This is a genomic window from Microbacterium album (genome assembly GCF_014643695.1).
Taxonomy (GTDB): Bacteria; Actinomycetota; Actinomycetes; order Actinomycetales; family Microbacteriaceae; genus Microbacterium; species Microbacterium album.
On record NZ_BMJY01000010.1, the window covers coordinates 1 to 110,844 of the forward strand.

The window sequence follows — 110,844 nt, forward strand, 5'->3', positions numbered from 1 at the left end:
CCGCGAACCCGACCGCGCCCTCGGGAAGAAGGCCATGCGGGCCGTGATCGACGCGCTCACCAGCGGCGTCCCCGCCGCGCTCATCGAGCTACGCCGCCTCGGCCGCACCCTCACGCAACGCGCCGCGGACATCCTCGCGTTCTTCGACCGGCCCGGCACCAGCAACGGCCCGACCGAGGCGATCAACGGCCGCCTCGAACACCTCCGCGGCTCCGCCCTCGGCTTCCGCAACCTCACGAACTACATAGCCCGTTCGCCGCTCGAGACCGGCGGCTTCAGGCAACACCTACACCCTTGATTGCGAAGAGCCAGCAAAGCTCGTCCTCAGGTATCCGAAGCCGCGTTCATCACCACCGCGTGACCATACCTCAGGACCCGACTCAAAGCGCATGATTCGTGGGTCCTCAGGAGCGCTGGGCGAACGCGGTCTCGTACAGGCAGACACTCGCGGCGGTGGCGAGGTTGAGCGACTCGGCGCGGCCGAAGATCGGAACGCGCAGCGTGCGGTCCGCCAGGGCGAGGGCGCGCTCCTCCAGGCCGTGCGCCTCGTTGCCGAACAGCCAGCCGGTGGGCCGCGCCAGCAGGCCCTCGGCACGCGCCGCGAGGAGGTCGTCGCCCTTCACGTCCGCGGCGACGACGTCCATCCTGGCTCCGTGCGCCCGCTCCACGACGTCCTCGAGGTCTCCGCCGACGGCGATCGGGAGGTGGAACAGCGATCCCGTCGTGGAGCGGACCACCTTGGGGTTGTACGGGTCGACTGTGCGCCCGGTGAGCACGACGGCGTCGGCGCCCGCCGCGTCGGCTGCGCGGATGATCGTGCCCAGGTTGCCGGGGTCGCGGACCTCTTCGCAGATCGCGATCAGTCGGGGCGAGGCGGCGAAGATGTCCTTCACGGCGGTCGGCGTCTGACGCGCCACCGCGACGAATCCCTGCGGCGCCACCGTGTCCGCCATCACGTCCAGCACGGCCTCCGACACGAACTGCACATCCACCTGCTCGTCCGTCAGCAGGGTGCGCAGGTCCGGGTGGCGCTCCAGCGCGCTGGGCGTGGCGAACAGCTCCACGATCGTCTCGGGCCGGAAGGCCAAGGCCTCGCGAACCGCCTGCGGACCCTCGAGCAGGAACAGGCCCGTCTCGCGCCGGGCCGTGCGCTTGGCCAGCTTCGCGACGGCCCGCACGCGCGGGGACCGGGGATTCTCCAGCACGATGCCCAGTCTATGACGGGCGTGGCATACGGACGTGACGCGCGGGTAAAGCGCGCGCGACTGGAACGCGACGCCGCGAGGTCGCGCTCGCGAGCGCACGAGAAAGGGCGCCCCCGGAGGGACGCCCTTTCTGGAGAGGCGGGTCTTACGCCGCCGACTTCGGTGCGCTCGTGTCGGCCGGGAGCGCGCTCTTCGCGGTCTGGACGAGCGACGCGAACGTGGCGGGCTCGTTCACGGCGAGCTCGGCCAGCATGCGACGGTCGACCTGCACACCCGCGAGGCCGAGGCCCTGGATGAAGCGGTTGTAGGTCAGGCCGTTCGCGCGGCTGGCGGCGTTGATGCGCTGGATCCACAGACGACGGAAGTCGCCCTTGCGCTTGCGACGGTCGCGGTACGCGTAGACGAGCGAGTGGGTGACCTGCTCCTTCGCCTTGCGGTACAGGCGCGACCGCTGGCCGCGGTAACCGGAGGCGCGCTCGAGGATGACGCGACGCTTCTTCTGGGCGTTGACCGCCCGCTTGACTCTAGCCATTCTTCATTCTTCCTAACGAGATCTGCGCGTCAGCGACCGAGGAGCTTCTTGACGACCTTCAGGTCGTTGCCCGAGATGATCTGGTCCTGGTTCAGGCGGCGCGTGCGACGGCTCGACTTGTGCTCGAGGTTGTGGCGCATATTGGCCTGCTGCTTCTTGATCTTGCCGCTGCCGGTGATCTTGAAGCGCTTCTTGCTGCCCGAGTGGGTCTTCTGCTTCGGCATCTTCTCTTCCTTCGTATGCGCCCAGCGGGCGACGTTGTGTGCACCCGCTCGAGCGGGAGTCTGCGGGGCGGATTACTCCGCGGTCGAGGCCTTGGCTTCGCGCGCGGCCTGCTTCGACGCGGCGCGCTGAGCGTTCTGCTCCGTCTTGACCTCTGACTTGTTCTTGTGCGGCGCGATGACCATCACCATGTTCCGGCCGTCCACCTTCGGGTTCGACTCGACGGTGCCGAACTCGGCCACGTCGTCTGCGAACTTCCGCAGCAGGCGCACGCCCTGCTCCGGCCGTGACTGCTCGCGGCCGCGGAACAGGATCATCGCCTTCACCTTGTCGCCCGACTTCAGGAAGCCCTCCGCGCGCTTGCGCTTGGTCTCGTAGTCGTGCTCGTCGATCTTCAGGCGGAACCGGACCTCCTTGAGGACCGTGTTCGCCTGGTTGCGACGCGCCTCCTTGGCCTTCTGAGCGGCCTCGTACTTGAACTTCCCGTAGTCCATGATCTTGACGACGGGAGGCTTCGAGTTGGGGGCCACCTCGACCAGGTCGAGGTCGGCCTCCTGGGCCAGACGGAGCGCGGCCTCGATGCGGACGACGCCGATCTGCTCGCCGTTCGGGCCGACGAGTCGGACCTCGGGCACGCGGATGCGCTCATTGGTGCGGGGATCGCTGATGCGGACTCCTTGGGGTGGTGGTCGAGGGCCACCGTGACGCGATGTTCGTGCCACGGGCGGGAGAAGAGATCAGCGTCCACCCGGCAGACGTCACACGTCGGCCTCACCCACGTTCTGGTTCGCAGCGAGCGATCCGGAACCACCCGCGTGAAACGCGGGGGAGTGCGTGACCCGGTAGCCTGTAACGGCAAGCGCGGGTGGGAACTGAGTCCTCTTTCGTCCGGACTTCTCCCTGAGGAGTTACCCGGAGCCCGGAAAAGTCTACCAGAGAGCAGTCGATGAGCACCATCCCGCCCGAGCACTCCCCTGTCGACCCCTCCCCCGTCGACCCAGAGCGGACCGCCCGCTGGGAGGAGCAGGAGCGTGCGGCGGCCGACGTGTCGGCCGTGCGCGACATCGCGGATGTCGCGGCGGTCGAGGTGATCGGCTCGGCGTGCGTGCACCTGATGAGCGCGGCAGCCGTCAAGCTGGGCCTCGCGGACAGCCCGGACGCGGACGCCGACATCGATCTGGACGAGGCGCGCAAGCTGATCAACGCCCTCGCCGGCCTCGTCACCGCCGCGGCGCCGGAGATCAGCGACATGCATGCCCGCCCCATCCGCGACGGCCTCCGCTCGCTGCAGCTGCGTTTCCGTGAGATCTCGACGATCCCCGACGCCCCGGGCAAGGGCCCGGGCGAGAAGTGGACCGGCCCGGTCAACTGAGACCATGCCGGCCGGGATCGACCTCGAGTACCCGTTCGCTGGCCGCTGGCTCGTGCAGAACAGCCCCGCTGACCGCGTGCCGAGTCACGGCACGGGCCGGTTCGCGACGTCCCACGCGATCGATTTCGTCCCCACGGACGCCGCCGGGCGCACCGCCCCGATCCGCCTCGCCTCGCTCGTGAGGCCCGAGTCCCCGTCCCTGTTCCCCGGATTCGGCCGCGCGATTCTCGCGCCGGTCGCCGGCACCGTCGTCCGCACCCACGATGCCGAGCCCGACCACGACGCCTTCCGAGGGCTCCCCTCGATCGGCTACGCCCTCACCCAGGTCCGCCGGGCGGCGGCGGGCTGGCCTGCGCTCGCGGGCAACCACGTGATGATCGAGCGCGACGGCGTCGTCGTGGTGCTCTGCCACCTGGCGAAGGCGAGCGTCACCGTCCGCCCCGGCGAGCGGGTCGACGTCGGTGAGCCGGTCGGTCGCTGCGGCAACTCCGGCAACAGCACCGAGCCCCACCTCCACATCCAGGCGATGACCGGCATCGACGCCGCACGGGCGACGCCGGTGCCGCTCACCTTCCGGGGCTCTCTTCCGCGCAGCGGCACGATCGTGGTGGCCGACTAGGCCGCATACGCCACCGGGCCGCAGACAGGGGCGCAGCCGGGCCCGGCTTCGACTCCGCCGCTGGCGCGGCTCCGCTCACCCCGTTTCGACTCCGCGGCTCCGCCGCTCCGCTCAACGACCGGAACCTGAGCACCACCCCCTACCTCTACCCACCGACCTCAACCCGGTGCGAGCGCGCAGCGCGAGCGTGCGGGCGCGAGTGCGCCCGCCAACCAGGCGCGAAGCGCCGGCGCGCTGAAGCGCAGCGGAAGCGCCTCCCCCGAGGAGAGGCCCCTCGGGGCCCGACGAGCGGGAGGAAAAAGAAGAGAGCACTACTTGGTGTTGCCAAGTACCGGTACTCAGTGTTACTTTGTACCGGTACCTAGCGACACTGAGCAAAAGGAGGTGGCCGTGGGCAACCAGATGACCGAGCTGCTGAAGGGCACGCTCGAGGGCATCGTCCTCGCGATCCTGGCCGAGCAGTCGGCCTACGGATACGAGATCACCGCGCAGCTGCGGGAGCGGGGGTTCTCGGACATCGCCGAGGGCACCGTCTACGCGCTGCTCGTACGCATCGAGCAGAAGGGCCTCGTGGAGGTCGAGAAGGTGCCGTCCGAGAAGGGCCCTCCCCGCAAGGTGTACTCGCTGAACGACCAGGGCCGGCGGCAGCTCGCCGAGTTCTGGACGACGTGGAGCGCGCTGGCCCAGCGCATCGAGGAGCTCCGCGCCGCAGCAGACGACGACAGCACGAACCCCGGAAGGAACTGACATGGCCGCGAAGTGGATCGAGGCCCTCACGGGCTCGCTCGAGCAGAAGAAGCAATACAAGCAGAACGTCACCCGCATGGAGGCGCTGCCGGCACCCTACGCCGGGGCGGCGAAGGCCCTGCACCGGTACCTCCTGTACCAGGGCGGCATCACCGACGGCGAGACGCTGACGACGATGTTCGGCGACCTCGTCGATCTCTTCGACCGAGCCGCCGTGGACGGCACACCGGTGCGCGACATCGTCGGCGACGACCCCGTCGAGTTCGCCGAGACGTTCGCGCAGTCCTATGGCGGCGAGCGCTGGATCGACAAGGAGCGCGCCCGCCTGAACGCGGCGATCCAGGCCGCGGTCGAGAAGGAGCGCCGGCCATGACGCCCGCCATCCGGCTGCAGGGCGTCACGAAGTCCTTCGGGGAGCTGCGCGTGCTCCGCGGCGTGGACCTCGAGGTGCCGCGCGGAAGCGTCTTCGCGCTGCTCGGATCCAACGGCGCCGGCAAGACCACGCTCGTGCACATCCTGTCCACCCTGCTGAAGGCCGATGCGGGATCCGCGACGGTCAACGGGTTCGACGTCGCCACCGATGCGGAGCGAGTGCGCGAGTCGATCAGCCTGACCGGCCAGTTCGCCGCAGTGGACGAGGCGCTCACGGGCCGCGAGAACCTCGTGCTGGTGGCCCGGCTGCGGCACGTGAAGGACCCGGGCGCGGTCGCCGACGAGTTGCTCTCGCGCTTCTCCCTCACGGAGGCCGGAGGACGCAGGGCCGGCACCTACTCCGGCGGGATGCGGCGACGACTCGACATCGCGATGAGCCTGATCGGCGACCCGCCGATCGTCTTCCTCGACGAGCCGACCACCGGCCTCGATCCGCAGGCGCGCATCGAGGTGTGGGACACCGTGAGGCAACTCGTCCGCGGCGGCACCACCGTGCTGCTGACCACCCAATACCTTGACGAGGCCGAGCAGCTCGCCGATCGCATCGCGATCCTGCATCGCGGCACCGTCATCCAGCAGGGCACGCTCGCCGAGCTCAAGAGCCTGCTGCCACAGGCCCGGGTCGAGTACGTCGAGAAGCAGCCGTCCCTCGAGGACGTCTTCCTGGCGCTCGTCGGCGAGACGGACGACGACGCCCCCACAGAAAGGAAACAGTCGTGACCTCCCACGCCCTGAGCGACACCGGCGTTCTCACCGGACGGTCGCTGCGTCACATCCTCCGCAGCCCCGACACGATCATGACGACCGCCGTCACTCCGATCGCGCTGATGCTGCTGTTCACCTTCGTCTTCGGCGGAGCCATTCAGACCGGCGCCGAGACGTCGTACATCGACTACCTCCTGCCGGGCATCCTGCTGATCACGATCGCGTCCGGGATCGCCTACACCGCGTATCGGCTGTTCCTCGACATGCAGGGCGGCATCTTCTCGCGGTTCCAGTCGATGCCGATCGCACGGTCGGCCGCGCTGTGGGCGCACGTGCTCACGTCCCTCGTCGCGAACCTGGTGTCGGTCGCGCTCGTCATCGGCGTCGCGCTGCTGCTCGGGTTCCGCACGGGGGCGTCCGTGGGCGCGTGGCTCGCCGTCGCGGGCATCCTGGTGCTGTTCACTCTCGCGCTGACCTGGATCGCCGTGATCGCGGGACTGGCCGCACGCACGATCGACGGCGCCAGCGCGTTCAGCTACCCGCTGATCTTCCTGCCGTTCATCAGCTCCGCGTTCGTGCCGACCTCGTCGATGCCCGGCCCAGTCGCGTGGTTCGCCGAGCACCAGCCAGTGACGCCCATCGTGAACACGCTGCGCGCGCTGTTGGCGCAGCAGCCGGTCGGAGGGCAGATCTGGACGGCCCTCGCCTGGATGGCCGGGATCCTCGTGGTGGCCTACGCCGCCGCGCTCGCGGTGTACCGCCGCAAGCTCGGCTGACCCGGCTTCGACTCCGCGGCTGCGCCGCTCCGCTCAGCCCGTTTCGACTGCGCGGCTCCGCCGCTCCGCTCAACGGTTCAGGAGGCGCGGTCGAGCTTGACCGAGAGGGAGTCGACCAGGGTGGCCACGCGGTCATCCGCGGACCAGCGGCGGGCGAGGCGGGCCAGCACGGCGTCGAGCTCGCCGCGGTCCAGGCCGGACATGAGGGTGAGGCGCACGATCAGTTCCGGCCCGCGGAGCCGAGCCCGGGGGTCGCCCTGCTCGATCGTGAGGTCGATCACGGCCAGCTCGCCCGCGACACTCTCCTGCAGGCCGAGGAAGACGTCCGGATTGGCGAAGCTGGGCTGCCAGGGCTCCTCCTGAGCGATCGCCCAGACCGCGGGCCTGCGGACGACGAACTCCGTGTCCGAGGTGGCGTCGATCACGATCAGGTCGGTCTGCTCGGCCGACGCGGCCAGCGCGGCCCGGAGCCCCTCCACCGGGATGGGGCGGGCCTTCGCGTCCCACCGGGCGAGGGTCTCCACCGAGCTGAACACCGGCAGCACCTTGCGGCCGTCGGGGGCCGCCACGGTGACGATCGACAGCTCCTGCGTCTTGTCGACGGGCAGGCCGTGGGCTCCGATCCCCTCGTCGCCCTTCTCCGCGACGAGCGGGATGAGCACGCGTGCCCGGCGCAGGGCGTCGACCACGGCGACCTGGTCGCCGCCGCCGTCGCGGAACGCCGTCAGCGCCGCGTGCAGCGCGGGGTCAGCCGAGCCGTCGTCCCCCGCGTGCGGGTTGGGCTCGAACTGGCGCCCCTCCCAGGGGACGCCCGCGGAATCGGCGCGGCGTCCGTCCTCGGGGCCGCCCGCGGAGTCGGCGTCGTCAGTCGGACGCGACATCCAGCGCCTCGGCGAGCGTGAACGCTCCCGTGTAGAGGGCCTTGCCGATGATGGCGCCCTCGACGCCGTTCGGCACGAGGTCGCGCAGCGCCGCGATGTCGTCGAGGCTCGACACGCCGCCCGAGGCGACGACGGGCTTCGGCGTGCGGGCCGTGATCTCGCGCAGCAGCTCGAGGTTGGGGCCGCGCAGCGTCCCGTCCTTCGTCACGTCCGTCACGACGTACCGGCTGCAACCGGCGTCCTCAAGGCGCTCTAGGACATCCCAGAGATCGCCGCCCTCCTGCGTCCAGCCGCGGGCCGCGAGCGTCGTGCCGCGGACGTCCAGTCCCACGGCGATCGCGTCGCCGTAGCGACCGATGACCGACGCGGTCCACTCGGGATTCTCGAGCGCTGCGGTGCCGAGGTTGATGCGCTGCGCCCCGCTCTCCAGCGCGGCCTCCAGCGACGCGTCGTCGCGGATGCCGCCCGAGAGCTCGACGTTGACGCCGCGCATGTGCTTGATGACCCTGCGGAGGACAGCCGCGTTGCTTCCGCGGCCGAACGCCGCGTCGAGGTCGACGAGGTGGATCCACTCGGCGCCCTGCTTCGCCCAGGCCTCGGCGGCCTCCACCGGGTCGCCGTAGTCGGTCTCGGTACCCGCCTCCCCCTGGGTCAGGCGCACCGCCTTGCCGTCGGCGACGTCGACGGCGGGCAGCAGGATCAGTCCGGGCGTGGACGCGAAATCGTTCATGGCTCCCTGTGCATCTCGAGACGGCGTGTCCGTCGGCGCCGGGCCTCTCCCGTCGCGGGCACGAATTCAGACGTTACTGCGGCGCAGCCCCTCGAGCCAATTCCGCAGCAGCCGGATGCCGGCCTCGCCGGACTTCTCGGGGTGGAACTGCGTCGCCGACAGGGGGCCGTTCTCGACCGCGGCGAGGAACGGGCCGCCGTGCCGCGCCCAGGTCACGACCGGACGCTGGAACGGCCCGTGCGCCTCCAGGGTCCACTCCTGAGCGGCGAACGAGTGCACGAAGTAGAAGCGCTCGTGCTCGATGCCTCGGAACAGGCGCGACCCCTCGCCCGCCTCGACGGTGTTCCATCCCATGTGGGGCACCACGGGCGCCTCGAGCTCCTTCACGACGCCCGGCCATTCGCCGAGGCCCTCCGTGTCGGTGCCGCGCTCGATGCCGCGCTCGAACATCACCTGCATGCCGACACAGATGCCGAGCACCGGACGTCCGCCCGCCAGGCGCCGCTCGATCAGCTCGCCGCCGCGCACCTCGCGCAGCTGCTCCATGACCGCACTGAACGCGCCGACCCCGGGCACGAGCAGACCGTCCGCGTCCATGATCCGGCCGCGGTCGCGCGTGAGGTGCACCTCGGCACCGGCCGACTGCAGCGCCTTGACCGCCGAGTGGACGTTGCCCGAGCCGTACTCGAGCACCGCGACGACCGGACGGCCGCCGTCCCCGTTCTCGGGTGCGCTCATAGCGCGCCCTTCCCGTTCGCGGGTGCGCTCATAGCGCGCCCTTCGTGGACGGGACGCCCTCGACGAGCGGGTCGAGGGCCTTGGCCTGCCGGAACGCGCGCGCGAGAGCCTTGTACTCCGCCTCCGCGATGTGGTGCGGATCGCGACCCGACAGCACGCGGACGTGCACCGTGAGCCCCGCGTTGAACGCGAGCGCCTCGAAGGTGTGACGCACGAGGGAGCCGGTGAAGTGCCCTCCGATGAGGTGCTGCTCGAAGCCTGCGGGCTCGCCGTCGTGCACCAGGTACGGGCGACCCGAGATGTCGACCACGGCCTGCGCGAGCGCCTCGTCCAGGGGAACGAGAGCGTCGCCGTAGCGGGCGATGCCCGACTTGTCGCCGAGCGCCTCGCGGATCGCCTGGCCCAGCACGATCGCGACGTCCTCGACCGTGTGGTGCGCGTCGATGTGCGTGTCGCCCGTCGCGGTCACGGTGAGGTCTGTCAGCGAGTGCTTCGCGAACGCGGTGAGCATGTGGTCGAAGAACGGCACGCTGGTCGAGATCGAGCTCTGTCCCGTGCCGTCCAGGTTGAGCTCCAGCTCGACGCTCGACTCGCTCGTGGAGCGGGTGCGGCGCGCGATTCGGGCATTCGTCATGCTCGCGAGTCTAGTCCGGGGGCGCCGGGCGCCGGATCGCCCGGGCCGCGCCCGCAGGCGCCTCCCAGCGGCGAGCGGACCCGGTTCAGCGGGCCCCGATCTCCGCGAGAGCCTCGAGGAACGCCGTGGTCTCCTCCTCGGTTCCCGCGGTGACGCGCAGGTGCCCGGGGATCCCGATGTCGCGGATCAGCACACCGCGGTCGTACAGCGCCCGCCACGTCGCGGCGGGATCCGCGACGCCGCCGAAGAGCACGAAGTTGGTCCAGGACTCGGACGGCCGGTACCCCAGGGCTTCCAGCGTGGCGGACATGCGGTCGCGCTGCACCACGATCTCGTCGACCATGCGGAGCATCGTCGTGGCGTGCTGCAGCGCCGCGCCGGCCGCCGCCTGCGTGAGCGCGCTCAGGTGATACGGCAGTCGGACGAGGCGCAGGGCGTCGATCAGCGCGGGGTCCGCGGCGAGATAGCCCACGCGCGCGCCGGCGAACGCGAACGCCTTGCTCATCGTGCGCGACACCGCGAGCCTGGGCCGGCCCCCGAGAAGCGTCAGCGCCGACGGGGAGTCGCGCGGGGCGAACTCCTGGTAGGCCTCGTCGACGACGACGATGCCGTGGCTCGCGTCATAGACGGCCTCGATCACGTCGAGCGGCAACGGGGTGCCCGTCGGGTTGTTCGGGGCGCACAGGAAGATCACGTCCGGGCGGGCCCGCTCCACCTGCTCCGCGGCGTCCTCGGGGCTCAGCTCGTAGGCGTGCCCGCGCGTCCCGCCGATCCACTCGGCTCCCACGCCGCTGGTGAGCAGCGGGTACATGGAGTAGGTCGGTCCGAACCCGAACGCGGAACGGCCGGGACCGGCGAACGCCTGGAGCACGTGCTGCAGCACCTCGTTCGAGCCGTTCCCGGCCCAGATCTGCGACGCGTCCAGGCCGTGCCCGAGGTACTGCGCGAAACCCTCCCGCAGCGCGAGGAACTCCCGGTCGGGATAGCGGTTGATCTCGCGAAGCGCACGCGCCACGGCGTCGGCGATGTCGTCCGCGACCTCCGGCGGCACCGGATGCGTGTTCTCGTTGACGTTCAGGGCCACGGGAAGCGGTGCCTGCGGGGCGCCGTAGGGCTTCTGGCCGCGCAGATCGTCGCGAATCGGCAGTTCGTCGAGGGAGACCGTCACCCTGTCCATGCTAGAGCGCGGCGCGGCCCCCGGATCCGCGGCGCCGTCCTCAGTCGGCCGACGAGTACTGCAGCGGGATCGCGATGCGCTGGCCGGCTGCGACCGAAGCGCTCGGCAGCTGGTTCAGCCGGATGATCGCGTCGACGACGTCACGAGGGTCCTCGGTCGGGGCCATCTCCTCCGCGATCGACCACAGCGACTCCCCCGCCATGACGGTCACCGTCTCGAACGACCCGGTGGGCACGCCGTCGTCACGCGAAGCGAGCGCCGTGCCGCCGCTGATGATCGCGAACGCGAGCGCCGTCGCGACCGGCACCGAGACCAGCCCTGCGAGCACGCGCCGGCCGCGGCGCGTGAGACGCAGCCGCGTCTTGCGCGCTCCACCGACCGCTGCCGCGGGGGTCGTGCCTGCCGCGTCGTCCTGAACCGTGCTGATCGCCGTGCTCATGCGTGCTCCTTCGTGTATCTCGAGAAGATCGAGAGGGCTTCGCATCCGGACCTCGGCCGGGAGGGCCGGATGCGAAGCTCTGTTCCGAATCTATCTTCGAATGTTCGAATCTGTCAACGTCTTCTTCGAAACCGGATCGGACACCGCGCGCAACACGCTCGAACGAATCTCCCGTACCGGCCCGTTGTTCGGATACGGTTTCGATGAAGCCACCCCACCACGGGCCACCGACATTGGAAGTCGGCGGGAAGGAGCACCGGACATGAGCGCGCCGCAGACGCCTGCCGATCTCGACGACAAGCGGCGCACGCGCCGGCGGAAGAACCTCAGCGAGAAGCAGCTCGCGATCCTCGAGGTGATCCAGCGGTCCATCCAGTCCAAGGGCTATCCGCCGACGATGCGCGAGATCGGGGACGCAGTCGGCCTCAAGTCGCTCTCGAGCGTGACGCACCAGCTCGGGCAGCTCGAGCTGAGCGGGTATCTGCGTCGAGACCCGGGCAAGACGCGGGCCATGGAGGTGCTGATCGACCTGCCGGGCCAGGCCGCCGAGAACCTCGACGCGGGCGTGCCCTCCGTGGGAGACGCCGCGATGGTTCCGCTGGTCGGCCGGATCGCGGCGGGCGTCCCCATCACCGCCGACCAGCAGGTGGAGGAGATCTTCCCCCTCCCCCGACAGCTCGTCGGCAGGGGCGAGCTGTTCATGCTCAAGGTGAGCGGCGACTCGATGATCGACGCCGCCATCTGCGACGGCGACTGGGTCGTCGTCCGCGTGCAGAACACGGCCGAGAACGGGGACATCGTCGCGGCGATGCTCGACGGCGAGGCGACCGTGAAGGTCTTCCGTCAGCGCGACGGGCACACCTGGCTGCTGCCGCGCAACTCCGCGTTCGAGCCGATCCTGGGCGACGAGTCGGTCGTGCTCGGGAAGGTCGTGGCGGTGATGCGCGCGGTCTGAGCGCCGGGGGGATCCCCGGATCCGGGCTATACCGTGGAGGCATGCCCGACACCTCTCGCTCGATCACGCTCCCTTACGGATCCTGGCCGTCCCCGATCGGCGCGTCCGATGTCGCCGGCGGTGCGCCGCGGCTCGACGGCGCCCGCTTCGTCGGACATCCGCGCGATTCCGGCGACGCCGCGTACGAGGTCTGGTGGAGCGAGAGCGTGCCGTCCGAGTCCGGGAGGACGGCGGTCTTCCGGCGCACTCCCGACGGACCCGAGGCTCTGCTGCCGCCGCCGTGGAGCGTGCGCTCCCGCGTGCACGAGTACGGCGGGGGCGCCTGGACCGCCACCGACGAGGGCGTGCTCCTGTTCGTCAACGCCGCGGACCAGCGCATCTGGCGGACCGTCCCGGGCGAGGAGCCCGCGCCGCTGACGCCCGCGGACGGCGGCATGTGCTTCGGCGATCTGACGCTCGAGACCCTCCCGGGAGGCGGTGCGCGCCTGTGGGCGGTGCGCGAGACCCACGGAGCCGGCCGCACGCCCGCGCGCGACATCGCCGTCATCCCTCTGGACGGCAGCGCCGCCGACGACGCCGGGAGGATCGTGAGCGCCGTCGCCGGCTCCGACTTCCTCGCCTACCCCGCGCCGCGCGGGGGACGCCTCGCGTGGATCGCGTGGAACCACCCCGACATGCCGTGGGACGCGGCCGAGCTGCGCGTGGGCCGGATCGCCGCCGACGGGACCGTGCTGGAGCACGTCACGGTCGCCGGCGGCCGCACCGCGGCCGGCCCCGTCTCCGCGCTCCAGCCGGAATGGACCGGCGACGACGAGCTGATGTTCACGGCCGACCCGACCGGCCGCTGGAATCTGCACTGGGTCCGCTTCGACGGACTCGCGGCGACGGATCCCGAGTCGATCCAGCCGGGCGATGCCGACACGGGCGGCCCGCTGTGGAACCTCGGGACGCGCTGGTACACCCCGCTGGACGACGGCCGCGTCGTCGCCGTGCGCACGCACGGCCGGGACGAGCTCGCGCTGATCGACCCCACGTGCGGCGCGCTGTCCGCGCTCGAGACGCGGCTCACCTCGGGCGTGCTCGTCCGGGACGTGCGCGGCTCGCGGGTGCTTCTGACGGGCGCCGGCGCGCAGGAGCCCGGCGGGCTGTGGCTGCTCGACGTCGACGCGCGCACGCTCGAGGCGCTGCGCGGCGGCGTGTCGGCGCTCGACCCCGAGTGGCTGCCGCGCGCGCAGGCCATGTCGTTCCCCGGTCCCGACGGCGACGTCCACGCCTTCGCGTACCCTCCCACCAACCCCGGCGTGACAGGTCCCGAGAACGAGCGACCGCCGTACCTCGTGCTCGTGCACGGCGGCCCGACGGCGCACTCCTCCGGCGAGCCCTCCCTCGCCGTGGCCTTCTTCACGAGCCGCGGCATCGGGGTCCTCGACGTCAACTACGGTGGCTCGACCGGCTACGGCCGCGCGTATCGCGAACGGCTCCGCGGCCGATGGGGCATCGCGGACGTGGCCGATGTCGCGGCGGCCGCACGGGGCCTCGCCGCCGCCGGGCTGGCCGATCCCGACCGCATCGCGATCAAGGGCGGATCGGCGGGAGGGTGGACCGTGCTGTGCGCGGTCGCCGACACGGACGTGTTCGCCGCGGGCATCACACGCTACGGCGTGGCCGATCTGCGCCGCCTCGTGGAGGACACGCACGACTTCGAGGCACGGTACCTCGACGGTCTCGTGGGCCCGCTGCCCCAGGCCGAGGCGCTCTACGTCAGCCGCACGCCGCTGTCGCGCCCCGAGACGCTCCGCACCCCTCTGCTGATCCTGCAGGGGGCGGAGGACCCCGTCGTGCCGCCGTCGCAGGCGGAGGCCCTGCGCGACGCGCTGGCGGAGAACGGCGTGACGCACGCGTATCTGCTGTTCGAGGGCGAGTCGCACGGCTTCCGGCGCGCGGAAACGCTCGTGCGCGCCTTCGAGGCCGAGCTGTCCTTCCTCGGCCAGGTGCTCGGCTTCGACACGCCGGACGTCCCGCCGCTGCCACTCGACTGAACCGGCCGGCTTTAGGCCGTCCGGTACGGCTCGAGCGCCGCGGCAAGGCGCTCCGAGACGTGAGCGTGCACGAGCGTGCCGCCCTCCTCGTGCCTGCGCTCGTGCAGGTGGCCCTGCTCGTGCAGCGCCGACACGAGGTCGCCCCGGTCGTAGGGCACGAGCGCGCGCACCTCGATCTCCGGCAGCGGCAGCGCGGCCTCGACCGCGGCGCGCAGCTCGTCGAAGCCTTCGCCCGTGCGCGACGAGACGAACACCGCGCGCGGCTCGAGGCCCCGCAGCACGAGGCGCGTGTCGTCGTCGACGAGGTCGCTCTTGTTGAACACGACGATCTCGGGGATGTCCCGCGCCCCGACGTCGCCCATCACATCGCGAACGGTCTGCAGCTGACCGGCGGGATCGGGGTGGTGCGCGTCGACGACGTGCAGGATGACGTCCGCGTCGGCGACCTCCTCGAGCGTCGAGCGGAACGCCTCGACGAGCTGATGCGGCAGGTTGCGCACGAAGCCGACCGTGTCGGCGATCGTGTACACACGCCCGTCGGAGGTCTCGGAACGGCGCACGGTCGCGTCCAGCGTCGCGAACAGCGCGTTCTCCACGAGGACGCCCGCGCTCGTGAGGCGGTTGAGCAGACTCGACTTGCCGGCGTTGGTGTACCCGGCGATCGCGACCGACGGGATCGTGTTGCGCTTGCGCTCCCCGCGCTTGGCCGCGCGCGCGGGCGCGAAGTCGCGGATCTGGCGCCGCAGCTGGGCCATGCGGGTGCGGATGCGGCGCCGGTCCAGCTCGATCTTGGTCTCACCGGGACCGCGCGAGCCCATGCCCGCGCCGCCGGCACCCACCTGGCCACCGGCCTGACGGCTCATCGACTCACCCCAGCCGCGCAGGCGCGGGAGCAGGTACTCCAGCTGCGCCAGCTCGACCTGGGCCTTGCCCTCACGGCTCTTGGCGTGCTGGCTGAAGATGTCCAGGATCACCGTCGTGCGGTCGATCACCTTGACCTTCACGACGTCCTCGAGCGCCCGTCTCTGGCTCGGTGCCAGCTCGGTGTCCGCGATCACGGTGTCCGCGCCGACGGCGGCCACGAGGTCTTTCAGCTCATCCGCCTTGCCGCGCCCGAGGTAGGTGGCGGGATCGGGGTGCGGTCGCCGCTGCAGCACGCCGTCGAGGACCTGCGCGCCCGCGGTCTCGGCGAGGGCGGCGAGCTCGCGCAGCGAGTTCTCCGCGTCCGCCTGCGAGCCCTGCGCGTACACGCCCACCAGCACGACGCGCTCCAGGCGCAGCTGCCGGTACTCGACCTCGGTGACGTCTTCGAGCTCGGTCGACAGGCCCGCGACGCGACGCAGCGCGGCGCGCTCCTCGCGGTCCCACTGCTCGCCGTCGTTCGTGCCGTCCGCGGCCGTCGCCGCGTCCTGGAGCGCCTGGGCGCCGCCGAAGACGCGCACGCCCGAGCGCCCCTCGGCACGCTGGAGCACGCGCTCGACCGGATCCGCCGCGCCTGTTCGCCCCTCCGCCGGGATCCGGTCCGCGGCGTCGCGGACGGCGGGATCGGACGGAACCGGGTTCGTCGCCGGATCGGGTGTGGTGGTGTCAGTCATCCATGCCTTTCATTCCCCGGTCGCCGTGGCGTACCGAGCTCTTCAGCTTATGCGTCCGCGCCTCGCGCGGCTACCCGCCCCCGCGGGTGCGGAATCCCTGTCCGGGCAGGCCCGGACCCTCTCGCAGCGGAGCCCTCGCTCCGGTACGCTGGCGGCCTATGGTGGACCACTACTTCACCGCGAGTCCCACCAGTGCCGAGAACCTGCGACGCATCCGAGTGACCCTCGTCGGACGCACCGTGGAACTCACGACGGCGGCCGGCGTGTTCAGCCCCGAACGGCTGGACGTCGGCACCTCGGTGCTGCTCGCGAACACTCCCGAACCGCCGTCCGGAGGCGACTTCCTCGACCTCGGCTGCGGCTGGGGACCCATCGCCCTGAGCATGGCGCTGATGTCACCGCGCGCCCGCGTGTGGGCCGTCGATGTCAACGAACGCGCCCTCGACCTCGTGCGTCGCAACGCCACCTCCCTGGGCATCGACAATGTCAACGCCGTGCTCCCCGAGGATGTTCCCGAGGACGTGCGCTTCCGCGCGATCCGGTCGAACCCGCCGATCCGTGTCGGCAAGTCCGTGCTGCACGGGCTGCTCGAGCAGTGGATCCCGCGGCTCGCCGAGCGCAGCGACGCCCATCTCGTGGTGAAGCGCGATCTCGGCTCCGACTCGCTGCAGCGGTGGCTCGCCTCCACATTCGACGAGGGCTACAGCGTCTACCGGGCGGCCACGAGCAAGGGCTACCGCGTGCTGCGCGTGCGCCGCCACGGCACGCCGCGCACGGAGCCGGTCGAAATCGTCTGACACTCCACGCACGACCGACGAGAGGATCCTCATGGCCGACATCATCGTCATCGGCGGGCACGGCCGCGTCGCCCTCCGCGCCGCTCCCCTGCTGCGCGAGGCCGGTCACTCCGTGACCTCCGTCATCCGTGACGCCGCGCAGGCCGCCGACGTCGAGACGTCCGGGGCCACGCCGCTGGTGCTGGACGTCGAGCGCGCGTCGGTCGAGGATCTCGCGGACGCCTTCCGCGGCCGCGACGCGATCGTGTGGTCGGCCGGCGCCGGCGGCGGGAATCCCGCGCGGACGTGGGCGGTCGACCGTGACGCCGCCATCCGGGCGATCGACGCGGCCGTTGCGGCGGGGGTCGCGCGGTTCGTGATGGTGTCGTATCTCGGCGCCGGCCCGGACCACGGCGTGCCCGAGGACGACTCCTTCTTCGCCTACGCCGAGGCCAAGGCGGCCGCCGACGCCCACCTGCGCGCCTCGGACCTGGACTGGACGATCCTGGGGCCCGGCTCGCTGACACTCGACGAGCCCACGGGCCGGATCCGTCTGGTCGCCCCCGGTACGGACGTCTCGCGCGGCGACCACGACCGCCACGTATCGCGCGGCAACGTCGCGCGGACGATCGTCGCGGCGCTGGAAATCCCCCACACGATCCACCGCACGCTGGAGTACGTCGACGGGGACACCGACATCCGCGACGCCTTCCGGGGCGCCTGACCCGGTCCTCCCGGGCGGAGGGTTCATTCCCCCGCCGCGGCCAGGTCTTCCGGGGTGTCGATGTCGCGCAGCTCGCGACCCGGCGCGGCGACGCGCACGGGGTCGAGGTCGGCGAACAGCGCCCGCAGGGGGCGGTCTGCCGTCTCCCCCAGACGGGCCAACCGCTGCCGCAGGACGGCCTCGTCCCACGCGGCGCACAGCGGCTGCAGGCGGCCGGACTCGTCCTCGGCGAACGCGGCGCCGCGGCCGGCGCTGTCTATGAGACCGCGCAGCAGCCCCGCGGTGACGAAGGGCATGTCGCCGCCCAGCACGACGATGACGCCCTCGGCGTGCGGCCGCAGCGCTCCCATGCCCGCCGCGAGGGCGGCCAGCGGGCCCGCGTAGGGCGGATCCTCGCGGACGACCGGCACGCCGTCCGGTACGGCCTCGGGGAGTCCGACGACGAGCGGATCCGCGCCGACGCCTCGCAGCGCCTCGATCACGCGCGCGACGATCGGCCGGCCGCCGACCTCCAGAGCCGGCTTGTGCCGCCCGCCGAGGCGCGAGGAGCGCCCCCCGGCCAGCACGATCCCTCGGACGGGGCGCGGAGCGGCCGACATTCTCTCCCACCTCAGGCGAGGGCGACCGTGCCCGTGTACACGAGCACCGCCGGGCCGGAGAGGGCGACGTGCTCGCCGTCCTCGGCCGGGAACATCCGCACGCCCAGCGTGCCGCCCGGCACATCCACGCGCCAGTGGTCGGGTGCCTGCGCACCCGCCCAGTGCCGCACGGCGAGCGCCGTGGCGGCCACGCCGGTGCCGCAGCTGAGCGTCTCGCCGACGCCGCGCTCGAACACCCGCATGCGCACGCGCCCGACGCCGTCCTTCACGAGCGGCTCGCGGGGGACGACGAACTCGACGTTCGCGCCGTTCGCGGGCTCGGGGTCGATCGCCGGCCTGCCGCCCAGGTCGAGCTCGTCGAGCTCGGCGTCGGAGGCGATCGCCACCACGACGTGCGGATTGCCCACGTCGATGCCCAGCCCGGGGCGCGACACACTGAGCCCCCGTGCGCGGACCAGCGGCTCGCCGGGCTCGATGCGCCAGCGTCCCAGGTCCACCTGATAGCCGCTCTCGCTGCGCATCACGTCGCGCACGCCCGCCCGCGTCCCGACCGGGAGCGTCGATCCGGCCGGAATCGCCGCCAGGCCCGCCTCGAGAAGGTAGTGCACGAACACGCGCACGCCGTTGCCACACATCTCCGCCTTCGAGCCGTCGGCGTTCCGGTAGTCCATGAACCACTCGGCCTCGGGCTCCTCCTCGAGCGCGGCCGCGCCCTCGGCGATCCGTGCCGAGCGCACGACCCGCAGGAGACCGTCGGCGCCCACGCCGAAGCGGCGGTCGCACAGCGCCGCGACCTGGGCATCGGAAAGGTCGAGTTCGCCCTCGGGGTCGGCGACGATCACGAAGTCGTTGCCCGTCCCGTGGCCCTTGGTGAAGGCGATCTCGGTCATCGCCCCAGTCTATTGCGCGCACCGACGCCGCGCCCCGGCGCGGGTGGCGCGCGCAGTCGCTAACGTTGCCTGCGGTGATGCACGCAGAAGCGCCCTGGGCGGGGCACGACCGGGGTGAGCTCGGCTATCGACGCCTCCTGCTGGCGCTGTTCGCCGCCGGTTTCGCCACGTTCGGCCAGGTGTTCACGGTGCAGGCCGTCCTCCCGGACCTCTCGGAGGCGTTCGGGCTGTCCCCCGCCGACGCGTCCCTCAGCCTCTCGGTGGCGACCCTCGGCATGGCGCTGTCGGTGCTCCCGTGGGCTTCGATCGCCGACCGGATCGGCCGGGTCAACGCGATCAAGTGGTCGCTCGCGATCTCGGCCGTGCTCGGGATCGTGGGCCCGCTGATGCCCACCTTCGAGGCCTTCCTCGTCGCCCGCGGTGCCATGGGCGTCGCCCTCGGCGCGGTGCCGGCGGTGGCCATGGCGTATCTCGCGGAGGAGGTCAGCGCCCGGCACGTCGCCGGCGCCGCAGCGGTCTACGTCGCCGGCAACACCGTCGGGGGCGTGATCGGACGCGTGGGGGCCGCGACGGGGGCGGACATCGGCGGTTGGCACGTGGGCCTGCTCGTGGTGGCGGCGATCACGGCCGCCCTGTCGGCGCTGTTCTTCGTGCTCGTCCCCGCGCCGCGCGGGTACTCACCGCGCCGCACGAGCGCCGCCGAGACGCTGCGCGCGATCCGCTTCCACCTGCGCGACCCACTGACCCTGTCGCTGTATCTCATCGGCTTCCTGAACATGGGCGGCTTCGCCGGGCTGTACAACTACGTCGCCTACCGCGTCACCGCGCCGCCGTTCTCGCTCCCGACCTCCCTCGCCGGCCTGCTCTTCGTGATCTATCTGCTGGGGACGGCATCCGCACGGGTCTCGGCGCTGCTGTCGGTTCGCCGCGGCGTCGTGCCCACCATGCTGCTCGGCTTCGCACTCGAGGTCGCCGGCGCGCTGCTGACGCTACTGCCCTCGCTGCCCGCGACGGTCGCGGGGCTCGCCCTGTTCACGATCGGATGCTTCCTGGTGCACCCGCTCGCGAGCGGCCAGTCGGGAGCGCGAGCGCAGTTCGGGCGGGCCCAGTCCTCCGCCCTGTTCCAGCTGTCGTGGCTCGTCGGGACCGGAGTGCTGGGCTGGGTCATCGGGACGGTCCTGCACGAGGCCGGCTGGGCGGGCGCGGTGGCGGTCTTCGTCGCGATCTCGATCGCCGCGGCGTCCGTCGCCTGGGTCGGGCTGGGCGTGCTCGCCCGGCGTCGTCCCACCCCACCCCCAGGGCGTTGACTAGCGTTCGTCCCGTTTACTAGGGCGGGGAGCGCTAGTAAACCGCACCGCCGCTAGTCAACGCTTCGGGTGGGATGTGCGGCGTCGGTCGCCGAGCGGGTGGGATGTGCCGCGTCAGTCCAGGAGCGCGGCCACGGACGAGGCGGAGGGCGAGCCTGCCTCGAGCCAGTGCACGCCCGGGTATCGCCGGAACCAGGACACCTGTCGGCGCGCGTAACGCCGCGTGAGGGCCTGGGTCTCCGCGATCGCCTTCTCCTGCGTCAGCGCGCCGGCGAGCTGCGCCAGCGCCTGCGCGTAGCCGATGGCGCGGCGCGCCGTGCTCCCGCGCTCGAGGCCGCGCTCCCGCAGCCGCGCGGTCTCCTCGAGCATCCCCTCGGCCCACATGCGCTCGACACGGCGATCGAGGCGCTCCACGAGCGCCTCCCGCTCCATGCGCAGGCCGACGATCGTCGCCTCGCGCCATGGGACGGGCTTCTCGGGAAGCGCGGCGCCGTGCGTGCTCTCCCCCTGGGCGATGACCTCGAGCGCGCGCACGATCCGGCGCCCGTTCCGGGGGTCCACGCGCGCGGCCGTCTCGGGGTCCTGGGCACGCAGCCGGTCGTAGAGCACTCCCGCACCGCTCCGCGCGAGCTCCGCCTCGAGTTCGGCGCGCAGCGCCTGATCGCGCGGCGGGAAGCGGAAGTCGAACAGCACGCTCGACACGTACAGCCCCGAACCGCCGACGAGGATCGCGTGACGTCCACGGCCGTGGATGACCTCGATCGCCGCGCGCGCATCGCGCTGATACCGCGCGACGGCGGCCTCCTCCGTCACATCGAGCACGTCCAGCAGGTGATGCGGGATGCCGCGGCGCGCGTCGACCGGCAGCTTCGCGGTACCGATGTCCATGCCGCGGTACAGCTGCATCGCATCGGCGTTGACGATCTCCGCCTCTCTGCCGTGCTCCGCCAGCGCCTCGGCCAGGTCGAGCGACAGGTCGCTCTTCCCCGTGCCCGTGGCGCCGACGATGGCGAACAGGCGCGACACGGCGCCCGCGTCGGGGGACGAAGCGGGCGTCACACGCCCGTACGAAGCGTCGGCAGGCCGAGCTTCACGGGGCCGGCCGGGGTGCCGGCGGAGCCGTCTGAGGGCACGCCGCAGGACTCGGCCTGCGAGCGGTCCCAGGCGTCGCCCGCGCGCGTGCGGCGGATGCGCAGCGGGGCTCCGTCGAGCGAGTCGGCGAGCAGGTGGGACGGCGCCGCGTGCGTCACGCGCACCGTGACCACGTCGCCCGGGCGCGGCACGGGCGATCCCTCCGGCACCTCGAAGTGGACGAGCCGGTTGTCCTCGGCACGTCCCGTGAGACGACGGGTCGCGGCGTCCTTCTTGCCCTCCCCCGTCGAGACCAGCAGATGCACCTCGCGACCGAGCTGCTTCTCGTTCTCCTCGAGCGTGATGCGCTGCTGAAGGGCGATCAGGCGGTCGTAGCGCTCCTGCACGACCTCCTTCGGCACCTGGTTCGGCATCGTGGCGGCGGGCGTGCCCTCGCGGATCGAGTACTGGAACGTGAACGCGCTCGCGAACCGGGCCTGCTCCACCACCCGCAGGGTGTCCTCGAAGTCCTCGTCGGTCTCGCCGGGGAAGCCGACGATGATGTCGGTCGAGATCGCGGCGTGCGGGATGCGCTCGCGGACGCGGTCGAGGATCCCCAGGAACTTGGCACTGCGGTACGAACGGCGCATCGCCCGCAGGATCGTGTCGCTGCCCGACTGCAGTGGCATGTGCAGCTGCGGCATGACGGCCGGCGTCTCTGCCATCGCGTCGATGACGTCGTCCGTGAACGCCGCGGGGTGCGGGCTCGTGAAGCGGATCCGCTCCAGGCCGTCGATCTCGCCGGCCGCGCGCAGAAGCTTGCCGAACGCCTGCCGGTCACCGAACTCCACGCCGTACGAGTTGACGTTCTGCCCGAGCAGCGTGACCTCGATCGCGCCGTCGTCGACGAGCAGGCGGATCTCGTTCAGGATGTCGCCGGGGCGCCGGTCCTTCTCCTTGCCGCGGAGACTGGGCACGATGCAGAACGTGCACGTGTTGTTGCAGCCGACGGAGATCGAGACCCAGCCGCTGTAGACCGAGTCGCGCTTGGTGGGCAGCGTCGAGGGGAAGGTCTCGAGCGACTCGAGGATCTCCAGCTCCGCCTCGCCGTTGTGGCGCGCGCGCTCCAACAGGCTCGGCAGTGACCCCATGTTGTGAGTGCCGAAGACGACGTCGACCCAGGGAGCCTTCTGCTGGACGGCCTCCTTGTCCATCTGCGCGAGGCACCCGCCGACGGCGATCTGCATACCGGCGCGCTTGTCCTTGCGCGACTTGAGGTGCCCGAGCGTGCCGTACAGCTTACCGGCGGCGTTCTCACGCACGGCGCACGTGTTGATGATGACGACGTCCGGTTCCATATCGCCGGTCGCGCGGACGTAGCCCGCGCTCTCGAGGGATCCGGAGAGCCGCTCGGAGTCGTGCACGTTCATCTGGCAGCCGAAGGTGCGCACCTCGTACGAGCGCGGGCGACCGTCTGCCGTGAGAGCGGCGGGCGAGGGCTCGATGAGCGTGGGGGCGCTGGATGGCGTAGTCATGGCGTGCTCATTCTACGTTCGCCGTCCTGACCGAGGCTCGGCAGAGCGTCACATCGCGCGCGCGGCGCGCCCGGGAGCCGTCAGTCGAAGCGGACGGAGCCGCGGGGGCGACGTGCCTCCGACAGCGCGGTCCGCGCGGCGGACATGGCCAGCCCGCCGCCGAATCCGCGGCGGGCCAGCTGCCCGGCGAGGCGCCGCAGGGCCGTGTCGTCGTCGAAGCGCAGGAGCTGCGGCGCCTTGGTCCGCGCGTAGTCGAGCGCCCGTTCGAGGTCGTCGTCCGGCAGCTCCGCGAGCGCGTCGTCGATCACGGCGCGGTCCACGCCTCGCGCGGCGAGCATCTGTGCGATCGCGCGCCGGCCCTGCTTCTTGCGCTCGACGCCTGCGCGCACCAACTGCGCCGCCAGCGCGACGTCGTCCAGGGCGCCGAGCCGCGTGAGGCGGTCGACGATCTCGTCCACCGCCTCGGCGTCCAGGTCTGCCTGGCGCAGCGCGGCGCGCGCCTCGGACACCGACAGCGAACGACGGCGCAGGCTCTTGATCAGGCGCTCCTCCGCCTCGGCGCGCGCCTCGTCCGGTGCCGGCGCGCCCGCGTGCTCGTCGTCCTCCTCCGGCAGCTCGACGAAGCGCACCCCGCCCGAGCGCTTCACCTGCAGGGGCGCGACCGGCCGGGGCCTGCGATCCTCGGCCCGCGAGCCCAGGTCGCGCCACGTGGTGTGCCAGTTCTGCGCCGCCGCGGACGTGCCGTCGGAATCCTCGGCACCGCGGGTCGCCCCCGGCTCGTCACCCGCCGGATCGCGATCGACGGGCTCGCCCCCGAAGAGGGGGATGACGGGGGCGATCCGCTCCTCCTCGCTCACGCGGTGCGGCGCGCCGTCACGTCGGCGGTCGCGGTCTCGGCCGGTGCGGCACCGGCGGCGCGCTGACCCACCCCGAGCTTCTCCTTGATCCGGTTCTCGATCTCGAGCGCCACGTCGACGTTCTCGATCAGGAAGTTGCGGGCGTTCTCCTTGCCCTGGCCGAGCTGGTCGCCGTCGTACGTGTACCAGCTGCCGGACTTCTTGACGATGCCGTGCTCGACGCCGAAGTCGATCAGGCTGCCCTCACGCGAGATGCCCGTGCCGTACAGGATGTCGAACTCCGCCTGCTTGAAGGGCGGCGCCATCTTGTTCTTGACGACCTTGACGCGCGTGCGGTTTCCGACCGCCTCCGCCCCGTCCTTGAGCGTCTCGATGCGACGGATGTCGAGGCGCACCGAGGCATAGAACTTCAGCGCCTTACCGCCTGCGGTGGTCTCGGGAGAGCCGAAGAACACGCCGATCTTCTCGCGCAGCTGGTTGATGAAGATCGCCGTCGTCTTGGTCTGGTTGAGCCCACCCGTGAGCTTTCGCAGCGCCTGGGACATCAGTCGCGCCTGGAGGCCGACATGCGAGTCGCCCATCTCGCCCTCGATCTCGGCGCGCGGCACGAGCGCGGCGACCGAGTCGATCACCACGAGGTCGATCGCGCCGGAACGGATCAGCATGTCGGCGATCTCGAGCGCCTGCTCACCCGTGTCGGGCTGCGATACGAGGAGCTGGTCGATGTCGACGCCGAGCTTCTTCGCGTACTCGGGGTCGAGCGCGTGCTCGGCGTCCACGAACGCCGCGATGCCTCCGGCGCGCTGCACGTTGGCGATCGCGTGCAGCGTGAGGGTCGTCTTACCCGATGACTCCGGGCCGTAGATCTCGATGATGCGTCCGCGGGGCAGCCCGCCCACGCCGAGCGCGACGTCGAGCGCGATGGACCCCGTGGGGATCACCTCGACGGGCGCGCGCTCGTCGCTGCCCAGCCGCATGACCGAGCCCTTCCCGAACTGCTTGTCGATCTGGGCGAGCGCCGCGTCGAGGGCCTTCTCGCGATCGGCTGCTGCTGGCATGGCCTGCTCCTTCTGCTCCGTGTGTCCGCCGCCTGTAGGCTGCCGCGACCCGACCGGTGGCCGGATCTGCGACAAGGCGCGTGGCTCATGTGCCGTCTGCAACGCTACGGAGGGCCACCGACATTGCGGCCGGCAGCGCCCCCACGGGGAGCAGATGGGCGGCATGCACCACCTGTGGACGAGACTACGCCGCCTTCGAACGGATCTTCGATGACACGCCGCGGCGCGTCGCGCGGTCGATCAGCGGCGAGGTTCGAGGCGCCCCGCGCCGTGGCGACGCGACATCGGCACGTCCATCTCGTCGCACAGCGCCAGCCAGATCTCGCGCGGCGGGACGCCAGACTCGAGCGCCTCGGACGGCGTCCGCTCCAGCCCGGGCAGCACCAGGTCGCTCAGCAGCGATGACGCGCGCGCACCGAACTCGTCCTCGACCGCGCGCAGGAACTCGCTGCGCCTCATCCGATGCTCAGCGCAACGATAGCTCGGGCCCGACCTCGGCCATGAGGTCGTCGGGCACCACGTCGGGGAACGGCTGCACGCCCTCGAGCACCGCAATGCGGTCGCCCACCTCGCGCATGATCGAGGAGATCGGAACGTCGAGGGCCTCAGCCACGGAGGCGAGGATCTCGCTCGACGCCTCCTTCTGCCCGCGTTCCACCTCGCTGAGGTATCCGAGCGCGACGCTCGCCTTGCTGGCGACCTGACGGAGGGTCTGGCCCTTCTGCTGACGCATGTCTCGCAGGACATCGCCGATCTCTTGACGAACCAGGATCATCGCGGCCCCCTCCTCACTACCTACCCCAACCGGGTGCACAACAGTACAACACCGATGAAGCCAATCTAATCCCGTAGACGCGGGGATGCCCAGGAATCCCTCAAGATTCACACGCCGGTAACGGGGTGTGCCCCCGGAACGCTCAGCGCATCGGCGACGGCCTGCAGCGCATGCGTCGCAGCGCCGCGCCGGATGGCGTCCCGGTCGCCCGGGAGGACGAAGGACGATGTCGTCGCGGTCTCCGGGGTGAGCACCGCGACGTGGACGGTGCCCACGGGCTGCCCGTCGGGCGAGTCCGGGCCCGCGATCCCGGTGGTCGACACGCCCACGTCCGCCGGGCATCCGTCCACGGTCATCGCGGCGCGCACGCCCGCGGCCATCTGTCGCGCGACCTCGGGATGCACAGCGCCCTGGGCCGCGAGGAGGCCCGCGTCCACACCGAGCAGCGTCCGCTTGACGGCCGAGTCGTACGCGACGACGCCCCCGCGCAGGCTCGCGGACGCCCCGGGGACGGTGACGAGGGACGATACGACGAGACCGCCCGTGAGCGACTCCGCGACCGCGATCGTCCATCCCCGCCGTCGGAGCAGCTCGAGGACACGTGCGGGCCCGATGTCGCTCATCGGACGGTCGCTCACCGGACCTCGCTCATCGGGCGGAACGCGCTCCGCGCACCTGGGCGGCGACGTAGTCGATGCCGCTCGCGACCGTGAGCAGGAGCACCGCCCACATCAGCACGGACGTGACCGTCGCCCAGGCGTCCACACCGATCACGGTGTGGAGCGGCAGCAGCGCCCACGAGAGGGCCACCCCCTGCACGACCGTCTTGGCCTTGCCCATCCACGCCGCGGCGACCACGTGCTGCTTCGCGACGATCAGGCGGTGAACGGTGATGCCCCACTCGCGGACGAGGATGATCGCGACCATCCACCACCACAGCTCACCGAGGATCGCCAGTCCGACGAACGCGGCACCCGTGAGCAGCTTGTCGGCGATCGGGTCCCACAGCTTGCCGAAGTCGCTCACGATGTCGTAGCGCCGGGCGAGGTAGCCGTCCACCCAGTCCGTGGAGATCGCGAGGATGAACAGCGCCGCCGCAGCCCACCGCATCCCGAGGCGCGGATCGCCGAGCGAGCCGGCCGCGAGCAGCAGGACGAAGAACACGATCGCCAGCGGGATGCGGGCGATCGTGATCGCGTTCGGGAGCTGCCGTGGGATGCCCATGTCAGTCGCGTCCGGTGAGCTGCCAGGCGTCCTCGTCGCCCTCGTCATCGTGCACGGGGCGGCCCTGGAACTGCGCCTCGATGGGGTCGGAGCCATACCGGTCGTCGTCAGCCTCGTCGGCGTCCGGTGCGGCGACGGACGCCGGCGGCTCCTCGCCCTTGATGCGCGCGAGCACCTCGGGCAGCTGCTCGGGTGTGACCAGCACGTCGCGGGCCTTGGAGCCCTCCGAGGGTCCGACGACCTCGCGGGACTCGAGCAGGTCCATCAGTCGGCCGGCCTTGGCGAACCCAACGCGCAGCTTGCGCTGCAGCATCGACGTCGATCCGAACTGGCTCGTCACGACGAGCTCGGCCGCGGCGAGCAGCACCTCGAGATCGTCGCCGATGTCCTCGTCGATCTCCTTCTTCTTCCCGTCGACCGCCTCTGCGACGTCCGAGCGGTACTCCGGACGCGCCTGGCCGGTGACGTGGCGGACGACGCGGTCGATCTCCTCCTCGGTGACCCACGCGCCCTGCACACGCAGCGCCTTCGACGAGCCCATCGGGGAGAACAGCGCGTCGCCCTGACCGATGAGCTTGTCGGCCCCGCCCTCGTCGAGGATGACGCGGCTGTCGGTCACGCTCGTCACCGCGAACGCCAGGCGGGAGGGCACGTTGGCCTTGATGAGGCCCGTGACGACGTTGACGGAGGGGCGCTGGGTGGCGAGCACCAGGTGGATGCCCGCGGCACGGGCCAGCTGCGTGATGCGGACGATCGAGTCCTCGACGTCGCGCGGAGCGACCATCATCAGGTCCGCGAGCTCGTCGACGACCACCAGCAGGTACGGGTACGGCTTGAGTACGCGCTCACTGCCCGCCGGCACCTCCACCTCGCCGCGCTGGAGGGCGGCGTTGAAGTCGTCCACGTGGCGGAAGCCGAACGACGCGAGGTCGTCGTACCGCATGTCCATCTCCTTCACGACCCACTGCAGCGCCTCGGCCGCCTTCTTGGGGTTCGTGATGATGGGCGTGATCAGGTGCGGGACGCCCGCGTAGCTGGTGAGCTCGACGCGCTTCGGGTCGATCAGCACCATGCGCACCTCGCTGGGCTTGGCGCGCATGAGCAGGCTCGTGATCATCGAGTTGATGAAGCTCGACTTTCCGGAGCCCGTCGAGCCCGCCACGAGCAGGTGGGGCATCTTCGCGAGGTTCGCGACGACGAACCCGCCACCGACGTCCTTGCCCACGCCGATCGTGAGGGGGTGGGTCGACTTCTGCGCCGCGGCGGAACGCAGCACGTCTCCGAGCGCGACGGTCTCGCGGTCGGCGTTGGGGATCTCGATGCCGATCGCGCTCTTGCCGGGGATCGGGGCGAGGATGCGGACGTCGTTGGACGCGACGGCGTACGAGATGTTGCTCTGGAGCTGCGTGATCCGCTCGACGCGGACGCCCGGAGCCAGCTCGATCTCGTACTGCGTGACGGTCGGCCCTCGGGAGAAGCCCGTGACCTTCGCGTCGACCTTGAACTCCGCGAGCACGCGCGTCAGCTGCTCCACCACGCGGTCGTTGGCCTCGCTGCGCGCCACCGACGGCGGGCCGGAGGCCAGGGACGAAGGCGACGGCAGCACGTACGGGGCCGCCGGTGGCTGCGGTCCGCGCGCGCCGGGTCCGTCGGTGCCGAAACCCGTCAGCCCCGGGAGCTCGCCCGTGTCGGCGTCGTCGTCGCCCACCAGCGCCGTCGAGCCGCGCTCGGCGAGCCCACCCGTGACGGCGCTGACGGAGCTGAGCACCTCGGTCGCGGATTCGCCCGGATCCGGCTCGGCATCGACGACGTACGCCTGGTCGTAACCGCCCTCCGCGGGCGCGGACAGCAGCTCGGTGAGGTCGTCGGGCGAGGACGCGACGTCTGGATCCTCCTCGCGGCCGGACTTGTTGCGGCGCCACCACGGGACGCTCGCCTCCGCCCCGTCGGAGCTCGCGTCGTCCTCGCCCAGCACGCGCGTCGGCGCGGTCTCGCCCCCCGCGGGGGTCTCCGGACGCTCGGCTCCGAACATCCACGCGTACAGGTCGCCCAGCCGCTGCCCGATGCGGTTCGGCGGCGTCTTGGTGATGATCAGCACGCTCAGCGCGGCGAGCACGGACAGCACCACGTAGGCGCCGATCTCGGTGATGACGAGCGCGAGCGGCTCGCCGAGCAGCCAGCCGGACACGCCGCCCGCCTGGCTGAGCGCCGGCATGCCGTCCGCCGGCGCGGGCCGGCCCCCCGCGACGTGGCAGAACCCGGCCACCGTGACCGTGAGCAGGGCGAACCCGATGCCGATGCGCCCGTTGTCGTGCACGGAGGAGGGGTGCCGGAACAGCCACCCGGCCAGCAGCAGCAGCGCGACCGGGAAGATGAACGCCGTGCGGCCGATCAGCATGCCGAACGTGTAGGCGCTGATGTTCGAGGCGATCTCGTTGCCGATGAAGAACCACTCGGTGACCGCCCCCGCGATCGCGAGGAGCACGAGCAGGAGCGGGAAGCCGTCTCGGCGCTGGTCCTTCTCGAGCGTCTCGGGTCCGAACGCGCGGAAGAGACCGCCGACGGCGTGGCCGAGGCCGTTCCAGGCGCGCACCGCGATCGGCGGCCGGTCCTCTGAGAAGTACGGCTGGGGGGCCGGATCGGCCTTCTTGCGCGCACGCGAGCCGTTCGCGGCCTCACCCTTGGAGGCGCGGCTGCTCGTGCCGGAGCTCTTGGTGGACGTGCGGGCCATGCCTCCACGGTACGCGCGGCTGCCGACATCGCGTGGAGCGACGCCGGGGATCGATCGGATCCCCGGCGTCGGCGCGCAGCGCCTGTCGGTGCCGCTGCTCAGGCCTCGATGACGAGCGGGACGATCATGGGGCGGCGGCGCAGCGACTGGTTCACCCAGCGGCCGATCGTGCGGCGCACGACCTGCGACAGCGCGTGGTTGTCCCGGACACCCTGCTGCGCGGCCTCGGTGAGCGCCTTGGCGATCTTGGGCTTGACGGCCTCGAAGACCGCGTCGTCCTCCGCGATGCCACGGGCGTGGATCTCCGGCCCCGTGATGATCCGGCCCGTGGCGGCGTCCACGACCACGATGACCGACACGAAGCCCTCCTCGCCGAGCACGCGGCGATCCTTGAGGTCGGCGTCGGTGATCTCGCCCACGGTGGAACCGTCGACGTAGACGAAGCCCAGGTCGATCTGGCCGGCGACGCGCGCGACGCCGTCCCTGAGGTCGACCACCGTGCCGTTCTCGCCGAGGATCGTGCGCGCCTCGGGGATGCCCGTGTCCTGCGCGAGCTTCGCGTTCGCCATCAGGTGGCGGTACTCGCCGTGCACCGGCAGCACGTTGCGGGGCTTGAGGATGTTGTAGCAGTAGAGCAGCTCCCCCGCGGCGGCGTGCCCCGACACGTGGACGCGGGCGTTGGCCTTGTGCACGACGTTCGCGCCGAGCTTGGTGAGCCCGTCGATCACGCGGTAGACCGCGTTCTCGTTCCCGGGGATCAGGCTGGAGGCGAGGATGACCGTGTCGCCCTCGCCGGGCTCGATCGCGTGGTCGAGGTTCGCCATGCGGCTGAGGACCGCCATGGGCTCACCCTGCGATCCGGTCGACATGTAGACGATGCGGTCGTCCGGCAGGTCGCGCGCCTTCTTGTAGTCGATCAGCACGTTCGCCGGGACGTTCAGGTATCCGAGCTCGGCCGCGATCGTCATGTTTCGCACCATGCTGCGTCCCAGGAGCGCGACCCGCCGGCCGTTCGCCGCGGCGGCGTCGAGCACCTGCTGGACGCGGTGGACGTGGCTCGAGAAGCTCGCGACGATCACGCGACCGGGCGTCTTCGAGATCACCTGGTCGATGACCGGCCCGATCGCCCGCTCGGTGGGCGTGAAGCCCGGCACGTCCGCGTTCGTGGAATCGGGCAGGAACAGGTCGACGCCCTCCTCCCCCAGCCGGGCGAAGGCCCGCAGGTCCGTGATGCGCCCGTCGAGCGGCAGCTGGTCCATCTTGAAGTCGCCCGTGTGCAGCACGAGTCCTGCGGGCGTGCGGATCGCGACCGCGAGCGCGTCCGGGATGGAGTGGTTGACCGCGACGAACTCGAGCTCGAACGGCCCGAGCGGCATCCGCTGCCCCTCCTTGACGACCGTCGAGGTGGCCTTGACCCGGTGCTCCTTCAGCTTCGCCTCGGTGAGCGCCAGCGTCAGCGCGGAGCCGATGATCGGGACGTCCTGGCGCAGCTTGAGCAGGTACGGCACGGCCCCGATGTGGTCCTCGTGGCCGTGCGTCAGGACGACGCCGAGCACGTCGCCCAGGCGACCCTTGATCGGCTCGAAGTCGGGCAGGATCAGATCGACGCCGGGCTGGTGCTCCTCGGGGAACAACACCCCGCAGTCGACGATGAGGAGCTTGCCGTCGAACTCGTAGACCGTCATGTTGCGGCCGACCTCGCCGAGGCCTCCCAGGGGGGTGACGCGCAGGGTGCCCTGTTCGAGAGCGGGGGGATCGTAGACCGGAGAGGACATCGTCCGCCTTTCGCGGGTGCCGCGGCCGGGCGCCCGGGATCCGTCCGGGCGCCTCGTGGGCACCGAGTTCGTTGTGTGGTTGTGCGGTGCGGCCTTCGCGGCCGCGGAGGTCTGGGGCGCGTCAGCGCGTGGTGCCGGGCACCTTGGGCAGAGCGCCGCCGGCGGCGGCGTTGCGGTCGGGGCGGAAGTTCGAGAAGTCCACGCCCTCGACGTCCTTCACGAGTGCGAGCTCGTCCTCGATGATCGCGGCCTCCCACTCCTCCGGCCCCACGAGCGGCAGGCGCACGCGCGGGCTGGAGATGCGGCCGAGGCCGTGCAGGATGTACTTCGCCGACACGGTGCCGGGCACGTGCGTCATGACCGCGCGGACGAGCGGCTCGAGCTTCTTGTGCTGAGCCGTGGCGGCCGCCAGGTCGCCGCGGTTGACCGCGTCGACGATCACGCGGTACGGCGCCGCGGCGATGTTCGCCGTCACGCCGATCAGGCCCGTCGCGCCGATCGCGAGGTGCGGCAGCACGTTCGCGTCGTCGCCCGAGAAGTACATGAGGTCGGTCTGGTTCAGCACGCGGCTGACCTCGCTGAAGTCGCCCTTGGCGTCCTTCACCGCGAGGATGTTCGGGTGCTTGGCGAGGCGCAGGATCGTCTCGTACGTGATCGGCACGCCCGTGCGGCCCGGGATGTCGTAGAGGATCACCGGCAGGTCCGTCGCGTCGGCGACGAGCCGGAAGTGGGTCAGGATGCCCGCCTGCGTCGGCTTGTTGTAGTACGGGGTGACGATCATGATGCCGTCCGCGCCGGCCTTCTCGCTCTTCTGGTAGAGCTCGATCGCGTGGGCGGTCTCGTTGGAGCCGCCGCCGGTGATGATCTTCGCGCGGCCCGCGGCGACGTCCTTACCCACCTCGACCAGACGGAGCTTCTCGGGGTCGGTGAGCGTGGAGGTCTCGCCCGTCGTGCCCGTGACGACGATGCCGTCGGCGCCCGAGACGATGACGTCGTCGATGTGCTTCTCGACGGCGGGCCAGTCCACCTCGCCGTCGGCCGTCATCGGGGTGACGAGCGCGACGAGCACCTGTCCGAAGGGGTTGCCCGAGTGCGTCATGCCACCAGGCTATCGCCCCCGGCTGCGCGCCTCACACGCGGTGGGGAATCCGCGTCGCGCACAGCACCCGTTTCCGGCCAGGATGAAGCGATGCCTCTCAGCGCCGCTGCCGGAAGGACCCCATGACACGCGTCGTCGTCAACCTCGATCTGCCGGGCCCGATCATCAGCCGGCACGTCTACGGCCACTTCGCCGAGCACCTCGGGCGGTGCATCTACGGCGGCTTCTTCGTGGGAGAGGACCCCGACGTGCCGCACGCGGGCGGGATCCGGCTCGACGTGGTCGAGGCGCTGCGCGAACTGCGCATCCCGAACCTGCGCTGGCCGGGCGGGTGCTTCGCCGACGACTACCACTGGCGCGACGGAGTCGGCCCGAAGGGGTCCCGTCCGCGCCAGGTCAACTCCCACTGGGGCGACGTGGTGGAGGACAACTCGTTCGGCACGCACGAGTTCATGCACCTGTGCGAGCTGCTGGGCGCCGAGCCGTACATCAGCGGAAACGTGGGCTCTGGCACCGTACGCGAGATGAGCGAGTGGGTCGAGTACCTCACCAGGGCGGACGACTCGCCGATGGCCGACCTGCGGCGAAGGAACGGCCGCGACGAGCCGTGGCGCGTGCCGTTCTTCGGCATCGGGAACGAGGCGTGGGGCTGCGGGGGTCACATGCGCGCGGAGACCTATGCGGGCCTCGCCCGCCAGTACGCGACGTACGTGCGCGAGCACGCGGGCAACAGCGTGTACCGCATCGCGGCGGGGGCGAACGACGACGACTACGACTGGACCGACACGCTGATGCGGGCGCTCACGCGCGTCGAGGCGCAGGGCGCGGCGCCGTTCCAGGCGTTGTCACTGCACTACTACACGATGACGGGGCCGTGGGAGGACAAGGGCGACGCCACGGACTTCACCGAGGAGGAGTGGTACCGCGCGCTGTCGCGCGCGTACAAGATCGAGGAGCTGCTGACCCGGCACTCCACGGTGATGGACCGCTACGACCCCGAGCGGCGCGTCGGGCTGGTGCTCGACGAGTGGGGCACGTGGTGGAACGTCGAGCCGGGCACCCACCCGGGCTTCCTGTACCAGCAGAACACGCTCCGGGACGCGCTGGTGGCGAGCATCCACTTCGACGCGTTCCACCGGCACGCCGACCGACTCGCGATGGCGAACATCGCGCAGACGGTGAACGTGCTGCAGGCCGTGCTCCTGACGGATCCCGAGACCGGCGCGCTCGTGCGTACTCCGACCTTCCACGTGTTCGCGATGAACGCCGGCCACCACGACGCGCACGCGCTCGAGGCGCACGTGGTCGACGGCGAGTCCGCCGTCGTCGACGGGCGCGAGGTTCCGCTCGTGTCGGTCTCCGCCTCGACCACGGGCGCGACGGCACTGATCTCACTGACGAACCTGCACGCCACGGAAGGGCGCACGGTGGTGCTGGACCTGCGGGGCGCGGAGATCGCCGACTACGAGGCGACCGTGCTGACGGCCGCGGCGACCAACGCCCACAACACGCCGCAGGACCCGTCCGCCGTCGCCCCCGAGCGCTTCGACGGAGTCCGCCGTCACGCGCGCGGCCTCGAGGTCGCCCTGCCGCCGCACTGCTACGCGACCGTCTCGCTTCGCCTAAGCGCCTGATCCGGCTCAGGCGCGGCCGTAGACCTCGAAGCGGTAGCGCAGCCCGGTGCGGCTGGTGTGCCACACGTCGGGATCGGACGGGTCGGAGCGGACGAGCGTCCACGCGTCGTCGATCTCCGGAGCGAACGCGTCGCCCTCGACGTCCAGCTCGATGCGGGTGACCCACAGCTCGTCGAGGCGCGGCAGGGCCTGGCGGTAGATTTCCGCACCGCCGATCACCCAGATCTCGTCGTCGAGCTGCGCCGCGCGCTCGAGCGCCGTCTCGAGGGTATGGACGATCTCGGCGCCGGGCGCGGCGAACGACTCATCGCGCGTCACCACGATGTTGGGGCGGTCGGGCAGCGGTCGGAAGCGCTCGGGGAACGACTGCCACGTGCGGCGCCCCATGACGACGGGCGAGCCCGTGGTGGCGCGCTTGAAGAACGCCAGGTCCTCCGGAAGGTCCCACGGCATGCCGCCGTCGGCTCCGATCGCGCCGTCGGAGGCCTGCGCCCAGATGGCTCGGATCGGCATCAGACGGCCACCGCGCCCCGGATCGACGGGTGGTGCCGGTAGTCGTGCACCGCGAAGTCCTCGAACTCGTAGTCGAAGATCGACGCCGGGCGCCGCAGGATCTCGAGCGTCGGGTACGGGTACGGGTCCCGTGTGAGCTGCTCGGCGACCTGATCGCGGTGGTTGTCGTAGATGTGGCAGTCGCCGCCCGTCCAGACGAACTCCCCCGGCTCGAGGCCCGTCTGCTGGGCCATCATGAGCGTCAGCAGCGCGTAGGAGGCGATGTTGAAGGGCACGCCGAGGAACAGATCGGCGCTGCGCTGGTAGAGCTGGCACGAGAGCTTGCCGTCGGCGACGTAGAACTGGAAGAACGCGTGGCATGGCGGCAGCGCCATGTTCGGGATCTCGGCGGGGTTCCACGCCGAGACGATGATCCGGCGCGAGTCGGGATTGGTCTTGAGCAGGTCCACGGCCTGCTGGATCTGATCGATCTGCTCGCCGCTCGGAGTCGGCCACGAGCGCCACTGCACGCCGTAGACCGGCCCGAGCTCGCCGTCCGCGTCGGCCCACTCGTCCCAGATCGTCACGCCGCGCTCCTGCAGCCACCGAACGTTCGACTCGCCGCGCAGGAACCACAGCAGCTCGAGCGCGACCGACTTGAAGTGGACGCGCTTGGTGGTGATGAGCGGGAAGCTCGCGGACAGGTCGTAGCGCAGCTGCCGGCCGAACGCACTCGTCGTGCCGGTTCCCGTGCGGTCGTCCTTGTGGACACCGTGGGCCAGGACGTCGCGCAGGAGGTCCTCGTAGGGAGTGGGGATGGGGTCGCTCACGCGACCGATGCTACGCCCGCCCCGCCGACACGGGATGCGCGGCACGCATTACCCCGGATGTCGCGGATCGGCCCTCGTCGCACCCCGCGGCGGTTACTCTGCCGCCATGGAACCCGGCACCGCCCTTGTCGCGCTCGCCGCGGCGCTGCTGGTCGCCACGGCGGTGGGCGTGCTCGTCCGGCGCCGCGACGGCCGCGTCGGCGCGGTGCGCGGGGACGACCCCGTCGCACCGAGCACGCTCGGGCTCGACGCGGCGACCGCGGGCTTCGGCGAGCGCGCGACGCTGGTGCAGTTCAGCACCGAGTACTGCGCGCGCTGCCCCGCCACGCGCCGCGTGCTGCGCGAGGTCGCGACGGCGCGCCCCGGCGTTGCGCACGTCGATGTCGACCTGACCCATAGGCCCGACGTGGCGCGCCGCTTCGGCGTGCTGCAGACCCCCACCACGCTCGTGCTCGACGGCGACCGCATCGCCCGCGCCCGCATCGGCGGGGCGCCGCGCTCCGAGGACGTCGTCCGCGAGCTCGACCGCATCCTGGAGGACTCCCGTGTCTGACGCTCCGGCCGGCGTCCCCGCCGGCATCGACCCGCGCGGACCGCGCTTCGCGGCGGCCGTGACGACCGTGCTGCTCGCGGTGGCGACGTACCTCGCCCTCACCGGCACCGGCACCCGCATCGGCGCGACCTTCAGCTGGTTCGCATACCAGCCTCTGGCTGATCAGACGTTCTTCCCCGGCACGCTTCCGACTCTGACCGTCGCCGAGCGCGCCGCGGACCCCGGCTTCGTGCTCACCGCGATCATCGCCGCCCTGTTCCTGTGGGGCGTCGTCTCGCCGCGCACCGCGCCGTGGGGCGCACTCTTCCGCGCCGTGGTGCGCCCGCGCCTCGCGCCGCCCGCGGAGCTGGAGGACCCGCGCCCGCCCCGCTTCGCGCAGGGCGTCGGCCTGTTCGTCACGGGCGTGGGACTGGTGCTGCACCTCGCCGGCGTACCGTGGGCGCTGCCGATCGCCGCCGCGGCGGCCCTGGTCGCCGCCTTCCTCAACGCGGCATTCGGGCTGTGTCTCGGATGTCAGCTGTACCTCGTCCTGCAGCGCGCCGGCGTCGTCGGCCGCGCGCGCTCCGCCTGACCCGCGTGTCGCGCGACGGCCGGCGACGCAAGCACTGGTGACGTGGCGGGGCCCGGCGGATAGGCTGGCCGCGTCACCCACCAACGTCGACTCGGAGGACGCCATGACTGTCACCAGCGAAGCCACCACAGCCTGGACCGGAAGCCTGATGGAGGGCTCCGGCACCGTCTCGTTCGCCTCCGGTATCGGGGACTTCCCCGTCAACTGGAAGGCCCGCAGCGAGGGCTCCGACTCGACCACGACGCCGGAGGAGCTGATCGCGGCCGCTCACGCCTCGTGCTTCAGCATGGCGCTCTCGCACGCGCTCGCCGAGAACGGCACCCCGCCCGAGAAGGTCAACACGACCGCGTCGGTGACGTTCAAGCCCGGCACCGGCATCACGGGCAGCCACCTCAACGTCAACGCCGTCGTGCCGGGTCTCGACGCCGAGAAGTTCCGCGAGATCGCCGAGGGCGCGAAGAGCGGCTGCCCCGTCTCGCAGGCGCTCGCCGGGATCGAGATCACGCTCGAAGCGGCGCTCGCGTAAGCGAGCCCATGCTCGCCGGGGAAGGCGCGCGCCGGCCGGCCGCCCGGCCGGCGCGCGAGGGCCGCAGCGGCCGGCATATCGTCGTCGCCGGATCGTCGGGGCTGATCGGTCAGGCGCTGGTCTCGCGGCTGCGGGCGTCCGGCGACCGCGTCACGCGGCTGGTCCGCCGCGACCCGGCCAGCCCCGACGAGATGCGCTGGCTGGACGGCGCTCCGCTCGATCCGCGCCTCCTCGCGGAAGCGGACGCCGTCGTCGGCCTCGGCGGCGAGAGCATCGGCCGGCTGCCGTGGAGCCGGCGCTATCGCAGCAGGCTCCTGTGGTCGCGCCTGACTCCGACGCGCGCCGTGGCGCGCGCGATCGAGCGGCTCGAGCCCCACGAGCGGCCGCTGTTCGTGTCGGCGAGCGCCGTGGGGTTCTACGGCTCGGCACCCGGCGCGGTGCTGGACGAGTCATCCCCCGCCGGCGAGTCGTTCCTGGCCGCGCTGTGCGTTGAATGGGAACACGCGGCGCGCATCGCGGGAGACCGCGTCGCGCTCCTGCGCACGGCCCCGGTCGTCCATCCCGAGGGCGTGCTCCGGCCGCTCATCGCGCTGACCAGGGCGGGCCTGGCCGGTCCGCTGGGCAGCGGGACCCAGGCGTGGCCGTGGATCTCGCTCGACGACGCGGTCTCGGCGATCCTGCACGTGATCGACAAGGGGCTCACGGGGCCGGTGAACCTGGCCGGTCCGGTGCGCGCGGCCGCCAACGACCTGGGATTCGCGCTGGCCGTCCGTCTCAACCGGCCGTACCTGCTGCGGGCGCCCGCCCCGGCGCTGCGCGCCGTGCTGGGACGCCCCTTCGCGGACGGCGTGCTGCTCGGTGACGCGCATGTCGTTCCGCAGGCCCTGCTGTCGTCCGGCTTCACGTTCCGGCACCCGACGGTCGAGCAGGCCGTCGCGCACGCCGTGCCGTCCCCGAACTCCTGACCAGACGCGAGGCGCCGCCGGTCAGGCGGAGCGCTCGCGCCGGATCGCCTCGCGCACGGCGGCGCGGGCCCGGCGCCGGTCTCCCGCCGCGTCGTAGGCGAGGCTGAGGCGGAACCAGGCACGCCAGTCCTCGGGCTGCGCCTCGACCTCCGCGCGATACCGGGGGAAGACCGCGTCCCCGTCCGCGCGCGAGATGCGGCCGCTCGGCGTCGTTGCGACGACCTCGTCCGGCACGCCCCCCTCCGTCTCGAGCCGACGCGCGAGCTGCTCGGCGCGCACGCCGAACCACAGCTCGCGGCAGAGCGCCCACGTCGCGATCATCGGCAGCACGATCAGGGCGGCGCCCATGGCGACCGCGACCGGCTCCCCGGTCGCGACCAGCTGCACCGCGCGGAAGCCCACGAGCACGATGTACAGCGCCAGGAGCACGGCCATCACGGCCACGCCGAGGCGGACGCTCATGAGCTCGTCGCCTGGGCGACCTGGCCGGGCGCCGTGCCCGCATCGACGGGGCGGCCGGATGCGGCGCGCGGCATGCCGATGCCGATGTCGATGAAGCTCTCGAGTCCCACGATCACGCCGCGCGCGTCGACGGCGCGCTCCAGGGCGATCCGGATGCCCGGGCCGTAGGCCGCAGCCGGGTCCGCCGTGTCGTGCACGATCGCCAGGGACTCGCCGGGCCCCGAGAGGATCGTCTCCTGACGCGCGACGACACCCGGGCGCCGCAGCGAGTGGACCGGGACGCTCGCGACCTGCTGCCCCCGCGCGCGCTGATCCACGTGCGGCGCCTCGACGGGCGTGCGGCGCGCCGCGGCGATGAGCTCGGCCGTGCGGACGGCCGTGCCGCTCGGCGAGTCCACCTTGCTGTCGCGGTGCGCCTCGACGATCTCGGCGAACGGGAAGAACGGGGCCGCCGCGGCCGCGATCGCGCTGCCGATGACGGAGCCGAGCGAGAAGTTCGGGATGAACACGGCACCGGTCTGCGCCGCCTCCACGAGGGGCCGGACGAGCGCGATCCGCTCCGCGGACCAGCCGCTGGTGCCGACGAGCACGTTCAGTCCGCGCTCGATCGCGGCGCGCACGACGTCGATGCTGACGGCGGGCGTGGACGCGTCGACCACCAGCTCGGCGCCGTCGAGCTCCGACATGTCGCTGCGCGAGGTCAGCACCGACACGACCTCGAAGCCGTCGAGCTCGTCGATCACCGCGTGGATGATCCCGCCGAGCTTGCCGGTGCCGCCGACCAGGGCGATCCGTGTCGTCATGCGTCCCATCCTATTCGCCGCTCGAACGAGGGGCTCGGGACGCTGCGCAGCCTTAGGCTCGAGGGATGATCACGTTCCGCCCCGCATCGCCGGGCGATCCGGATGCCGCAGAGCTGATCCGCGAGTACTTCGGGGAGCGGGCCGCCGGGTTTCCCGGGGAGTACCGCCCGACCCTCCCCGCACCGGATGCCTTCACCCCGCCCGAGGGCGTGCTGCTGCTCGTCGAGCACGCCGAGCGCGGGCTGATCGGCTGCGGGGCGATCCGCCGCATCGCGGACGGTCCGCTCGGCACCCGCTTCGAGCTCAAGCACGTCTACACCCGCCCCTCCGCGCGGGGCCTGGGGACCGCGCGGCTGTTGCTGGAGGAGCTCGAGCGGCGCGCCCGGGACTGGGGCGCCCGCGAGCTCGTGCTCGACACCCACCACACGCTCGAGGCCGCCGCCGCCCTCTACGCCGGCCGGGGCTTCTTCCCCATCGAGCCCTACAACGACAACCCCAACGCGACGCGCTGGTACGGCAAGGCCCTCGCCTGACGCGAGTGCGCCCCCATCAGAACGGGAGGGCCTCGGGGAGGCCCGTGCGCAGCTCGACCGGGAGGTGGGCCAGGTCGTTGTGGGTCAGGAGCGTCCACGGGCGACCCTGCCGCTGACCGATGACCGTCAGGCCGCAGTTGGCCTGGTTCAGGGTCATCCAGCGCCAGTCGGGGGCGCCCAGCACCTCGCGCACGAACCACGAGATGACGAAGTTGTGGGTGATGAGCAGCTCGTGGACGTCGCCGGGCTTGCGCACGAGGAACTCGCCCACGGCATCCGCCATCTGCGCCTTCCCCGCCTCGAGCTCGGCCTCCGTGACGCTGCCGAAGAACGGCTCGAACACGGTCGGGGTGTCCTCCGACATGCCGCTCGGCACGCAGTCGAACAGGAGGGCGTGCGGCTCGGGCGTGATCGCGGGCATGCGCTCGGCGATGATGCGCGCCGTCTCGGCCGCGCGCACGAGCGGCGAGTGCCAGACGTTGTCGAGGGGAAGCCCGGAGAGCCGGTCCGCGATCAGCTCCGCCTGCCGGCGCCCGCGGGACGACAGCGGGCCGTCCTCGAGACCGTGCTCCGCGTCCTGATGCTCGCCGTGCCGAACGAGATAGATGTAGTGGGACATCACGCCACCTCGTCCATCCGCTGCCCTCATATCCGTCGTCTGTCGCGCCGGGCTATCGCGCCTCGGCACCGACGGGATCATCGTCGATCCTCGACCACCCTACGTGACCGACGAGGGGCGTGAGCACTCCCGCGCCGAGACCGTCATCATGCGTTAACCGGCCGGACGCCCATCAGCTCGTCGCGCGCGAGAGCTCCGCCAGATGCGCGCGCGTCAGCCGCACGCCGACGCCCTGCACGAGCTCGTCCACGTGCTCCGGCGAGTACGCGTTGACGATCGGAGCGGCGATCCCGCGCTGCGCCAGCAGCCACGCCACGGCGATGGCGGCGGGGGGCACGGCGAGCTCCGCGGCGATGCCGTCGAGCGCCTTGAGGACGCGGGTTCCACGGCGGTTGAGGCTGCCTGCGAGCTGCTGTCCACGGGTCGATGCGGCGAGCTGGGTGCGCGAGCGGTGCCGCCCCGACAGGAACCCGTGCTCGAGCGCGTGCGAGGGGGTCACAGCGAGGCGCTGGGCGCTCGCGACGAGGCGGATGTCGCCCTCGAACGCCTCCCGGCGCATCAGGTTGTACGGCACGTCGAGGACGTCGATGCGCGGATACCCCGCCGAGGCGAGGATGCGGGCCTCGACCAGCTGCTCGGCCGCGAGGCCGTACGCGCCGATGTGCCGGACCTTGCCCGACTCCACGAGCCACTCGGCGGTCGCGAGCGCGTCCTCCACCGGGCCGGCCGGCTCGGTGGACGCGTCCAGGTAGAGCACATCGATCCGGTCCGTCGCGAGACGCGTGAGCGACGCCTCGACGGCGCGCACCAGATTGACCGAGCCGATGCCGGGATTGTCGGGGTGGTCCCCCACGCGCACGGCCAAGACGACATCGTCGCGCACACCGCGTGTGCGCATCCAGTGTCCGATGATGTGCTCGCTGCGGCCGGCGGCGTAGCTGCCTGCCGTGTGCAGCGCGTTGCCGCCGTAGGCGACGAAGTGGTCGAGCAGCGCGACCGCCCGCGGCTGGTCGATCGTCCAGCCGAACTCGGCGCCACCCAGCATGAGCGGGAAGATCTGCAGCCCGGTCTCGCCGAGCGGCTCCCGGACGAGCGAACCCACGCTCGGACCCTGGATCGGGATGGGTGCAGACGGATGCGGCGCGTCCGCGCCTGCTGCGATTCCGGTCTGCGGCAGCTGCGTGCCGGTGCCCGCTTCGTCCATGAGCCCCCACCCCCTCACGGGCCCCCAGCGAGCGGGGAACATCCGTGCTCACATCCCGGATCGGGATGTGTGCCTTCGAGCGTATTGCAGCGTGGCGGGGCGACGCCCCGGCACTTCCATAACGCTTTCGTCACACCGTTGTGGGATGTCTCCACACCAGCCCCACCAGGCCCGCGCGACACGCCGGGACACACACGCCACACGACGCCGAACGGCCCGGCCATCGCGTGGATGACCGGGCCGTTCGCGTCTGGCGCGTCACGCCTCGACGGGGGCCTCCTGGGCCTCTTCCTGTGCCTCGGACTCGTCGACGACGGGCTCGAGGGCCATCTTGCCGCGGTCGTCGATCTCGGCGATGCGCACGAGGATCTTCTGACCCACGGACACGACGTCCTCGATGTTCTCGACGCGCTTGCCGCCGTTGAGCTTGCGGATCTGCGTCACGTGCATGCGACCGTCCTTGCCGGGCAGCAGCGAGATGAACGCGCCCGACGGGATGATCTTCACGACCGTGCCGAGGAACTGCTCGCCGACCTCCGGGTTGGTGGGGTTGGCGATCGCGTTCACCTGCGCGCGCGCCGCCTCGGCCGAGGGGCCGTCGGTCGCGCCGATGTACACGGTGCCGTCGTCCTCGATCGAGATCTGGGCGCCGGTCTCGTCCTGGATGCCGTTGATCGTCTTGCCCTTGGGGCCGATCAGCTCGCCGATCTTGTCGACCGGGATCTGCACGCTGATGACGCGCGGCGCCGTCGGCGCCATCTCGTCGGGGGCGTCGATCGCGGCGTTCAGGACGTTGAGGATCGTCAGGCGCGCGTCCTTGGCCTGCGCGAGCGCGCCGGTCAGGACCGAGGAGGGGATGCCGTCGAGCTTGGTGTCGAGCTGGATCGCCGTGACGAACTCGCTGGTGCCCGCGACCTTGAAGTCCATGTCGCCGAGGGCGTCCTCGGCACCGAGGATGTCGGTCAGCGCGGCGTAGCGCGTCTGGCCGTCGACCTCGTCGGACACCAGGCCCATGGCGATGCCCGCGACGGGCGCGCGCAGCGGCACGCCCGCGTTCAGCAGCGACAGGGTCGAGGCGCACACGGAGCCCATCGACGTCGAGCCGTTCGAGCCCAGCGCCTCCGAGACCTGGCGGATCGCGTACGGGAACTCCTCGCGGCTCGGCAGCACCGGCACGAGCGCGCGCTCGGCCAGGAAGCCGTGCCCGATCTCGCGACGCTTGGGGCTGCCGACGCGACCGGTCTCGCCGGTCGAGTAGGGCGGGAAGTTGTAGTGGTGCATGTACCGCTTGCTCGTCGTGGGCGACAGCGAGTCGATCTGCTGCTCCATCTTGAGCATGTTCAGCGTGGTGACGCCGAGGATCTGCGTCTCGCCGCGCTGGAAGATCGCGGAGCCGTGCACACGCGGGATGACCTGCACCTCGGCGTCGAGCGGACGGATGTCCGCCAGGCCGCGGCCGTCGATGCGCACGCCGTCGGTGAGGATGCGGCCGCGCACGATCTTCTTCGTGACCGACTTGTACGCAGCTGAGAACTCGAGCGGCGCGGCGGCGGGAAGCTCGCCCGCCTCGACCTTCTCGATCAGGGCGGCCTTGACGCGGTCCTTGACGGCATCGTCCGCGGCCTGGCGCTCCTGCTTGTCGGCGATCTGGTAGACCTTCACCAGCTCGTCGTAGGCCTGGTCGTTCACGAACGCGAACGTCTCGTCGCTGTAGGCCGGGAACACCGGGAACTCCAGCGGCTCCTTCGACGACTTCGACGCCATCTCCGCCTGCGCGGCCACGAGCTGCTTGATGAACGGCTTGGACGCCTCGAGGCCCTCGGCGACGACCTCCTCGCTGGGCTTGGTCGCGCCGGCCTTGATCAGGTTCCAGCTGTGCTCGGTCGCCTCGGCCTCGACCATCATGATCGCGACGTCCTCGTTGCCCTCGGCGTCGGTGACCACGCGGCCCGCGACGATGAGGTCGAACACGGCCGACTCGAGCAGCTCGGCGTTCGGGAACGCGACCCACTGGTCGGAGTGCTCGCCGTGGCCCGGGATCAGCGCGAGGCGCACGCCGGCGATCGGGCCGGAGAACGGCAGGCCCGAGATCTGGGTCGACGCCGACGCGGCGTTGATCGCGAGGGCGTCGTAGAACTCACCGGGCGCGATCGAGAGGACCGTGACGACGATCTGGATCTCATTGCGCAGGCCGTCGACGAACGACGGGCGCAGCGGCCGGTCGATCAGGCGGCACACGAGGATGGCCTCGGTCGAGGGGCGACCCTCGCGGCGGAAGAACGAGCCGGGGATCTTGCCCGCGGCGTACGAGCGCTCCTCGACGTCCACCGTCAGGGGGAAGAAGTCGAAGCCCTCGCGGGGGTGCTTGCTCGCGCTCGTGGCCGAGAGGAGCATCGTCTCCTCGTCGAGGTACGCGGCGACGGCGCCCTGCGCCTGCTGCGCGAGACGGCCGGTCTCGAAGCGGATCGTGCGGGTGCCGTAGCGGCCGTTGTCGAGAACGGCCTCGGCGGCGGTGATTTCAGGACCTTCCAAGAGGTCTGTCTCCTTTTGTGTGTGCCCGCGGCGATCAGACGCCACGGGGGTGTGCATGCGCCCGCGACGGGGCCGCAGGCCTGTGTAAGGAGCAGGGAACAGGCAGATATGGGCGCACGGTCCATGGGCACGTCGTGTGCGTCGCGCTCGCCTGCGCTGGCCACCAGGAGAAATCCACCAGAGAAGGATCCGAGATCCTCGCCTGGGAGACCACTTCAGGGGACCAGCTTCCTGCCAGCCTGCTCCGGGGCGCCGGGTCGATGCTCACGATCCGGCACTGCCGTATGGAATTGTCGGCCACCCGAACGGGGGCCTCTCCCACCTTATCAGTGCCGTGCCGTACGGGTCAGGCCCTGTCGGCCGCGCCGCGTCCGTGCCTACGATCGCGGACATGAGCGACTTCCGAGACATCCCCGACGTCGAGCGCCCGATCGATCCCGACGGCGAGCGTCCCGTCGAGCTGGACGACGACGCCGACCTGGAGCTGCCTCCGCCGACGCTCGATCCCGACGAGATCGTCGAGGCCGAGCCCGACCCGCTGGTCGATGACGGCCGCGACGAGGCTCGGGGCCTGGGCGACCTGGACGAGTAGCCCCCGCGCACCGCCGCTGCGTTCACGCCAGCTTGCTGCGTCGGGGCGCCCTGCCCCCGGGGATGACCACGTAGTCGTCGTGCTTCGCCACGAGCCCGTCGCCCGCCGTGCGACCCCGCATGCGCCGCCATACCCACGGCAGGGCGTGTCGGCGGAGCCACGCGCCCTGCGGATCGTCCTCGTCGGCGTGGAGCGCGTCGTCGAGACCGCCGAGCGTCTCCGCATCGGGGACCCCGAGGGCCTCCGCCGCACGGTAGGCGAGGTAGCGGTGGCCGCGCGAGCGCAGGTGCACCTTGTCGTCGGCCCACATCCCGAGGTCCCCCAGGGCGGGCAGCACGGCGCCGTCGAGCAGGTACGAGTCGGTCTCGGCGGCGACGCGGCGCAGCTCGAGCGCGTAGGCGGAGAACCGGCGCAGGAAGATGCGGGCGGCGGCCCGCTGCGGCAGGAACGGCGTGACGAGCAGCACATCGGCGCCGGTGGCGCGGATCTCCCGCACGACGCCCTCGACCTCGCGGGCGAGCGCCACCGGATCGGCACCGTGACCGACGAGGTCGTTCGCGCCCATGAAGATGGAGACGAGGTCGGGGCGCATCGCGAGCGCGGCGGGGGCCTGCTCGTCCACCAGGTCGCGGACGCGGCGGCTGCGCACCGCGAGGTTGGCGTACCGGAACTCGCGGCGGTTCTGTGCGAGCAGCGTCGCCAGGCGATCCGCCCAGCCGCGGTACTCCCCCGCCTCCATGCGAGACGTGTCGCACAGTCCCTCGGTGAGCGAGTCCCCGAGCGCGACGTAACGGCGCCAGGGCCGCGGCGAGGGCGGCTCGACCGCCTCGGGGCGCGGGCGACCGCGCTCGCGCGACGCGTCGTCGCGGGGGCGCAGGCGCTGCGCCTCCCGGTAGTAGTCCACCAGCTGCTCCCCCAGCGACTCCCACGTGCGGGACGCGACGCTCTCCCGCGCTGCGGCACCGAATGAGCGCCGCTTGGCATCGTCGCCGGTGAGGTCGAGCACGCGCGCGCGGAGATCGTCCAGGTCTCCCGGGCGGTACAGCCAGCCGTCGACGCTCGAGCGGACGAGGTCGACCGGGCCCCCTCGACCGGTGGCGACGACCGGAACGCCGCTCGCGAGGGCCTCCTGCACGGTCTGGCAGAAGGTCTCACTCTCGCCCGGATGCACGAACACGTCGAAGCTCGCGAGCGCGACGGCGAGCGCTTCCCCGCCGAGGAAGCCGGTGAACACCGCACGGGGCAGTTCGCGTTCGAGCCGCGCTCGCTCCGGGCCGTCGCCGACGATCACCAGCCGGACCCCGGGGATGTCGCACAGCACACGCAGATCCTCGACCTGCTTCTCGGCCGCGAGCCGGCCCATGTACCCCACGAGCAGCTCGCCCGGGGCGATCGCCGCGCGCCACGCCTCATCTCGCCGTTCCGGGCGGAAACGCTCGGCGTCGACTCCGCGTCCCCAGCGCCGAAGGCGGTCGATGCCGAGGCCGGCGAGCTGGTGCTCGGCGGACGAGGAAGGCACCAGGGTCAGCGTGGCGCGCTTGTGCAGCCGCGCGACGTGGGCGGCCGCGAGCGGCGCCGCGCCGGGGACGCCGTAGCGCTCGGCGTACGCCACGACGTCGGTCTGGTAGACGGCCACCGTGGGCAGTCTCAGCGCGTCCGCGGCGTTCTGCCCCTTCCACCCCAGGGCGAACGGCGACGCCAGGTGCACGACGTCGGGATGGAAGTCCCGCAGGACGCGCGCCAGGCGGGCGGTCGTCGGGTAGGCCACCCGCACGTCGGGGTAGGACGGCATCGGCACCGACGGCATGAGCACTGTGCGGTCGCGGCGACCCGATGAGACGGGCCTGCCGGCCGAGTGCGCATCCGGGCCGGACTGCGGGGCGACGACGAGGACCTCATGGCCCCGCCCCTCGAGGTGACGGACCATCTGCAGGACGGAGTGCGTGACCCCGTTCATGTGCGGCAGGTAGGACTCTGCGACCAGCGCGACTCTCACGTTCTCAGCGTGGCGGCTGGACGGCGGCTCCGGGCGCTCTCGGCACGCCGGTTCCCCGAGCGTTCACCCGTTGTTGTGCATCCGTCACCGAGGCGCACCCCTTCCTGTCACCCAGCGGCCCGTTCCCCGCGCGTTCACCGACATGGGATAGACCGTCGCTGTGCTCCCCTTCGGCGCGGTTTTCCTCTCCGGCGCATGGCTCGTGACGGCCGCGGCCTCCCCCTCCGGCTTCGTGCCGGCGACCGGGGCCGACGCCCTGATCGCCGCGATCGCGGCCAGCCCCTGGGCGCTGGCGCTCCTCGCCGGCGTGGTGTTCGCCGACGCCTTCCTCGTGGTCATTCCCGGCGAGGCGGCCGTCACGGCGCTCGGCACGATGGCCGTCCTGCACGGTGCGCCGCCGCTGTGGGCGGTCATCCTGACGAGCGGGGTGGCGGCATTCGCCGGCGACGCCGCCTGCTACGCCATCGGCCGGACCCTCCACCCCCAGCGATGGCGCGTGATGCAGCGTCCGCGGCTGCAGCGCGCCTTCGAATGGGCGGCCTCGCGCCTGCGCACGCGCGCGGCGACGGCCGTCTTCACGGCTCGCTTCATCCCGTTCGGCCGCCTGGCGGTCAATCTCTCGGCGGGAGCGGCGCGCGTCCCCGCGACGCGCTACCTGCCGATCGCCGGCGCCGCCGCGCTCGCATGGGCTGCCTTCCAGGCGCTCATGGGCGCCGCGATCGGGTCCGTCATCCCCGGCGGCACGGTCGTCGCCGTGCTGGTCTCGATCGCGATCGCGATCGCCGCCGGGTGGACGGTCGACTTCCTCATCGGGCGGTTCCGGCCGATGCCGTGACGAACGGGGCGAGGAGGCGCTACTGGCCGGCGAGACCGCCCAGCAGGTGGCTGAAGGAACGGCCCGCGCCCAGGTAGCTGTCGGGGTCGAAGGGGTCGGCCGCCGTTGCGGGGGGCTTGGCGGCGAGCGCGTCGGCGAACTCGCGCGCGCCGCGCTCGATGCGCGCGGCGAGGGGCGCGACGTCGTCCTCCTGGCCGCCCCAGTCGCTCGACGCCGCGAACACGCCCGTCGAGACCGGCTCGGCGTGCAGGTATGCGAACAGTGGGCGGATGGCGTAGTCGATCGCGAGGGAGTGCCGGGCGGTGCCCGCGTTCGCGCCGATGAGCACCGGCGTGCCCACGAGCGCCTCCCGGTCGAGGACGTCGACGAACGACTTGAACAGGCCCGAGTAGCTCGTGGAGAAGATGGGCGTGACCGCGATGAGCCCGTCGGCGGTCGCCACCTGCGTCAGCATCTTCTCCAGTGCGGGCGGCGCGAAGCCGGCCAGGAGGTTGTTCGTGATGTCGTGCGCGTAGTCGCGCAGCTCGAACGTCTCCGCGTGCGCCTCGATCCCGCGCGCCGCCAGCTCGGCGACCGCTGTCGCGGCCAGCCGATCGGCGAGCATGCGGGTCGACGAGGGAGTCGACAGGCCCGCGGAGACCACCGCGATCCGTCGTGTGTCGGTCATGTCGTGTCCTTCCGGTTGTCGTTTCGTCGGTCAGCGCGTGGCGGCCGATCCGAATGCCGAACCGGGCCGGGGCGCCGAGGGCGTGTCCTGATACGGGCCGCCGACCGTGAGGTTGTTGCCACCGGCCGCGGTCGGGCGCGCCTGGCGCGGCTCGGCATCGCCGTAGGCGGCCTTCACCCGCGCGGCGTGCGTCGGGGCGTCCGGGACGTCGGCGGGGCGGTCCTGCGCGAGCTCCCTGCGCAGCACCGGCACGACCTCGCCGCCGAGCAGGTCGAGCTGCTCGAGCACCGTCTTGACGGGCAGGCCGGCGTGGTCCATCAGGAACAGCTGACGCTGGTAGTCGCCGTAGTGGTCGCGCATCGCGGCATAGCGGTCGATCACCTGCTGCGGCGATCCCACCGTCAGCGGCGTCATCTCGGTGAAGTCCTCCATCGACGGCCCGTGCCCGTACACCGGGGCGTTGTCGAAGTACGGCCGGAATGCCCGCACGGCGTCCTGGGAGTTCTTCGCCATGAACGCCTGTCCGCCGAGCCCCACGATCGCCTGCTCGGGGGTGCCGTGTCCGTAGTGGGCGTAGCGCTGCCGGTAGAGCGCGATGAGCCGCTGGTAGTGCTCCTTGGGCCAGAAGATGTTGTTCGCGAAGAAGCCGTCGCCGTAGTAGGCGGCCTGCTCCGCGATCTCCGGCGTGCGGATGGATCCGTGCCACACGAACGGCGGGACGCCGTCCAGCGGCCGCGGCGTCGACGTGAAGCCCTGCAGCGGCGAGCGGAACTTGCCCTCCCAGTCGACGACGTCGTTCTCCCACAGCTGGCGCAGCAGCGCGTAGTTCTCGATCGCGAGCGGCAGGCCCTGGCGGATGTCCTGGCCGAACCAGGGGTAGACGGGCCCCGTGTTGCCGCGTCCCATGACCAGATCCACACGCCCGCCCGTGAGGTGCTGCAGCATGGCGTAGTCCTCGGCGATTTTCACCGGGTCGTTCGTGGTGATCAGCGTGGTCGCCGTCGAGAGGATCAGGCGGCTCGTCTGAGCGCCGATGTACGCGAGCGTCGTCGTCGGGGAGGACGAGAAGAACGGCGGGTTGTGGTGCTCACCGAGCGCGAACACGTCGAGCCCGACCTCCTCGGCGTGCTTCGCGATCGTCACGATGTCCCGGATGCGCTCCGCCTCGCTGGGCGTACGCCCCGTGGTCGGGTCCGCCGTGATGTCGCTCACGGAGAAGATGCCGAACTGCATCGCTCGCTGGGTGGTCTCGCTCATGTCGCCTGCTCCGATCCACGCCGGACGTCCGGCGCTCGCTGGTGTGTCGTCCCGCATCCGATTTCTATGCGACTGAATATAGTTGATGCAACGCGGCGGCGCCCGGAGTATTCCCGGACGGTCCCCGTCTCCGAGAGGTAACGATGCGATCACGCTAGCCTGGACCGAATGAGCTCTGCACCGGCGTCGCCGGCGACGGGTCCCACCCCGCGCGCCCGGCCGCGCGTGCCCTTCTGGGACAGCGCCCGCTTCGCGTGCATCGTGCTGGTCGTCCTGGGTCACGCGATCCAGCGACTCACGTACGACTCCGACATCGCGTACGCCCTCTACCTGGTCGTGTACGCCTTCCACATGCCGGCCTTCGCGATCATCTCGGGCTACTTCTCCAAGTCGGACGCCCCCTCGAGGCGCCAGATGGCGCGGATCCTGACCGACATCCTCGTCCCCTACGTCATCTTCGAGATGCTGTGGTGGCTCACCAAGACCCTCACCGAGGGAGCGTCGGGCCCCAATCTCACCCAGCCGTCCTGGACGCTGTGGTTCCTGCTCGCGCTCGGCATCTTCCGCCTGGTGCTGCCGTACCTGGCGCTGCTGCGCTGGCCCCTCGCCTGGACCGTCGCGGTCTCGGTCGGCGTTGGCTACCTACCCAACGTCGACAGCACCTTCTCGCTGTCCCGCACGCTCGGCTTCCTGCCCTTCTTCGCGCTGGGCTGGTGGCTGCGCGAGCGCGATGTCGTCGAGCGCCTGCGCCTGCTCGAACGGCGTCCCTGGTGGACGCGGGCGGGTGGGCTCGCGGTCTTCGCCGTCGCGGGATGGGCCGCGTGGGCGGGGCTGGCGGGCTGGGACGAGATGGATCTGCGCAACTGGCTCTTCTACGACAACGACTACGCGCACATGATCGGCTCGGGCGCGGCCCCCTGGTGGGCGGGCGCCGTGCGCCTGGCGATCATGGCGGTCGCGCTCGTCCTGTGCGCGGCATTCTTCGCGCTCGTGCCGCTGCGCGAGCGGTCGTGGACGCGCCTGGGCGCCTACACGATGTACGTCTACCTGCTGCACTCGTTCGTGCTGTACCCGTTCCGCCAGTCCGGCGTGCTGCGCGGGCTTGACCCCACGTGGCTGTGGCTGCCGCTCGTGTGCCTGCTCTCCGTCGCGATCGCCGTGCTGCTCGCCACGCGCCCCGTGCGGCGCGTGTTCCGCCCGCTCATCGAGCCGCGTCCGCGCTGGCTCTTCGCGGACCCGTCGCTCGCGTCCCGCACTGACAGGCGCAACGACCCGACCGGCTCGCGCCGCCCCCACGAGGAGCCGCGCTCCTAGCCGCTGCGACGGGGCCGGCGCGCCGGCGCGCGCGGCAATCTTCCGTCACATGCTCGCGTCGGGCGTGTGCGGCTCTTACGGTCGTCGCATGAGCGACCTGAACCTGCCGATCCTCGACCTCTCTCAGCTCGACGCGGGGCCGGAGGCCGCCGCGCGGTTCCGCGAAGACCTCGCCTCGGCCACGCGCGACGTGGGCTTCTTCTACCTCACGGGCACGGGCGTCGAGCCAGAGCTGGAGGCGCGCCTGCTGCGCGCGGCGCGCGACTTCTTCGCGCTGCCCGAGGCCGACAAGCTCGCGATCGAGAACGTCAAGAGCCCGCACTTCCGCGGCTACACGCGCGTCGGCGGCGAGCGCACCCGCGGCGCGGTGGACTGGCGCGAGCAGCTCGACATCGGCCCGGAGCGAGAGGCCGTCGCGGATCCGGACGCGCCCGCCTTCTTCCGGCTCGTCGGGCCGAACCTGTGGCCGGACGCGCAGCCCGAGCTGCGCGAGGTGGTCGCCGAATGGCATGAGCGTCTGTCGACCGTGGCACGGCGGCTGCTGCGCGCCTGGGCGCTCTCGCTCGGCGCCGAGGAGGACTACTTCGACCGTCACTTCGGAGACCCCGCGACCCTGATCAAGATCGTGCGCTACCCGGGCACGAGCGAGCCGGAGCCGCAGCAGGGCGTGGGCGCGCACAAGGACTCGGGCGTGCTCACGCTGCTGTGGATCGAGCCCGGCCGCGGGGGTCTGCAGGTCGAGCGCGAGGGCGCGTCGGGCGAGCGGTACTGGGTCGACGCGCCGCCCGTGCCGGGGACGTTCGTCGTCAACATCGGCGAGATGCTGGAGTACGCGACGGGCGGCTACCTGCGCGCCACCAACCACCGTGTCGTCTCGCCGCGGCACCCGGAGGACCGCATCTCGGTGCCGTTCTTCTTCAATCCGGCTCTCGACACGCGGTTGCCGGTCATCGACCTGCCGCCGGAGCTCGCCGCGCGGGCACGCGGGGTGGAGCAGGATCCGGCCAATCCGATCCACGCCCTGTACGGGGAGAACGCGCTGAAGTCGCGGCTGCGCGCGCACCCGGACGTCGCCGATCGCTGGCATGCGGACCTGCTGGCCGAGGCCGCGAAGCCCGCATAACCCGTCGCGGCACGCGCGTGCAAGGGGGATGACCCGGGAGCTGACCGCGCCGTAGCGTCGGAGCATGGACGCCACGATCTTCGCGCCGTCGCCCACGCTGACCGTCACGATCGAGGACCACGAGTCCGGGCCCGACATCCACGTCCACGCGGGGGGCCAGGGCGTGTGGCAGGCGCGCATGCTGCGCCGCCTCGGGGTGGACGTGACGATGTGCTGCGTGCTGACGGGCGAGACCGGGCTCGTCGTGCGAAACCTTCTCACGGACGAGGGCTTCCGCGTGATCGCGGTGGAGCGCGCGGGGCGGGGTGCGGCGTACGTGCACGATCGGCGCGACGGGGCGCGCGCCGCGATCGCCGAGACGCAGGGAGACAGACTCGGGCGTCACGAGCTCGACGAGCTCTACGGCGCGACGCTGCGCGAGGGAATCGACTCGCGGCTCGTGCTGCTGAGCGGTCCCGACGGCGACGGCGTGCTGCCCCACGACACCTACCGGCGGCTCGCCGCCGACCTGCGCGGCAACGGCGCCCGGGTCGTGGTCGACCTCGCGGGCGAGCGCATGACCGCCGCGCTCGAGGGGGGCGTGGATCTGCTCAAGGTGAGCGACGAGGAGCTGCGCGCGGACGGCCTGCTTCCCGAAGACGCGGACGAGGACGACACCGGGCCCATCATCGCCGCCATGGAGCAGCTGCGCGAGCGCGGCGCGGGCGACGTCATCGTGACGCGCGGGGGCGAACCATTCCTCGTGCTCGACGGCGACAGGGTGCTGGAGGTGACCCAGCCCCAGCTTCAGGCGGCCGAGACCCGGGGCGCCGGGGACTCACTCACGGGCGGCGTCTGCGCGGGCCTCGCGGCCGGAGAACGACTGCGGGATGCGATCGTGACGGGCGCCGCGGCCGGCGCCCTCAACGTGACCCGTCACGGCCTGGGCACGGGCGACGCCGAGACGATCCGCCGACTGCGCGACGGCGTACGCGTACGCGTGCTGCGCGGCGAGGACGTCGACGGCGATCGTCCGGCCGCCGAGGACGACAGCAGGGGCCGCGTCAGCCCCGACGGGCTGGCCTCGCTCGCGCAGCCCGGCGAGGAGACCGAAGAAGTACGCGGGCACCGCGAGGAGGGCGCATGACGCGCGTTCTCGTCACGAACGACGACGGCATCGACGCGGCAGGGCTGCACGCGCTCGCGCGGGCGGCGATCGCCCGCGGCTTCGACGTCACGATCGCGGCGCCCGAGCGCCAGTCGAGCGGCGCGAGCGCCTCGATCATGGCAGGCGAGGAGGGCGGCCGGATCGCGGTCGAGCGGCGGGAGCTCGAGGGCCTCGACGACGTGCCCGCGTTCGCGGTGCGCGGCGGACCGGGCCTGATCGCCCTGATCGCGGCTCACGGGGCCTTCGGCGAGCGGTTCGACGTCGTGCTCTCGGGCGTCAATCACGGTGCGAACGTCGGACGCGCGATCCTCCACTCGGGGACCGTCGGGGCGGCGCTCACGGGCGGCCTGAACGGTGCGTGGGGCATGGCGGTGTCACTCGACGTGGGGATGCGGCCCGAGACGTTCGCTTGGGATGCGGCCGCCGCGACGGCCTTGGAGGTGCTGCCCTTCCTCATGGATCAGGAGAAGGGCTCCGTCGTGAACGTCAACGTGCCGAACACGGAGCGGCATCGCGGCATCCGGGAGGCGCCGCTCGCCCCGTTCGGCATCGTGCAGACCACCCTGAGCGAGAAGGGTGACAAGCACATCCGGCTCGCGGTGGAGGACCTCCCGAAGGTCCCCTCCCCCGGCAGCGACGCCGCGCTGCTCGCCGAGGGCTGGGCCACCGTCACGGGCCTGGAATCGGTATCCCACCGAGAGCTCGGCTACCGGCCCCCGCGCGCCACCTAGCCGGTTTCGACTCCGCCGCTACGCGGCTCCGCTCAACCCGTTTCGACTCCGCGGCTGCGCCGCTCCGCTCAACGAGCGGGACAGAGGCCCCCCATCAACCCGACCCACCTCAACCCGGTGCGAGCGCGAAGCGCGAGCGTGCGGGCGCGAGTGCGCCCGCCACCAGGCGCGCAGCGCCGGCGCGCGAAGCAAAGCGAAGCGCCTCCCCCGAGGAGCGGCCCCTCGGGGCCCGACGAGCGGGAGGAAAAAAGAAACAGAGCGCGAAGCGCGAGCGTGCGGGCGCGAGTGCGCCCGCCACCAGGCGCGCAGCGCCGGCGCGCGAAGCAAAGCGAAGCGCCTCCCCCGAGGAGCGGCCCCTCGGGGCCCGACGAGCGGGAGGAAAGAAAGGAGAGAAAAAGTAAAGAAGGCCCGTCCCACACCGTGGGACGGGCCTTCGGAAGACGATTGAACGCTGGTGCGCTCTGCTGCAGCTCGGCTGCGCCTCAGCGGCGCAGTCCGAGACGCTCGATCAGCGAGCGGTAGCGCTCGATGTCGATGTCCTGGAGGTAGCCGAGCAGACGGCGGCGCTGACCGACGAGCAGGAACAGGCCACGACGCGAGTGGTGGTCGTGCTTGTGCTCCTTGAGGTGCTCCGTGAGGTCCTTGATGCGCTGCGTCAGCATCGCGACCTGCACCTCGGGGGAACCGGTGTCACCGGGGTGCGTCGCGTACTCTTCGATGATCGCCTTCTTGACGTCTGCATCCAGTGCCATAGAACCGATCCCCTTCCTCTTCGTTGCGCGGCGCCCGACGCCTGATGCGCGAGCTCTCTTTATCCGCGGCCGATCGAACGGCAACTGCACGAGTCTACCAGTCGGCGGGAGCCTGCGCACCGCCAGCGTCCGGGCCGCCCCCGCGGCATGCCCTAGCCTCGTGCTGTGACGCACACCGAGCGGGGGAAGCCCGGCAGCCATCTCATCGACGTCCGCCCGCTGACCGAGAGCCCGGCGTTCGCGCGCCTCTGGGTCGGGACGCTGCTGAGCGGACTGGGCACCCAGTTGACCATCACGGCCGTCATGCTGCACATGTACGCGCTGACGGGCTCGACGTTCGCCGTGTCCATGATCGCGGTCGCCGGTCTCGTCCCCATGGTCATCGCGGGGCTCTACGGCGGCATGCTCGCGGACCACTTCGATCGCCGCACCGTGGCCCTGGTCGCGGCATCGTTCGGCTGGCTGGCGACCCTGCTGCTGGCGGTGCTCGCCTGGACGGGAGGCATCACCGAGTGGTGGCTGTACCTGCTGTCCATCGTCAACTCGTGCGCGAGCTCCGTGGCGTCGGCGACGAAGGCGGCCATGACGCCGAGGCTCGTCGGGAAGGCGCTCATCCCCGCGGCGGCGGCGCTCACGGGCATCACGACGGGCGTCATGGTGATGGTGGGGCCCGCGGCGGGCGGCATCCTCGTGGCCTTCCTCGGGTACCCGATCACCTACACGATCGACGTCGTCCTGATGCTGTCGCTGTTCCTCGGGCTGGCCACGCTCCCGCGCCTGGTGCCCGACGGGCAGACGACGCGGCCGGGCCTGCGGTCCGTGATCGACGGGCTCGCCTTCCTTCGGGTCGCGCCCAACATCCGCATGCAGTTCATCCTCGACATCATCGCGATGACGTTCGGACACCCCATCGCGCTGTTCCCCGCGATCGGCGCGCTGCTGCTGGGCGGCGGCGAGGTGACGGCGGGCGTCCTCATGGCCGCGATCGCGGCGGGCGTGCTGATCTCGAGCCTGTTCTCCGGCAGGATCGGGTCCGTGCGGCGGCAGGGGGTCGGGATCGCGCGGGCCATCCAGGCCTTCGGGATCGCGACGGGCCTGTTCGGGCTCGTGCTGCTCGCCGCCGCCTTCGGCGCGTTCGCGCCCGCCGGCGGGCCGGATGAGACGTCGCCCAATCTCGTCCTCATCGTGCTGGCCTGCGTGTGCCTCGCCCTGACGGGGGCGACGGACAACGTCAGCGCGATCTTCCGGCAGACGATGCTGCAGTCCGCCGTGCCCGACGCGGTCCGCGGACGCCTGCAGGGGGTCTTCATGGTGGTCGTGGCCGGCGGACCCCGCATCGGAGCCCTGTACGCCGGCACGATCGCGACGCTGACGACCCTGTGGCTGCCGCCCCTGCTGGGCGGGATGCTCATCGTCGCGATCGTGGGCACGGTGCTGCGCTTCGCGGTCGGCTTCCGCGCGTACGACGCCGAGAATCCGCGGCCCTGACGCCGGCGTCACCGGAAAACGCCCGAAAGCACGAGGCTTTCGGGCGCTTCCTGGCGAAACGTCGGACTCAGTCCTGCTTGAGCGCGCCCTGCAGGTCGAGCGTGATCGTGACGTCCTTGCCGACGAGCACACCGCCGGTCTCGAGCGCGGCGTTCCACGTGAGGCCGAAGTCCTCGCGGTCGATGACCGCGGTACCGGTCGCGCCGGCCTTGTAGTTGCCCCAGGGGTCCGAGCCGAACCCGCCGAACTCGATGGTGAACGTGACGGGCTTGGTCACGCCGCGGATCGTCAGGTCGCCGTCGACGAAGAAGTCGCCGTCCTGCGCGCGCACGCCCGTGGAGACGAACGTGATCGTCGGGTGGTTCTCGGCGTCGAAGAAGTCGGCCGAGCGCAGGTGCTGGTCGCGCGCCTCGTCCTTGGTGTTGATCGACGCGACGTCCGCCTTCGCGGTGACCTTGGCCTCGAGCGGGTTCTCCGGGGCCTCGATGGTGCCCTCGATGACCTGGAAGTGTCCCTTCACCTTCGAGATCATCATGTGGCGGACGCTGAAGCCGACCTCGCTGTGGGAGGGGTCGAGGACGTAGGTGCCGGGACGGTAGCCGGGAATGTCGATGCTCATTGTTCTCCTCGCGTTGAGCCGTGTCGGTACGGCGATACACGGATCACAATACCCATGCGCCTGCATATATTCCCGAATGGCGGATGAATTTCATGCGAACGGTCCCGGCACCCTCGCGGGCACCGGGACCGTTCGCATGCGGGCGGGTCAGGCGACGTCGATGAGGTCGATGATGAAGATCAGAGTCTTACCGCTGAGGAAGTGCCCGGAGCCGGCCGGGCCGTACGCGAGGTGGGGCGGGATGACGAGCTCGCGCCGACCGCCGACCTTCATCCCGGGGATGCCCTCCTGCCATCCCTGGATCAGGCCACGCAGCGGGAACTGGATGCTCTCGCCGCGGTTCCACGAGGAGTCGAACTCCTCGCCGGTCTCGTACTCGACCCCCGCGTAGTGCACCGTGACGGTGTCGCCCGGCTTGGCCTCGGCCCCGTCCCCCACGATGACGTCGCGGATGACGAGCTCCGACGGTGCCGGACCCTGGGGTGCGTCGAACTCGGGCTTGCTGCGATCTGCGCTCATGCCTCCATCACACCACGACGAGCGCGGTGCGGGGAGGTGGACGGCGCAGCATTACGCCGACAGCGGAGCGAGGGATCGCCCGGAACAGACTCAGCGCCCGGGCCGCGGCGATGCCTGCGAGTCTTCCGGGCGCTGAGTTGATCTGACACCAGGATGCGCCTCGTCCTTCGCCCGTGTCAACACCCCTGGCGTCAGTAGGACAGCAGTGCCTGGCGGGTCGCCGCGATACGGGCGAGCAGCACGTGCTCGTCCTCGGCGGCATGCGGATCGCGGCCCGAGAGCGCACGCTGACGCGCGGCCGCGAGCGACGCGGAGTCCCTGATGAACGACTTCATGAGCTTGCGTCGATCCCCTCTGAGCGTGGCGGCCCACGCCATGCCCGTGCGGCGCCCGACGGGCGTGGCGAGCATGTCGACCTCCTGGGGCGTGAACCACCCGGCCGTCGCGTATTCGCCCAGCCGCTCCCGGGTCAGGCGCGCCTCCTCGCGCCGCAGCAGCACGACACCGAAGACGAAGAGCGCGAAGATCGGCACCTGCAGCACGACGTAGTAGCCGAGCCATCCGACGATCCCGCCGCTGACGACGTAGCCGGCGCCGTTCCAGAGCGCGTGCAGCAGGACGGCGCCGACGAGGCCTACCAGCCAGTACGCCAGGCTCGGACCGGTGGCGAGCCCGCGCCGCGCGGCGAGGCCGAGGGCGAAACCCGTCAGGCCCGTGAACATGGCGTGGCAGAACGGCGAGAGGATCCCGCGCAGGACGAACGTGAAGCCGAGCTGGGCCGCACCGCCTTCGATCACCGCGATCGCGAAGTACTGGATGTTCTCGGTGAAGGCGAAGCCCGCCCCGACCATGGCCCCGTAGACGACGCCGTCCACCGGCCCGTCGAACGCGCGCCGGCCCATCCAGAAGATTAGGAGCAGCCCGAGGCCCTTGAAGACCTCCTCGACGATCGGCGCCTGCACGACCGCGCCGAAGAAGTCCGCCTCGCGCAGGAACGGGGCGGCGACCCGCAGCGCCAGGTCGAACAGCAGCGTGAACGCCACGGACGCGATCGCACCCCACGCCACGGCGAAGGCCAGCAGGCCCTTCGGCTCGGGCTCCCACCTGTCGATCAGGACGACCGCGCCGATCACGATGGCGTACGGGATGAGCGCCGCCAGCATCCCCACGATGGACGCGGCGGCCCCGAGGAACGTCACGAAGTACGCCACGAGCGCCAGCAGCATGAGCGCGAGCACGGGCCAGAGCCATCCCCACGCCCTCCGGCCCCGACGGGAGGCGACGGGCAGCGGCGGCACCGCGGGAGCCGGCGCGATGTGGGCGCCGACGCCGTGCTCGGGCTGCGCGAACGGCGTCGGGAAGCGCGGGTGCGAAGGCGGGGTCAGGCCGGTGCCGTAGGTCATCTGCCATCCTCGTCGTCGGGATGCGCCGGCACGGTGGGCCGCCGCACGTCTGGCCATCCTATTCGCGCGATCCCGCGGCGGCGGCGCTATCGCCATGCCACAAGCCGGGCGGGCGATCCTCGGTGGCCGCTGACAGCACGCCGGACGTCCCGGCCGATAGCCTGGACGTATGCGCTTCGCCCACCTCGTCCTCCCCGGGGGCGACGCCCCCACCCTCGCGCTGATCGACGGCGACGAGGCCCTGCCGGTCCCCGGCCTCGTGCCCCACGGTCCGCGTACGCTCGAGGCCCTGATCGCGGGCGGCGACGGGCTGCAGGCCGCCGTCCGGGACGCGGCCGCGGCGGGCGGGGGCGAGCGGGTCGCGCTGGCCGAGGCGACGTTCGCGCCCGCGGTGCTGGCGCCGCCGTCGATCATGGCGGTCGGCCTCAACTACGCCGCGCACTCGGGAGAGCTGAACCTGAAGACGGACGACACTCCGACCGTCTTCACGCTGTGGCCCAACTCGCTCGCGCCGCACGAGGGCACCACGACGTGGTCGCGCTCGCTCACGAATGCCGTCGACTACGAGGCCGAGCTCGGCGTGATCATCGGTCGCGCCGCGCGCGACGTCACAGAAGACGAGGCGCTCGACTACGTCTTCGGCTACACGGTGGTCAACGACATCTCGGCGCGCGACATCCAGTACTCCGAGGCGCAGTGGTGCCGGTGCAAGTCCTTCGACGGCTTCACGCCGGTCGGCCCGTACGTCGTCACGGCCGACGAGGTGCCCGACCCGCAGGACCTGCACATCTGGACCGAGCTCGACGGGCACATGATGCAGGATGCCTCGACGGGCCAGATGGTGCGTTCGGTCGCGAAGCTCATCTCCCACCTCTCACACGGCATCACGCTGCTGCCCGGGACGCTCATCTCGACGGGCAGCCCCGGCGGATCCGGCTACTCCCGTACCCCCCAGGTCCTGCTGCGCGACCGCTCGACCGTCACGGTCGGCATCGACGGCATCGGCGCCCTCAGCACCCACTGCCGCGTCGTCGACTGACCGCGACCGCTGCGCCGGGCGCACTCAACGGGGAGTGCTCACTCGCGCCCACCATGGTCGTCGGGCCTGACGACGGGGAGGGCGGCGGTGATGGCTTCGGTGCCGGACAGGCGTGCGGGGGTGAGTTGCTTGTCGATCTCGGTGCGGGTCATGAGTCCGGCTTCGATGACGAGGTCGGCGACGTTGCGGCCGGTCAGGAGCGCGGTCTTGGCCAGGGCGGCGGCGGCGGAGTAGCCGATGAAGGGGGTCAGGGCGGTGACGACGCCGACGGAGGAGCCGACCATGGTGCCGAGGCGGTCGCGGTTGGCGGTGATGCCGGTGACGCAGTTCACGCGGAGGGTGTGGATGGCCTGACGCATCCAGGTGATGGACTGCAGCAGCGAGTGGGCGATGACCGGTTCGAACGCGTTGAGCTGGAGTTGCCCGGCCTCGGCGGCCATGGTGACGGTGGTGTCGGCGCCGGCGACGGCGAACGCGACCTGGTTGACCACCTCGGGGATGACGGGGTTGACCTTGCCGGGCATGATGCTGGATCCGGCCTGGCGGGGTGGGAGGTTGATCTCCCCGAACCCGGACTGGGGGCCCGAGGACAGCAGGCGCAGGTCGTTGCAGATCTTCGACAGCTTCATCGCGTTGCGTTTGAGGGAGCCGGAGAACGACATGAACGCGCCGGTGTCGCTGGTGGCCTCGACCAGGTCCGACGCGGTGGTCAGCTCACGGCCGGAGATCTCGCTGAGGTGGCGGCGGGCCGCTTCGGCGTACCCGCGCGGGGCGGTCACGCCCGTGCCGATCGCGGTCGCGCCGAGGTTGATCTCCGTCAGCAGCGACGCGTTCTCCGTCAACCTCTGATGATCCTCGCCCAGCGTGGTGGCGAACCCGTGGAACTCCTGCCCCAACGTCATCGGCACCGCGTCCTGCAACTGCGTGCGCCCGACCTTGAGCACGTCGTCGAACTCGGCCGCCTTGTCCAAGAACGCCCGCCGCAACAGGTCCAGCTCCTCCAGCAACGACACATGCACCAGCGACAGGGCGACCTTGATCGCCGTCGGGTACACATCGTTGGTGGACTGGCTGCGGTTGGTGTGATCCAACGGCGACAGATACCCGTAATCACCCTTCTGGCGTCCGGCAAGCTCCAGCGCGATGTTGGTGATCACCTCGTTAGCGTTCATGTTCGTCGACGTGCCCGCACCGCCCTGGATCACCCCGACCACGAACTGATCGTGGAACTCCCCCTCGATCACCCGCTGAGCCGCCCGATCGATCAGATCGGCCCGCACCGGATCCAACACCCCGATCTCCCGGTTCGCGCGCGCCGCGGCCTGCTTCACCATCGCCAACGCGCCCACCAACTCCGGATACACCGAGATCGGCCGCTTCGACACATCGAAGTTCTCCAACGCCCGAGCCGTATGGATCCCCCAATACGCCCCCACCGGAACCTCGAGCGAGCCGAGCGAATCCGACTCCGTACGTGTCTCCAGCGGCGCAGCCATGAGCATCCTCGTGTTCGCGGGTCGTTCGCCTCGACTCTACGCCGCGACGGGCCGCGAGCGGTCAGACGCGCGGCGGCTTGCGCGAGAACGCCTCGAGCCGCTGCTCCGGCGACAGCGCCGCCATCCGCTCGTACCACTCGGGGGCGAAGAACCCGCCGGGCTCGCCCGCGTGCACCGGGACGACCGTGTGCGTGATCGTGTGGTCGTAGACGTGCACGAGGTGGAAGGACTGGCCCGCGTCCATCCCGTTCACGCGCTGGGCGGGACGCGCGACGTCCATCGTGTAGCACGACGCCGCGGCGACGCTCACCGGCACGTCCGCGAAGGTCCCGCTCATGGAGTAGTGCAGGTGCCCCGCCAGGATCGCCCGCACGTCCGTGCCGGCGATGACCTCGGCGAAGGGCACCTGGTCGCGCAGCTCCAGGATGTCGAACAGCGGTACATGGCTCGGCAGGGGCGGGTGGTGCAGGGCGAGGATCGTGCCGAGCGGCGCCGGCTCCGCCAGGACCTCCCGCAGCCAGCCGAGCTGTTCGGCGCCCAGCTCGCCGTGATGCCAGCCAGGCACCGTGCTGTCGAGCGCCACGAGCCGGAGCCCGCCCAGATCCCACACCCCCGTGACGGGCTGCTCGTCCGCCGAGAGCCCCAGCAGGTCACGCCGCATCTCGGGCCGCTCGTCGTGGTTGCCCGCGACCCAGACGACCGGCGCGCCGAGCCGCTCCGCGACGGGCTCGACCAGCTCGCGCACCCGACGGTACGCCTCTGGTTCGCCCAGGTCGGTCAGATCCCCCGTGAACACGAGGGCATCCGGGGGTGTCTCGAGCTGCTCGACGCGGGCGAGCGTCGCCCGGAGGTTCGCCTCGGTGTCGAAGCGCCCCCCGAGCGGCGCACCGTCCGCCAGCAGGTGCGTGTCGCTGAGGTGGACGATCGTGCGCCGCGCAGGCGGGTGCTGACCGAACTGCATGCCGCGAGTCTAGGGCGTGCCCGTCCGGCTCGGCGGGGCGGATAGCGTTGACGGGTGACGAATGACTCGCCCGCCCCCGCTTCCGTGTCCCCCGCATCCTCTGCGTCGCCTGTCCCCCCGCCCGCGCCCGCTCGGCGCCCCACGATCCGCTCCCACCACGGGGACTCGTTCGAGGACCCGTACGAGTGGCTGCGGGCCAAGGACGATCCCGAGGTCATCGCGCACCTCGAGGCGGAGAACGCCCACACCGATGCCGCGCTCGCCCACCTGGAGCCGCTGCGCGAGCGCATCTTCCAGGAGATCAAGGGCCGCGTGCGGGAGACCGACCTGAGCCTGCCCAGCCGCCGCGGCGACTGGTGGTACTACGCTCGCACGGTCGAGGGCAAGCAGTACGGCATCCAGTGCCGCGCCCCGATCGCCGGCCCCGACGACTGGACGCCTCCCGTCCTCGCGCCCGACGTCGACGTGCCGGGCGAGCAGATCCTGCTCGACGGCAACGCCGAGGCCGAGGGCCACGACTTCTTCTCGCTCGGATCGTTCGATGTCTCGAGCGACGGCACGCGCATGCTGTGGGGCGTCGACGTGACCGGCGACGAGCGCTACACCGTGCGCGTCAAGGACCTGACCACCGGTGAGGTGCTGCCGGATGTGCTCGAGGACACGTTCTCGGGGGCGCAGTTCCTGCCCGGGGGCGCACACATCGTCTACACGACCGTGGACGACGCATGGCGGCCGGACCGCGCGTGGCTGCACCCCGTGGGATCCCCGGGACGGGACGACGACCGGGAGATCTACCGCGACGAGGACGAGCGCTTCTGGGTCGGCGCGGGAGTGACCCGCAGCGACCGCTTCCTCGTGCTGCAGTCGGGCTCCTCCATCACGAGCGAGGTGTCGCTCGTGGAGGCGGCGCACGCCACCGATCCGGACGCGTCGCCGACCGTGGTCTGGCCGCGCCGCGAGGGCGTGGAATACGGCGTCGACCACGCCGCGATCGACGGCGAGGACTGGCTCTACATCCTCCACAACGACGGCGCGCTCGACTTCGAACTCGTGCGCGCGCGCGTCGACTCGCCCGATCAGACCAAGACGGTGCTCCCCCACGAACCGGGCCGGCGACTGCTGGACGTCGACTGCTTCCGCGACTTCGCGGTCGTCGAGTACCGGCAGGACGGCTTCCCCCGCGTGGCGGTGCTCGACTACCGCACGCACCAGCTCACCGAGATCCGGTTCGACGAGCCGCTGTACGCCGCCGGCCTGGGCGGCAACCCCGAGTGGGCGCCGCCCGTGCTGCGCGTCGGGCACGCGTCGTTCACGACGCCCGCCGCGGTGTTCGAGTACGTGCTCGAGACCGGCGAGCTCATCCTGCGCCGCCGCGCCGAGGTGCTGGGCGGCTTCGACCCCGACGACTACGCGCAGGCGCGCGTGTGGGCGCCCGCGCAGGACGGCACGAGCATCCCGGTGTCGCTGGTGTGGAAGCGCTCGTTCGGCGAGCCGGGCACCGCACCGCGCCCGGTGCACCTGTACGGCTACGGCTCGTACGAGCACTCGATCGACCCGGCCTTCTCGGTCGCGCGCCTGTCCGAACTCGACCGGGGCGTGGTGTTCGCCGTCGCTCACGTGCGCGGCGGCGGCGAGATGGGCCGGCAGTGGTACGAGGAGGGCAAGCTGCAGTCCAAGCGGAACACGTTCACGGACTTCGTGGACGTCGCCCGTCACCTGGTCGACGGCGGCTACACGTCGCCGGACCGCCTCGTCGCCGAGGGCGGGTCCGCGGGGGGTCTGCTGATGGGCGCCGTCGCGAACCTCGCGCCCGAGCTGTTCGCCGGGATCCTCGCGGACGTCCCGTTCGTCGACGCGCTCACGAGCATCCTGGATCCGTCCCTCCCGCTCACCGTCATCGAGTGGGACGAGTGGGGCGACCCGCTGCACGACCCGGAGGTGTACGCGTACATGAAGTCGTACACGCCGTACGAGAACGTGCGCGAGGGTGTGACCTATCCGCGGATCCTCGCCATGACGTCCCTCAACGACACGCGCGTGCTGTACGTCGAGCCCGCCAAGTGGGTCGCGCGCCTGCGCGAGGTGGGCGCCGACGCGCTGTTCAAGTGCGAGATGGCCGCCGGGCACGGCGGCGTCAGCGGCCGCTACAACTCCTGGCGCGAACGGGCGTTCCAGCTCGCGTGGCTGTTCGACGTCCTGGGCGTCGCCGACGCCTGACCCCTGCATGTCCCACTTCCCGCCGGAATAGCGCTCCGATTCCGGCGGGAAGTGGGACATCAGGCGACCGGAAGTGGGACATCCTCGGTTCGTGCCGACCCGGTGTCCCACTTCTTGTCGCTTTGGGGTGAGGATTCCGACCGGAAGTGGGACATCCGGGCGACCGGCACTGGTCGCTCCCAGGGCGACGGGGGCGGTCTGTTCTCCGAGGATGGCGTCAGGGGCGGTCCCCGCCGGAGGCGAGGGGCCGATCCTCGAGGCATGCGCACGCCCGCTCCCCTGCCTCCGGACGTTCCGTCTGCCTTCGCCGTCGCCGACGCGCAGCGGTGGGGACTGTCAGCGCGCCGACTGCGCGCGAGCGACCTGGAGACGCCGTATCGCGGCGTGCGGCTGCACGGGCGTGTTCCCTCCGGATCGGACGGGATCGCGCAAGAAGCGTGGCGGTACGCGCCGCGCCTGAAGGAGTGGCAGTTCTACAGCCACGAGACGGCGCTCGCGCTCCACGACGTGCCCACCCCGCCGTTTCCGCACCGCACGCGCCTGCACGTGTCCGCGCACCGTCCGCGACGCGAGCCGCGCATCCAGGGTGTCGTCGGCCATCGGCTGCAGACGCGGGCGCCCGCGTGGAGCGTTGACGAGCGCGGCCTCCCGCTCGAGGATCCGGTCCGTGCCTGGCGACAGGCCGGGACGCTCTGGCGTCTGGATGACCTCATCGTCGCGGCGGACGCCCTTGTGACGCCGCAGCGTCGGCTGGCGAGCGTCACGGAGCTGCAAGCCGAGATCGAGGAGATGGGCGATGTGCGAGGCGGCCTGCTGATGCGAGCGCTGCGCGAGGTCCGGGCGGGTTCCGAGTCACCCGGCGAGACGAGGACACGGCTCCTGCTGGTCAGGGCCGGACTGCCCGAGCCCGAGCTCAACATCGAGATCTTCGACGACCGCGGGCTGTTCATCGCCCGGCTCGACATGGCCTACCCGAGGTACCGGGTCGCCGTCGAGTTGGACGGCCGACAGCACGCCGAAGACGCGCGTCAGTTCGCGCGCGACGCGGATCGCTGGGCGGCCATTCGGGCGGCCGACTGGGACCTCGTCCGCATCCTGCAGCACCACACGCGCGGCCCGCGCCCCGAGGCGCCCGCGCTCGTCGCCGCAGCATTGCGCCGCGCTGGCTGGCGGGGCTGAGGATGTCCCACTTCTTGCCGGAATAGCGCCCCGATTCCGGCAGGAAATGGGACATCGGGCGACCGGAAGTGGGACATCCGCGGGGGTCAGCCGAAGAGGGCGGCGGCCTCCTCGTAGCGGGACAGGGGGACGGTGTTGAGCTCGCCGAGGGCGTCGGCGAAGGGGACGCGCACGATCTCGGTGCCGCGCAGGGCCACCATCTGCCCCCAGGCGCCGTCGACGAGCGCGTCGGCCGCGTGAAGGCCCAGGCGCGTGGCGAGCACGCGGTCGAAGCCGGAGGGAGAGCCGCCGCGCTGGATGTGACCGAGGACGGTCGCGCGCGTCTCGATCCCCGTGATCCGCTCGATCTCGGGCGCGAGCACGCCGCTGATGCCACCCAGGCGCGGGCGGTTGAACGCATCCAGCCCCTTGTCGCTGTACGCCTCCTCCTGCCCCTTGAGCTTGAAGCCCTCCGAGACCACGACGAGCGGCGCGCGGCCGCGGTCGTGCGCCGACGACACCTGCTCGCAGATCTCCTCGATCGACAGCGGCACCTCCGGGATGCAGATGACGTGAGCGCCCGCGGCCATGCCCGCGTGCAGGGCGATCCAGCCGACGTGCCGACCCATGACCTCGGCGACCATGCAGCGCTGGTGGGAGTCGCCCGTCGTGCGCAGGCGATCCATCGCCTCTGTCGCGATGTTGACGGCCGTGTCGAAACCGAAGGAGTAGTCCGTGGCGCGCAGGTCGTTGTCGATCGTCTTCGGGACGCCGATCACGTTGATCCCGTCCTTGGCGAGCCTGTCCGCGGCCGCGAGGGTGCCCTCCCCGCCAATCGCCACGATGCCGTCGATCCGGTGGCCGTACAGGGTCTTGGCGATGTTCTCCGCTCCCCCGCGGTCGCCCTCGTACGGATTGGTGCGGCTCGTGCCGAGAATCGTGCCGCCCACCTTCGACAGACCCTTGACCTCGTGACGCGTGAGCGGGAAGAAGTCGGCGTCGACGACGCCGCGCCAGCCGTCGCGGATCCCGACGAACTCGAGATCATAGGTCGTCGTGCCCTTGAGGACGATGCCGCGGATGACCGCGTTCAGACCGGGGCAGTCGCCCCCGCTCGTGAGGATGCCGATCTTCATGATCTCGACACTAGGTCATCCGGACGCGACCCATGCACTCCTCGTTGGTCGCTCCGGGACGGTATGCCGGTCGACCGCCACGAGCGCGGCAGGCGGTGTGCGGGAGGGCGTGTCGCCGCGCCCTCCCGCACGGCTCACGCCGCCCCGAGCGCGCTACGCAGCACGTGCATGAGGGCCGCGAGCTGGACCGAGTCGCTCGAGGTTGCGTCGACGGCCTCGCCGTCGAGGGCGCGGGCCGCCAGACCCTGCTTCTGGTCGATCAGCTCCGCGATCTTCGTGTCGATCGTGTGGGCCGCGATGATGCGCCACGCCGTGACCGGCTCGTCCTGTCCGATGCGGTGCACACGGTCGATCGCCTGGGTCTGCTCGGCGGCCGTCCAGCTGAGCTCCGCGAGCACGACGTTCGAGGCGACCTGCAGGTTCACGCCGACGCCGGCCGCCGTCAACGAGCAGACCGCGATCCCCACGCCGGGATCGTTGTTGAACGCGTCGATCGCCGCCTGGCGGGCGGTCCCGCTCTGCTCACCCCGCACCGACACGCTCTTGACACCCAGCGCCGCGAAGTGCGCCTCCGCCTGATCCATCACGTCGATGTGCTTGGCGAAGAACACGACCTTTCCGACCGAGCGCTGCAGCTGCGCGGCGTAGTCCGCCGCGAGCTGCGCCTTGGCCTGGCCGATCCGGCGCACCATCGCGAAGACGTTGTCGCCCTCGGCGCCGGCGCCCTTCGACTCGTCGAGCTCGCCCTGCGCCACGAGACGCACGATGTCGTCGTCGATCTCGCCCGGGGCCAGCCCGCGGTCGCCGCGCGCGTCGATGATGCGGCGGTAGCGGGCGGCGAGCCGGGAGCCGAGCTCGCGCTCGGCGTCACGGATGCCCCGGCCGAACTCGTCGTCGAGCTGCACCGGGAGGTCCGCCACGAGCTTGTCCGGCAGGTCGGTCGCGACGTCCTTCTTCCGGCGCCGCACGATCCCCATCGAGATCACGGCCTCGCGCGCCTCCGGGTAGAACGCCTTGTCGGCGGGGGTGAGCCCCGTCGCGTCCAGCTTCGCCATGAGCTCGGGGCCGGGCTTGTCGCCGCTCGTCCAGCCGAGGAAGCGCCAGATCGCGTCGAAGTCCTCGACGTCGTTGATCAGCGGGGTGCCGGTCAGCGCCATGAGCAGCGGATCGCCGCCGGGGGTCGTCTCGCGGATGCGCGAGGCGAGCGCCAGCACGTTCTGCGATCGCTGCGACGAGAGGTTCTTGATGAAGTGGGCCTCGTCGACGACCATCCCCCGCAGGCCGATGGTCGCGAGCCAGCCGAGATGGCGGTCGAGGATCTCGTAGTTGATGATGAAGACGTCCGCGAAGGCGTCGATGTCGGCGCCGTCGCCGTTGATCACGGTCGCGCGGCGCTGCGGCGTCCACCGCTCGACCTCGCGGGCCCAGTTCATCTTGACCACGTTCGGGACGACGGCCACGAGCGGATACGCGCCCGCCACGGACGCGGCGAGGACGGATTCGGCGGTCTTGCCGAGACCCGGCTCGTCGGCGAGCAGGAACGTGCGATGTCCGGCCCGGACGGCCTCCAGGAAGCGTGCCTGGTGCGGCATGATCTCCAGGCCCCGGGGCGAGACGCGGTCGAACTCCGGGACATCGGGCAGATCCATGGTCGCCGCGCCGCCCCCGGCCCCCTGCTCGAAGGCCTTGTAGAGCGGGCCCATCAGCTCCCAGTCGTCCAGCCGGCGTCGGGGCGTCGGCCCCCCTGCGCGGCGGGACAGATCGGGCGGCAGGAACGGGTTGCACTCGATGCGCGCCTCGATCTGCGGGGGCGTGACCTGGCGCTCGGCCGCGGCCGGCGGGACGAGCGTCTTCTGCACGACCGGCTTGACGTCTGCGATGACGAGCTCTTCGGGCGGCAGCTCCGCACCCGACTCCAGCAGCCAGTCCCGGCGCATGCGGCGGGCGACCGGCGACGTGGCCTGGTCGACCTCGAGCAGTTGGATGAGCGACGTGTCGCGCGCAGCGGTCTTGGCGAGGATCGTCGCCACGCCGTCGAGGCGCTTGAGCAGCTCGGCACGGGCGGAGTCGGGGATCTCAGGCGCGGCCTTGACCCTGGCGCGCTCCTCGCGCACGAGGAAGGCGATCACCTGGAACTTGACCCGGTTGGTGGGCCCCAGCTTGCCGCGCTGGGCCTTGGCCTCGACCTCTCGGACCTTGCGGGCGAGGATCGGGATGAGGGGGGCCTCGTCGTCGCGGCGCGACGACGAGGACTTCTTGCGCTGTCGCGCGGGTGCCGTGGTCGGCATGCTCCTCCTGAGCGTAGATGCCTTCCGGCCGCAGTTGCTCGGACCTTCCCGTGCGGCCGACCGGTCGAAGTCGTTCGTGGCGTCCTCGGTCGGATCGTGCGGCGACATCGTCGGCCGCGGCTGCCAGACGCTTCCGCGACGCGGCGGTGAGGACGCGGTTCCCGCCCCGCACGCTCAGTGGCCGGCGAGAGGACCTCTCTGACGTCGCTGACGCGTCGTAGGGCGAGGGAACCTCGTGTCCTGTCAGTTTAGAGCATCCGCGGCCCTCGCCGCTGGCAACCGTGGCCCGCTCAGCGGAAGGAACGCAACCGGAGGCTGTTGAGCACCACGAACACGCTCGAGAAAGCCATCGCGGCGCCCGCGATCATCGGCGTGAGCATCCCCAGCGCCGCGAGTGGAATGGCGGCGATGTTGTACCCGAAGGCCCAGAAGAGGTTGCCGCGGATGATCCCGAGCACGCGGCGCGACAGGCGGACCGCGTCGCTCGCCGCGCCGAGGGACTCCCGGACGAGCGCGACGTCGCTCGCGTGCATGGCCGCATCCGTGCCGCCGCCCATCGCGATGCCGAGGTCCGCCGCGGCGAGCGCCGCGGCGTCGTTGATGCCATCGCCCACCATCGCCACGCGCCGACCCTCCGCCTGCAGGCGCCGCACCTCGGCGACCTTGCCCTCCGGAGAGACGCCCGCGACGACCGTGTCGATGCCGACGGCCTCCGCGACGGCGCGCGCGGCTCGCTCGGCGTCGCCCGTGAGCAGCACGACGTCGAGCCCGAGGCGGCGCAGCTCCGTGATCGCTCGCGCACTGTCCTCGCGCACGGTGTCACCCACGAGGAGCGCCGCGCGGGCGGTCGCCGTCATGCCCGGCGCGGACGCCCACCCCACGAGGACCACCGTCGTATCGGCGGCGCGCGCCGCGGCCTGCAGCTCGGCGGGCACGCGGGCGCCCCGCTCACCCGCGAACGCGACGCTTCCTGCGAAGGCCTCGCGTCCCTCGACGACCCCCGTCACTCCCCCGCCCGGGTGGGTGCGGAAGGACGCGGTGCGCGGCACCGCCCCCGCGGGAGCCGCGGCCACGACGGCTCGCGCAATCGGATGCTCCGAGCCGGCCTCGAGAGCGGCGGCCACGCGCAGCGCCTCCTCGGCGGTGACGCCCGCGGCGGGAACGACCTCGCGCAGCGACATGCTCCCGCTCGTCACGGTGCCGGTCTTGTCCAGCACGACCGTGTCGATGCGTCCGGCGGTCTCGATCGCCTCCGGGCCGGTCACCAGGATGCCGTGCTGCGCGCCGCGCCCGGTGCCCACCAGGATCGCGACGGGCGTGGCGAGCCCGAGGGCGCAGGGGCACGCGATGATGAGCACCGCGACAGCGGCGACGAAGCCCTGCTCGAGCGTGTGGCCGGTCGCGACCCACGCCACGACGGTGCCGACGGCGAGCGCGATCACGATCGGCACGAACACTCCCGAGATCCGGTCGGCGAGACGCTGCAGCCGCGACTTGCCCGCCTGCGCGTCCTCGACGAGCGAGGCGATGCGCGCCAGGCGCGTGTCCGCGCCCACCGCGGTCGCGCGGACCACGAGGCGCCCGTCGGTCGCGATGGTGCCCCCCGTGACGGCATCGCCGGGGCCGACCGCGACGGGGACGGGCTCGCCCGTGAGCATGGACGCGTCGACCGCGGCCTCGCCGTCCTCGACCACGCCGTCGGTGGCGATCGTGCCGCCCGGCCTGACGACGAACCGGTCGCCCTCCCGCAGGTGCTCGACCGGCACGGTCGCGGAGTCGCGGCCCTCGTCGTCGGCGAGCACCGCGTCGCGCGCGCCGAGCTCGAGCAGGGCGCGCAGGGCGGCCCCCGCCGTGCGCTTCGATCGCTGTTCGATCAGCCGGCCCAGCAGCAGGAACGCCGTCACGACGGCGGCGACCTCGTAGTACACGTGGCTCCCGCCGGCGATCGTCACCCACACGCTCCACAGCAGCGCCGCGATCGTGCCAAGCGAGATGAGCGTGTCCATGGTCATGGCGCCGTGGAGCGCATTGCGGACCGTGGCGCGGTGGAAGGGCGCCCCGCCCCACACCACGACCGGCAGCGTCAGCGCGAGCATCACCCACTGCCACCCGGGGAAGTGCAGCGGCATGATCATCGACACGGCCAGCACGGGAACGCTGAGGATCGCCGAGACCACGAACCGCGTCCGCAGCGTCGCCCGCCCGGGCACGTCCTCCACGTCGTGCTCGTGGCCGCCGTGCGCCTCGGCACCGCCGCGCACGTCTTCGTGCGCGCCTCCGTGCACGTCTCCGTGGGCCCCCGGCGAAGGATCGGGCGCGGGACGGCGGACCTGCGCGTCGTATCCGGCCGCGCGCACGGCCGCAACCAGCGCGTCATCCGCGACGGGCTCGGGAGCGCGAACGCGGGCCGACTCCGTCGCGAGGTTGACCGACGCCTCCACGCCGGGCACGTGCCGCAGGCGCTTCTCGACCCGCGCCACGCAGCTCGCGCACGTCATGCCGCGGATGTCGAGGACCACGTCCCTCGGCTCGGCGGGGGCGGCGCTCATGCTCGGCCCGCCCACGCGTAGCCGGCCTCGCTCACCGCGTCCGCGACGGCGGCGTCCGGGACATCCGTCTCGGCGTGAACGGTGACGCGCCCGGCGGGCACGTCGACCTCGACCTCGGTCACGCCCGGCAGTGCCCGCACCTCGGCGCCGACGGCGGCGGCGCAGTGCGAGCAGGTCATGCCGCGGACGTGATGCGTGGTGCTGATCATGATGATCCCTTTCGTGGTTCCCGCTTCGTCTTCCCCGGCTCGAACAGGATACCCCCCGGGGGTATTCCCGCGTCAATGCGGCCCCGCGTGACACGCCCTGTGCGACGTAGGCTGGGGGTATGACCAGCGAGCTGACTGAGGCGGCCGTCGCCGCGACGATCGACCACGCGATCCTGAAGCCGGACTTCACGCGCACCGACGTCGACCGGGAGCTCGACGTCGCGGCCGAGTGGGGCGTGTTCAGCGTGTGCGTGCGCCCCTCGGACGTCGCGTACGCGGTCCGCCGGCTCGACGGCACCGGCGTCGCGGTCGGGACCGTCATCGGCTTCCCGCACGGCACGACGTCGACCGCGGCGAAGACCGCCGAGCTCCGCCGGGCGCTCGAGGACGGCGCGACGGAGTTCGACATGGTCGTCCACATCGGGGCCCTGCGCTCGGGCGAGGACGACCTCGTCACCGCGGACATCGCCGCCGTCGTCGAGGCCGCCGGCGGCCGCTCGTCCGATGGCGGCCTGGTTACCAAGGTCATCCTCGAGACCAGCTATCTGGACCTCGAGCAAATCGCCCGGGGCAGCCGCCTCACCGAGGCCGGCGGCGCGACCTTCGTGAAGACCTCCACCGGCTTCGCCGGCGGCGGCGCGACGGCCGAGCACGTCCGCCTCATGCGCGAGAGCGTCTCCCCGGCCGTGCAGGTCAAGGCGTCCGGCGGCGTGCGCGGGCTGGACTCCGCCGTCGCGATGCTCGAGGCGGGCGCGACGCGCCTCGGCACGAGCGCGAGCTCGACGATCCTGGGCGAACTGCGCGCACGCGCGGCGGGCGACACGGCCTCGCGAACCGAGGACACGTCCTCGTACTGACACCGAAGGCGTTCAGCGGCGGGCGGAGGTCTCGGTGAGCGTGCGGCGTGCGAGGGCGACGTCGTCCGACATCTGGGCGATCAGCTCGTCCACGCCCGCGAAGGCCACCATCCCCCGGATGCGCGCGACGAACTGGACCTCGACCTTGCGGCCGTACAGGTCCAGGCCCACCTCGTCGATCACGTGCGCCTCGACCTGGCGCAGCTCGACATCGTCGAAGGTCGGGTTGGTGCCCACGGAGATCGCGGCCGGATAGCGCACACCCGAGCGCAGCACGCCCTCGGGTGTGCGCGCGACGAGCCAGCCCGCGTACACCCCGTCCGCGGGCACGTAGCCCTCGGTCGCCGGCGACATGTTCGCGGTGGGGAACCCGAGCTCCCTGCCGCGCTTGAGTCCGTGCACGACCTCTCCCACGACGGAGGCATAGCGCCCCAGCAGCTTGGCCGCTCGCTCGACGTCGCCGGCGTCGAGGAGCTCGCGGATCCACGTCGACGACACGCGGCGGCCATCCTCGGCGCTCGCGACGTCGGCGACCTCCTCGACCGCGAAGCCCATGTCCTCACCCATGCGGCGCAGCAGCGCCACGTCGCCCGCTCCTCCCCGACCGAACCGGAAGTCGCTACCCACGAGGACGCGCCGCGCCCGCAGCCCGCGCACGATCACGCGCCGCACGAAGGCCTCCGCCTCTTCGGCCGCCAGCTGCTCGTCGAAGCGCAGCATGAGCGTCGCATCGATCCCCGTCCGCCCGAGCAGCTCGACCTTCTGGCCCACTCCGACGAGCGGCCGCGGGCTTCGCTCCGGAGCGATCACCGCCAGGGGATTCCGGTCGAAGGTCACGGCCACCGTGCGCGCATTCGTGGACGCGGCGTCGACCTGCATCTTCTCGATGAGCGCGCGGTGCCCGGCATGCACGCCGTCGAACTTGCCGATCGCGACCACCGTCGGCCCGAAATCGTCCGGGATGTCGGCGACGTCCTCGAACAGGATCATCGCGCCGCCCCTACCGGTGCGCCCGGGACGGCGACGGGTCGGTGCGTCGCCAACCACCACACGCCGAGGAAGGGCAGCACGAGCGGCACCCAGAAGTACCCCGCGCCGTAGGCCGACCACACCGTGTCGTCGGCGTGGAAGAGGTCGGGCACGACGACGCTCAGCGTGCCGACGACCAGGACGCCGACCAGCTCGAACGTCACCGCGGCCCACGCGATCCGGTACCAGCCGGCGCTGCCGGAGAACACCAGGGCGAGGGTCGCGAGGATGTACACGACCGCCGCGAGCGCGGAGAGGACGTACGCGAGGGGAGCCAGTTCGAAGTGCGCAATCATCTGGTAGACCGAGCGTCCGGTCGCGGCGAGCGCGAGCACTCCGTAGACCCACACGAGGATCGATCCGATACCGGTGATGCGGCGGGCGCGCTCGGGTTCTGTCATAGCCGCTCCAGTCTACGGCGGGGCCGAGGACGCGACGGGCGCCGTCCCCCTGACGGCGGCGTCAGGCGATCTGGATGGTCCAGATCACCTGCATTCGCCAGACCATCACGGCGACCGACAGCGCCACGACGCCCATGATCACCGTGCTCCAGCGTCCGCGCTCGACGAGCGCCCAGCCAACGGCCGCGAGCGGCAGCAGTGCGGCGGAGACGAGGTACATCCAGAACTCCAGCACGCTGCCGGTCGGCTCGTTGCCGACGAACGGCGCGACGATCGCGACGACGATCTGCGCCAGCAGGAGCAGCTCGACGAGCGCGAGCGCCCCGACGGTCCAGTCGCTGGGGCGGCGCCCCGCCAGGCCCGCGACGACGCACAGGAGCCCCGCCGCGACGCCGACGATGAGCTGGACGATGGTGAATCCCAGGATCACGACTGCTCCTCCGGCATGTTCATGACGCTCTTGATCGCATCCCCTCTCCGCTCCACGATCCCGACGAGCGCCCCCGAGGGATCGATCGCGGCCGCGAACGCTCCGCCCAGGCGCGCCGCGGCCCCCGCGAGTCGCTTGCCGTGACGCAGGTCCGCGGCCTCCGCGGCGTCCACGTCGAGTCGGCCGAGGACGCGGCCGGCGGCCGCGGCGGGCGGGATCAGCGCCGCGACGGGGTCGCGGTCCGCCGACAGCTCGTCGAGGCTGCGCGCGTCGGCCAGGTCGAAGGGCCCGATGCGGGTCCGCCTCAGCATCGTGAGGTGCCCGCCGACGCCCAGCATCGCGCCCAGGTCGCGCGCCAGGGCGCGGATGTAGGTGCCCGAGGAGCAGTCGACGACCGCGTCGACGTCGATGGCCGCACCGCCGTCGCCGCGGGTCGCTCGGCGCACGTCCCGAACCTCGAAGCGCTCGATCGTCACCTCGCGGGCCTTGAGCGCGACCTCCTGGCCAGCGCGCGCGAGGTCATACGCCCGCTTCCCGTCGACCTTGATCGCCGAGTAGGTGCTCGGCACCTGGGAGATGCGCCCGGTCAGGCGCGCGACGCCCGCGCGGACGGCCGCCTCGTCGACCGCCGCCAGGGCATCACTCGACGCCGTCTCGACGACCTCCCCCTCGGCGTCGTCGGTCGTCGTGCGGACTCCGAGGCGGATCGTCGTCTCGTACGTCTTGTCGAGCCCGACGAGGTAGGTCAGCAGGCGCGTGGCGCCCTCGACACCGAGCACGAGCAGGCCCGTCGCCATCGGGTCGAGCGTGCCGGCGTGCCCGATCTTGCGCGTCCCGAAGGCGCGGCGCGCGCGTGAGACCACGTCGTGGCTCGTGATCCCGCCCGGCTTGTCGACGAGCAGGATGCCGGGAGCGGGACGCATGCCTTCCAGCGTACGCGTCGCGCGCAGCCGTACCGTCGATGTCCCACTTCTCGTCGGTCGGTGTCCCGCTTCCTGTCGCTATCGGGCGCCAGAGCGGCAGGAAGCGGGACATGCACCGGTATCAGCGGACGCGGTCAGGCACAGACCTCGTAGGGCGGCTCCTCGTTCGTCGTGAGGACGACGCTGTAGGCGCCCTCGGTGTCCTCCGAGAACACGAAGTACAGCGCGCCGTCGTCATCGTCGTCGTCCGCGACGCGCAGGAACGACCTGGCCGGGATCGAGGATGCCGATTCCTCGGCTCCCGAGAACTCCGCGAGCACCTCCTCGCGCGTCGATCCCAGCCCCAGGCCGCCGTCGTCGGTGCGCGGCCCGGCACCCGCGGCGTCCACGCCGCCCTCCACGGCGATCGTCGTGATCGGGCCGCTCGCGGATCCGGATTCGCGCGCGAACCACAGCGAGTACGCCTCGCCGGCGCCCTGATAAGACGCGACCCATTCGCAGCTCTCGAGCTGCGTCCATTCGCCCGCGGGCAGCGCGGCCAGCGTCTCAGCGAAGTCGTCGCCGATCTCGAGGGGACCGAGCTCGCCGTCGTCGATCGTCCAGCCCGCCGGATCGGCCGATCCTCCGCCCTGTTCGGTCGCGGGCGGCGACGGCGTCACCATCTCATCGCCGCCGGCGGGAGGATCCGTCGGTGGGATGGTCGTGCCCGGGCCGGCGTCGTCCGCCTGCCCGCAGCCGGCAAGCGCGCTGGCCACCAGCAGCGCCGCGAGCGCCGAACCGGCCGTACGTCCTCGGAAGGTCCTCTGCATGACGTGCCTCCTTCGTGTCGCGTCCTTCGACGCTATCCGCAGGCCCGCCGTCCCGCGAGGGGTTGCGGGCGCGGCGCTCCGGCGTTCCGGCCGGAGCCCCCGGTGTCCGGTCCCGCTCCCGCCGGGCGTCCGCGCCCGGCGGCCCTACGCTGGAGGAATGCCTGAGCTCGTCGTGCGCACCGCGCTGGCCGAGACGCTCGTCCCCTGGTACCGCGCCGCGGCGCGCGAGCTGCCCTGGCGAGCCCCCGGCTTCGGCGCCTGGGGTGTGCTGGTGAGCGAGTTCATGCTGCAGCAGACGCCGGTCTCACGCGTGATCCCCCACCTTGAGGCCTGGCTCGAGCGCTGGCCGACGCCCGCCGCGCTGGCGGCGGACGCGCCGGCGGAGGCCGTGCGCCAGTGGGCCAACCTCGGCTACCCTCGCCGCGCCCTGTGGCTGCATCGCGCCGCGGTCGAGATCCGCGATCGCCATGCCGGTGTCGTCCCGCGCGACGTCGACGCACTGCTCGCGCTCACGGGCATCGGGGACTACACCGCGCGCGCCGTCGCGGTCTTCGCGTACGGCGACAGGCACCCCGTCGTCGACACCAACACTCGCCGCGTGATCGCGCGCGCCGTGCACGCTCGCGCGCAGCCCGGCGCTCCCAGCCGGCGCGATCTGGCCGACATGGACGGGCTCCTGCCCGCCGACGACGAGGCGGCCGCGGTCATGAACGCCGCCACGATGGAGCTGGGCGCCGTCGTGTGCACGGCGCGGTCGCCGCGATGCGGGGAGTGCCCCATCCGCGACGCATGCGCCTGGGTCGCCTCCGGAAGTCCCGCCACGCCCGACGTCCGGCGCCGCCAGGCCCGGTACGAGGGAAGCGACCGCCAGGCGCGCGGCGCCGTGCTGCGCGCCCTGCGGGAGTCGGGGCCGCTTCCTCAGGAGGCGGTGATCCCCGACTGGCCGGACGCGCGCCAGCGCGACCGCGCGATCGCCACGCTGGTCTCCGACGGGCTCATCGAGCCCGAGGACGGCCTGCTGCAGCTGCCGCGAGGATGATGTGCCCTCTTGGGCGCGCGCGCTTGGGCACGGGGGCTTCGGCACGCGAGCGATGACACGGGGGCTTCGGTACGCGGGCGCCGGCGCCCGGCCGGCTCAGTCGTCCTCGTCCTCGCGAGGCTTGACGTACGGGTCGGGCTCGCCCGCGTACTGCGCGTCGGCCGCGAGGCCCTTCACCTGCTCGTCCTGCTCCTGGGCGCGGCGCAGCAGCTCGGAGAGGTGCGAGGCCTCCTCGGGCAGCGCGTCCGGGATGAACTCGAGCGTCGGAGTGAGGCGCGTGTTGAGCTTGCGCCCCACCTCGGTGCGCAGCAGTCCGGTGGCGGCCTTCAGCGCCGCAGCCGTCGCCTCGCGCTCCTCGTCGGTGCCGTACACGGTGTAGAACACCGAAGCGTTCTGCAGATCGCCGGTCACCCGCACGTCGGTGATGGTCACGAATCCGAGCCGCGGGTCGCGCAGCCCCTTCTGCAGCCGCTCCGACAGCACGACGCGGATGCGGTCGGCCACGCGGGCCTGTCGCTCACCAGCCATTCTTCCTCCCAGGGAAAAGGACTCTGCCGGGCAGCGCATGGCCGCCCGGCAGAATCATGATGTCACGCAGATCGCGGTGTCACCGCTGACGCGGGGTGCGTCACGAACGCGGCTTCTCCACCATCTCGGTCGTCTCGATCTCGTCGCCGATCTGGATGTCGTTGAACTTGCCGAGGCCGATACCGCACTCGAAGCCCTCGCGGACCTCGGTGACGTCGTCCTTGAAACGGCGCAGCGACTCGATCGCCAGGCCGTCGACCAGCACGACGCCGTCGCGGATGACCCGCGCCTTCGCGTTGCGCGTGATCGTGCCCGAGCGGACGATGACACCCGCGATGTTGCCGAACTTGGAGGAGCGGAAGACCTCGCGGATCTCCGCGACGCCCGACTGCACCTCCTCGAACTCCGGCTTGAGCATGCCCTTGAGCGACTGCTCCACATCATCGATCGCGTTGTAGATGACCGAGTAGAACCGGATGTCCACGCCCTCGCGCGCCGCGGCCTCGCGGGCCTTGGCATCGGGACGCACGTTGAAGCCGATCACGATCGCGTTGTCGATCGTGGCCAGGTTCACATCCGACTCGGTGATCGCGCCGACGCCGCGGTGGATGATCCGCAGCTGCACGCTGTCGTCGACCTCGATCTTGAGCAGCGACTCCTCGAGCGCCTCGACGGCACCCGACACGTCGCCCTTGATGATGAGGTTGAGCGACTCGACCTTGCCCTCTTCGAGAGCGCGGGTGAAGTCCTCGAGCGACATGCGCTTGCGGGCCTTCGCCAGCTGGGCGTTGCGCTCGACGGCCTCGCGCTTCTCGGCGATCTGGCGCGCGGTCCGGTCCTCCTCCGTGACGATGAACATGTCACCGGCACGCGGGACCGAGTTGAGGCCCTGCACCTGGACGGGACGCGACGGGGCGGCCTCCTCCACGTGCTCGCCGTTCTCGTCGATCATGGCGCGCACACGGCCGTACGCCGTGCCCGCGACGATCGCGTCGCCGACGCGGAGGGTTCCCGACTGGATGAGCACCGTGGCCACCGAGCCGCGACCCTTGTCGAGCTTCGCCTCGATCGCGACGCCTCGGGCAGCCTTGTTCGGGTTGGCCGTGAGGTCCAGGCCCGCGTCGGCGGTGAGCAGCACCGCGTCGAGCAGATCCTGGATGCCGCTGCCCTGACGCGCCGACACGTCGACGAACATCACGTCGCCGCCGTACTCCTCCGCGACCAGGCCGTACTCCGTGAGCTGCTGGCGCACGCGAGCCGGGTTCGCCTCGGGCTTGTCGACCTTGTTCACCGCGACCACGATCGGCACACCGGCCGCCTGCGCGTGGTTCAGCGCCTCGACCGTCTGCGGCATGATGCCGTCGTCGGCCGCCACCACGAGGATCGCGATGTCCGTCACCTGGGCACCGCGGGCACGCATGGCCGTGAAGGCCTCGTGACCCGGGGTGTCGATGAAGGTGATCGCGCGTTCGATCCCCTCGTGCTCGGTCCAGATCTGGTACGCACCGATGTGCTGCGTGATGCCGCCGGCCTCGCCCTCGACCACGTTGGTCTTGCGGATGGCGTCGAGCAGTCGCGTCTTACCGTGGTCGACGTGACCCATGACGGTCACGACCGGGGGACGGATCTCGAGGTCCTCCTCGTTCTCCGCCTCCTCCTCGGCCTCGAGGTTGAGACCGAAGCCCTCGAGGAGCTCCTTGTCCTCGTCCTCGGGCGAGACCATCTGGATCTTGTAGCCGAGCTCGGCGCCCAGCACCTCGAAGGTCGCCTCGTCGAGCGACTCCGTCGCGGTCGCCATCTCACCGAGGTGGAACAGCACCGTCACGAGGTTGCCGGGAAGGACCGACTGACCGGTCAGCGACTCGATCTTGTCGGCGAAGTCCGAGATCGACGCGCCGCGGCGCATCCGGATGACGGTGCTGCCGTCGCCGCGCGGAACCTTGACGCCGCCGACGATCGGCGCCTCCCGCATCTCGAATTCCTGGCGCTTCGCGCGACGCGACTTGCGCTGCTTCGACTTGCCGCCGCCCTTGCCGAACGCGCCGGCCGTGCCGCCGCGACCACGTCCACCGGGGCCGGGACGGCCGGGGAACCCGCCGCCACCGCCGGGACGGAAACCGCCACCGGCACCGCCGCCACCGGCACCGCCGGGACGACCGGCGCCACCGGGGCGCTGCTGGAACGGAGCGCCGGGACGCCCACCGCCGCCGCCACCACCGGGACGACCGGGTCGACCGGGACCACCGGGACGCGGAGCGCCGGGACGCGGCGCCCCGGGACGCGGCGGCTGGGGCTTCGGGATGTTGCCCGGCGTCGGGCGCTGACCCATGCCCTGTGCCGACGCGAAGGGGTTGTTACCCGGACGCGGACCGGCGGGACGCTGGCCCATGCCCTGCGACGACGAGAAGGGGTTGTTGCCCGGTCGAGGACCGGCACCGCCCGGACGCGGAGCGCCGGGACGCGGACCGCCGGGCTTGGGCGCCGCCTCGGCGGCGGGCTTCTGCGCGCTCGGCGCGGGGGCCGGCGCGGGAGCGGGAGCCGGCGCGGCCGGCTTCTCCTGCTGCTGCGGGGCCGCGGGCTTGGCCGGCGCGGCCTTGCCGGGAGCGGCCGGCTTGCCGGGCGCCGCGGGCTTGGCAGCCGAGGGACGCGCCGGGCCGGGACGGCCGGGCTTCGCGGGCGTCGCGGCCGGCTTGTCCGCCGGCTTCGCGGCACCTTCGGCCTCGAACGCCGCGCGCAGCTTGCGCGCCACCGGCGGCTCGACGGTCGACGACGGGCTCTTCACGAACTCGCCGAGCTCCTTGAGCTTCGCCAGGGCGACCTTGCTGTCGACGCCGAGTTCCGCGGCGATCTCATGTACGCGTGGTTTTGCCACAATTCTCCTGTCTGGGCAGCCTGCCCCAGACAGGGCAGACCTCTAAAGGCGGACGGGTCTCATTTCGAGCCGTTCACTTTGTTTCCATAGCCGTTCAGCCGTTTCTCGAGGGTCTGCGTGTCAAGCGGGCCTGACACACGCAATGCTCGTCCGAAGGCGCGGCGCCTGAGGGCGTTCTCCGCGCACTCGCGATCCGGATGCAACCACGCGCCCCTCCCTGGCAGCGATCCCCTCTCGTCGACGACGAGCCGGAGATCCTGCGCGACCACTCGGATGAGAGCGGATCGGGGGGCACGCGTGCGACAGCCGACGCACGTTCGTACGGGTTCCATCCTACACCTCGTGTCTCTCATGGACTCTCCCCGCGAGGCGAGGCACCCGCACGCTCGCTACGCTCTGTTCTTTTTTCCTCCCACGCGTCGGACCCCAAGGGGCCGCTCCGCGAGGGAGGCGCTTCCGCTTCGCTCCAGCGCGCCGGCGCTGCGCGCCTGGTGGCGGGCGCACTCGCGCCCGCACGCTCGCTACGCTCGCACGGGGTTGAGGTTGCCGTCGAGTGGGTGTGGCTACTCGGACTCGAGGATGCTGTCGGGCTGGATGTCGATCTTCGCGCCCGTGAGCTTGGCCGCGAGGCGGGCGTTCTGGCCCTCCTTGCCGATCGCGAGCGACAGCTGATAGTCGGGCACGAGCGCGCGGACGGCCTTCGTGGTCGCGTCGAGGACGAAGCTCGAGGTGACCTTGGCGGGCGACAGCGCGTTCGCGACGAACTTCGCCAGCTCGGGGTCGTAGTCGACGATGTCGATCTTCTCGCCGCTCAGCTCCTCGGTCACGGCGCGCACGCGCCGTCCGAGCTCGCCGATGCACGCGCCCTTGGCGTTGATCGTCGGATCGTTGGCCTTGACCGCGATCTTCGTCCGGTGCCCCGCCTCCCGCGCGAGCGACGTGATCTCCACGAGGCCCGCGGCGATCTCCGGGACCTCCAGCGCGAACAGCTTGCGCACCAGTCCGGGATGCGTCCGCGAGACCGTGATGGACGGCCCCTTCGTCCCCTTGGACACGCTCGTCACGTAGACGCGGAGACGAGAACCGTGGCGGTACTCCTCGCCGGGCACCTGCTCCTCCGGCGGCAGGATCGCCTCGACGGAGCCGAGGTCCACGTGGATCATGCGCGGGTTCGGTCCCTGCTGCACGACCCCCGCGACGATGTCGCCCTCCTTGCCGCGGAACTCGCCCAGCACGGCGTCGTCGGCGATGTCGCGCAGTCGCTGGCTGATGACCTGCTTGGCGGCGAACGCCGCGATCCGCCCGAAGTCGTCCGGCGTCGTCTCCTCCTCGCCGATGACCGCGCCGGAGTCGTCGAGCACGGGCACGAAGATGCCCACGTGGCCGGTCTTGCGGTCGAGCTGAGCGCGGACACCCTGGGGCACCTCGCCGCTCTGCGAGACATGCTTGCCGTAGGCGGTGAGGATCGCCTGCTCGATGATCCGTACCAGCTCGTCGAAGGGGATCTCCTTCTCGCGTTCGACCGTGCGCAGCAGCCCCAGATCGATGTCCACAGCGACCTCCCTATTCAGCTCTCACCGGCATACGTCCCGCCGATATCCCCCTGACATTACCCGACGACGACGATCCGCATGCTGTGAGTCGGCGCGCCGCCCCGGCGCCTACCGGGTGACGCGGTTCAGGAACGCGACGGTCGAGTCGAATGCGCGGCGGGCGTCCTCGAAGTCCAGGTGGAACTGGTACTCGTGCGGGAGGGACGGCACGTGGTCGCCGGGGTAGAAGAGGGTCGTGACATCGACGCCGAGACGCTCCAGCCGCGCGGCGAACGGGCGGGACTGGCCGGCCGTGAGCGTGTCCCCGTTGCCGCCGGAGATCCATGCGCGGGGAAAGTTCTCGTCGACCCAGTCGACGGTCGACATCCGGCGGTCGCCCTGCGAGTCCTGCCAGCCGCGGCCCAGATACGCGCGCAGCGCGATCCGGAAGCCCCAGCCGGTGACTCCGGGCGCCCGGGGGATGTCGCTCACGTCGTAGATCCCGCAGTTCAGCACGACCCCGCGCAGCTGCTCGGGCTGCAGGGCCGGGCGGACGCCGACCTCACGCGCGTAGTCGGGCCGGGTCGTGACGACGGCCAGCTGGCTGGCGAGGTTGGCTCCCGCCGAGTCGCCCGCGAGCACGATGCGCGCCGGATCGACGCGGAACTCCCGTGCGCGCGCGACGAGGAACCCGAGCGCGGCGTTCACCTGCGCCAGGGCCGACGGATACGGGCTCTCGGGAGCCACGCCGTAGCTCACCGCGACGGCCGTGTACCCCTCGGCCGCCAGCATCCGCGCGTACGGACGGACGTCCTCCTTGGACCCGGAGATCCATGCGCCGCCGTGGATCCACACGACCGTCGCTCGCGGATCTTCGTCAGCCCCGGGCGAGAACACGTCCAGGCTGGTGCGCGCTCCGGCGCCGCCGTAGACCACGTCGAGCGTCTCCCGGAGGCCCCCGGCCGGCTCGTACGCGGCCATCTCCGCGGCCGTGGCGCGCGCGCTCTTCTCGAAGATCGCACGGATGAGCATCGCGGCCGGCCACGGCGAGGCGAGCGCCGCCCCCGCGGCGCCGGCCGCACCGAGGGCGAGCGCCGTCAGCGGAAGAACCCGGGACGGACGCCGCTGTCCCGGAAGCCGCCTGCGATCCGCCGTGCCCACGCCGTCACGATAGCGGGTGCGACCGCAGCGGGACCAGCGCTGCGCGGGCGCCTCAGCGGGCCGTCAGCCGCGCGACCGCGTCCGCGGCGGGCACGGTCTCGCGCTCGCCGGAACGACGATCCCACAGCTCGACCTCGCCGTCGGCCGCGCCGCGACCCACCACGAGCAGGCGCGGCACTCCGATCAGCTCGGCGTCGCCGAACTTCACCCCGGGCGACGCCTTCGGACGGTCGTCGAACAGCACGTCGAGACCGGCGGCCTCGAGCTCACCGATCACCGACTCGGCGAGGTCGTACGCCTCCGCGCCCTTGCCGGTCGCGACGACGTGGACGTCGAACGGGGCCACCGACTCGGGCCAGATGAGCCCGCGATCGTCGTTGAACAGCTCGGCGATGATCGCGAGGATGCGGGTGACGCCGATGCCGTAGGAGCCCATCGTGACGGTGACGAGCTTGCCGTTCTCGTCGAGCACCTTCAGCCCCAGCGCCTCGGCGTACTTGCGCCCGAGCTGGAAGACGTGGCCGATCTCCATGCCGCGCGCGAGCGTGACCGGCCCGGAGCCGTCCGGCGCCGGGTCGCCCTCGCGCACGGCGGCGACCTCCACGAAGCCGTCGGCCGTGAAGTCGCGGCCCGCGACGAGCGAGTGCACGTGCTTCTCGTGCTGGTTGGCCCCGGTGATCCAGCTCGTGCCGTCCACGACCCGTGGGTCCAGGAAGTAGCGGATGCCGGTGGCCGACTCCTCGCCGAGGATCGGGCCGGTGTCGGACCACGGCCCGATGTAGCCCCGGACCAGCAGCGGGTGGCGCTCGAAGTCCTCGTCGGTCGCCGCCTCGACCTCGGCGGGCGCGAACGCGACCTCGGCGCGCTTGGGGTCGATGTCCCGATCGCCGGGGACGCCGACGACGACGACCTCGCGGGTCCCGTCCAGGTGCGTCAGCGCGAGCACCACGTTCTTGAGCGTGTGCGCCGCCGTCCACGCCCCCGTCGCCGGCTTGTCGAGCACCGCGTTGGCGTGGTCGACGAGCGTCTGGATCGTGGGAGTGCCGGGCGAGTCGAAGATCGCGGGCGCCGGCTGCCCGTCGAACGGGATCGGATCGGGCGCGACGGTCGTGAACGCCTCGACGTTCGCGGCGTACCCGCCCTCGCTGCGCACGAAGGTGTCCTCGCCGACGGGCGTCGGGTGCAGGAACTCCTCGCTGCGCGAGCCGCCCATGGCGCCCGCGTCGGCCTGCACGATCACGTACTCCAGGCCCAGGCGCTGGAAGATCCGCTCGTACGCGTCGCGCTGTGCCTGGTACGACGCGTCCAGGCCCTCGTCCGTGTAGTCGAACGAGTACGCGTCCTTCATCGTGAACTCGCGACCGCGGAGGAGTCCGGCGCGCGGCCGCGCCTCATCCCGGTACTTGTCCTGGATCTGGTAGATCGTCAGCGGAAGGTCCTTGTACGACGAGTACAGGTCCTTCACCAGCAGCGTGAAGACCTCCTCGTGCGTGGGCGCGAGCAGGTAGTCGGCACCCTTGCGGTCCTTGAGCCGGAACAGCGCGTCGCCGTACTCCTCCCACCGCCCCGACGCCTCGTAGGGCTCGCGCGGCAGCAGCGCGGGGAAGTGCACCTCGTACGCGCCGGCCGCCGCCATCTCCTCGCGGATGATCGTCTCGAGCCTGGCCTTCACCCGCAGACCGAGCGGCAGCCACGCGAACACACCGGGCGCCTGCCGCCGGATGTACCCGGCGCGGACCAGCAGCCGATGGCTCGTGACCTCGGCGTCGGCCGGGTCCTCGCGGAGCGTGCGGAGGAAGAAGTGCGAAAGACGGGTGACCACGAGCGTTCAGTCTAGGCCCGCACGCGGCTCACGCGCGGCCCCGGCCGGACCGGCCCGCTCACCGGCGCTCGATCGCGCCGGCGTCCGCGAGAGCCGTGATCGTCGTGCGCGCCGCCGCGAGCAACTCCTCCGCCGTCGACTCGCTGGTCCCACCGACGGTGATCCGGCTCTCCCCCACGACGAGGACCGCGGTCAGGAACCGGCCGGGGACGAGATAGGCGGCGTCGGCTCCGTCCACGCTCACGGACTCGGCGTCGCCGAGCTGATCATCGGTGGGCGCGCCGACGTCATGCTGAAGCCAGGCGTGGAAGGAGAAATACGGCTCGTAGCGCACCCAACCGCACAGCAGCATGAGACCGGTGTCCTCCAGTGCCTGCCACGTCGGTCCACCGGGCGCCGTATCGGTCGGTATGCCCGCCTCCGCCCCGGGAAAGTCGCGTCGCACGCCATCCGTCAACTCATCACAGGTGACGCGCGGCCACGCGGAATGTCGTTGCACGATCGGGCCGCCGTCCGCCGCAAGACGCCCGGCGATGTCGTCCAAGAGCTCGCCCGTGACGCGCTGTGCCTCGGGCGCGCCCATCTCCGCGAGTGCTGCCCACGACACCCGGATCCAAGCGCCGGCCCTCACCAGCGCTGCATCACAATGCAGTGTGTGGCCACCGCGCCCATCCGGCACGCACTCGGCTGCGGTGTCCGCTGCGCCGTGCCGAAGGAGGGTAACCGGCAGAGCCGTCACCTCCAGGGAGCGCGGGACTTCATTGTTGTCGCCCCTCGCCCATACGCACCACAGCGTCTTGCTCGCCTCGAGCGACGCGGCGAAGTCGGGTACGAATTGGTCATCCAAGTCCGCGGAGGCTGCAAGGAGCTGGACGTCCGTTCCGAGGAACTCGCTCACCTCCTGCTGCGAGAACAGCCTCGTGCAGTCGCCGTCGAACGCGGCGCGCTCGGCGCGGACCGGTTCCGGCGAGGGGCTCGGTAAGGGCGCGGCGGACGCGGTGGGCGCCACCGTCGGAGCCGACGGGCTCGGCGACGCGGCGGGCTCGACGGGCGTCGCGCACGCCGAGAGGAGGAGAGCGAGGCCGGCGAGGAGGGCGGGCGCGAGGCGCCGTGCGCGGCGCGGGGAGGGGATCACGCCTTCACCCTAGGGTTCGGCGACGACGCGCTGGATAACGAATCCGACACGTCGCCCCCGCCCCTCCACGGCACGCGGCTCACGCGCGGCCGATGATGTTGACACCGAGCATCGCGAGCACGCCGAACAGCACGCCCCACAGGATGATCGAGATCGTCTGCCAGAGGATCACGGCGTTGCGGGAGGCGCCGAAGCCGACGATCGCCGCCGACGTGATCTGGCTGGGCAGGACCAGCTGGCCGAGCAGGCTGACGCCGGCCACGCCGTAGCGGTCGAAGCGCTCCTTGAGGCGCTGGCGGCGCGGCGACAGTGCCGGTGCCTCGCGGCCCTTGGTCGCCGCCTGCCGCACGCCGTGCGCCGTGAAGACGAAGGCGAGCATCGAGATGACGTTGCCCACGATCGCGGCGGGGATCGCCACCCACGGCGACAGGCCCGCCACGATGCCGATGACCGAGCCGAGGTACGACTCGACGAACGGAATGGCCCCCAGCAGGATGATGCCCAGCCACTGGACGGCGGCGGGAAGGGACTCGGCGAAGGACTGCAGCTGATCGAGCACGGGAAGGGTCTCCTGTCGGTCGGTGGTTCGCCCTCGACGCTACGGCGCCCCGTGTCTCCACGCCTCCCCCGCGCGGCGGATCCCGCATCCGACCCGTGGCCGATCGCGGCCGGAGCCGAGTGCCCGGCGCAGGGCCACGTCGCTACGCTCGGAGCATGAAGTTCAGTCTCTGGCTCCCCGCGAACCTCCCCTGGCGGGATCTGCACGCCGCCGCGCTCCACGCGGCGAGCACCGCGGCAGGACCCGGATGGCGCGGCCTGTGGCTCGAGGACCACTTCATGGACAACGCGCCCGAACCCAACGACGGCGCGCGCGGGGAGGCGCTGACGCAGCTGACGGCCATCGCGGCGACCGTGCCGGACCTGCGCATCGGGTCCCTCGTGCTCGGCAACACCTACCGCCATCCCGCCGTGGTCGCGAAGCAGGCCGCGGCCCTCAGCGACATCTCGGACGGCCGGTTCGTGCTGGGGCTCGGGGCAGGGTGGCAGGAGAACGAACACCGCGCGTTCGGCATCGAGTTCGGGGACGTGCCGAGCCGGATCCGCTGGTTCCGGGAGGCGCTCGAGGTCATCACCCGGCTGCGCGACGACGAGTTCAGCGATTTCTCGGGCGAGCGCTACCGGCTCGAGCGCGCCTCGCTGAATCCGAGACCGCACCCGACGCTGCCGATCCTGATCGGCGGCAAGGGCGAGAAGGTGATGCCCAAACTCGTCGCCCGCTACGCCGACGAGTGGAACATGTGGGCCACGCCCGACCTGTTCACGGCGAAGAACCGGATCTTCACCGCCGCCCTCGAGGACGCCGGGCGCGACCCCGCCTCGCTGTGGCGCACGACACAGGCGCTGGTGTTCTTCGACGACGCCGAGCGCGCGGCCGAGATCAGGGCGAAGGGCCGACCCGCGATCGGCGGCTCGGCGCAACAGCTCGTCGACACGATGGCGGCGTACGCCGAGGCCGGCGTGGACGAGTTCATCCTGCCGCTGACGTCCGTGCGGGACGTGGCCGGGCTCGCCGACCGGGGCGACCGCTTCCTGGCGGAGGTTGCGGCGCACGTCGGGTGAGCCCGGTCCCCCGCTCCGCCGGCCGGCGGATCCGCTTCGTCAGAGCTCGAACGTCGCGACGATCGCGGCCTCGACCTGGATCTCGGGCGTGGTGTAGGCGGGGCCGGCGGCCTCGGCGCGAGCCAGCATGGGAAGCCCCGGCCCGCCCCCGTGGACGGCGCGTTCGGCGACGCTCACGAGCGTCGGTTCCGTCGGCCCGCCGGGCCGGATCGCCGCCGCGTACGACCGCGCGCGGCGCATCGCATCGTCCACCGCGCGCCCGCGCGCCGCGTCGAGGAGCGCCTCCCGACTCTCGGGCGACAGGTCCCACCGCACCGGCTGCACGCCGACGCCGGCCCGCACCGCGAAAGCGCCGACGTCGGCGGCGAGCGCGTCGAGGTCGACGTACGTCACGGTGATGGTCGAGGTGACGTGATGGATCGGCGGGCCCTGTCGGTCCGGCCCCGTGTGAGGTCGCTCGGTCCAGGCCCACGGGCTGCCGGCGTCGAAGGCCGACGCCACGCCGGCATCGCGCCGTCCGCGGGCGATGCCGGCGAGTTCGTTGTGCAGCGCCGCGTGCCGCGCGACGACGTCATCGCGGTCGGCGCCCTGCGCAGCGACGTCGAGCGCGAGAGCGCCGCGCTCGGCCGGCTGAGCGAGCACGTGCGTTCCCTCGACCGTGATGGTGACCATGGCCGGAGCCTATCCGCGGCACGCGACGCCTTCCAGCGCTTCCCGCCCGGAGCCCGAGCCGTTTCCGTACCGGTACCATTTCGGTACCATGGGCGCATGGCCACCAACCTGCGTCTCCCGCCCGAGCTCGACGAGGCCCTCGCCACGATCGCCGCGGCCGAGCGCACATCCAAGCACGCGCTCATCGTGAGCGGCGTCGAGCAGCTCGTGCGCGAGCGCCTGCAGCGCGCGCAGCTGAGACGCGATTTCGAGCAGCTCGTCGCTGAGGAGGCGGAAGTGCTCCGCCGACTCGAAGACGCCTGATGATCCGCTATATGACGCTGGACGACGCGCTCGCGGTCGTGGAATGGCTCGGATTCCATGTCCGAGACGCGGGGCTGCTGGCGTCGGCGGTGGCACGACCCGAGGCAGGGTTCGGCGGCACGGACGTCTACCCGACGCTGGCTGAGAAGGCCGCAGCCTTACTCGAGTCGCTCGCGCGCAACCACCCGCTCGTCGACGGCAACAAGCGCACCGCCTGGATGCTGACGCTGCACTTTCTGGCACTCAATGGGGTCAGGCACACGTTCACCACGGACGAGGCCTTCGACTACGTCGTGGGAGTCGCCAGCGGCGCCATCGATCTCGAGCGCTCCGCCACCATGCTCACGGAGCATCTCGCGCCCCGCTGAAGCGGCGTCAGGCCGTGACGACCTGCGCGGTGCCCAGGGGGGCGTCCGGGCCCATCTCGGCGGCGATGCGGTTGGCCTCCTCGATGAGGGTCGCGACGATCTCCGACTCGGGCACGGTCTTGATGACCTCGCCCTTCACGAAAATCTGCCCCTTGCCGTTGCCGCTGGCCACGCCGAGGTCGGCCTCGCGCGCCTCGCCTGGTCCGTTGACGACGCAGCCCATGACCGCCACGCGCAGCGGCACGGTCATGTCCTTGAGACCCTCGGTGACGTTGTCGGCCAGGGTGTAGACGTCCACCTGGGCTCGTCCGCACGACGGGCACGAGACGATCTCGAGCTTGCGCTCGCGCAGGTTGAGCGACTGCAGGATCTGGTGGCCGACCTTGACCTCCTCGGCCGGCGGCGCCGACAGGGACACGCGGATCGTGTCGCCGATGCCCTCGGCGAGCAGGATGCCGAACGCCGTCGCGCTCTTGATCGTGCCCTGGAACGCGGGTCCGGCCTCGGTCACGCCGAGGTGCAGAGGCCAGTCGCCCCGCTCGGCGAGCAGGCGATACGCCTTGACCATCACGATCGGGTCGTTGTGCTTGACCGAGATCTTGAAGTCGTGGAAGTCGTGCTCCTCGAACAGGCTCGCCTCCCACACGGCCGACTCCACGAGCGCCTCCGGTGTGGCCTTGCCGTACTTCTCCAGCAGCCGGCGGTCGAGAGAACCCGCGTTGACGCCGATGCGCAGCGACACGCCGGCCGCCCGCGCGGCCTGGGCGATCGCGCCCACCTGGTCGTCGAACTTGCGGATGTTGCCCGGGTTCACACGCACGGCGGCGCAGCCGGCGTCGATCGCCTGGAAGACGTACTTCGGCTGGAAGTGGATGTCCGCGATGACCGGGATCTGGCTCTTCTTCGCGATGATGTGCAGCACGTCGGCGTCGTCCTGGCTGGGCACGGCGACGCGCACGATCTCGCAGCCCGACGCCGTCAGCTCGGCGATCTGCTGCAGCGTCGCGTTGATGTCGGTCGTCGGCGTCGTCGTCATGGACTGGACGCTGATGGGCGCGTCGCCGCCGACGAGGACCTTGCCCACCCGGATCTGGCGGGACTTCCGACGGGGGGCGAGCGTTTCGGGGACGCGGGGGATCCCGAGATTCACGGCAGGCACGCCCTCCAGGGTACGCCGCCTCGCGGTGAGGGGGCGCCGCGCTGTGGTACGTTCACAGCATGCTCGCGAACCGCACCGGCTGGTGGCCCGCCTCCTAGGCGGCGCTTTCGCGAACCACGAACCGACCGCCATCCCCGTCACGGGGCGGGCGGTCTTTCTGCATGGCGGCCGCCCACCCCGTCGAAGCGCCACCGCCGAGGAGACCCCCATGACCGGCACCGCCGACCTGATCGCCCGCCTGGCCGCCGACCCCGAGTCATCGTTCGCGTTGATCGCGCGCGACGAGCCGGACACCGGAGCGGTCGAGGCGGTCGAGGTCCTCACGGGCCCGATCGCCGACGTCGAGCTGCTGGCGGACATCCCGCTGCACGATGAGACCGGTGCGCCCCGCGAGGTGCTCGCGCTCGTGCCGTACCGGCAGGTGCGCGAGCGTGGCTTCGAGGCGCACGACGACGGCGTGCCGCTGCGGTGTCTGCTGGTCGAGTCGCGAGCGACGGTTCCGCTCGCGGACGTGATGGCGTCTCTCCCGACCGAGCCCGTCCCGCTGCACGACGCCGGGTTCGACGTCGACGACGAGGAGTACGCCGACATCGTGCGGCGCGTGATCGCCGACGAGATCGGACGCGGGCAGGGCGCGAACTTCGTGATCCGCCGCGACTACGTCGCACGCGTCGACGCCGAGCCGCGTCACGCCGCGCTCACGTGGTTCCGCGCGCTGCTGGAGCACGAACGGGGCGCCTACTGGACGTTCGCGGTCGTCACGCCCGACTACATCGCCGTGGGGGCGAGCCCGGAGGCGCACGTGAGCGCGCAGGCCGCCGGCGCCGGCACGGCCGGCACGGTGACGATGAACCCCATCTCCGGCACCTTCCGCCACCCCGCAGGCGGCGCGACGGTCGAGACGCTCGCGGAGTTCCTGACCGACACCAAGGAGACCGAGGAGCTCTTCATGGTCGTCGACGAGGAGCTGAAGATGATGAGCGCCGTCTGCAGCGACGGCGGCCGCATCACGGGCCCGCACCTGAAGGAGATGTCGCGGCTCACGCACACCGAGTACATGCTGCGCGGTACGAGCCGGCTCGATCCGCGCGAGATCCTGCGCGAGACGATGTTCGCCCCCACCGTCACGGGTTCGCCGATGCAGAACGCGTGCGCGGTCATCCGCCGCCATGAGCGCGTGCCCCGCGGCTACTACTCGGGCGTCGCCGCGCTGTTCACGCCGCGCGAGGGCGGCGGCCACGACCTGGACGCGCCGATCCTGATCCGCACGGCCCACCTGGTCGACGGACAGCTGCGCGTGCCCGTGGGCGCGACCCTGGTGCGGCACTCCGACCCGTACGGCGAGGTCAACGAGACCCACGGCAAGGCCGCGGGCGTGCTGGGCGCGATCGGCGCGGTGCCCCGCGACACCACGCCCGAGGACCCGGATGCCCCCGCCCCGCGTCGGCCGCTCGCGGAGGATCCGCGCATCGCGGAGCTGCTCGCCTCGCGCAACGCGCGGCTCGCCCGGTTCTGGCTCGACCCGCAGGACCCGGTGCCCGGTCCGCTCACGGGCCGATCGGCTCTGGTCGTGGACGCGGAGGACCGTTTCACGACCATGCTCGCGCACCAGCTGCGGCACCTCGGCCTGGACGTGCGCATCGCGCACTGGTCGGAGCCGACCGACGCCGAGGTGGACGCCGCCGAGCTCGTCGTCGCCGGTCCCGGCCCCGGCGACCCGCGGGACGGACACAGCGCTCGCATCGCGCGCATGCGGCACATCGTCGGCCGACGCCTGGAGACCGGCGCGCCGCTGCTGGCCGTGTGCCTGAGCCACCAGATCCTGAGCGACCGGCTCGGGATCGGGCTCACCCCGCTCGCGAGCCCCCACCAGGGGCTGCAGAAGACCGTGGACGTGTTCGGCGAGCCGGCCTCGATCGGGTTCTACAACACGTTCACGGCGCGCGTGCTGCCGGGCGTCGCTCGACTCACCCCGAGCGAGACGCGCTGCGGCGACGTCGGCACGGTCGAGGTCGCCGCGGACGACTCCGGCGACGTCTACGCCCTCCGTGGCCGCGGCTTCGCGTCCGTGCAGGGCCACCTGGAGTCGATCCTGTCGCGCGACGGCATGCGCACCCTGGAGCGCCTGGTCACCCACGCCCTCGCCTGATCCGCAGGCCGCGGCCCTCCGGCTGCGGCGGATCAGGAGCCGCGGCGGCCCGCCCGACGGGAGCGCTCCGGGGGCGCCGGCCGGGGACGTTCCTGCGCGAGCACGACGCCGGCCAGCACGAGCACCCCGCCCACGACCTGCGGCACCGTGATCGCCATGCCGAGCAGTACCGTGGCGATCGCCGTGAACACCGTGATGAGGTTGAGGGAGACGCCGGCCTGGGCGGGCGGCACGTGCTGCAGCGCGTAGTTCCACAGCACGTACGACACGATCGACGGGAACACCGCGATGTATGCCAGCGACCACGCACCGGCGGTCGTCTGCGGCAGACTCAGCCCCTGGGCCAGGACGAACGGCGTCAGACAGACGGCGACGATCAGTCCCTGCACGGCCACGGCCGAGATCGGCGGCAGGCGCGGGCCCGAGCGGCCGATGATCGTGTAGGCGGTCCAGGCGATGATCGCGCCGAGCATGATCAGGCTGCCGATCCGCGGCGGGTGCTCCAGGATGGCCAGCGGACGCCCGCCGGAGACGATCCAGAGCACTCCCGCGAGCGCGAGCAGGATCCCCGCCACACCGCGCCAGCCCAGCCGCGCGCCGAGGAACACGACCGCGGCGATCGCGATGAGCGCGGGGTTGAAGGCGTTGATGAGCGAGAGTTGGAACGGCGTCTCCGTGTCGAGCGCCGCATACAGCAGCAGGTTGTAGCCGGCGACACCGATGAGCCCCAACAGGGCCAGCCGCGGCCACGACTGCAGCACCGCTCGCCAGTCCGGACGCTCGACGAGCTGGGCGATCGCGAACAGGGGCGCCGTCGCCAGCACCCATCTCATCCACGTGAGGCTGACCGGATCCGTCTCGGCGACGGCGATCACTCCGAGCAGGTAGTTGCCCGCCCACGACAGCGTCGCTCCCACAAGGGCGAGGTAGCCGAGGGTGCGCCGCCGCGCGTCGGTGGGGACAGCGGCGTTCCGGGACATCCGGCTCAGTCTAGGGCGCAGCGCCCGGCGCCGACCCGCGGGGCGCCGGGGCGTCAGCCGCCGACGAGGCGGATGGGGTTGAAGATGTCGGCGGCGAACAGCAGCGCGGCCATGCCGATCAGGAGCGCGACGACGAGCAGCGTCACGGGGACCAGTCGCGTCGCGTCGGTCGGCGCCGGCGGCGGACGCCGGAAGAGCTTCGCCCATGCGCGCCGGATCCCGTCCCACAGGGCGATCGCGACGTGCCCGCCGTCGAGCGGCAGCAGCGGGATGAGGTTGAAGACGAACAGCGCGATGTTGACGGCTCCGAGCAGTCCGATCATCACGGCCACGCGGTCGACGATGGGCGCCTCGGTGGCGGCGACCTCGCCCGCCAGCCGCCCCACGCCGATGACGCTGAGCGGGCCGTCGGGATCGCGTTCCTGGCCCGTGAACAGGTCGACGGCGGTGTCCCAGAGCCGCGCGGGCAGCTGCGCCACGATGCCGGTGACGAGCCCGACGTTCTCGAACGCGGCCTGCGGGCCCGCCCACAGCGGCTGGGCCACGCGCTCCGCCGCGGGGCTCAGCCCCGCGAAGCCGACCTCGTCGACGACCGTCCGCCCCGCGGCGTCCACGTACTCATTCTGGGCGAGGACGGGCGTGAGCTGGAGCGTGCGCTCCGAGCCGTCCCGCTCCACGACCACGGGGATGCGCTGTCCGGGGTGCTCCCGGATGATGGCGGAGGCCTCGGCGAAGGTCGACACAGGGCGGCCCGCGAGCGACACCAGCTCGTCCCCCGGCTGCAGCCCCGCGGCACTCGCGGGCGACGGCGGATCGCCGGGCCCGCACTCGGTCGCGGCGGCGTCCGCCGGCAGCACGCACTCCGACACGGAGGCGACGGTGGTGGTGTGCTGCGGCATCCCGAGGCCGCTGTACAGCACGGCGAAGAGCACGATCGCGAGCAGCAGATTCATGAACGGCCCGCCGAGCATCACGACGATGCGCTTCCACACCGGCAGCCGGTAGAAGGTGCGCGAATCGTCGACGCCCTCGAGCGTCTCCGCGTTGGCGTCGCGGGCGTCCTGCACGAGCGTGGCGAACAGGCCGCCGCCGGCCCTGCCGTCGTCGCGGGCGCGCGGGTACATCCCGGACATCGAGATGAAGCCGCCCAGGGGGAGCGCCTTGATGCCGTACTCGGTCTCCCCGATCCGCCGCGACCAGAGCGTGGGGCCGAAGCCGACCATGTACTGCCCCACGCGCACGCGGAAGAGCTTGGCGGGCGCCAGGTGCCCGATCTCGTGCAACGCGATGGACACGGCCAGTCCGACGACCACCACGAGCACGCCGATGACGAACGCCAGGACAGTCACGCCTCCACGCTACTGCCGACGGCTTTGAATCGGCCGGGCGCCGCACCCTGCGTCGCCCCGCGTCACCAACCGCTCACCCATCCCCCACCGGCAGGAGTAGGTTGAAGGCATGACGGCCCGGCAGCAGCGCGCGCTCCGCGGCGCTGTCGCGGCGGGCGTGGCGACGCTGCTCGCCGCCGTCTCCCACACAATCGCGGGCGGTCCGGCGCCGACGGCCCTGCTGGTCGTCGCTGTGACCCTGCTCCTGACGCCGCTCGCGGCCGCGGTGGTGGGCCCGCGCCCCAGCCTGCCCCGGCTGTCGGGCGCCGTCGCTGTGAGCCAGGTGGCCTTCCATGCGGCCTTCGAGTGGATCGGCGGCCCGGCCGCGGCCGGAGGGGTCGCGGCGACATCCGGTCACGGGCACCACCATCACGCCGCGGCTCCCCTGCTGGAGCACGCGCTCCTCGGCTCCGGAGCGCCGGGCGATGCCGCCCTCATGCCCGTGGCACACGCGGCCGCGGCGCTGCTGACGATCGCCCTGCTCTGGCGCGGCGAACAGCTCCTGCGCGCGATCGCGCGCGAGACGCTCGCGATCCTGCACCGCGTCGAGCTGCCGCAGCTCCCGGTGCGATCCCGGATCGCGCTCCCCTGCGCCGCTGGGCCCGCTGCGCCCATCGAGCGCCGCTTCCTCTCCTCGATGCGGCGGCGCGGGCCGCCGAGCCCGTCGCGCGCCTGACGCTTCGCCCGCCCGCCCGCCGGGTCGGGGCGAGCGCGCGCGCCTGCCTCGACACCGCGCGGACAGCCGCGCTCCCCTTCGCGACGCGCGCCCACGCGCCGTCGCCGGATCGAGAAGAGAACATCCATGCTGCACATCACGACCGCTCACCCCACCCCGCGCCGCTCGTGGGCGCCCGCCGTCGCCCGTCGGAGCCGGCGCCACGGCGCGCGCCGAATCGCCGGAGCCGCCGCGACGGCGACCCTCGCGGCGGGCTTCGTCCTGCTCACGCCCGGGGCCGCCACCGCGCACGTCACCGTCACGCCCGACTCGCCCACGGCGGGCGGCTACGACGTCCTGACGTTCGCGTTCTCCCACGGCTGCAGCGGGTCGCCCACGACCGCGCTGCACATCGACATCCCCGACGGCCTGGACTCGGTCTCACCGACCGTTCAGCCCGGCTGGGAGATCGAGGTCGAGCGCGACCCGGGCAACGGCCTCGTCACGAGCGTCGTCTACACGACCGATGATCCCGTGCCGGACCACCTGCGAGCGACCGTGACCCTCGGCGTCAAGTACGCGGCGGACGCGCCAACCGTGCTCGCCTTCCCGGTCGAGCAGGTGTGCGCCGAGGGCGCGACGTCCTGGTCGCAGATCGCCGACGAGGGGCAGGATCCGCACGACCTCGATCATCCCGCGCCCTTCGTCACGCTGGCCGAGCCCGTCGAAACGGCCGGCACGGGAGCGGACGGCGACGACGGGACCTCGGCCATGCCCGTCGCGCTCGGCGCGGGCGGGCTGCTGACCGGCGTCGCCGCGCTCGCGGTGTCCGTCCTCGCCTGGCGCCGATCGGGCCGCGCCTGACCCGCGGGCCCCGCGTCCTGCCCGACACGGCCGGACGCGGGGCCCGCGGGCCACGCAGGAAGGCCGTGCGAGACTTGATCCGCCATGACGAACGCGCCCTCCAACCTGCCTCCCGTCCTGCGCCCGGAGCACCCGCCGCGCAAGCCGCTCGCGGAGCTCGCCGCGCGTTTCGGCCGCGACACGCGCGGCCCCGTGGCGGGGGTGGACGTCACCGGCGTCACGCTCGCCACGGGTGACCTGCGGGCCGGCGAGGCGTTCGTCGCGATACGCGGCGTGAACCGTCACGGCGCGGAGTTCGCCCCGGTCGCTGTGGAGAAGGGCGCGGCGGCGATCGTCACGGACGCCGAGGGCGCCGAGCTCGCCGCGTCGACCGGGCTCCCGATCGTCGTCGTCGACGACCCCCGCGCGATCCTCGGCGAGCTCTCCGCGTGGGTGTACGACACGGCGCCGCGGGATGAGTCCGCCGATGCCGCGAACGGCACCGACCGAGGCGGCCTGCCGCTGCTGCTCGGCACGACGGGAACCAACGGCAAGACGAGCGTCACGCACCTGCTCGACGGCATCCTCGGGCAGCTGGGCGTGGTCTCGGGCCTGTCTTCGACGGCCGAGCGCCACATCGCCGGCGAGGTCATCGTGTCCCGCCTCACCACGCCCGAGGCGTCCGAGTTCCATGCGCTGCTCGCCCTGATGCGGGAGCGCGGGGTCGAGGCCGTCGCGGTCGAGGTGAGCGCGCAGGCGCTCACGCGGCACCGCGTCGACGGGCTCGTGTTCGACGTCGCGTCCTTCACGAACCTGACGCACGACCATCTCGACGACTACGCCGACATGGAGGAGTACTTCGAGGCGAAGCTCGCCTTCTTCCGGCCTGATCGGGCGCGCCGCGGCGTGGTCTCGCTCGACTCGGTTCCCGGCGCCGACATCGTCGCGCGGGCCGAGATCCCCGTCGTGACGATCGCTGCTCCCGCGATCGCGGCCGACCCCGCGCTCGCCGAGCGCGCCGAGTGGCGCGTCACGATCGACGACGAGCAGCAGAGCGGCACGCGCTTCACCCTCGCGCACCGTGACGGCCGCTCGCTCACGACGACCGTTCCCGTCATCGGCCCGCACATGGCGTCGAACGCGGGGCTCGCGATCGTCATGCTGCTGGAGGCAGGCTACGAGTGGGACCGCATCGCGGCCGCCCTGGAGCGCGACGGCGGGATCCGCGCCCATCTTCCCGGCCGCACGCAGCGGGTCTCCGGCGAGGAGGGCCCCGCGGTGTACGTCGACTTCGGTCACACGCCCGACGCGTTCGTCAAGACGCTCGCCGCGGTCCGCCGCGTGACGCCCGGCAAGGTGCTCATGCTGTTCGGCGCCGACGGCGACCGGGACAAGACCAAGCGGCACGACATGGGCCGCACCGCGGTCGAGGGCAGCGACATCGTCGTCATCACGGATCACCACCCGCGCTTCGAGGACCCGGACGCGATCCGCGCGATGCTGCTCGAGGGCGCGCGCGCGGCGGACCCGGATCACGAGATCCACGAGATCTCTCCGCCGGAGCGCGCGATCGTGGAGGCCGTCCGCCTCGTCGGCCCCGGAGACGCCATCCTGTGGGCCGGCCCCGGGCACCAGGACTACCGCGACATCCGCGGCGTCCGCACGCCCTACTCGGCCCGCGAGCTCGCCCGCCGCGCCCTCCGCGACGCGGGCTGGCCCGTCCCTGAGCCCACCTGGCCTGTCCCGTACTGACCGAAACCGGCCGTCAGGACGAGATGATCCGGTCCGCCTCCGCGCGGGCCCAGGTCTCCGCGTGGGCGAGGGAGTCGAGCGTGAGTTCGGCCGGGGCCTCGTGCGCCTCGACCACGCGTCGCACCGTGTCGACGATGCCGAGGAAGGGCAGTCGCCCCTCGTGGAACGCGTCGACGGCCTGCTCGTTCGCGGCGTTGTAGACGCTGGGGAACGTGCCACCGGCGCGGCCGACCTGCTTGGCGAGCCCGACGGCCGGGAACGCCTCCTCGTCCAGCGGCTCGAACGTCCATGCGGACGCCGTCGTCCAGTCCAGCGGCGCGCCGACGCCGGGCACCCGGTTCGGCCAGTCGAGCCCGAGCGAGATCGGCAGGCGCATGTCGGGCGGGGACGCCTGGGCGATCGTGGAGCCGTCGACGAACTCGACCATGGAGTGCACGATCGACTGCGGGTGCACCACCACGTCGATCCGGTCGTAAGGGACGTCGAACAGCAGATGCGCCTCGATGACCTCGAGTCCCTTGTTCACGAGCGTCGCGGAGTTGGTCGTGACGACGCGTCCCATGTCCCACGTCGGATGGGCCAGGGCGTCGGCGGGCGTCACCGCCGCGAGTGACTCCCGGCTGCGACCGCGGAAGGGACCGCCGGATGCCGTCAGCACGAGCCGGCGCACCTCGCCGGAGGACCCGGCGCGAAGGGCCTGGGCCAGCGCGGAGTGCTCGGAGTCCACCGGCACGATCTGTCCGGGCGCCGCGAGACGCTTCACGAGCTCGCCGCCGACGATCAGCGACTCCTTGTTGGCCAGCGCGAGCGTGCGCCCGGCCTCGAGCGCGGCCAGCGTCGGACCGAGGCCGACGGAGCCGGTGATCCCGTTGACGACGACGTCTGCCGCGACCTCGCGCACGAGCTGTGCCGCGTCGTCCGCGCCGAGCGCCGTGTGCTCGACGCCGAACTCGGCGGCCTGCGCCGCCAGGAGCTCCGCATTCGATCCCGCCGACAGCCCGACCACGGCGAACCGCTCGGGGTTGGCGCGGACGACGTCCAGCGCCTGCGTTCCGATCGAGCCGGTCGAGCCGAGGACGACGACGCGCCGCGCGGTCACGGCTGGGTCATCGGCTTTCCGGACGCCAGGATGTCGACGACGAAGGTGAGCGACTCGTCGTACAGCTGGTGGTTCTCGAAGCCCTCCATGTGGTAGCCCTCCTCGGGCGGCATGCTGACGAGCACCTGCGAACCGACCTTCTGGCCCTCGAGCGCCTTGCCGAAGCCGGTGACGACGCCGTCGATGTTGAAGGGCACCGGCACGCCGGCCTCCCAGCTCGAGTCGAAGACGCTGCCGTCCGACCACTGCACGCCCGTGTACATCGCGAGCACGTCGTCGCCCGCTTCGACGACGGCGCCGTCGCCCTCCTTGAGGGTGGTCACGACCGTCTCGGTGGGCGGATCGGTGTCGGGCAGGGTGATGGTCGGCGCGCCGTTCTCGGCCAGCTCGACGACGGGCTGTCCTTCGACGGCGGGACGGTCCTCGCCCCACGCCCGGTCGGGGATGTCCGCGACACCGAGGACGTCGATCACGTACACCGCGGCCTGCGCCCCGCCGCCGCCGGGCACCGCTGCCGCGATGCGCGAGCCGGAGGGCACGCAGCCGAGCAGCTGGCCCCAGCCGGTGCTCGGGCTCACCTCCTGCGGCACCATGGGCTCGTCGAAACCGCCCACCTGCACGAGCTCTCCCGTGACCGCGTCGTAGATCGCCATGGCGACCTCGACCATGTCGCCCTCCTGCAGACGCGCGCCGTCGCCCTCGCTGACGACCGTGCGCACGGGCTCCGTGATCTCGACCGGTCCCTCCGTCTGCAGCTCGGGCACGTCGCCGACGTCACCCTCGATGTCGAGCGAGGCCGTGGCGTCGCCCTCGGGAAGGGCCGCGGCGCAGAGGCCGGACTCGTCGGTGGGCTCGGGCTCGGTCCCGGGGACGCTGGAGCAGCCGGCGAGAGCGAGCGTCGCGATCGCGACGGTGGACAGGAGAGCGGCAGAGCGGAAACGCACGGAGTACCTCGTTCGGTGGGGGACGCGTCCATCATCCCCCATGTCGCTTCAGAACGCGCTGTACGTCTCGCGAATCGTGCGTGAACACCGGCCTCAGCCCCACGCCCGCCCATGCCGGGTCGCGCATGGAGCGGGCGATACGCTCGTCGAATGAGCTCTGCGGAATCCGTCGCGCCGGAACCCGACGAGACCGGGGATCCCCGCCGCCCCAGCTGGTTCTACACTTTCGGCCGTCTCGCGCTGGCACCGCTGGCCCGGGCCGTCTACCGCCCGCGCGTGGAGGGCAAGAGCAACATCCCGCGCACGGGCGCCGTGATCTTCGCCAGCAACCATCTGTCGTTCATCGACTCGATCGCGATCCCCGTCGCGGTGGCGCCGCGCCCGGTTCATTTCCTCGCCAAGTCCAGCTACTTCGAGGGCCGCGGACTGCAGGGATGGCTGTCGAAGGTGCTGTTCACGGCGGTCGGTGCCATCCCCGTCAGGCGGGGGGCGGGCCAGGCCGCACTCGAGGCGCTCGAACAGCAGCGCCAGATCCTCGAATCCGGCGCGGCCGTGGCGCTGTATCCCGAGGGGACCCGCTCGCTCGACGGCCGGCTGTACAAGGGCCGCACGGGCGTCGCGTTCCTCGCGCTCCAGACGGGCGCTCCCGTGGTCCCCGTCGGCCTGACGGGGACGGACAAGGTCATGCCGGTCGGCGCGCGCGTCCCCTCCCTGCGTCAGCGGGTGACCGTCCGCTTCGGCGAGCCGCTGGAGCTGTCGCACCACGGCCCGGCGTCCTCGGGCAAGGCACGGCGGACGGCGACGGACGAGATCATGGCGGCGATCCACGCGCTCTCGGGCCAGGAACTGGCCGACGCCTACAACGAGTCGCCCGCGCAGTCGCCCATGGAGAAGATCAAGCGCGCCCTGCCGCACGAGCGCCGCTGACGACGCCCGCTCAGATCCCGGTCAGTCCACGGTCTCCGCGACCGTGACGACCGCGTCGTGCCGGACGGGGAAGTTGACGGAGGCCGCGATGAAGCACCACCCGCTCGCGGTCGCGTGAGCCGCCTCGGCGGCCTCGACCATCGACGCCTCCGCGACGGTGACGCGCGGGCGCAGCACGACCTCCACGAAGCGGCCGCCCCCGCGGCCGTCCTCACGCATGACCCCCGTCGCGTCGTCGACGTACGACGTCACGACGACACCCGCCTGGACGCACGCGTGCAGGTAGGACAGCAGGTGGCACTCGGAGAGCGCGGCCAGCAGCATGTCCTCCGGGTTCCACCGCGACGCATCGCCGCGGAACGGCTTGTCGGCCGAGGCCAGCAGCCTCGGCTTGCCCTCCACCTCGATCGTGACATCGCGCGCATAGTCGCGATAGCCGGACGTCCCGGTGCCGCGGTTGCCCGTCCAGGTCGCCGTGAGCGCGTAGCGGTGTTCTCCGAGCATGATCCCCAGTGTGGCAGCCTCCCCGGTCACGAGCCGCGGCTCCAGCCGCGGCGACCGCCGTGACGGCGAGGCGCTCGGTAGGCTGGCGCGGTGACCGAGACATTCAGCGTGACGGATTCGGCCGAGCTCGCCGTCGTGGAACGGGGCGATTTCATCGAGTCGCGGCACGCGGGATCGGCGATCGTCCTCGCGCCGGGCGGCGATGCGGTGGCCGTGATCGGGGACCCCGGCGCCGTGATCCTGCCGCGGTCGTCGTTGAAGCCGCTGCAGGCGATCGCGTGCGTCACCGCGGGCGCCGACCTCGCGGGCGAGCGGCTCGCGCTCGCGACCGCGAGCCACGCCGGGACGGACCGCCACGTCGCCGTCGTGCGCGACATGCTGGCGGCCGTGGGCCTTACGGAGGATCACCTGCGTTGCCCGGCCAGCTGGCCGTCGGACGCCGCCACGCGCGACGCCATGGTGGGCGATCACCTCGGCAAGGCCGCCGTGCGCCACAACTGCTCCGGCAAGCATGCCGCGATGCTGGCAGCGTGCGTGGCGACCGGCTGGGACACCGCGGGCTATCTGGATCCGACGCACCCGCTGCAACTGCACATCCGCGAGGTCGTGGAGCGCCTCACGGGGGAGAAGATCGCGACCACGGTCGTCGACGGCTGCGGCGCGCCGGTGCACGCGATCACCCTCGCGGGCCTGGCCCGCGGCATCCACCGCGTCGGCACGGCCTCGGAGCGCTCGCCGTTCGCCCTGCACCGGGTGGCGGGCGCGCTCGTGCGCACCGTGCGGGAGACGCCGTGGGCCATCGACGGCCCGGGCCGATCGGACACGTTCGCGATCGAGCGCTTCGGCGTCTTCTCGAAGCTGGGAGCGGAGGGTGTGCAGGTGATGGTCGCGCAGGACGGCACCACCGTCGCACTCAAGATACTGGACGGCTCCCTGCGTGCGGCGCCCCTGGTGGCCCTCCAGCTGCTCGCCCGGGCCGGCGCGCTTCCCACGGCCGCGGTGGCCGAGGCGAACGCGCACCCGCTGTTCTCGGTTCAGGGCGGGGGCCAGGAGGTCGGGCGCATCCGCGCGACGGTCTGAACCGGCGCGCCGACCGGAGGAGTCAGCGCTCCGCTGTTCGGGCTCGGTTGCCGACCCCGAACCATGCCACGGGCCCCAGGACGGGCACGAGGATCACGATCGCGGCCCACAGCCCCGCCGCCAGCGTCGTCATGCCAGGCGCCCGCCGGATGAGCGAGACGAGAGCGACGATCGCCAGCAGCAGGATCAGCCCGAAGGACGCCGTCCACGCGAGGTCGTACGCCGTCGGCAGCAGCGGGTTGCTCGTCTCGTCCACGCGGCCAGCATAGGGCCCGCGCGCACGCACGTCACCCGGGCAGCAGCACGCGCTCGGGCGGGAGGGCATCGCGGACGAGCCAGGCGCGCGAGGCTCGCGGGCGCGCGTAGGGCGGCAGCTCCCGCTCCCCCAGCAGCGATCGCAGCTCGGCGGCGCAATCCGCCCCCACCACGAAGGGAGCGCTCCCCCGGATCTCCTGCAGCAGACCCCACTGCCGCTGCCACGCTTCGCCCTCGCCCACGACGACGACGCGCTCGCCCGGTGCCGCGACGTCGGCGATCGACGCGCCGGGGCGGAGGTCGTCCAGCACCGTCACCCGCGCCCGGCCCTCCCACGCGCGGGCGAGCAGCTCGCCACGGTGACGGGCGGCGCGCAGCACCATGGCGCTCACCGGCGCATCCGGCGTCCAGCGCGGCGGCTCCTGCCCCTCTCCCACGACGGCGGGCCGCTGCGCCAGGACGAACTGCACCTCGAACCCGTCGAGGATCGCGCGCCCGGGTGGGCGCCGCGGATCGAACGTCGCGAGATCGCCGCCCGCGGCGGCATGCTCGGTACGGCTCGGCAGCGCCAGCAGCGCGCGACTCGGCAGCAGATCGGCGACGCGCAGCAGAGCTCCCGACAACCGGGCCGCGGTGAGGACGATCGTCGACCCCGTCTCCCCCGCGTCCCTCACTAGCGCCTCGAGGCGCTCCGCCGCGGCCTGCGCGTACGCGGCGGGCAGACGGCTCAGGAGCGCGTCGGCGTCATCCAGCACGACGAGCGGCGGGCGCGTCCGCTCCGCGCGCTCGAGCGCATCCCACGCCCCCTCCGGGTCGCGCGGCACGACGAGCGCACCGCTGGCCGCGGCCGCCGTCGCGGCGACCGTGCTCTTCCCCGTCCCTCCGCCTCCGACCACCGCGATGCCGCGGTCCGCCCCGGGGCGCAGCGTCACGACGGTGCGGCGCTGCCGAGCCGGGTCGTCCGCGAGCGCGAGGAGGATGTCCCGGCTCGGCGCCTCCGGCGCGAGGACGGCGAGCTCCTCCCGTGAGAGGCGCTGCGGGAGCGGTGGCAGCCAGGGCCCGATCGGGCGCGGCCGGTCGCCGAATCGCTCACGGGCGGCGCGGACGTCCGCAGGCGAGGACAGCGCGATCCGGGTGAGGCGCGCCGCGTCGTCGCTCGCGCGTCGCACGTAGGCGATCCCGCGCCCGGCGGGCCCGCCCGGGATCGCCGCCGCCGCGTCCGTGCCGAGCAGCGCGCGGCTCTCCGCGGCCTCCGCCATCCGCAGCCCTATCCGGAGCGGGCAGTTGGCGACGAGCGCGTCGCGCAGCACCCCACCGGCCCGCTGCGTGCCGAGGACGAGGTGCAGCCCGAGAGCTCGCCCTCGCGCCGCGACATCGGTGAACACCGCGTGCAGATCCGGATGCTCCTGGAGCATCGCCGCGAACTCGTCCACCACGATCACGAGCCGCGGCACGTCCACGCCGGGATCCGACACGTCCCGGGCGCCCGCGGCGGCGAGTATGCGCTCGCGTCGGCGGAGCTCGGCGCGCAGGCTCTCCACGGCGCGGCGGGCGCCGCCACCGTCGAGGTCCGTGATGACGCCCGTGACGTGCGGCAGCCCGGCCAGCGGGGCGAACGCCGTCCCGCCCTTGAAGTCGGCCAGCAGAAAGGTCACGCGGTCCGGTGGCAGCGTCGCCGCGAGCGAGACGACCCAGGTCACCAGCAGCTCGCTCTTGCCGCTGCCCGTCATGCCCACGACCACGGCGTGCGGTCCGTCGGAGACGAGGTCCACGCACGCAGGGGCCGTGCCCTCCGCGCCGATCACCGCGCCCAGAGCCCCGAGTGAAGGTCGCGCGACAGCGGCCGGGTCCTCGGCGCGCCGGTCGCTCAGCAGCGCCTCGAGCGCCAGCGGGCCTTCGGCGTGCTCGGCGGGCGGCGCCATGGCCCTCGCCCGCGCGGCGAGCGCCTCGGCGATGGCGTGGGCCTGCGCTCGCGACACGCCCTCGGCCTCCCCGTCCTCGCTCTCGCCGCGCCAGGTGAGTCGCCCCCGGGCAGAGCCGTCCACCTCGAGCAGCGCTCCGCATCCCGGCGGCACGTCGGAGCCGGGCAGGACGACGGCCAGCAGCACATCGACCGCAGGCGGAGGTGTGCCCTCCACGAGCGCGACGCGCAGGCTCCGGGGCGACCGGGCCGCCAGGCCCTCCGCGTCGAGCGCGGCGTGCGGAAGGATCCCCGCCCACTCGCGCTCGGCGTCGGGAACCGCGACCACGACGATGTCCTCGGTCGGACGCGCGAGGCACAGCTGCAGCAGCAGCGCCCTCGCGACCGCGCGTGCGATGGCGGGCTCGCCCTGCACGGCCACGCCGGTCGTCAACGGCACGGTCACGGGCGCGTCCGTCAGCGTCGCGGCCTGGCGACGCAGTTCACGCGCGGCATCTCCATCGCCCCCCGAGACCCGCACGGCACTCGGCACGCAGCCGCGCCCCACCACGAGGGCGTCGGTCGCTCCGCGCCACTGCCGCCGCGGGTCTGCGAGCAGCGCCGCAACGTCGGGCCGCTCGCGCCAGCGCGCGGCCCGCTCGGTCTCGTGCCGCCGGCTGATCCCGTCGCGCGCACGGTCGAGCTCCTGCGCGCGCTCCCGCAGCGCGACGCGCCGGTGGCGGCGGGAGGCCCGAGCCGCATCCAGGAGCGAGGCGACGGCCATGAGCGGGCCGAGCGCCGCGAAGCACAGGGCCAGGAGCGACCCCGTGACGGCCCAGATCGCCACCGACGCCACGACGGGAGCGAGCGAGGCGACGATCGGGAACGGCGCGCGGCGCGGCGGTGGGACGGGATCGGGCAGGGTCACCGGTTCGTCGACACGCAGGGCAGGTGGCATGGAGCCCATTCCAGCCGCTCCGGGGCGGGAATCGGCGGGCGCGCCGGCGCCCAGGGACTACTCGCCGCGATCCGCCGCTGTGGACGAGTCGTCCGCGGGTCGCGCAGCCGAGTTCCGGTCGTCGCCCGCGACACGCTCGTCGGCGTCGCCGCATGCGCCCTCGTCCCCGGCCGTGCCCGCGCCCGCTCCGGGGAGTGAGACGTTCAGGACCACGACCGTGATGTTGTCACGCCCGCCGTTCTCGAGCGCCGCATCCAGCATGGCGTCGACCGCCGGAGCCGGCTCGGCGTGCTCGCGGAGGAAATGCAGGATGCCGTAGTCCGTGAGCTCCTTGGTGAGGCCGTCCGAGCAGATCACGAAGCGGTCGCCGTCGCACACGTCGAGCCGCACGTAATCCGGCTCGACGCTCTCGCTCGGGCCGACGGCGCGCGTGATCACGTTGCCGTAGGGGTGGTTCTCGGCCTCCTCCGGGCTGAGCCGACCGGAGGCGACGAGCTCCTGCACGAGCGAGTGGTCCGTCGTGACCTGCACGAGCACATCCTCGCGGGCGAGATAGACACGGGAGTCGCCGATGTTCAGAGCCACCCATGTCGCGGGGTCGCCCGTGACGTCCAGGTAGACGCCCGTGACGGTCGTGCCCGTGCCCTCGTCCGTCGTCTCAGGGTGCTCGCCGATGTCGCGCACGGCCTTGACGAGCGCCTTCTCGATCGCCTCGGGGGTGATCGAGCCCTTCCCGACCATGCGCTGCAGCCGGCCGACGGTGCTCGCGCTCGCGATCTCGCCGCCGATGTGCCCACCCATGCCGTCCGCGACCACGAAGAGGGGGAACGCCGTCAACAGCGCGTCCTGGTTGACGTCGCGCTTGCGGCCCCGATGCGTCGCGCCGGCCCACGTCAGGACGACCTCGTCCCCGCCTGGCAGAGTGACGGACTGAGACTGCGCCGTCGTCCTGACCTCTGACACGGGAAATGGACCTCCGGGATGGTCGACGTCGCAGTGGGCGGATCCGTCGTGGGTTCTCACATCCTAGCCGCTGGCCGGGGTTCTCCCGGTCAAGGCCGGCCGGATCGCGGTCGCTCGGCGCCCGCAGGACGACCGTCGGCCCCGCTCCCCGCGAGGGAGAGCGGGGCCGACGCAGGTCGGGGCGGCGCTACGGCTGCCGGGGCTCGCTCGGCGGCTCGGTGCTCGGCGGTTCAGGAGCGGCCGGTGGCTCGGGGGCCGCGGGCGGCTGCGTCGGGGCGTCCGGCGCCGCGGGTGGCGTGGGCGCGCCGGGCGCCGACGGGGGCTGCTGGCCGGCCTGAGGATAGCCCGCGGGATACGACTGCCCGGGGTACGACTGGCCGGGGTACCCCGCCTGCGACGCGTCCTGCTGGGGGTAGCCCTGCTGCGGATAACCGGCCTGCGGGTGGCCCTGCTGGGGGTATCCCTGCGGGTAGCCCTGCTGCTGCCCGTACCCTTCCTGCCCGTAGGGCTGGCCGTAGCCCTGTCCGTAGCCGGGCTGCGCGGTGACCTGCGTCGGGACGCCGTCCCACACCGTGCGGTCGCCCAGGAAGCCGTTGTCGGCCCAGCCCGCGCGCGGCACCGCCGTGTTCCAGCGCGACCGATCGAAGGCCACGATCCCCAGCCACACGAGGCTCAGGAAGATGTAGAGGACGACCCACGCGCCCTCCTTCTGCAGCTTGAGGCCGATTCGGTACGCCGCGATCGCGCTGAACACCCACAGCGCGAGGCTGAACAGACCCGCAAACACGTTCAGGATCGGGATCCAGGCCAGGACGATCGAGCCACCGATGGCGTAGAGCACGAGCCACGGACTCAGATCACCCAGCTTGAAGAAGATCATCTGGTTGTATACCGGCACCCACGCGCGCCACCGGCCCTGCACACCCGCCTTGTCGAACAGCTTCATCATGAAGAAGGAGCTGATGACGTAGAACGCGATGGCGAGCAGCACCAAGAACCCCAGCATCGCGAAGATGAACGCGATGAAACTGGTGTCGTAGTACGGGTCGTAGTACATGATCATCCCTTCGGAGATGCCGTGCCCGGCGAGGCCCGCCGTGCCCCCAACCCTAGCGACATCGCGCGCCGCGCCGCATCGGGGAGTCCTCCCCGCCGGGTGCCGGACGACTCCGACCGCACGCCGGTCATGCCGTGTTACGTCATCCGCCGCAACGGTTCGTCATCCCCGAAGCGAGGCGCGCGTCACCCGGGACAGAATCGGCGCAACAGCCGCCCGAGCCCGTCTCCAGGGAGTGACCCCATGACCGACAGCAGCAGCCCCGCCTCGCCCTCCAGCGTCCCGCCGACGCAGCGCAGGCGCGGCCTCACCACCGTCCTCGCGTTTCTCGCCGTCGCCGCCGTCGCCGCCACCGCCGGCGCCGTGGTGGCCCGCAGCGTCCCCGGTAGCGAGCCTCCCGCGGCCGCACCCGCCCCCGGTCCGGCCGCGGTCCCCGTGGCCGACATCGCCTACGGTGAGCCGCGCGGATACGGGGATGTGCACCAGGAAGAGGCGCTCGTGAGCACCGAGTGGCTCGCCGAGCGACTGGGCGACCCGGGCATCGTCGTCGTCGAGGTGAGCGAGGGCCGTACCGCCGACGGCGACCCGCTGGGCGCATACGAGCAGGGGCACATCCCGGGCGCGATCGGCGCGGTCTGGTACCGCGACTTCGTGCAGCGCCTCACCCGCGATCTCCTCACGCAGGACGAGCTCACGGAGCTTGCGCAGAGCTGGGGCCTCGACGAGGACACCACCCTGGTGCTGTACGGCGACGCCAACAACTGGTTCGCCGCGTACGCCGCGTGGGTCTTCAAGCTCTACGGCTTCCCCGACGTGCGCCTCCTCGACGGCGGCCGCGACACGTGGGTCGGCGAGGGCCACCCGCTCGACCAGGCCACGCCGACCCCCGCACGCGGGTCATGGGTCGCGCAGGAGCCCAACGCCGACATCCGCGCGTTCCAGCCGGAGGTGCTCTCGGTCGTGCGCGGTGAGCTGCCGGGCGTGATCGTCGACATCCGCGGCGCCGCGGAGTTCAACGGCGAGATCGGCGTCGCCGAGGGATTCGGCGGCGAGGCGGCCGCGAAGTGGGGACACATCCCCGGGGCGGTCAACGCTCCGTGGGGCCAGATCGTCAACCAGCGCGACGCGGGCGGTGACGGCACCTACCTCTCCCTCGAGGAGATCAAGGCCCACTACGAGGCGCTCGGAGTGGACGGCTCCGTGCCGGTCTACGTGTACTGCCGCATCGGCGAGCGCGCCAGCCACACGTGGTACGCCCTGAGCCAGCTGCTCGGCTACGAGGTCAAGCTCTACGACGGCTCCTGGACCGAGTGGGGCAACTCGGTGGGCGTCCCCGTCGAGAACCCCACGCTCGAGGCCAGCGGCGGCTTCAGCGGCCTGTGGGGCGGGCAGTAGCCCGTGTCGCAGACCGTCGTCGACGGCGGCGCCCCCACTCCCGGGGGCGCCGCCGCGCCGCGCACACTGGGCTGGACCCGCGCCGACACCGTCCGCACGGTCATCGCCGTCGCGATCGCGATCGCGCTTCTCGTCGCCGCCGCCGTGCTGTACCAGGTCCGCTCGGGCACGGGCACCGGCCCCACCGCGTCGTTCGCGCTGCTGGCGGGCGCGGGGCTCGGGATCCTCTTCGAACGCGGGCGCTTCTGCTTCTACTGCATCTTCCGCGACCTCTTCGAGAAGCGCGACAGCCGCGGTGCGTACTCGATCCTCACCGCGCTCGCGGTCGGCAGCGTGGGCTACGCGCTCGTCCTGTCGATGCGCGTCCCGGACCCGCAGCCCGGCACCGTGCCGCCCGGCGCCTTCGTCGGCCCCGTCGGCCCCGCGCTCGTGATCGGCGGCTTCGCTTTCGGGCTGGGCATCGTCATCTCCGGCGGCTGCATCGCCGGTCACCTGTACCGACTGGGCGAGGGCAGCCTCCGCGCACTCCCGGCTTTGGCGGGGGCCGTCGTCGGATTCGGGCTCGGCTATGCGACCTGGAACCCGATCGCCTCGGCGCTGATCGTCGGCGCGCCCGTGCCCTGGCTGCCGTCCGCCTTCGGCTACGGACCGGCTCTCGCCCTGCAGCTCGCAGCGCTGGCCGCCATCGGGGTGCTGCTGCTGCGCTGGAATCCGCCGGTCAGGGAGCGCCCCGCCCGCGTGATCACCGCGACGGAGGTGCGCCGGCAGCTCTTCTTCCAGCGCTGGCCGGCGCTGCTCACAGGCGGGCTCGTGGGCATTCTCGGCGTCCTGGCCTACCTGCGCGGGCAGCCGCTCGGCGTGACCGCGCAGCTCGGCAGCAGCACGCGCACGGGACTGACCGAGGCCGGCTGGATCCCCGAGAGCCTCATCGGGCTGGACGGCGCCCTCGCCGGCTGCGTCGCCCTGGTGGTCGAGACGCTGACCGACAACGGCTGGCTCGTGATCGGGATCCTGCTGGGATCGTTCGCGGCGGCGCTCCCCGGACGACGCTTCCGGATCGAGCGGCTCACCGTCCGCGGAGCGGGCACGGCCGTCCTGGGCGGGACCCTGCTCGGGTGGGGCGCGACGCTCTCGCTCGGCTGCACGATCGGCGTGTTCCTCTCCGGGACGCAGGCGTTCGCACTCTCGGGCTGGGTCTTCGCCGCCGCGGTCGTCGCGGCGCTCGCGCTCGGCTTCCGCCTCGGCTGGCACCGCTCGTGATCCCCCGCGCCGGGCCATGAGTCGGCTCACCCGGAAGGCGGGCGGGCTCTCGGTCTTCGGGTGAGGGCGTTGGGTGCGGGGCGGTAGGTGCCGCGTCGGTCGATCCAGGGCGGGGCTTTGATGACCGGGGTGCCGTTTCGCATGCGGATGTCCCACCCGGAATGCTCGAGGTTGTGGTGGTGCCACCAGCAGAGCAGCACTCCGTTGTCGGTGTGGGTGGGGCCGCCGTTCGCGTGTTCGTCGACGTGGTGGATCTCGCACCACGCGGCGGGGATCGTGCAGCCGGGGATCACACATCCTCCGTCGCGGGCGGTGATCGCCCGGCGCTGGTGGGTGTTGAACACCCGCTCGGGGGTGCCGAGGCGGATGATCCTGCCGGTGCGGTCGTGGATGACTTTTTGCACGGCCCCGGTGCACGCGATCCGGTGCGCGGTGGACGCCGGGACCGGGCTGCCGTCGATACGGGCTACGGCGGTGGGGTCGTGGAGGTCTTCCTGCGCGACCGTGACCACGAGCGTCGGGGCAGCGCCACCCAATGTCGGGGTGTCGGTGGCTTTCGCGGCGGTCTGGATGATCACGGCGAGCACGTCGTGACGCTTCTGCGTATTCGTGCGGGGGTCGTGCACCGCCTCGTCC

110 protein-coding genes (1 of these 110 only partly in view) are annotated in these 110,844 nt (G+C 72.0%); 41 read left to right on the top strand and 69 right to left on the bottom strand.

The features are described 5' to 3' along the window. The coding region (locus tag IEX37_RS11135) for a transposase (protein WP_188756349.1) at positions 1–298 on the top strand (298 nt) is incomplete at its 5' end. Between the two features lie 106 nt (positions 299–404). On the opposite strand, the gene IEX37_RS11140 is transcribed toward IEX37_RS11135, so the two are convergent. The 4 genes from IEX37_RS11140 to infC form a co-directional block, all read right to left on the bottom strand. Continuing rightward, the gene (locus tag IEX37_RS11140; RefSeq protein WP_188756350.1) at positions 405–1,205 is read right to left on the bottom strand and encodes a TrmH family RNA methyltransferase; all 801 of its coding nucleotides are present in this window, start codon (positions 1,203–1,205) and stop codon (positions 405–407) included. A 145-nt stretch (positions 1,206–1,350) separates the two neighbouring features. Further along, on the bottom strand, positions 1,351–1,737 hold the full coding sequence (gene rplT, locus IEX37_RS11145; RefSeq protein ID WP_188756351.1) for a 50S ribosomal protein L20: 387 nt from the start codon (positions 1,735–1,737) through the stop codon (positions 1,351–1,353). A gap of 29 nt (positions 1,738–1,766) precedes the next feature. Next, complete coding sequence (gene rpmI, locus IEX37_RS11150) at positions 1,767–1,961, bottom strand: 50S ribosomal protein L35 (RefSeq protein WP_188756352.1); 195 nt, start codon at positions 1,959–1,961, stop codon at positions 1,767–1,769. 72 nt (positions 1,962–2,033) lie between these two features. Beyond that, positions 2,034–2,594 (bottom strand): translation initiation factor IF-3, encoded by a 561-nt coding sequence (infC, locus tag IEX37_RS11155; protein WP_229663226.1) that lies wholly within the window; start codon positions 2,592–2,594, stop codon positions 2,034–2,036. A 311-nt stretch (positions 2,595–2,905) separates the two neighbouring features. Between infC and IEX37_RS11160 the strand changes: the two genes are divergently transcribed. The 6 genes from IEX37_RS11160 (at position 2,906) to IEX37_RS11185 (ending at position 6,610) form a co-directional block, all read left to right on the top strand. Continuing rightward, positions 2,906–3,331: a DUF1844 domain-containing protein gene (locus IEX37_RS11160; protein ID WP_188756353.1), complete on the top strand. Its 426-nt coding sequence runs from the start codon at positions 2,906–2,908 to the stop codon at positions 3,329–3,331. Between the two features lie 4 nt (positions 3,332–3,335). Beyond that, complete coding sequence (locus IEX37_RS11165) at positions 3,336–3,950, top strand: M23 family metallopeptidase (RefSeq protein ID WP_188756354.1); 615 nt, start codon at positions 3,336–3,338, stop codon at positions 3,948–3,950. A gap of 390 nt (positions 3,951–4,340) precedes the next feature. Next, positions 4,341–4,697, top strand: coding sequence for a PadR family transcriptional regulator (locus tag IEX37_RS11170; protein ID WP_308421669.1), 357 nt, complete (start codon positions 4,341–4,343; stop codon positions 4,695–4,697). Position 4,698: 1 nt separating this feature from the next. After that, the gene (locus IEX37_RS11175) at positions 4,699–5,070 is read left to right on the top strand and encodes a DUF1048 domain-containing protein (protein WP_188756355.1); all 372 of its coding nucleotides are present in this window, start codon (positions 4,699–4,701) and stop codon (positions 5,068–5,070) included. Next, positions 5,067–5,849: an ABC transporter ATP-binding protein gene (locus IEX37_RS11180; RefSeq protein ID WP_188756356.1), complete on the top strand. Its 783-nt coding sequence runs from the start codon at positions 5,067–5,069 to the stop codon at positions 5,847–5,849. The genes IEX37_RS11175 and IEX37_RS11180 overlap by 4 nt, the downstream gene beginning before the upstream one ends. Next, on the top strand, positions 5,846–6,610 hold the full coding sequence (locus IEX37_RS11185; RefSeq protein ID WP_188756357.1) for an ABC transporter permease: 765 nt from the start codon (positions 5,846–5,848) through the stop codon (positions 6,608–6,610). The genes IEX37_RS11180 and IEX37_RS11185 overlap by 4 nt, the downstream gene beginning before the upstream one ends. Positions 6,611–6,687: 77 nt before the next feature. Here the strand turns inward: IEX37_RS11185 and IEX37_RS11190 are convergent, their stop codons facing one another. The 6 genes from IEX37_RS11190 to IEX37_RS11215 form a co-directional block, all read right to left on the bottom strand. Beyond that, positions 6,688–7,491 carry an SseB family protein gene (locus tag IEX37_RS11190; RefSeq protein WP_188756358.1) on the bottom strand — a complete coding sequence of 268 codons (804 nt, stop codon included), beginning with the start codon at positions 7,489–7,491 and terminating at the stop codon, positions 6,688–6,690. Further along, complete coding sequence (gene priA / locus IEX37_RS11195) at positions 7,475–8,221, bottom strand: bifunctional 1-(5-phosphoribosyl)-5-((5-phosphoribosylamino)methylideneamino)imidazole-4-carboxamide isomerase/phosphoribosylanthranilate isomerase PriA (protein WP_188756359.1); 747 nt, start codon at positions 8,219–8,221, stop codon at positions 7,475–7,477. The genes IEX37_RS11190 and priA overlap by 17 nt, the downstream gene beginning before the upstream one ends. Positions 8,222–8,287: 66 nt before the next feature. Further along, entirely contained in the window at positions 8,288–8,959 is a 672-nt protein-coding gene (hisH, locus tag IEX37_RS11200) for an imidazole glycerol phosphate synthase subunit HisH (protein ID WP_188756360.1), read from the bottom strand. A 28-nt stretch (positions 8,960–8,987) separates the two neighbouring features. Continuing rightward, positions 8,988–9,593 (bottom strand): imidazoleglycerol-phosphate dehydratase HisB, encoded by a 606-nt coding sequence (hisB, locus tag IEX37_RS11205; RefSeq protein ID WP_188756361.1) that lies wholly within the window; start codon positions 9,591–9,593, stop codon positions 8,988–8,990. An 85-nt stretch (positions 9,594–9,678) separates the two neighbouring features. After that, the gene (locus IEX37_RS11210) at positions 9,679–10,770 is read right to left on the bottom strand and encodes a histidinol-phosphate transaminase (RefSeq protein ID WP_188756362.1); all 1,092 of its coding nucleotides are present in this window, start codon (positions 10,768–10,770) and stop codon (positions 9,679–9,681) included. Positions 10,771–10,810: 40 nt separating this feature from the next. Then, on the bottom strand, positions 10,811–11,209 hold the full coding sequence (locus tag IEX37_RS11215) for a LysM peptidoglycan-binding domain-containing protein (protein ID WP_188756363.1): 399 nt from the start codon (positions 11,207–11,209) through the stop codon (positions 10,811–10,813). A gap of 262 nt (positions 11,210–11,471) precedes the next feature. On the opposite strand from IEX37_RS11215, the gene lexA reads away from it, so the two are divergent. Together lexA and IEX37_RS11225 are read left to right on the top strand one after the other, a co-directional pair. After that, complete coding sequence (gene lexA, locus IEX37_RS11220) at positions 11,472–12,164, top strand: transcriptional repressor LexA (protein ID WP_188756364.1); 693 nt, start codon at positions 11,472–11,474, stop codon at positions 12,162–12,164. A 41-nt stretch (positions 12,165–12,205) separates the two neighbouring features. After that, positions 12,206–14,203: a S9 family peptidase gene (locus IEX37_RS11225; RefSeq protein WP_188756365.1), complete on the top strand. Its 1,998-nt coding sequence runs from the start codon at positions 12,206–12,208 to the stop codon at positions 14,201–14,203. Positions 14,204–14,214: 11 nt separating this feature from the next. On the opposite strand, the gene hflX is transcribed toward IEX37_RS11225, so the two are convergent. Beyond that, positions 14,215–15,798, bottom strand: coding sequence for a GTPase HflX (gene hflX / locus IEX37_RS11230; protein ID WP_188756366.1), 1,584 nt, complete (start codon positions 15,796–15,798; stop codon positions 14,215–14,217). Positions 15,799–15,956: 158 nt separating this feature from the next. On the opposite strand from hflX, the gene IEX37_RS11235 reads away from it, so the two are divergent. Beyond that, entirely contained in the window at positions 15,957–16,595 is a 639-nt protein-coding gene (locus tag IEX37_RS11235) for a class I SAM-dependent methyltransferase (protein WP_188756367.1), read from the top strand. 31 nt (positions 16,596–16,626) lie between these two features. Then, a complete protein-coding gene (locus IEX37_RS11240) occupies positions 16,627–17,298 on the top strand; it encodes an NAD(P)H-binding protein (protein ID WP_188756368.1) in 672 nt (223 codons plus the stop codon). Between the two features lie 23 nt (positions 17,299–17,321). On the opposite strand, the gene mobA is transcribed toward IEX37_RS11240, so the two are convergent. Next, entirely contained in the window at positions 17,322–17,897 is a 576-nt protein-coding gene (mobA, locus tag IEX37_RS11245) for a molybdenum cofactor guanylyltransferase (protein WP_188756369.1), read from the bottom strand. Positions 17,898–17,908: 11 nt separating this feature from the next. Beyond that, positions 17,909–18,787 (bottom strand): diaminopimelate epimerase, encoded by an 879-nt coding sequence (gene dapF, locus IEX37_RS11250; protein ID WP_188756370.1) that lies wholly within the window; start codon positions 18,785–18,787, stop codon positions 17,909–17,911. Between the two features lie 77 nt (positions 18,788–18,864). Here dapF and IEX37_RS11255 point away from each other — a divergent pair, with 77 nt between their 5' ends. Then, positions 18,865–20,094 carry an MFS transporter gene (locus tag IEX37_RS11255; RefSeq protein WP_188756371.1) on the top strand — a complete coding sequence of 410 codons (1,230 nt, stop codon included), beginning with the start codon at positions 18,865–18,867 and terminating at the stop codon, positions 20,092–20,094. A gap of 114 nt (positions 20,095–20,208) precedes the next feature. Here the strand turns inward: IEX37_RS11255 and miaA are convergent, their stop codons facing one another. From miaA to dapA, 11 genes are all read right to left on the bottom strand, one after another. After that, a complete protein-coding gene (gene miaA / locus IEX37_RS11260; protein ID WP_188756372.1) occupies positions 20,209–21,153 on the bottom strand; it encodes a tRNA (adenosine(37)-N6)-dimethylallyltransferase MiaA in 945 nt (314 codons plus the stop codon). After that, positions 21,150–22,700 (bottom strand): tRNA (N6-isopentenyl adenosine(37)-C2)-methylthiotransferase MiaB, encoded by a 1,551-nt coding sequence (miaB, locus tag IEX37_RS11265; protein WP_188756373.1) that lies wholly within the window; start codon positions 22,698–22,700, stop codon positions 21,150–21,152. Before miaB ends, miaA begins: the two co-directional genes overlap by 4 nt. Positions 22,701–22,780: 80 nt before the next feature. Next, positions 22,781–23,557, bottom strand: a complete 777-nt coding sequence (locus IEX37_RS11270; protein WP_188756374.1) for a regulatory protein RecX — start codon at positions 23,555–23,557, stop codon at positions 22,781–22,783. Then, positions 23,554–24,615, bottom strand: a complete 1,062-nt coding sequence (recA, locus tag IEX37_RS11275; RefSeq protein WP_188756375.1) for a recombinase RecA — start codon at positions 24,613–24,615, stop codon at positions 23,554–23,556. The genes IEX37_RS11270 and recA overlap by 4 nt, the downstream gene beginning before the upstream one ends. Positions 24,616–24,855: 240 nt before the next feature. After that, positions 24,856–25,074: a DUF3046 domain-containing protein gene (locus IEX37_RS11280; RefSeq protein WP_188756376.1), complete on the bottom strand. Its 219-nt coding sequence runs from the start codon at positions 25,072–25,074 to the stop codon at positions 24,856–24,858. Between the two features lie 7 nt (positions 25,075–25,081). Then, positions 25,082–25,390, bottom strand: a complete 309-nt coding sequence (locus IEX37_RS11285) for a helix-turn-helix domain-containing protein (RefSeq protein ID WP_188756377.1) — start codon at positions 25,388–25,390, stop codon at positions 25,082–25,084. Positions 25,391–25,497: 107 nt separating this feature from the next. Continuing rightward, entirely contained in the window at positions 25,498–26,013 is a 516-nt protein-coding gene (locus tag IEX37_RS11290) for a CinA family protein (protein WP_188756378.1), read from the bottom strand. A gap of 25 nt (positions 26,014–26,038) precedes the next feature. Next, positions 26,039–26,614: a CDP-diacylglycerol--glycerol-3-phosphate 3-phosphatidyltransferase gene (pgsA, locus tag IEX37_RS11295; RefSeq protein WP_188756379.1), complete on the bottom strand. Its 576-nt coding sequence runs from the start codon at positions 26,612–26,614 to the stop codon at positions 26,039–26,041. A gap of 1 nt (position 26,615) precedes the next feature. Continuing rightward, positions 26,616–29,345 (bottom strand): FtsK/SpoIIIE family DNA translocase, encoded by a 2,730-nt coding sequence (locus IEX37_RS11300; RefSeq protein WP_188756380.1) that lies wholly within the window; start codon positions 29,343–29,345, stop codon positions 26,616–26,618. Between the two features lie 98 nt (positions 29,346–29,443). After that, positions 29,444–31,120 (bottom strand): ribonuclease J, encoded by a 1,677-nt coding sequence (locus IEX37_RS11305; protein WP_188756381.1) that lies wholly within the window; start codon positions 31,118–31,120, stop codon positions 29,444–29,446. Between the two features lie 121 nt (positions 31,121–31,241). Next, entirely contained in the window at positions 31,242–32,219 is a 978-nt protein-coding gene (dapA, locus tag IEX37_RS11310) for a 4-hydroxy-tetrahydrodipicolinate synthase (protein ID WP_188756382.1), read from the bottom strand. A 122-nt stretch (positions 32,220–32,341) separates the two neighbouring features. Between dapA and IEX37_RS11315 the strand changes: the two genes are divergently transcribed. Continuing rightward, positions 32,342–33,853 carry an alpha-N-arabinofuranosidase gene (locus IEX37_RS11315; RefSeq protein WP_188756383.1) on the top strand — a complete coding sequence of 504 codons (1,512 nt, stop codon included), beginning with the start codon at positions 32,342–32,344 and terminating at the stop codon, positions 33,851–33,853. A gap of 6 nt (positions 33,854–33,859) precedes the next feature. Here IEX37_RS11315 and IEX37_RS11320 read toward each other — a convergent pair whose 3' ends face one another. Both IEX37_RS11320 and IEX37_RS11325 read right to left on the bottom strand, forming a co-directional pair. Continuing rightward, on the bottom strand, positions 33,860–34,366 hold the full coding sequence (locus IEX37_RS11320; RefSeq protein ID WP_188756384.1) for a dihydrofolate reductase: 507 nt from the start codon (positions 34,364–34,366) through the stop codon (positions 33,860–33,862). Beyond that, positions 34,366–35,175, bottom strand: a complete 810-nt coding sequence (locus IEX37_RS11325) for a thymidylate synthase (RefSeq protein ID WP_188756385.1) — start codon at positions 35,173–35,175, stop codon at positions 34,366–34,368. Before IEX37_RS11325 ends, IEX37_RS11320 begins: the two co-directional genes overlap by 1 nt. 106 nt (positions 35,176–35,281) lie before the next feature. On the opposite strand from IEX37_RS11325, the gene IEX37_RS11330 reads away from it, so the two are divergent. From IEX37_RS11330 to IEX37_RS11345, 4 genes are all read left to right on the top strand, one after another. Then, complete coding sequence (locus tag IEX37_RS11330) at positions 35,282–35,728, top strand: TlpA family protein disulfide reductase (protein ID WP_188756386.1); 447 nt, start codon at positions 35,282–35,284, stop codon at positions 35,726–35,728. Next, positions 35,721–36,299 (top strand): DUF4395 domain-containing protein, encoded by a 579-nt coding sequence (locus IEX37_RS11335; protein WP_188756387.1) that lies wholly within the window; start codon positions 35,721–35,723, stop codon positions 36,297–36,299. The genes IEX37_RS11330 and IEX37_RS11335 overlap by 8 nt, the downstream gene beginning before the upstream one ends. A 103-nt stretch (positions 36,300–36,402) precedes the next feature. Next, positions 36,403–36,825, top strand: coding sequence for an OsmC family protein (locus IEX37_RS11340; protein WP_188756388.1), 423 nt, complete (start codon positions 36,403–36,405; stop codon positions 36,823–36,825). Between the two features lie 8 nt (positions 36,826–36,833). Next, positions 36,834–37,790, top strand: a complete 957-nt coding sequence (locus IEX37_RS11345) for a TIGR01777 family oxidoreductase (protein WP_188756389.1) — start codon at positions 36,834–36,836, stop codon at positions 37,788–37,790. 21 nt (positions 37,791–37,811) lie between these two features. Here IEX37_RS11345 and IEX37_RS11350 read toward each other — a convergent pair whose 3' ends face one another. Further along, positions 37,812–38,252: a hypothetical protein gene (locus tag IEX37_RS11350; RefSeq protein ID WP_188756390.1), complete on the bottom strand. Its 441-nt coding sequence runs from the start codon at positions 38,250–38,252 to the stop codon at positions 37,812–37,814. Further along, positions 38,249–39,055 carry a 4-hydroxy-tetrahydrodipicolinate reductase gene (locus tag IEX37_RS11355; RefSeq protein WP_188756391.1) on the bottom strand — a complete coding sequence of 269 codons (807 nt, stop codon included), beginning with the start codon at positions 39,053–39,055 and terminating at the stop codon, positions 38,249–38,251. The genes IEX37_RS11350 and IEX37_RS11355 overlap by 4 nt, the downstream gene beginning before the upstream one ends. Positions 39,056–39,120: 65 nt before the next feature. Between IEX37_RS11355 and IEX37_RS11360 the strand changes: the two genes are divergently transcribed. Further along, a complete protein-coding gene (locus tag IEX37_RS11360) occupies positions 39,121–39,588 on the top strand; it encodes a GNAT family N-acetyltransferase (RefSeq protein WP_188756392.1) in 468 nt (155 codons plus the stop codon). Between the two features lie 16 nt (positions 39,589–39,604). Here the strand turns inward: IEX37_RS11360 and IEX37_RS11365 are convergent, their stop codons facing one another. The 3 genes from IEX37_RS11365 to IEX37_RS11375 form a co-directional block, all read right to left on the bottom strand. Continuing rightward, positions 39,605–40,207: a histidine phosphatase family protein gene (locus IEX37_RS11365; protein ID WP_188756393.1), complete on the bottom strand. Its 603-nt coding sequence runs from the start codon at positions 40,205–40,207 to the stop codon at positions 39,605–39,607. 172 nt (positions 40,208–40,379) lie between these two features. Then, entirely contained in the window at positions 40,380–41,411 is a 1,032-nt protein-coding gene (locus tag IEX37_RS11370) for an aldo/keto reductase (protein ID WP_188756394.1), read from the bottom strand. A 258-nt stretch (positions 41,412–41,669) separates the two neighbouring features. Then, on the bottom strand, positions 41,670–43,943 hold the full coding sequence (locus tag IEX37_RS11375) for a polyribonucleotide nucleotidyltransferase (protein ID WP_188756395.1): 2,274 nt from the start codon (positions 43,941–43,943) through the stop codon (positions 41,670–41,672). Positions 43,944–44,334: 391 nt separating this feature from the next. Here IEX37_RS11375 and IEX37_RS11380 point away from each other — a divergent pair, with 391 nt between their 5' ends. Beyond that, a complete protein-coding gene (locus IEX37_RS11380; protein WP_188756396.1) occupies positions 44,335–44,535 on the top strand; it encodes a hypothetical protein in 201 nt (66 codons plus the stop codon). Between the two features lie 22 nt (positions 44,536–44,557). On the opposite strand, the gene IEX37_RS11385 is transcribed toward IEX37_RS11380, so the two are convergent. Further along, the gene (locus tag IEX37_RS11385) at positions 44,558–46,531 is read right to left on the bottom strand and encodes a glycosyltransferase (protein WP_188756397.1); all 1,974 of its coding nucleotides are present in this window, start codon (positions 46,529–46,531) and stop codon (positions 44,558–44,560) included. Between the two features lie 160 nt (positions 46,532–46,691). On the opposite strand from IEX37_RS11385, the gene IEX37_RS11390 reads away from it, so the two are divergent. Further along, positions 46,692–47,366, top strand: coding sequence for a DedA family protein (locus IEX37_RS11390; RefSeq protein ID WP_229663227.1), 675 nt, complete (start codon positions 46,692–46,694; stop codon positions 47,364–47,366). A 19-nt stretch (positions 47,367–47,385) separates the two neighbouring features. On the opposite strand, the gene IEX37_RS11395 is transcribed toward IEX37_RS11390, so the two are convergent. Continuing rightward, entirely contained in the window at positions 47,386–48,033 is a 648-nt protein-coding gene (locus IEX37_RS11395; RefSeq protein WP_188756398.1) for a CE1759 family FMN reductase, read from the bottom strand. A gap of 30 nt (positions 48,034–48,063) precedes the next feature. Then, a complete protein-coding gene (locus IEX37_RS11400; RefSeq protein WP_373286265.1) occupies positions 48,064–49,266 on the bottom strand; it encodes an LLM class flavin-dependent oxidoreductase in 1,203 nt (400 codons plus the stop codon). A gap of 192 nt (positions 49,267–49,458) precedes the next feature. Here IEX37_RS11400 and IEX37_RS11405 point away from each other — a divergent pair, with 192 nt between their 5' ends. The 4 genes from IEX37_RS11405 to surE all read left to right on the top strand — a co-directional run bounded on the left by IEX37_RS11405 (position 49,459) and on the right by surE (position 53,605). Further along, positions 49,459–50,604, top strand: a complete 1,146-nt coding sequence (locus IEX37_RS11405) for an acyltransferase family protein (protein WP_188756400.1) — start codon at positions 49,459–49,461, stop codon at positions 50,602–50,604. A gap of 88 nt (positions 50,605–50,692) precedes the next feature. Next, a complete protein-coding gene (locus tag IEX37_RS11410) occupies positions 50,693–51,727 on the top strand; it encodes an isopenicillin N synthase family dioxygenase (protein ID WP_188756401.1) in 1,035 nt (344 codons plus the stop codon). Between the two features lie 64 nt (positions 51,728–51,791). Beyond that, positions 51,792–52,853, top strand: coding sequence for a 1-phosphofructokinase family hexose kinase (locus tag IEX37_RS11415; protein ID WP_188756402.1), 1,062 nt, complete (start codon positions 51,792–51,794; stop codon positions 52,851–52,853). Beyond that, the gene (surE, locus tag IEX37_RS11420) at positions 52,850–53,605 is read left to right on the top strand and encodes a 5'/3'-nucleotidase SurE (protein ID WP_188756403.1); all 756 of its coding nucleotides are present in this window, start codon (positions 52,850–52,852) and stop codon (positions 53,603–53,605) included. Before IEX37_RS11415 ends, surE begins: the two co-directional genes overlap by 4 nt. 482 nt (positions 53,606–54,087) lie before the next feature. On the opposite strand, the gene rpsO is transcribed toward surE, so the two are convergent. Continuing rightward, positions 54,088–54,357 carry a 30S ribosomal protein S15 gene (gene rpsO / locus IEX37_RS11425; RefSeq protein WP_029145701.1) on the bottom strand — a complete coding sequence of 90 codons (270 nt, stop codon included), beginning with the start codon at positions 54,355–54,357 and terminating at the stop codon, positions 54,088–54,090. A gap of 165 nt (positions 54,358–54,522) precedes the next feature. Here rpsO and IEX37_RS11430 point away from each other — a divergent pair, with 165 nt between their 5' ends. Then, on the top strand, positions 54,523–55,845 hold the full coding sequence (locus IEX37_RS11430; RefSeq protein WP_188756404.1) for an MFS transporter: 1,323 nt from the start codon (positions 54,523–54,525) through the stop codon (positions 55,843–55,845). A 67-nt stretch (positions 55,846–55,912) separates the two neighbouring features. Here the strand turns inward: IEX37_RS11430 and IEX37_RS11435 are convergent, their stop codons facing one another. From IEX37_RS11435 to IEX37_RS11445, 3 genes are all read right to left on the bottom strand, one after another. Further along, positions 55,913–56,464, bottom strand: a complete 552-nt coding sequence (locus IEX37_RS11435) for a YceI family protein (RefSeq protein ID WP_188756405.1) — start codon at positions 56,462–56,464, stop codon at positions 55,913–55,915. A 147-nt stretch (positions 56,465–56,611) separates the two neighbouring features. Then, the gene (locus IEX37_RS11440) at positions 56,612–56,983 is read right to left on the bottom strand and encodes an FKBP-type peptidyl-prolyl cis-trans isomerase (RefSeq protein WP_188756406.1); all 372 of its coding nucleotides are present in this window, start codon (positions 56,981–56,983) and stop codon (positions 56,612–56,614) included. A gap of 191 nt (positions 56,984–57,174) precedes the next feature. Beyond that, positions 57,175–58,386 carry a PrsW family intramembrane metalloprotease gene (locus tag IEX37_RS11445; RefSeq protein ID WP_188756407.1) on the bottom strand — a complete coding sequence of 404 codons (1,212 nt, stop codon included), beginning with the start codon at positions 58,384–58,386 and terminating at the stop codon, positions 57,175–57,177. Between the two features lie 169 nt (positions 58,387–58,555). Between IEX37_RS11445 and IEX37_RS11450 the strand changes: the two genes are divergently transcribed. Continuing rightward, the gene (locus tag IEX37_RS11450) at positions 58,556–59,425 is read left to right on the top strand and encodes a fumarylacetoacetate hydrolase family protein (protein WP_188756408.1); all 870 of its coding nucleotides are present in this window, start codon (positions 58,556–58,558) and stop codon (positions 59,423–59,425) included. A gap of 38 nt (positions 59,426–59,463) precedes the next feature. Here IEX37_RS11450 and IEX37_RS11455 read toward each other — a convergent pair whose 3' ends face one another. Continuing rightward, on the bottom strand, positions 59,464–60,921 hold the full coding sequence (locus IEX37_RS11455; RefSeq protein WP_188756409.1) for an aspartate ammonia-lyase: 1,458 nt from the start codon (positions 60,919–60,921) through the stop codon (positions 59,464–59,466). 61 nt (positions 60,922–60,982) lie between these two features. After that, entirely contained in the window at positions 60,983–61,882 is a 900-nt protein-coding gene (locus IEX37_RS11460) for a phosphodiesterase (RefSeq protein WP_188756410.1), read from the bottom strand. Between the two features lie 84 nt (positions 61,883–61,966). Here IEX37_RS11460 and IEX37_RS11465 point away from each other — a divergent pair, with 84 nt between their 5' ends. After that, positions 61,967–64,099 carry a S9 family peptidase gene (locus IEX37_RS11465; protein WP_188756454.1) on the top strand — a complete coding sequence of 711 codons (2,133 nt, stop codon included), beginning with the start codon at positions 61,967–61,969 and terminating at the stop codon, positions 64,097–64,099. A 261-nt stretch (positions 64,100–64,360) separates the two neighbouring features. After that, complete coding sequence (locus IEX37_RS11470; protein WP_188756411.1) at positions 64,361–65,278, top strand: putative endonuclease domain-containing protein; 918 nt, start codon at positions 64,361–64,363, stop codon at positions 65,276–65,278. A gap of 86 nt (positions 65,279–65,364) precedes the next feature. On the opposite strand, the gene IEX37_RS11475 is transcribed toward IEX37_RS11470, so the two are convergent. The 4 genes from IEX37_RS11475 to IEX37_RS11490 form a co-directional block, all read right to left on the bottom strand. Continuing rightward, on the bottom strand, positions 65,365–66,393 hold the full coding sequence (locus IEX37_RS11475; RefSeq protein WP_188756412.1) for a 6-phosphofructokinase: 1,029 nt from the start codon (positions 66,391–66,393) through the stop codon (positions 65,365–65,367). A 134-nt stretch (positions 66,394–66,527) separates the two neighbouring features. Beyond that, positions 66,528–68,681 carry a DEAD/DEAH box helicase gene (locus tag IEX37_RS11480; RefSeq protein WP_188756413.1) on the bottom strand — a complete coding sequence of 718 codons (2,154 nt, stop codon included), beginning with the start codon at positions 68,679–68,681 and terminating at the stop codon, positions 66,528–66,530. Between the two features lie 290 nt (positions 68,682–68,971). Continuing rightward, positions 68,972–71,230: a heavy metal translocating P-type ATPase gene (locus IEX37_RS11485; RefSeq protein WP_188756414.1), complete on the bottom strand. Its 2,259-nt coding sequence runs from the start codon at positions 71,228–71,230 to the stop codon at positions 68,972–68,974. Further along, positions 71,227–71,439, bottom strand: coding sequence for a heavy-metal-associated domain-containing protein (locus IEX37_RS11490; RefSeq protein ID WP_188756415.1), 213 nt, complete (start codon positions 71,437–71,439; stop codon positions 71,227–71,229). Before IEX37_RS11490 ends, IEX37_RS11485 begins: the two co-directional genes overlap by 4 nt. A 119-nt stretch (positions 71,440–71,558) precedes the next feature. Here IEX37_RS11490 and deoC point away from each other — a divergent pair, with 119 nt between their 5' ends. Further along, the gene (gene deoC / locus IEX37_RS11495) at positions 71,559–72,296 is read left to right on the top strand and encodes a deoxyribose-phosphate aldolase (protein WP_188756416.1); all 738 of its coding nucleotides are present in this window, start codon (positions 71,559–71,561) and stop codon (positions 72,294–72,296) included. Positions 72,297–72,308: 12 nt separating this feature from the next. On the opposite strand, the gene IEX37_RS11500 is transcribed toward deoC, so the two are convergent. The 5 genes from IEX37_RS11500 to IEX37_RS11520 form a co-directional block, all read right to left on the bottom strand. Then, positions 72,309–73,286: a bifunctional riboflavin kinase/FAD synthetase gene (locus IEX37_RS11500; RefSeq protein ID WP_188756417.1), complete on the bottom strand. Its 978-nt coding sequence runs from the start codon at positions 73,284–73,286 to the stop codon at positions 72,309–72,311. Beyond that, positions 73,283–73,726 (bottom strand): hypothetical protein, encoded by a 444-nt coding sequence (locus IEX37_RS11505; RefSeq protein ID WP_188756418.1) that lies wholly within the window; start codon positions 73,724–73,726, stop codon positions 73,283–73,285. The genes IEX37_RS11500 and IEX37_RS11505 overlap by 4 nt, the downstream gene beginning before the upstream one ends. Positions 73,727–73,787: 61 nt before the next feature. Further along, a complete protein-coding gene (locus IEX37_RS11510; protein ID WP_188756419.1) occupies positions 73,788–74,156 on the bottom strand; it encodes a hypothetical protein in 369 nt (122 codons plus the stop codon). Next, positions 74,153–75,079 (bottom strand): tRNA pseudouridine(55) synthase TruB, encoded by a 927-nt coding sequence (gene truB, locus IEX37_RS11515; RefSeq protein ID WP_188756420.1) that lies wholly within the window; start codon positions 75,077–75,079, stop codon positions 74,153–74,155. The genes IEX37_RS11510 and truB overlap by 4 nt, the downstream gene beginning before the upstream one ends. A gap of 134 nt (positions 75,080–75,213) precedes the next feature. Continuing rightward, positions 75,214–75,888 (bottom strand): hypothetical protein, encoded by a 675-nt coding sequence (locus tag IEX37_RS11520; RefSeq protein WP_188756421.1) that lies wholly within the window; start codon positions 75,886–75,888, stop codon positions 75,214–75,216. A 157-nt stretch (positions 75,889–76,045) separates the two neighbouring features. On the opposite strand from IEX37_RS11520, the gene IEX37_RS11525 reads away from it, so the two are divergent. Continuing rightward, positions 76,046–76,927 (top strand): iron-sulfur binding domain-containing protein, encoded by an 882-nt coding sequence (locus IEX37_RS11525; protein ID WP_188756422.1) that lies wholly within the window; start codon positions 76,046–76,048, stop codon positions 76,925–76,927. Positions 76,928–77,023: 96 nt separating this feature from the next. Here the strand turns inward: IEX37_RS11525 and rbfA are convergent, their stop codons facing one another. The 8 genes from rbfA to IEX37_RS11565 form a co-directional block, all read right to left on the bottom strand. Continuing rightward, positions 77,024–77,455, bottom strand: coding sequence for a 30S ribosome-binding factor RbfA (gene rbfA, locus IEX37_RS11530; protein ID WP_188756423.1), 432 nt, complete (start codon positions 77,453–77,455; stop codon positions 77,024–77,026). Positions 77,456–77,555: 100 nt separating this feature from the next. Further along, positions 77,556–80,327, bottom strand: coding sequence for a translation initiation factor IF-2 (infB, locus tag IEX37_RS11535; RefSeq protein WP_188756424.1), 2,772 nt, complete (start codon positions 80,325–80,327; stop codon positions 77,556–77,558). Between the two features lie 59 nt (positions 80,328–80,386). Then, positions 80,387–80,680, bottom strand: coding sequence for a YlxR family protein (locus tag IEX37_RS11540; protein WP_308421670.1), 294 nt, complete (start codon positions 80,678–80,680; stop codon positions 80,387–80,389). Positions 80,681–80,890: 210 nt separating this feature from the next. Next, complete coding sequence (nusA, locus tag IEX37_RS11545) at positions 80,891–81,880, bottom strand: transcription termination factor NusA (RefSeq protein ID WP_188756426.1); 990 nt, start codon at positions 81,878–81,880, stop codon at positions 80,891–80,893. 108 nt (positions 81,881–81,988) lie between these two features. Continuing rightward, positions 81,989–83,020: an alpha/beta hydrolase gene (locus tag IEX37_RS11550; protein WP_188756427.1), complete on the bottom strand. Its 1,032-nt coding sequence runs from the start codon at positions 83,018–83,020 to the stop codon at positions 81,989–81,991. A gap of 52 nt (positions 83,021–83,072) precedes the next feature. Then, positions 83,073–84,842 carry a proline--tRNA ligase gene (locus IEX37_RS11555; RefSeq protein WP_188756428.1) on the bottom strand — a complete coding sequence of 590 codons (1,770 nt, stop codon included), beginning with the start codon at positions 84,840–84,842 and terminating at the stop codon, positions 83,073–83,075. Between the two features lie 58 nt (positions 84,843–84,900). Further along, positions 84,901–85,977, bottom strand: coding sequence for a hypothetical protein (locus tag IEX37_RS11560; RefSeq protein WP_188756429.1), 1,077 nt, complete (start codon positions 85,975–85,977; stop codon positions 84,901–84,903). Between the two features lie 79 nt (positions 85,978–86,056). After that, positions 86,057–86,536: a small multi-drug export protein gene (locus IEX37_RS11565; RefSeq protein ID WP_188756430.1), complete on the bottom strand. Its 480-nt coding sequence runs from the start codon at positions 86,534–86,536 to the stop codon at positions 86,057–86,059. Between the two features lie 155 nt (positions 86,537–86,691). On the opposite strand from IEX37_RS11565, the gene IEX37_RS11570 reads away from it, so the two are divergent. Next, positions 86,692–87,597, top strand: a complete 906-nt coding sequence (locus IEX37_RS11570; RefSeq protein ID WP_188756431.1) for an LLM class flavin-dependent oxidoreductase — start codon at positions 86,692–86,694, stop codon at positions 87,595–87,597. Between the two features lie 39 nt (positions 87,598–87,636). Here IEX37_RS11570 and IEX37_RS11575 read toward each other — a convergent pair whose 3' ends face one another. Further along, on the bottom strand, positions 87,637–88,269 hold the full coding sequence (locus IEX37_RS11575; RefSeq protein WP_188756432.1) for an SIMPL domain-containing protein: 633 nt from the start codon (positions 88,267–88,269) through the stop codon (positions 87,637–87,639). A gap of 96 nt (positions 88,270–88,365) precedes the next feature. On the opposite strand from IEX37_RS11575, the gene IEX37_RS11580 reads away from it, so the two are divergent. Together IEX37_RS11580 and IEX37_RS11585 are read left to right on the top strand one after the other, a co-directional pair. Beyond that, on the top strand, positions 88,366–88,572 hold the full coding sequence (locus IEX37_RS11580) for a hypothetical protein (RefSeq protein WP_188756433.1): 207 nt from the start codon (positions 88,366–88,368) through the stop codon (positions 88,570–88,572). A gap of 11 nt (positions 88,573–88,583) precedes the next feature. Continuing rightward, positions 88,584–88,940 carry a type II toxin-antitoxin system death-on-curing family toxin gene (locus IEX37_RS11585; protein ID WP_229663228.1) on the top strand — a complete coding sequence of 119 codons (357 nt, stop codon included), beginning with the start codon at positions 88,584–88,586 and terminating at the stop codon, positions 88,938–88,940. Between the two features lie 7 nt (positions 88,941–88,947). On the opposite strand, the gene ispG is transcribed toward IEX37_RS11585, so the two are convergent. Then, complete coding sequence (ispG, locus tag IEX37_RS11590) at positions 88,948–90,078, bottom strand: flavodoxin-dependent (E)-4-hydroxy-3-methylbut-2-enyl-diphosphate synthase (protein ID WP_188756455.1); 1,131 nt, start codon at positions 90,076–90,078, stop codon at positions 88,948–88,950. A 229-nt stretch (positions 90,079–90,307) separates the two neighbouring features. Here ispG and IEX37_RS11595 point away from each other — a divergent pair, with 229 nt between their 5' ends. Next, entirely contained in the window at positions 90,308–92,248 is a 1,941-nt protein-coding gene (locus tag IEX37_RS11595) for an anthranilate synthase family protein (protein WP_188756435.1), read from the top strand. Positions 92,249–92,280: 32 nt separating this feature from the next. Here IEX37_RS11595 and IEX37_RS11600 read toward each other — a convergent pair whose 3' ends face one another. Continuing rightward, positions 92,281–93,228, bottom strand: coding sequence for a DMT family transporter (locus tag IEX37_RS11600; RefSeq protein ID WP_188756436.1), 948 nt, complete (start codon positions 93,226–93,228; stop codon positions 92,281–92,283). A 53-nt stretch (positions 93,229–93,281) separates the two neighbouring features. After that, positions 93,282–94,577: a M50 family metallopeptidase gene (locus IEX37_RS11605; protein ID WP_188756437.1), complete on the bottom strand. Its 1,296-nt coding sequence runs from the start codon at positions 94,575–94,577 to the stop codon at positions 93,282–93,284. Between the two features lie 109 nt (positions 94,578–94,686). On the opposite strand from IEX37_RS11605, the gene IEX37_RS11610 reads away from it, so the two are divergent. From IEX37_RS11610 to IEX37_RS11620, 3 genes are all read left to right on the top strand, one after another. Then, the gene (locus IEX37_RS11610; protein ID WP_188756438.1) at positions 94,687–95,292 is read left to right on the top strand and encodes a hypothetical protein; all 606 of its coding nucleotides are present in this window, start codon (positions 94,687–94,689) and stop codon (positions 95,290–95,292) included. A gap of 126 nt (positions 95,293–95,418) precedes the next feature. Beyond that, positions 95,419–96,135: a YcnI family protein gene (locus IEX37_RS11615; RefSeq protein WP_188756439.1), complete on the top strand. Its 717-nt coding sequence runs from the start codon at positions 95,419–95,421 to the stop codon at positions 96,133–96,135. A gap of 84 nt (positions 96,136–96,219) precedes the next feature. Further along, a complete protein-coding gene (locus tag IEX37_RS11620; protein WP_188756440.1) occupies positions 96,220–97,866 on the top strand; it encodes a Mur ligase family protein in 1,647 nt (548 codons plus the stop codon). 13 nt (positions 97,867–97,879) lie between these two features. Here the strand turns inward: IEX37_RS11620 and dxr are convergent, their stop codons facing one another. Continuing rightward, entirely contained in the window at positions 97,880–98,965 is a 1,086-nt protein-coding gene (dxr, locus tag IEX37_RS11625) for a 1-deoxy-D-xylulose-5-phosphate reductoisomerase (RefSeq protein ID WP_188756441.1), read from the bottom strand. After that, positions 98,962–99,909: an FKBP-type peptidyl-prolyl cis-trans isomerase gene (locus tag IEX37_RS11630; protein WP_188756442.1), complete on the bottom strand. Its 948-nt coding sequence runs from the start codon at positions 99,907–99,909 to the stop codon at positions 98,962–98,964. Before IEX37_RS11630 ends, dxr begins: the two co-directional genes overlap by 4 nt. A gap of 150 nt (positions 99,910–100,059) precedes the next feature. On the opposite strand from IEX37_RS11630, the gene IEX37_RS11635 reads away from it, so the two are divergent. Next, positions 100,060–100,836 (top strand): lysophospholipid acyltransferase family protein, encoded by a 777-nt coding sequence (locus IEX37_RS11635; RefSeq protein WP_188756443.1) that lies wholly within the window; start codon positions 100,060–100,062, stop codon positions 100,834–100,836. A 21-nt stretch (positions 100,837–100,857) separates the two neighbouring features. On the opposite strand, the gene IEX37_RS11640 is transcribed toward IEX37_RS11635, so the two are convergent. Continuing rightward, positions 100,858–101,340: an OsmC family protein gene (locus tag IEX37_RS11640; RefSeq protein WP_188756444.1), complete on the bottom strand. Its 483-nt coding sequence runs from the start codon at positions 101,338–101,340 to the stop codon at positions 100,858–100,860. A 90-nt stretch (positions 101,341–101,430) separates the two neighbouring features. Here IEX37_RS11640 and IEX37_RS11645 point away from each other — a divergent pair, with 90 nt between their 5' ends. Next, positions 101,431–102,420, top strand: coding sequence for an asparaginase (locus IEX37_RS11645; protein ID WP_188756445.1), 990 nt, complete (start codon positions 101,431–101,433; stop codon positions 102,418–102,420). Between the two features lie 22 nt (positions 102,421–102,442). Here IEX37_RS11645 and IEX37_RS11650 read toward each other — a convergent pair whose 3' ends face one another. The 4 genes from IEX37_RS11650 to IEX37_RS11665 form a co-directional block, all read right to left on the bottom strand. Further along, on the bottom strand, positions 102,443–102,676 hold the full coding sequence (locus tag IEX37_RS11650) for a PLDc N-terminal domain-containing protein (protein WP_188756446.1): 234 nt from the start codon (positions 102,674–102,676) through the stop codon (positions 102,443–102,445). Positions 102,677–102,707: 31 nt separating this feature from the next. Beyond that, positions 102,708–105,533, bottom strand: coding sequence for an FtsK/SpoIIIE domain-containing protein (locus tag IEX37_RS11655; RefSeq protein WP_188756447.1), 2,826 nt, complete (start codon positions 105,531–105,533; stop codon positions 102,708–102,710). Positions 105,534–105,590: 57 nt separating this feature from the next. Then, the gene (locus IEX37_RS11660) at positions 105,591–106,496 is read right to left on the bottom strand and encodes a PP2C family protein-serine/threonine phosphatase (RefSeq protein ID WP_188756448.1); all 906 of its coding nucleotides are present in this window, start codon (positions 106,494–106,496) and stop codon (positions 105,591–105,593) included. 187 nt (positions 106,497–106,683) lie between these two features. Further along, positions 106,684–107,553, bottom strand: a complete 870-nt coding sequence (locus tag IEX37_RS11665) for a DUF5684 domain-containing protein (RefSeq protein WP_188756457.1) — start codon at positions 107,551–107,553, stop codon at positions 106,684–106,686. Between the two features lie 243 nt (positions 107,554–107,796). Here IEX37_RS11665 and IEX37_RS11670 point away from each other — a divergent pair, with 243 nt between their 5' ends. Together IEX37_RS11670 and IEX37_RS11675 are read left to right on the top strand one after the other, a co-directional pair. Further along, positions 107,797–108,948: a sulfurtransferase gene (locus IEX37_RS11670; protein ID WP_188756449.1), complete on the top strand. Its 1,152-nt coding sequence runs from the start codon at positions 107,797–107,799 to the stop codon at positions 108,946–108,948. A gap of 3 nt (positions 108,949–108,951) precedes the next feature. After that, on the top strand, positions 108,952–110,208 hold the full coding sequence (locus IEX37_RS11675; protein WP_229663229.1) for a YeeE/YedE family protein: 1,257 nt from the start codon (positions 108,952–108,954) through the stop codon (positions 110,206–110,208). Positions 110,209–110,234: 26 nt separating this feature from the next. Here IEX37_RS11675 and IEX37_RS11680 read toward each other — a convergent pair. Further along, on the bottom strand, positions 110,235–110,844 hold part of the coding region annotated (locus IEX37_RS11680; RefSeq protein WP_188756450.1) for an HNH endonuclease signature motif containing protein (this coding region is incomplete at its 5' end). 235 nt of the annotated region lie beyond the right edge of the window; 610 of 845 annotated nt are visible.

What these genes read in the sequence shown, in the direction of transcription:
- rplT (WP_188756351.1), bottom strand. Translation starts at nt 1,737, where the DNA reads ATGGCTAGAGTCAAGCGGGCGGTCAACGCCCAGAAGAAGCGTCGCGTC.
- rpmI (WP_188756352.1), bottom strand. Translation starts at nt 1,961, where the DNA reads ATGCCGAAGCAGAAGACCCACTCGGGCAGCAAGAAGCGCTTCAAGATC.
- IEX37_RS11160 (WP_188756353.1), top strand. Translation starts at nt 2,906, where the DNA reads ATGAGCACCATCCCGCCCGAGCACTCCCCTGTCGACCCCTCCCCCGTC.
- IEX37_RS11165 (WP_188756354.1), top strand. Translation starts at nt 3,336, where the DNA reads ATGCCGGCCGGGATCGACCTCGAGTACCCGTTCGCTGGCCGCTGGCTC.
- IEX37_RS11175 (WP_188756355.1), top strand. Translation starts at nt 4,699, where the DNA reads ATGGCCGCGAAGTGGATCGAGGCCCTCACGGGCTCGCTCGAGCAGAAG.
- IEX37_RS11180 (WP_188756356.1), top strand. Translation starts at nt 5,067, where the DNA reads ATGACGCCCGCCATCCGGCTGCAGGGCGTCACGAAGTCCTTCGGGGAG.
- IEX37_RS11190 (WP_188756358.1), bottom strand. Translation starts at nt 7,491, where the DNA reads ATGTCGCGTCCGACTGACGACGCCGACTCCGCGGGCGGCCCCGAGGAC.
- priA (WP_188756359.1), bottom strand. Translation starts at nt 8,221, where the DNA reads ATGAACGATTTCGCGTCCACGCCCGGACTGATCCTGCTGCCCGCCGTC.
- hisH (WP_188756360.1), bottom strand. Translation starts at nt 8,959, where the DNA reads ATGAGCGCACCCGAGAACGGGGACGGCGGCCGTCCGGTCGTCGCGGTG.
- hisB (WP_188756361.1), bottom strand. Translation starts at nt 9,593, where the DNA reads ATGACGAATGCCCGAATCGCGCGCCGCACCCGCTCCACGAGCGAGTCG.
- IEX37_RS11210 (WP_188756362.1), bottom strand. Translation starts at nt 10,770, where the DNA reads ATGGACAGGGTGACGGTCTCCCTCGACGAACTGCCGATTCGCGACGAT.
- IEX37_RS11215 (WP_188756363.1), bottom strand. Translation starts at nt 11,209, where the DNA reads ATGAGCACGGCGATCAGCACGGTTCAGGACGACGCGGCAGGCACGACC.
- lexA (WP_188756364.1), top strand. Translation starts at nt 11,472, where the DNA reads ATGAGCGCGCCGCAGACGCCTGCCGATCTCGACGACAAGCGGCGCACG.
- IEX37_RS11225 (WP_188756365.1), top strand. Translation starts at nt 12,206, where the DNA reads ATGCCCGACACCTCTCGCTCGATCACGCTCCCTTACGGATCCTGGCCG.
- hflX (WP_188756366.1), bottom strand. Translation starts at nt 15,798, where the DNA reads ATGACTGACACCACCACACCCGATCCGGCGACGAACCCGGTTCCGTCC.
- IEX37_RS11235 (WP_188756367.1), top strand. Translation starts at nt 15,957, where the DNA reads ATGGTGGACCACTACTTCACCGCGAGTCCCACCAGTGCCGAGAACCTG.
- IEX37_RS11240 (WP_188756368.1), top strand. Translation starts at nt 16,627, where the DNA reads ATGGCCGACATCATCGTCATCGGCGGGCACGGCCGCGTCGCCCTCCGC.
- mobA (WP_188756369.1), bottom strand. Translation starts at nt 17,897, where the DNA reads ATGTCGGCCGCTCCGCGCCCCGTCCGAGGGATCGTGCTGGCCGGGGGG.
- dapF (WP_188756370.1), bottom strand. Translation starts at nt 18,787, where the DNA reads ATGACCGAGATCGCCTTCACCAAGGGCCACGGGACGGGCAACGACTTC.
- IEX37_RS11255 (WP_188756371.1), top strand. Translation starts at nt 18,865, where the DNA reads ATGCACGCAGAAGCGCCCTGGGCGGGGCACGACCGGGGTGAGCTCGGC.
- miaB (WP_188756373.1), bottom strand. Translation starts at nt 22,700, where the DNA reads ATGACTACGCCATCCAGCGCCCCCACGCTCATCGAGCCCTCGCCCGCC.
- recA (WP_188756375.1), bottom strand. Translation starts at nt 24,615, where the DNA reads ATGCCAGCAGCAGCCGATCGCGAGAAGGCCCTCGACGCGGCGCTCGCC.
- IEX37_RS11280 (WP_188756376.1), bottom strand. Translation starts at nt 25,074, where the DNA reads ATGAGGCGCAGCGAGTTCCTGCGCGCGGTCGAGGACGAGTTCGGTGCG.
- IEX37_RS11285 (WP_188756377.1), bottom strand. Translation starts at nt 25,390, where the DNA reads ATGATCCTGGTTCGTCAAGAGATCGGCGATGTCCTGCGAGACATGCGT.
- IEX37_RS11290 (WP_188756378.1), bottom strand. Translation starts at nt 26,013, where the DNA reads ATGAGCGACATCGGGCCCGCACGTGTCCTCGAGCTGCTCCGACGGCGG.
- pgsA (WP_188756379.1), bottom strand. Translation starts at nt 26,614, where the DNA reads ATGGGCATCCCACGGCAGCTCCCGAACGCGATCACGATCGCCCGCATC.
- IEX37_RS11300 (WP_188756380.1), bottom strand. Translation starts at nt 29,345, where the DNA reads ATGGCCCGCACGTCCACCAAGAGCTCCGGCACGAGCAGCCGCGCCTCC.
- IEX37_RS11305 (WP_188756381.1), bottom strand. Translation starts at nt 31,120, where the DNA reads ATGTCCTCTCCGGTCTACGATCCCCCCGCTCTCGAACAGGGCACCCTG.
- dapA (WP_188756382.1), bottom strand. Translation starts at nt 32,219, where the DNA reads ATGACGCACTCGGGCAACCCCTTCGGACAGGTGCTCGTCGCGCTCGTC.
- IEX37_RS11315 (WP_188756383.1), top strand. Translation starts at nt 32,342, where the DNA reads ATGACACGCGTCGTCGTCAACCTCGATCTGCCGGGCCCGATCATCAGC.
- IEX37_RS11320 (WP_188756384.1), bottom strand. Translation starts at nt 34,366, where the DNA reads ATGCCGATCCGAGCCATCTGGGCGCAGGCCTCCGACGGCGCGATCGGA.
- IEX37_RS11330 (WP_188756386.1), top strand. Translation starts at nt 35,282, where the DNA reads ATGGAACCCGGCACCGCCCTTGTCGCGCTCGCCGCGGCGCTGCTGGTC.
- IEX37_RS11340 (WP_188756388.1), top strand. Translation starts at nt 36,403, where the DNA reads ATGACTGTCACCAGCGAAGCCACCACAGCCTGGACCGGAAGCCTGATG.
- IEX37_RS11345 (WP_188756389.1), top strand. Translation starts at nt 36,834, where the DNA reads ATGCTCGCCGGGGAAGGCGCGCGCCGGCCGGCCGCCCGGCCGGCGCGC.
- IEX37_RS11350 (WP_188756390.1), bottom strand. Translation starts at nt 38,252, where the DNA reads ATGAGCGTCCGCCTCGGCGTGGCCGTGATGGCCGTGCTCCTGGCGCTG.
- IEX37_RS11355 (WP_188756391.1), bottom strand. Translation starts at nt 39,055, where the DNA reads ATGACGACACGGATCGCCCTGGTCGGCGGCACCGGCAAGCTCGGCGGG.
- IEX37_RS11360 (WP_188756392.1), top strand. Translation starts at nt 39,121, where the DNA reads ATGATCACGTTCCGCCCCGCATCGCCGGGCGATCCGGATGCCGCAGAG.
- IEX37_RS11365 (WP_188756393.1), bottom strand. Translation starts at nt 40,207, where the DNA reads ATGTCCCACTACATCTATCTCGTTCGGCACGGCGAGCATCAGGACGCG.
- IEX37_RS11370 (WP_188756394.1), bottom strand. Translation starts at nt 41,411, where the DNA reads ATGGACGAAGCGGGCACCGGCACGCAGCTGCCGCAGACCGGAATCGCA.
- IEX37_RS11380 (WP_188756396.1), top strand. Translation starts at nt 44,335, where the DNA reads ATGAGCGACTTCCGAGACATCCCCGACGTCGAGCGCCCGATCGATCCC.
- IEX37_RS11395 (WP_188756398.1), bottom strand. Translation starts at nt 48,033, where the DNA reads ATGACCGACACACGACGGATCGCGGTGGTCTCCGCGGGCCTGTCGACT.
- IEX37_RS11400 (WP_373286265.1), bottom strand. Translation starts at nt 49,266, where the DNA reads ATGCAGTTCGGCATCTTCTCCGTGAGCGACATCACGGCGGACCCGACC.
- IEX37_RS11405 (WP_188756400.1), top strand. Translation starts at nt 49,459, where the DNA reads ATGAGCTCTGCACCGGCGTCGCCGGCGACGGGTCCCACCCCGCGCGCC.
- IEX37_RS11410 (WP_188756401.1), top strand. Translation starts at nt 50,693, where the DNA reads ATGAGCGACCTGAACCTGCCGATCCTCGACCTCTCTCAGCTCGACGCG.
- IEX37_RS11415 (WP_188756402.1), top strand. Translation starts at nt 51,792, where the DNA reads ATGGACGCCACGATCTTCGCGCCGTCGCCCACGCTGACCGTCACGATC.
- surE (WP_188756403.1), top strand. Translation starts at nt 52,850, where the DNA reads ATGACGCGCGTTCTCGTCACGAACGACGACGGCATCGACGCGGCAGGG.
- rpsO (WP_029145701.1), bottom strand. Translation starts at nt 54,357, where the DNA reads ATGGCACTGGATGCAGACGTCAAGAAGGCGATCATCGAAGAGTACGCG.
- IEX37_RS11435 (WP_188756405.1), bottom strand. Translation starts at nt 56,464, where the DNA reads ATGAGCATCGACATTCCCGGCTACCGTCCCGGCACCTACGTCCTCGAC.
- IEX37_RS11440 (WP_188756406.1), bottom strand. Translation starts at nt 56,983, where the DNA reads ATGAGCGCAGATCGCAGCAAGCCCGAGTTCGACGCACCCCAGGGTCCG.
- IEX37_RS11445 (WP_188756407.1), bottom strand. Translation starts at nt 58,386, where the DNA reads ATGACCTACGGCACCGGCCTGACCCCGCCTTCGCACCCGCGCTTCCCG.
- IEX37_RS11450 (WP_188756408.1), top strand. Translation starts at nt 58,556, where the DNA reads ATGCGCTTCGCCCACCTCGTCCTCCCCGGGGGCGACGCCCCCACCCTC.
- IEX37_RS11455 (WP_188756409.1), bottom strand. Translation starts at nt 60,921, where the DNA reads ATGGCTGCGCCGCTGGAGACACGTACGGAGTCGGATTCGCTCGGCTCG.
- IEX37_RS11460 (WP_188756410.1), bottom strand. Translation starts at nt 61,882, where the DNA reads ATGCAGTTCGGTCAGCACCCGCCTGCGCGGCGCACGATCGTCCACCTC.
- IEX37_RS11470 (WP_188756411.1), top strand. Translation starts at nt 64,361, where the DNA reads ATGCGCACGCCCGCTCCCCTGCCTCCGGACGTTCCGTCTGCCTTCGCC.
- IEX37_RS11475 (WP_188756412.1), bottom strand. Translation starts at nt 66,393, where the DNA reads ATGAAGATCGGCATCCTCACGAGCGGGGGCGACTGCCCCGGTCTGAAC.
- IEX37_RS11480 (WP_188756413.1), bottom strand. Translation starts at nt 68,681, where the DNA reads ATGCCGACCACGGCACCCGCGCGACAGCGCAAGAAGTCCTCGTCGTCG.
- IEX37_RS11485 (WP_188756414.1), bottom strand. Translation starts at nt 71,230, where the DNA reads ATGAGCGCCGCCCCCGCCGAGCCGAGGGACGTGGTCCTCGACATCCGC.
- IEX37_RS11490 (WP_188756415.1), bottom strand. Translation starts at nt 71,439, where the DNA reads ATGATCAGCACCACGCATCACGTCCGCGGCATGACCTGCTCGCACTGC.
- deoC (WP_188756416.1), top strand. Translation starts at nt 71,559, where the DNA reads ATGACCAGCGAGCTGACTGAGGCGGCCGTCGCCGCGACGATCGACCAC.
- IEX37_RS11500 (WP_188756417.1), bottom strand. Translation starts at nt 73,286, where the DNA reads ATGATCCTGTTCGAGGACGTCGCCGACATCCCGGACGATTTCGGGCCG.
- IEX37_RS11505 (WP_188756418.1), bottom strand. Translation starts at nt 73,726, where the DNA reads ATGACAGAACCCGAGCGCGCCCGCCGCATCACCGGTATCGGATCGATC.
- truB (WP_188756420.1), bottom strand. Translation starts at nt 75,079, where the DNA reads ATGCGTCCCGCTCCCGGCATCCTGCTCGTCGACAAGCCGGGCGGGATC.
- IEX37_RS11520 (WP_188756421.1), bottom strand. Translation starts at nt 75,888, where the DNA reads ATGCAGAGGACCTTCCGAGGACGTACGGCCGGTTCGGCGCTCGCGGCG.
- IEX37_RS11525 (WP_188756422.1), top strand. Translation starts at nt 76,046, where the DNA reads ATGCCTGAGCTCGTCGTGCGCACCGCGCTGGCCGAGACGCTCGTCCCC.
- rbfA (WP_188756423.1), bottom strand. Translation starts at nt 77,455, where the DNA reads ATGGCTGGTGAGCGACAGGCCCGCGTGGCCGACCGCATCCGCGTCGTG.
- IEX37_RS11540 (WP_308421670.1), bottom strand. Translation starts at nt 80,680, where the DNA reads ATGAGAGACACGAGGTGTAGGATGGAACCCGTACGAACGTGCGTCGGC.
- IEX37_RS11570 (WP_188756431.1), top strand. Translation starts at nt 86,692, where the DNA reads ATGAAGTTCAGTCTCTGGCTCCCCGCGAACCTCCCCTGGCGGGATCTG.
- IEX37_RS11575 (WP_188756432.1), bottom strand. Translation starts at nt 88,269, where the DNA reads ATGGTCACCATCACGGTCGAGGGAACGCACGTGCTCGCTCAGCCGGCC.
- IEX37_RS11580 (WP_188756433.1), top strand. Translation starts at nt 88,366, where the DNA reads ATGGCCACCAACCTGCGTCTCCCGCCCGAGCTCGACGAGGCCCTCGCC.
- IEX37_RS11585 (WP_229663228.1), top strand. Translation starts at nt 88,584, where the DNA reads ATGACGCTGGACGACGCGCTCGCGGTCGTGGAATGGCTCGGATTCCAT.
- IEX37_RS11595 (WP_188756435.1), top strand. Translation starts at nt 90,308, where the DNA reads ATGACCGGCACCGCCGACCTGATCGCCCGCCTGGCCGCCGACCCCGAG.
- IEX37_RS11600 (WP_188756436.1), bottom strand. Translation starts at nt 93,228, where the DNA reads ATGTCCCGGAACGCCGCTGTCCCCACCGACGCGCGGCGGCGCACCCTC.
- IEX37_RS11610 (WP_188756438.1), top strand. Translation starts at nt 94,687, where the DNA reads ATGACGGCCCGGCAGCAGCGCGCGCTCCGCGGCGCTGTCGCGGCGGGC.
- IEX37_RS11615 (WP_188756439.1), top strand. Translation starts at nt 95,419, where the DNA reads ATGCTGCACATCACGACCGCTCACCCCACCCCGCGCCGCTCGTGGGCG.
- IEX37_RS11620 (WP_188756440.1), top strand. Translation starts at nt 96,220, where the DNA reads ATGACGAACGCGCCCTCCAACCTGCCTCCCGTCCTGCGCCCGGAGCAC.
- IEX37_RS11635 (WP_188756443.1), top strand. Translation starts at nt 100,060, where the DNA reads ATGAGCTCTGCGGAATCCGTCGCGCCGGAACCCGACGAGACCGGGGAT.
- IEX37_RS11640 (WP_188756444.1), bottom strand. Translation starts at nt 101,340, where the DNA reads ATGCTCGGAGAACACCGCTACGCGCTCACGGCGACCTGGACGGGCAAC.
- IEX37_RS11655 (WP_188756447.1), bottom strand. Translation starts at nt 105,533, where the DNA reads ATGCCACCTGCCCTGCGTGTCGACGAACCGGTGACCCTGCCCGATCCC.
- IEX37_RS11665 (WP_188756457.1), bottom strand. Translation starts at nt 107,553, where the DNA reads ATGTACTACGACCCGTACTACGACACCAGTTTCATCGCGTTCATCTTC.
- IEX37_RS11670 (WP_188756449.1), top strand. Translation starts at nt 107,797, where the DNA reads ATGACCGACAGCAGCAGCCCCGCCTCGCCCTCCAGCGTCCCGCCGACG.